Raw genomic sequence first — 115,343 nt, 5'->3', positions numbered from 1 at the left:
GTCGGCGTTCAACCCGGGCAAGCAATCTGAACACAAGGAGCGCGTGCACTTCACCGAAACCGCCGCCGTGGCCGGGCGCCAATGAGTCGAGCGCTACGGGTCGGGGGCCTGGTGCCCCTGACCACCCTCGACTACCCCGGCATGCTCGCCTGCGTGCTGTTCTGCCAGGGCTGTGCCTGGCGGTGTCGCTATTGCCATAACCCGGACCTGATCCCGCCGCGCGCCAGCACGGAAATGGATTGGCGCCGGGTGTTGCTGTTTCTGCAGCGCCGCCAGGATTTGCTCGATGCTGTGGTGTTCAGCGGCGGCGAGCCGACCTTGCAGGAAGGTTTGCCGGCGGCCATGGATGAAGTGCGCGCGATGGGTTTTCGCATTGGCTTGCACAGCGCCGGGATCAAGCCGGCAGGGTTTGCCAATGCGCTGCGCCATGCCGATTGGGTCGGGTTTGACGTCAAGGCGCTGGCCGAGGATTGCCAGTCCGTCACTCAGGTCAAGGGCAGCGGCACCGCCAATTGGCGCAGCCTCGACACCCTGCTGGCCAGCGGTGTGGATTACGAATGCCGCACCACCGTGCATTGGCACTTGATCGACCCGCCACGCATGTTGCTGCTGGCCCAGCGTTTGCAGGCCTTGGGTGTGCAGCGCTTTGCCGTACAGCTGGTGCGCACGGCGAGCATGCTCGATCCGCAACTGGCAAGTTCACCGGCGCAGGCCCGCTTGCCGGAATTGTGGGGCCGCCTGCACGAGTTGTTTCCCGCTTTTGTATTGCGAGGGTGATCAGCCCTCGGTTGGATTTTAAAGATGCTGCCCATCGTGGGCAGGTGTTCATCAAGGAATGTTAAGAATGACGCAGTTAACCACGGCACAACGCATTGTCATCGGCTTCGCGATTGCGCCGCTGGCCCTGGTGGGCTTGGTGTTTTACGCCTTGCACGACCTGGCAACCCTCAAGCAGCAATCCGAGCAGATCGTGCAGCAGGATTGGCCGCGCATCGCCCCCATCATGGTGATCGCCACCGGCGTGCGTGATAACGGTCGTAACACCCGCGACCTGCTGATCAACCAGGACAATCAGCAAGCCCAGGAGGCCATCGGCACCACGCGCCAGCGCATCACCGAGGCCTTTGCCACCCTTGAACCGCTGCTCGACAGTGCCGAAGGCAAGGCCGCCTACGCGACGTTGAAAAGCCATCGCGAAACTTACGTGGCGGCGTTCAGCCAGGTGCAGGCGCTGATCAAGCAAGGTGCGCGTGAACAGGGCCTGGCCCAGCTCAAGCAACAGGTGATGCCGGCCGAAGCGCAGGTGTTCAAGAGCCTGGACGCGCTGATGGCGATGCAAGGGCGGCTGTTCAGCGAGCGTGAGCAGGCGGCGCAGAGCCTGTATGACGAGGCACGACGCAATATGATCGGGCTGTTCCTGCTGTGCCTGGCCCTGGTGGTCACGGCCGCGGTGATCGTCACCCGCAGCGTGACCCGGCCATTGGGCGGCGAACCGGATGAGGTGGCGCGGGTATTGAGCCACATCGCCGAGGGCGACCTGACCATCGATGTGCCGCTGGGCAACAGTGCCGACGGCAGCGTGATGCGCAACCTGCACCACATGCAGCAGAACCTTAACCAGATGGTGCGCCACATCGCGGCCTCGGTGGACGGCGTGGCCAGTTCTTCCGAAGAACTCAGCGCGGTCAGCAGCCAGACCAGCGGCAGCTTGCAGTCCCAGGGCCAGGAGATCGAACAGGCGGCCACGGCGGTCAACGAAATGACCGCCGCCGTGGACGAAGTCGCGCGCAATGCGGTGAGCACCAGCGAGGCGTCGCGCCTATCGGAACAGACGGCCCAGCGCGGGCGTGCCCAGGTCCAGGAAACCGTCGCCTCGATCAACACCCTGGCCACCGGCGTGGTGGAAACCTCGGAGCGCATCCAGCAACTGGCCGGGCGCGTGCAAGACATCAGCGGCGTGCTCGAAGTGATCCGCAGCATTGCCGACCAGACCAACCTGCTGGCCCTCAACGCCGCCATCGAAGCGGCCCGGGCCGGTGATGCCGGGCGCGGGTTTGCGGTGGTGGCTGATGAGGTGCGCGCGCTTGCCCATCGCACCCAAGCCTCGACCCAGGAAATCGAGCAGATGATCGGCAATATCCGCCAAGACACCGAACACGCTGTGTCGGCGATGCACAGCAGCAGCGAGCGCGTGCAGGCGACCCTTGGTGTGGCGCAACGCTCGGGTGAAGCGCTGGAGGAAATCACCCGCTCGATCTCGCAGATCAACGAACGCAACCTGATGATTGCCAGCGCCACGGAAGAGCAGGCACTGGTGGCGCGGGAGGTGGATCGCAACCTGGTGGGGATTCGCAGCTTGTCCCAGCAGGTGTTGCAGGGCGCGTTGCATACCGAAACAGCGGGGCATGACCTGGCGGGGATGGCGAGTGCGCTGCATCAGACGGTGGCGCGGTTCAAGGTCTAGGACCACTAGCAAAATGTAGGAGGAGGCTTGTGTGGGAGCTGGCTTGCCTGCGATAGCGGTCTGTCAGGCGCTGACGTGCAAGCTGACAGGACGCTATCGCGGGCAAGCCAGCTCCCACATTTGGATGTGTATGTATCAGGTGCTTTGGGGCTGATCGGCTTGATGTCGGTCAAGGTCCGGCCTTGGTGATAAGGGTAGCTTGCAGTCATCGCTCGCCGCCAGGAAACCCCACCATGGCCAAGCCTTTCCCGCTGCACCCCAAGCACCCCGAGCGCATCTGCTGGGGCTGTGATCGCTATTGCGCTACGGCCGATCTGGCCTGTGGTAACGGCGCCGACCGCACCATGCACCCGGTGGAGATGCTCGGGGATGACTGGTACGAGCACGGTGACTGGGGCGTGCTGGTGCCTGCCGACGTCACACCTGCACCTGCACCACCTCAAGCCCCAACTGTTGATACGCCTCCACACTCGGCACATGCCACTCGGTAATCAGCGTGTGAATACGGCTGCACGGTGCTACCACAAAGGGCTCCACCGCGCCCAGTTTGTCCGCCATGGTCACCGCAATCACTTGCGAGGCACTGTCGAGCAGGGCTTGCTTGACCGCCACTTCATCAAAATGCAGGGAGGTGATGCCGACCTGCGGGTGCAGCGCGCACACGCCGGTAAACAGCAGGTCGGCCTTCACGCTTTGAATCAGGCGCACGGCTTCGTGGCCGCTGGTGGACAAGGTGGCCGGGTTGAGTTGGCCGCCCGCAAGGATCACTTTCACCTCGGGATGGTCCGCCAGCGCGATGGCAATCATCGGCGATGGCGTGACCACGGTCAGGCGGATCGAGCGCGGCAGTGACTGGGCGATCTGCAAGGTGGTCGAGCCGGAATCGAACAGCACGATCTGGCCGTCTTCGACCCGGTCGGCGGCCAGTTGCGCGAGGTGGCGCTTGGCTTCGTTGGTCTCGCCCACGCGGGTGAAGAAATCCTTGCCGGTGTCCTTGGGCCGGGGCAGGGCGCCGCCATGGACACGTTGCAACAGGCCCGCGGCGGCGAGTTCGCCAAGGTCGCGGCGGATGGTGTCCGGGGACACGGCAAAGTGCTCCACCAAGTCTGCGGCGGTGACTTTGCCGTCGCGCTCCAGCAGCAACAAAATCTTCTGTTTGCGCAACGAAGGCAGGTCGATGGCGGCGTGGGTGTCGTGCATGTTTGTGCGCCTTTATGCGGTTTTGTGCGAGATTAGTCGCCCGCCGATGTTAAAGCAATGGCTGGTTGCGCCGCCGATGGGCGGTTACTCTCTGTGTTCAGCTCAGGGAGAGGTCACTCAGATGTCGTTGATCACCACCATCGAAGATTTACGCAAACTGGCGCAAAAACGTGTCCCCAGGATGTTCTACGATTACGCCGATTCCGGCTCCTGGACTGAAAGCACCTACCGGGCCAATGAAAGCGATTTTGCCCGCATCAAATTCCGCCAGCGCGTGGCGCGCAATATCGACGAACGTTCGATCCGCGCCACCATGATCGGCCAGGACATGGCGATGCCCGTGGCCCTCGCACCCACCGGTCTGGCCGGCATGCAGCATGCCGATGGCGAGATTCTCACCGCCCGCGCCGCCGCCGCGTTTGGCCTGCGTTATACCTTGTCGACCATGAGCATCTGTTCGCTGGAAGACATCGCCGAACACGTCGGCCAGCCGTTCTGGTTCCAGTTGTATGTGATGCGCGACCGCAGCTTTATCGAGCAACTGATCGAGCGTGCCAAGGCTGCTGGCGTTGATGCATTGGTGTTGACCCTCGACCTGCAAATCCTCGGGCAACGCCACAAGGACCTGATCAACGGCCTGTCGGCGCCGCCCAAGCTGACCTTGCCGAATATCCTCAACATGGCCACCAAGCCGCGTTGGGTGATGGGCATGCTCGGCACCAAACGCCGGGGTTTCGGCAATATCGTCGGGCATGTCAAAGGCGTGGCGGACATGAGTTCGCTGTCGTCATGGACCGCCCAGCAATTCGACCCGCGCCTGAGCTGGGACGATGTGGAGTGGATCAAGAAGTGCTGGGGCGGCAAGTTGATCATCAAGGGCATCCTTGATGTGGAAGACGCGCGGCTGGCGGCCAATGCCGGTGCGGATGCGCTGGTGGTGAGCAATCACGGTGGCCGTCAACTGGACGGCGCGCCGTCGAGCATCAGCCAATTGCCGGCGATTGTCGACGCGGTGGGCGAGCGCATTGAAGTATGGCTCGATGGCGGTATCCGTTCCGGTCAGGACGTGCTCAAGGCGATGGCACTGGGAGCAAAAGGCACCATGATCGGGCGCCCGCATTTGTATGGTTTGGGCGCGATGGGCGAGGCGGGCGTGACCAAGGCCCTCGACATCATCGCCCGCGAACTGGACGTGTCGATGGCCCTGTGTGGCTATAACGATATACGCGATGTGAATCGCGAGATTTTGCTGCCGGGTACCTTTCCCGAAAGCATTTACTGAGCAAAAAAAACGTAAAAAAGTAAAAAGAGTTGTCCACGAAAACCGTGGGTATCTCTGTGGATAACTTTGCAAGACCCCGGCGGGTATGGCGATTTAACCAAAGGTTAATAATTGATCAACTGCCGGCGCGGGCCAGTATGGCCAGGGTTTGCGCTTGACACGCAAGCGCAGACCCAGTGCCGAAAAGTGGTTTTATGAGTCGCCGTTGCGGCCTGTGGAGTGCGTTACCACCCGGGCCGGCATCTGCGCTTGCATCAGTTTGTCCAAGGCCTGGCCATAACTGCGACCTGCCAGGCTCATGCTGTTGTTATGGCTGGCGCCGGGCACCAGCAACAAGCGCTTGGGTTCCTGGGCGGCGTTGAACAATTGCTCGCTGAAACGCGGCGGCACATAACGATCATCGAGGCCATGCACCACCAGTAGCGGCATATGGATATCGGCAATCTTGTCGATGGAATCGAACTTCTGCGACAGCAACCAGCGCACCGGCAATGAAGTATTCGCCACAGCCGTGGCCACATCCGCCAACGAGGTAAAAGTGGATTCGATCACCAACCCGCGCACCGGCAACGGCACCTGCTTGCCCAGTTCGGCTGCGAGGTCGATGGCCACTGCACCGCCGAGGGAATGCCCGTAGATCAGGCGCTTGCTCGGGTCGGGTTGCAGGGTCTGGAAGCGTTCCCAGGCGATGCGCGCATCTTCGTACACCGTGGTTTCCGACGGCAGCTCGCCGTGGCTCTGGCCGAAACCGCGATAGTCGATGGCCAGCACCGAGTAGCCCAGGGCGTGCAATTGCTCGATGCGAAACAGTTGCCCGGTGAGGTTCCAGCGCACGCCGTGCAGGTAGAGGATCGCGGGCGCGTCCTTCTTGGCGGCCGGGTACCACCAGGCATGGATGTTCTGCCCCGATTTGAAACTGGCGGGCTTGAGTTCGAATTCCTGCACGGCCTTGGGCAGGCCGGTGTACCAACCGGCGGTGCCCGGCTCGATGCGAAACACCAACTCGCGCTCTTTTTGTTGCAACACGCTGCAACCCACCGGCAGGCCGACGATCAGCAGCGCCATGCACAACAAGGGTAACCAGCGCAGGCGCAGGCGCGACAGAAAACGTGAAGACATGAAGGTTCCAGGGCAAAGGTGAAGCAGGGGTTTTAACAGAAGGCCCGTCGACGCAGGAATTAATTCGACGGCCGTTCATGGGCATTGCTTGCAAAGTGTTACAGCATTGAACAATGCGTGCAGGGATTGTTAGGGTGGTCGGCCAAACAGGAGGGCAAGTACATGGATTTCACCGGCAAGACAGCCATCGTCACCGGCGGGGCACGCGGATTGGGGCTCAGCTATGCGCGGGCGTTGGCCCAGGGCGGGGCGCGGGTGGTCATCAGTGATATCGGCGCCGACAAGGTGGGTTCCGGCAACGATGGGACGGTGGCCCAGGCCGCTGCCGCAGCACTGCAGGCCGAAGGCCTGAACGTGATCGGCCACAGCGGCGACCTGTCCACGGATGACGGTTGCCGGCAACTGATCCACGCGACGATCGAAGCCTTTGGCCAACTCGACATCCTGATTCACAACGCTGGCTGGGTGGGTTACCAAAGCATCGAAGACCTCGACGCCGCGTTCCTGCAACGCGCCATGGACATCAACCTCTACGCCCCGCTGTGGCTATGCAAGCACGCCTGGCCACACCTCCTGCAATCCTGCGCGCCACGCATCATCCTCACCACCTCCGACCGCGCCATGTACGCGCAGTACGAGCAGACCGGCCTGGTGGCCTACAGCGCCGGCAAGATGGCGCAACTGGGGATCATGAATGCGCTGGGCCATGAAGGCGCGCAGGCGGGGATTCGGGTCAACGCGATCTCACCGGTGGCCAAGACACGCATGTGGGGCGTGACCGAGGCGCCGGACGAGCTCAAACCCGAGTGGGTGACGCCGGGCGTGCTGTTCCTGGCATCGGCGCAGTGCGAGGACACGGGTTATATCCTGCGCGCCAGCAACGGCCAATTCACCGCCACGCGTTTCACCGAAAATCCAGGGGTGGATTACCCGCGCGACCTGGCTCGGATCAAGGCGGGCAGCGCCGAAGAAGTGGCCGCTGCCTGGGCGCGTATCAAACAGGTTTAGGCGGTTGCCACCACCTGAACCCGATTGCGTCCCTGCGCCTTGGCCAGGTACAGCGCCTGGTCGGCCAGGGACAACAGGTGGGACAAGTCATGGCCGCCCTTGTCGGTGGTGACAATGCCAATGCTCACGCTGAGGAAGCCCGGCGCCAGCAGGTCCAGCTGCGCAAAGGCTCGGCGGATGCGCTCGGCGACGTCGAATGCGACGGCATCATCACTCTCGGCCAGCAGGCAGGCGAACTCTTCGCCGCCGATACGCGCGAACACATCGCCCTTGCGCAGTATCGACTGGGTCACCTGGGCGAACGCGATCAACGCCTGGTCGCCCATGGGGTGGCCGAAGCTGTCGTTCAAGCGCTTGAAGTGATCCAGGTCGCAGAGCAACAGCGCCACGCTGTGCTGGCGGCGGGCGCTGTCAGCGAGGAGTTTTTCACCCTTGAGCATAAACGCGCGGCGGTTGCCGATAGCGGTCAACGCGTCCGTGAACGCGGCCGCCTTGAAGCGCAACTCGGCGCGCTCCTTGACCATCGCCAGGGTGACGTAGGCGATGCCAATGGCGTACAGCATGGACTCGAACAACATGAACGAGAAAATCGGCACACCTTCACCACCCGAAAGCTGGGCGTTTTTGATCGGTAGGCCGGGGTCGGTAAAGGCGCGTATGACATAAAACCCGGAATGCCACAGGGTCAGCATCAGCGCGGGTGCGTAGGCGACTTCCAGGGTGTCGCGCTTGCGCCACAACTCAAGCGCCGACAACACGCCGTAGCAGGCGGCCAGCAGCGAGTACAACGTGACCCGCGCCGACAGCGAGCCATAGAACTGCGGCACCAGGCACATGAGTAACCACACGCCGCAGCCGGCGAAAATCCCCGGTACGTTGGGCTTGCGATGCACAAAGGCGCGCATGGCGGTCCAGTTCATCGCGGCACTGAACAGCAGCACCACGTTGCCGATCACCAGCGCGACATAATCCATGCCCACGCCACGCACCACCAGCAACCCGGTGCCCAGCGCCGCCAGCAACAGCATGCAGCCCAGATAACCCAGGGTTGGCTCACGGCCACGGCTCCACGCATGCACCGTGAGCAAACCCATCAGGCAAAACACGAACACGGCCACCATCAGTAGCGTCGGAATGTGCAGCATCATTTCCTTAAACCTGGAGAGAGTCCTTTATGGCGCGCGATTGTAGCCGCAAGCGGCTTGCTTGACGCTGGCCTTGCTATCGCGACATGCTCGGGCTCCTTTGAACTAAGGCCAGACCATGGACAACAGCCCCGTTCGCATCACCGCCGAAGAAACCCTCTCGGACAACTGGTACCTGCTGAAAAAATACAGCTTCGACCTGCGCCGCCGCGACGGCAGCTGGCAAGCCCAGACCCGAGAAGTGTACGACCGGGGCAATGGCGCGACGATCCTGCTGTACAACCGCGCGCAACGCACCGTGTTGCTGATCCGCCAGTTCCGCATGCCCACCTTCGTCAACGACTACCCCGGCTACCTGATCGAAACCGCCGCCGGGCTGCTCGACAACGCCAGCCCCGAAGAACGCATCCGCCTGGAAGCGGAAGAAGAGACGGGCTATCGCGTGGGGCATGTGGAGAAGGTGTATGCGGCTTTCATGAGCCCGGGGTCGGTGACGGAGCGGATTCACTTCTTTTTGGGGGAGTATCAGCCGGGGGATCGAGTGGGGTCGGGCGGTGGGTTGGAAGAGGAGGGGGAGGATATCGAGGTGCTGGAGCTGGGGTTTGAGCAAGCACTGGGGATGGTGCAGAGCGGGGAGATTGTGGATGGGAAGACGATTATGTTGTTGCAGTGTTTGGAGTTAAGGGTGTTGAAGGAGGGGTGGTGAGGCGATGACTTTTAGCTCCCACGGATTGTTCTGTGTAGGCAGTTCAATCTGTGGGAATTGGTCTTTGATCGGTGAGTGAATTTAGACTTTAGTCCTAGCTACTCGTCACGTTTGTGCCTCAAGGACTCATCGAACATTTCGACTACGTGTTCAAGCCATGATTTTCCTGATTTCCACTGATAGGGATAATGGTAGTAGCAGTACTGTTCATGCAGCAGGTTTTTTTGAAGGTCTGATTCATTTGTATGTGAACTTATCAACTCTAAAATTTCTTTTCTGACGGTAAGGATGACGTCCTTAGGCGAGTCTTGTAAGAACGTGTCAATCACATCATCGGCTGAGGGGTGATCCTCTGCCCAGTCCTGGTTGAAGTACGCGCCCATAAATTGCTGGAGTTCTGTCAGTGGTTTATTCATTTTTCTACTGGGTATCCGGTCAGTAATAGGTAACCGTCTGGCATTTTTTTATCACGCTTTAGAACCAATAAAAACTTGTAGGCTGGGATTGATTTCGTTGTTCCGTTTAGAACGCTTCGCCCTACGGGGAGATCTGAGCTTCCCCTAATAATGTATTTGTCTTTTTTTCCTCCCAGAAACTCTAGTATTTCTCGTTGATGGGAGGCTAGGCTTTTGGATGCTATAGCCTCCGCCTCATCTAATGTCCTAAATGTTGAAGACGCCGGAATATGGGGCTCTAATTCGAACCTGGCTGCCAGCTCCTCGTCCGTGCGTCCCACATGCTTCTTAATCAGATGCCCACCTGCATTCTCATGAGTGGTTAAAACCCCGCTAGAGCCTGGACAGTTGCCAACCTTGCAACTCAGTCCTAGTGGATCCACCCACCCCGTCGGATTGGGCACATACCGATACCCATTGATCCCCCCCGCCAACTTCACCGGATCCGGCGTCAGGTAGCGACCAATATCCGGATTGTAGTAGCGATACCGGTTGTAGTGCAGCCCGCTTTCCGTGTCGAAGTACTGACCTTGAAAGCGCAGCGGGTTGTCGATTGTTCCGACGTCGAGGCGGGTGATTTCGCCGTAGGCGCGGTAGTGGGCGGACCAGGCGATTTCGCCGTTGGGGGTTGTCAGTTCCTGGGGGGTGCCGAGGTGGTCCAGTTGGTAGTGGTAGGGCTGGGTGGCTTTGGGGCCGAAGCCTTCCAGCAGGGCCAGCGGGCGGAAGCTGTTGGGTTCGTAGAGGTAGCTGCGATGGCGATCTGCGTGGTGTTCGGCGATCAGTTTGTCGCCTTGCCAGAAGAATTCGGTCGTCAGGCCGTCAACGGTTTTGCTGATGCGCCGGCCAAACGGGTCGTAGCGGTAGCTGGCGGTTTGTCCGTTGGGTGTCGTGACGCCGACCAACCGGTGCTGACAGTCGTAGCGGTATTCGGTAACGAGTTGCTGGCCTTGGCCGCGCCGCTCGCGGATCAGGTTGCCGAACGCGTCATAGTCGTAGTGCCGATCTCCTTGGATCATCAACCGATTGCCCGTGACGATGTCCGGGCCGGAGCGGTTTTGCATGAGCAGGTTGCCCGCTAAGTCGTGGGCAAAGTGTTCCTGGTCGGCGCGGGTCAGGCGATTTAGCGGGTCGTAGCTGTAGTGGTGTTCGCCTTTACGCGTGTCGAGGATGCGGGTCAGGTTGCCGGTTTTATCGTAGTCATATTGGCGGCGGTAAAGTGCGCGTTTGGCATCACAGATGCCGTGGTTGAACAGGCGTCCTTGATCGTCGTATTGGTAGCTGCTGAGGAGTGCGCCCTGGCCTCGTTGATGTTCACGGCCAGCGCTAAAAAGGTGTGCGGTCAACTCTGCACCATTCAACATCACTGTCGCCAGGTGACCACCCTTGCCGTGGTTGAAAGTAACGCGGTTGTTGTCGGGCAGACGCAGGTGTTGCAGTTGGCCGCAGGCGTCGTAGCCGTAGCGCAAGGTGCCCCAGCCTTGGTGTTCGGCGGTGAGGCGGTTCTGTCGGTCGTATTCGTAGGCCAATGACCAGTGGCCGTCTTCGACGCCAAGGAGGTTGCCTTGGCGGTCGTAGGTGTAATCCACAACTCCGCCGTCGGGCAGGGTTTTTCGTACGAGGCGGCCGGCGAAGTCGCGCTCGTAGCGGGTGACGAGCTGACTGCTGTCATCGCCGTGTTCGATTTTTTCCTGCAGATTGCCGTTGAGGTCGTAGAGGTAGGACGTGCGCTGGCCGTCGAAGCCGGTTTCCTGCTGGATAAGGCCGTTGGGGTGGTACTGCAATGCATAGGTTTCGCCGACTTCGTTTTCGATCTCGGTCAGCAGTAAGCGCACGTTGTCGTAGCGGTATTTGACCTGGGTGCCGTCAGCGTTAATGCGCCGACTGATGAGGTGTAGGCCATCGGCGTATTCGTAGCGGGTGACATGCCCCAATTCATCACATTCAGCGGTGATTTTTCCGTAGGCGTTGTAGCTGTATTCCCGCGTTGCACCGCCCGGCAGGACCACACGAATCAACCGACCCAGGTTGTCCCACTGGTACTGGGTCAGCGCACCGTATTCATCCTCTCTCGCAACCTGCCGGCCAACATCGTCATAGCGATAACGCTTAACGCCGCCATTGGGCAACTGTTCCTCAACCAGCTGCCCACGTTCATTCCACACCAGCCGATGGCAACTGTGATCGGGATACCAAACTCCGGTCAGTTGCCCGTATTTGTTGTAGCTGTAGTCCGTGACATTGCCGTCTGGATCCGTCCTACGCGTGACATCGCCCTGATCATTGCGCTCGTACTTCCAGATCGCCTCACCCCGCCGCACAACCCGTACGAAGCCGTTGTCATGTTCGTAGGAGGTCGGCTCATCATCCCCTGGAAACAGCGCCACCAAGCGTCCGGCGTCGTCGTACTGATACGCCGTCACCGCGCCCAACGTGTCTTGCTCGACCGTCAGCCGGCCCTTGTCGTCGTAGGAGTTGAAGTGCGTCGCGCCATCTGGATCAACCCGCTGCACCAGCCGCGCCCGCTGATCGTGGACGTAGACTTCCTGGCTGCCATCGGCGTTAAACACCGTGACGCGCCCGTCGTCCTCCCAGGCATAGCGCGTGTCTATCTGCGCAAAGCTCGCCCAATGCCGGATACAGCGCGCGGCCTTGCCAGACCGTTCCCACTCCCAAAAGAAACTCGCCCCACCGGCCAAGCCACGTTCAAGGATCACATGCTGATCGTCGTACCGATAAACCTCGCTTTCGCCTACGGCATTGGTCGCCGAAACCAACCGGCCAAGGTCGTCATAGGCGTAGGAAACAACGCAGTACTCGGTTACCCAGACGTAGGGGGCAGCCCCCTCGGCCCGCTGAATCTGGTAATCCACCGCCACAATGCGGTCGGCCGAATACCGCAAGAACAGCGAACGCCCGACACCGTTGTCCAACCGCTCAATGCGCCCCAACACATCCCGGGAAATACGCAGCCGGTTGTCATACGCATCGCTGATGGCTGTGAGCAAACCCTCTTGGAAGTGGTAGAAACGCGACGCCTGCGCCAGCACCAACTCGCCAGGCAACGTCCCGAGATAAATCGCCGCCTCGGCCAGACTATTGGTGATCGCCGGCCGAGAAATCGTAGGCAAGGGAAAAACCGTCGAGCGATTCTCATGATCCGTCCACACCACCGAATCGCCCGACACACAAACGCGATGCGCCAGCGCATGACTCCAGCCAAACCCCAAACCGCACTCCACGTGCACCGCACTGGTGCGATACAACCGTGTCCACTCGAACGGCAAAACCCCGTCGAGCACGCCGTCCGTGAGGGTGAGTAATTCCTCGCCGGTGACCATCGACACTGGGCAGCCGTTGGTAAGCGTTTTGTCCGCAGAAGCAGCCGCATCACCGTTGGCATTCCGGCCGGAAGCAGGCACATCATCGATAGCGTCCTGCCGAACCAACACGGTCTGCTGTCGTCCCTTGCCCCGCACCACCGGCACCGGGTTGGAAACCAGTTGATCCCCAGCCTTCAACGGCACATCCGGCACCGTCTTGAGTGCCGTCGCCGGACCGCCCAGCAACAAGGGCTTGGCCGTCTCGACATGCTCCTCCAAGCGAGCCTTGCCGAACTGCCCAGCCATATGTTCCAACCACCTGCGCGCCCGCTGAGATTTGATCCCGCCCAACACCTTGGCACTCATGCGCACCACCACACCCATCCCGGCAGTGGCAAGGCACAGCAACAGATTGATCAAGACTTCGGCGCTGATTTCCCCCAATAACTCGTTCATATACGGCGGCGGCAACAGGCGCATCCAGCTGACCATTGCCGACAGGTACACAAACAGCAGCGGCTCATCGCTGAGCACCAGCAAACCCTTCGCAAGGGTTTCGGCGCTCACGCTCAGCAGTGCTTCGAAGGCTTCCGGGGACAGGTAATGCAGGAGTTTTTCAGCATTGCCCAGCGGGTCCGCTAGCCACTGGAACAATTGCTTGATGGTGTCCCACAGTGAATACAACGCCTCGCCAAACCCACGCGCATAGGCTTGGTGCAACGAGAGATAGCGCTTGAGGAAGTTCGCTTCGGAGTAACCCTTCCACAGCGGCTCAAAGGTGGTTGCCCATTCACCGCGCAGCCAGCCTTCCAGCGGTGTGATCACCGATTGGTAGGACGAATACAGCGCCTTGACATGATCTTTGGAAACGTTGGGGTAGAAATTGACCCGATACTGCTGGTTGCGATCACACTCGGTGATTTCAAGAATGCCGCTGGGCCCGATGGTTTTGTGGAGCGGTTCGCCCAGTGGGCCACCGTTTGGATCGACGCGTTGCAGCACCACCGGCGTGTTGCCAATAGGTACGAACCGCGCGCTTTGGAACATATGCACCAAGGTCAACGTGCCGTTGGCCGGGCACATTGCGGTGGTGGTACTAGGCAGGATGGAGCGGTTGATCGGAGCGACCAGCGCCACCTCATTGCCGACCTTGAACACCTGCTCGACATCCAGCGCCGAAAAGCTGAAAAAGCTTTCGGCCCACATGTCGTAGGTATTGAGGCAGCGGTTGAAATCGCTGATAACGGATTCGACATCCCGCGTCGTTGAATCCATGGTCGCCAGCACCAGGTAGCCAATCGCCTGGCTGGTGGCGGAAATCACGACACAGCCCCACTCATCAAAACATCCATCTGCAATCCCTCGCACTGTGAAATCAGGCGAAAGACTTTGCAGACGTTCCCAGGGCAAGGCAGTAGAGCTAATCCGGTAGTAGCGTGGGACGTTTCAGCAACCCTTGTGTGCCCCCATACGTCTGGCGGCTATTGTCAGAAATTTCCCACAGGAGTACAAATGTACTCCATGACGACTCTAACCCCCCGCCGTACCGCCATCCTGACCTTCATCCGCGACCGTATCGCGCAACAAGGCCAGCCCCCGAGCCTCGCCGAGATCGCCGAGGCGTTCGGTTTTGCCTCGCGCAGCGTGGCGCGCAAGCATGTGCTGGCGTTGACCGAGGCCGGCTTTATCGAGGTCAACCCCAACCAGGCGCGCGGCATTCGTCTGCTCAACCAGCCGGCACGGCCGGAGTGGCTGGATGTGCCGGTGCTCGGCCGTGTCGCGGCGGGCTTGCCGATTGGCGCCGATGCCGACGTACACAGCCGCCTGCAACTGGACCCCGCCACCTTCGCGAAAACCCCGGACTACCTACTGCGGGTGCAGGGCGATTCGATGATCGAAGACGGCATTCTCGACGGCGACCTGGTGGGTGTACGCCGCAGCGCCGAGGCCTTGAACGGGCAGATTGTGGTGGCGCGCCTGGACGGTGAAGTGACCATCAAGCGTTTCGAACGCCATGGCGACAGCGTGCGTTTGCTGCCGCGCAACCCGGCGTATCAACCCATCGTGGTCATGCCTGACCAGGACCTGGCGATCGAAGGGGTGTTCTGCGGCCTGGTGAGGCAAGGCTGATGGGCGCCGTCGTTGCACTGGACACGCTGTTCAATGGCGGCCGCGTCTGGAAGGGCCGGCCTGCTGCGCCACCCGCCAGCGTGCACCCCACGGGCCTCAAGGCGCTGGACGCGGTGTTGCCCAGCGGCGGCTGGCCGGAGGCGGCCTTGAGTGAAATCCTCATGGCCAAGGAAGGCGTCGGTGAGTTGCAACTGGTACTGCCGGCCCTGGCGCGCTTGTCCAAGGCCGGCGAACGGATTGTGTTGGTGGCGCCGCCTTACACGCCGTATCCCCACGCCTGGCAGAACGCTGGGGTGGATTTGCGCCTGCTTTCGGTGATCCACGCCGAGGAGCGTGATGCGCTGTGGGCGGTGGAGCAATGCCTGCGTTCCGGCAGTTGCGGCGCGGTGTTGTGTTGGCCGCGCAAGGCCGATGATCGCGCATTGCGCCGCTTGCAAGTGGCGGCGGAAACCGGGCAGACCCTGGCGTTTGCCTGGCGCTCTTTGAGCGAGGCGATCAATGCATCGCCCGCTGCTTTGCGTCTGGCGGTCGAGGCCAAACCCGCGCAAGTGCGGGTGCTCAAATGCCGTGGCGGCCTGGCCCATCCGGCGCCGATTGCCCTGGCCGGGCACTGAGGTTGGCATGCGCTGGGTGTGTATTGTCTTCCCGCAATTGGCGCTGGACGGGGTGCAGCGTGTGCACCCCGAACCGGAGCAGCCCCTGGCTCTGCTAGCCGGCACGCCGCAGCGCCGCGTGCTGCAAACCGTCAACGACGCCGCCCGCGCCCTGGGCCTGCGCCCCGGCCAATCGCTGACGGCGGCCCATGCCCTGGCCAAGACATTTGCCAGCGCCGAATACGACCCCGCCGAGATCGAGCGCTGGCAGCAATTCCTCGCGGCCTGGGCCTATCGTTTCAGCTCCCAGGTCAGCCTGTATTACCCGCGCGCCTTGTTGTTCGAGATCGAATCGAGCCTGGGTTTGTTCGGCCCGTGGCCGCAGTTCGAAGCGCGCTTGCGTGCAGAACTGACCGAGCTGGGCTTTCGTCACCGCATCGTCGCCGCGCCCAACCCGGCCGCGGCGCGGGTACTGGCCAATCTCTACGACGGCCTGGCCGTGGCCGATGACGAACGCTTGATGCAAGCCCTGGCGCCGCTGCCCATCGACCGCGCCGGCCTCGACCCGCAGGCGGCCACGGCCTTGTCGCGCATGGGCCTGCGCAGCCTGGCCCAGGTGCAGGCGTTGCCCCGGCATACGCTGGCGCGACGCTTTGACGCCAGCCTGCTCAAGCACCTGGACGCCCTGAGCGGGCAGCGCCCGTTGGCCCTGGCGTTTTATCAGCCACCGGATCAGTTCGATGTGCGCATCGAGTTGAATTTCGACGTGCAATCCCATCAGGCGCTGCTGTTTCCCTTGCGCCGCTTGACCGGTGACCTGTCCGCCTTCCTCTGCGGGCGCGACAGTGGCGTGCAGCGTTTCGACCTGCACCTGGAACACGCCCAGGCGCCTGACAGCGTGATCAAGGTCGGCCTGCTCAGCGCCGAGCGTGAACCGGCGATGCTGTTTGAACTGGCCCGTGGCCGCCTGGAGCAAGTGCAGGTGACATCTCCCGTGCGCGGCTTTCGCCTGGTAGCCGAGGACCTGCCGGTGTTTGTGCCGCAACGCCAGGACCTGTTCGACGATCGCCCGCAACAAACCCTGCCCTGGGAGCAACTGCGCGAACGCCTGCGCGCACGGTTGGGGGATGACGCGGTGCAGGGCCTGCGTTTTCACGCCGACCATCGCCCCGAATGCGCCTGGCAAGCGGCGGCCGACAGTCGCCCCAGTCCAACTCTGGATAAAGTGCAGCGCCCCGGTTGGCTGCTGAGCGAACCGACCTTGCTCGCCGAGCAGGGCCTCCAGATCCTCATGGGTCCGGAGCGCATCGAATCCGGTTGGTGGGACGGCGCCGATATCCGCCGCGACTACTACCTGGTCCAGACCCGCGCCGGCCAGCAAGGCTGGGCCTATCGCACCGTGGGCCACAACGATGGGCTGTGGCTGCAAGGCTGGTTTGCATGAGTTACGCCGAGCTGCATTGCCTGTCGAATTTCAGCTTCCAGCGCGGTGCATCCACGGCGCTGGAACTGTTCGAGCGCGCCAAGCATCAGGGCTACAGCGCCCTGGCGATCACCGATGAATGCACCCTGGCGGGGATTGTGCGGGCGTGGCAGGCGGCGAAAGCGGTGGAGTTGCCGCTGATTATCGGCAGCGAGATGCGCATCGAGAACGGCCCGAAAGTGGTGCTGCTGGTGGAGAATCTCAGCGGCTACCAGCAGCTGTGCCGCTTGATCACCCTGGCCCGGCGTCGTGCCGAAAAGGGCAGTTATCGCCTGCTGCGAGAAGACTTCGCCCAACCGTTGCCCGGCCTGTTGGCGCTGTGGATCGCCGCAGACAACGATACCCAGGCCGATATCCAATGGTTGCGCCACACCTTCGCCGACCGCCTGTGGCTGGCGGTGCAGCTGCATTGTGGCCAGGACGATGCGCGCCACTTGCAACAACGCCTGCAACTGGCCGCCAGCCTGCAACTCCCGGCCGTGGCTTGCGGCGATGTGCACATGCATGCCCGTGGCCGCCGCGCCCTGCAAGACACCATGACCGCCATCCGCCATCACGTGCCGGTGGCCGAAGCCGGCACGCGCCTGCATCCCAACGGCGAGCGGCACCTGCGCAGCCTCGACGCCCTGGCCGCGTTGTACCCGCAAGCCTTGCTCGCCGAAACTGAAACCATCGCCCGCCGTTGCACCTTCGACCTCAGCCAGTTGCGCTACCACTACCCGCGCGAGCTGGTGCCCGCCGGCCATGACGCCAAATCCTGGCTGCGCGCCGTGACCGAAGAGGGCATCGCCCACCGCTGGCCCCAGGGCGTCGATGGGAAGACCTTGCAGCAGATCAACAACGAGCTGGAGCTGATCAGCGAGCTGGGCTACGAAAGCTACTTCCTCACCGTGCACGACATCGTGCGCTTCGCCCGCAGCCGTTCGATCCTGTGCCAGGGCCGGGGCTCGGCGGCCAACTCGGCGGTGTGTTTTGCCCTGGGCATCACCGAGATCAACCCGAGCCTGACGAGCATGTTGTTCGAGCGCTTCCTGTCGCGCGAGCGCAACGAGCCGCCGGACATCGACGTGGACTTCGAACATGAGCGCCGCGAAGAAGTGCTGCAATACGTGTTCCAGCGCTACGGCCGCACGCGCGCGGCGTTGACGGCGGTGGTCAGCAGTTACCACGGCGCTGGCGCCGTGCGCGACGTGGCCAAGGCCTTGGGCTTGCCCCCGGACCAGGTCAACGCGCTGGCCGAGTGCTGCGGGCGCTGGAGCGACGAAGCGCCGCCCCTGGAACGCCTGCGCGAAGGCGGCTTCGACCCTGACAGCCCGATCCTGCGCCGCGTGCTGACGCTGACCCAGCAATTGATCGGTTTCCCTCGGCACCTGTCCCAGCACCCCGGCGGCTTCGTGATTTCCGAATACCCGCTGGACACCCTGGTGCCGGTGGAAAACGCGGCCATGGCCGAGCGCACCATCATCCAATGGGACAAGGACGACCTCGACGCCGTCGGCCTGCTCAAGGTAGATATTCTCGCCCTCGGCATGCTCAGTGCGATCCGCCGCTGCTTCGACCTGCTGCGCCGCCATCGTCATCTGGACCTGGCGTTGGCGAGCATTCCCAAGGAATGCCCGGCCACCTACGCGATGATCAGCAAGGCCGACACCATCGGCGTGTTCCAGATCGAGTCGCGGGCGCAGATGTCGATGTTGCCGCGCCTGAAGCCGCAGACGTTCTACGACCTGGTGATCGAAGTGGCGATTGTGCGTCCGGGGCCGATCCAGGGCGGTATGGTGCATCCGTACCTGCGGCGGCGGAATAAAGAGGAAGAGACCACCTATCCCTCGCCGGAGTTGAAAGCGGTGCTGGAACGCACCCTGGGCATTCCGCTGTTCCAGGAGCAAGTCATGCAGATCGCCATGGTTGCCGCCGATTACGGCCCCGGCGAGGCGGACCAGTTGCGCCGTTCCATGGCGGCGTGGAAGCGTCACGGCGGCCTGGAGCCGCATCAGGCGCGCCTGCGCACGGGCATGCTGAAAAACGGCTACAGCGAAGCCTTTGCCGCGCAGATCTTCGAGCAGATTAAGGGCTTTGGCAGTTATGGCTTTCCCGAGTCCCACGCGGCCAGTTTCGCCTTGCTGACCTACGCCAGTTGCTGGCTTAAGTGCCACGAGCCGGCAGCCTTCGCCTGTGCGCTGATCAACAGCTGGCCCATGGGCTTCTACAGCCCGGACCAGATCCTGCAAGACGCGCGGCGCCATCACTTGCAGATTCGCCCGGTGGATGTGCAGGCCAGCGACTGGGATTGCAGCCTGGAACCCATCGACGGCGCGCAACCGGCGATTCGCATGGGCTTGCGCATGATTGCGGGGTTTCGCGAAGAGGATGGGCGGCGCATCGAGGCGGCGCGCCAACGTCGCCTGTTCAGTGACATTGCCGACCTCGACGAGCGCGCCGGGTTGGATGCCCGCACCCAGGCCTTGTTGGCGGATGCCGGCGCCTTGCGTGCCTTGGCGGGCAACCGGCATGCGGCGCGTTGGGAGGTGGCCGGGGTGCACAAGCAACTTGGATTGTTTGCTGGTTTGCCAAGTCCCGACGAAACGCCGGTCGAACTGCCGGCGCCGACGGTGGGCGAGGACGTGCAGGCGGATTACGCGACGGTCGGCACCACCCTGGGCCCGCATCCGCTGGCGTTGCTGCGCGCTGAACTGCGTAGGCGGCGCTGCCGTAGCTCCGAGGAACTGATGGCGGTGGAACATGGGCGCAATGTCAGCGTGGCGGGGTTGGTCACCGGTCGTCAGCGCCCCGGCACGGCGAGCGGCGTGACCTTTGTCACCCTGGAGGACGAATTCGGCAACCTCAATGTGGTGGTCTGGCGCGACCTCGCCGAGCGCCAACGCCAGGCACTGGTGGGCTCGCGGCTGCTGAAAGTGGACGGGCGCTGGGAAGCGGTGGGCGAGGTGCGGCACCTGATCGCCGGGCGCTTGACCGACCTCACGCCGCTGCTGGATGGGATCAATGTGCGCAGCCGGGATTTTCACTGAGGCCGGTGGTGGCCGCGCGGTTTAGCGCCTAACGTAGATGCGGTGAAACGATCTGCGTTTGCCGCGCTCCAAAACTTGACGATGTCTTCTTTGCGCACAGAGCCAACCGATGCAGTTTTTATCCAACCCTCACGGCTGTGAAGGCTGGGCCGGTGAAATGGCCCAGCGGATCCGCGCGTTCGATTGGTCAACCACCGACCTTGGGCCCATCGACCGCTGGTCCCCCAGCCTGGCCTGCAACGTGCAGATGCTGCTGGCGTCCCCCGTGCCCATGGTGATGCTGTGGGGGCGACTGGGCTACATGATCTACAACGACAGTTATTCGCGGTTTGCCGGCGGCCGCCACCCGTACCTGCTGGGCACGCCGGTGGAACTGGGGTGGCCGGAAGTCGCCGAGTTCAACCGGCATGTGGTGGACACCTGCCTGGCGGGTGGCACCTTGTCGTTCAACAACAAGGACTTGGTGCTGCTGCGCAACGGCCAGCCGGAAACCGTGTGGCTGGACCTCTACTACAGCCCGGTGGCCGGCGATGCGCAGCAGCCGGCCGGGGTGTTGGCGATCGTGGTGGAGACCACCGAGCATGTGCATTCCGAGCGCGTGCGCCAGGAGCTCACCCACAACCTGGAACAGCGCGTGGCCGCCGAAGTGCAGGCACGCTCCGCCGCCGAGGAACAGTTGCGCCAGTCGCAGAAACTCGAAGCCATCGGCGGCCTCACCGGTGGCGTGGCCCACGACTTCAATAACCTGCTGCAAGTGATCGCCGGCAACCTGCACCTGCTGGCGCGCCATGAGCCGGACAACGCCCAGGTGCAGCGCCGTGTGGCAGCGGCGATTGCGGCCGTGGAGCGAGGGGCCAAGTTGTCGGCGCAACTGCTCGCGTTTGCCCGGCGCCAACCGTTGTCGCCTGCTGTGTACAACCCGCAACGCATCTATGCGGGCTTGGGCGAGTTGCTGCAACGGGCGCTGGGGGAAACCATCCATATCGACGTGCAAATGCCCCAGGATGCCTGGTTTATCAATGTCGATCGCAACCAGCTGGAAAATGCGCTGCTCAACCTGGCGATCAATGCCCGCGACGCGATGAAAGGCGAGGGCGTGATCCGTATCACCGGCGAAAACATCATCCTCAACCCCGCCGATTGCGCGGGCAAAAGCATCAAGCCTGGCGAGTATGTGCGCCTGGCGGTCACTGACACCGGGGTGGGCATGTCCCCGGTCACGCTCAAGCGTGCGTTCGAGCCGTTCTTTACCACCAAGCGCGAAGGCCACGGCACCGGCCTGGGCCTGAGCATGGTGTTTGGCTTTGTGCGCCAAAGCGGCGGGCATGTGGAGATGTGGAGCGAGGAGGGCAAGGGCACGGTGGTGCAGATGTATTTCCCCCACAGCCTGGAACCGGAAAGCCTCGATGTGCACATTGACCAGGTGCTGCACGCCGGCGGCCAGGAAACCATCCTGGTGGTGGAAGACAACGAAGGCGTGCGCCTGACCGTGGTCGAGCTGCTGCAACAATCGGGCTACACCGTGCTCACCGCCGAAGACGGCGACCGCGCCATGCAGGCCTTGCAAGGCGGGATGCTACCGGACCTGATTTTTACCGACGTGGTCATGCCTGGCCGCGTCAAAAGCACGGACCTGGCCGACTGGGCCCGTGCACAGAGCCCGCCGGTGGGGGTACTGTTCACCTCGGGCCATACCCGCGACATTCTTTCCAGCAACCATCTGCTGAGCCCCGACATTCACCTGCTGAGCAAACCCTACAGCCCCGAAGCCCTGACGCAACGGGTCCGCAGCGTGCTCACCGCGCGATAAGGTTGACCATGACTTCACAGCGCAACATCCCTCAATTCCACGGTTTCGTGCGGGTGCGCGGCGCCCGCGAGCACAACCTGCGTAACGTCGATGTGGATATTCCACGGGATGCCCTGGTGGTGTTCACCGGGGTGTCGGGTTCGGGCAAATCGTCCCTGGCGTTTTCCACGGTGTATGCCGAGGCGCAGCGGCGTTATTTCGAATCGGTGGCGCCGTATGCGCGACGGCTGATCGACCAGGTTGGCGTGCCGGACGTCGACAGCATCGAAGGCCTGCCGCCCGCCGTGGCCCTGCAACAACAGCGCGGCACGCCGAGTGCGCGCTCATCGGTGGGCAGCGTCACCACCTTGTCGAGCCTGATCCGCATGCTCTATTCCCGCGCCGGCAGTTATCCGCCGGGGCAGGCGATGCTGTATGCCGAGGACTTTTCTCCAAACCTGCCCCAAGGCGCGTGCCCGCAATGCCACGGCCTGGGCCGGGTGTATGAGGTGACCGAAGCGCTGATGGTGCCGGACCCTTCGCTGACCATCCGCCAGCGCGCCGTCGCCTCCTGGCCGTTGGCGTGGCAGGGCCAGAACCAGCGGGACATCCTCGTGACCTTGGGCTACGACGTGGATATCCCGTGGCGCGACCTGCCGAAAAAGCAGCGCGACTGGATCCTGTTCACCGAAGAAACCCCCACCGTGCCGGTGTACGCCGGCTTTACCCCGCAGCAAACCCGTGATGCGCTCAAGCGCAAGCTGGAACCGAGCTACCAAGGCACCTTCAGCGGTGCGCGGCGCTACGTCCTGCACACCTTCACCCATAGCCAAAGCGCGCTGATGAAAAAGCGCGTCTCGCAGTTCATGCAGGGCAGCGCTTGCCCGCTGTGCGAGGGCAAACGCCTGAACAAGGCGGCGCTATCGGTGAAGTTTGCCGGGGTGGACATTGGCGAGTTGTCGCAGTTGTCGTTGACGCAGTTGGCCGAACTGTTGCGGCCGGTGGCGGTGGGGCAGGACACGATGCAACTGTCGGTGGAAAAGCGCCTGGCCGCGCAACGCATCGCCCAGGATCTGCTGGAGCGGGTCAGCACTTTGACCGAGCTGGGCCTGGGCTATTTGTCCCTGGAGCGCAGCACGCCGACGTTGTCGTCCGGCGAATTGCAGCGCTTGCGCCTGGCGACGCAACTGGGTTCGCAGTTGTTTGGCGTGATTTATGTACTGGATGAACCGTCGGCAGGGCTGCATCCGGCCGATGGCGAAGCGTTGTTCACCGCGCTGGAGCGGTTGAAGGCGGCGGGCAATTCGTTGTTTGTGGTGGAACATGACCTGGAAACCATGCGCCGCGCCGATTGGCTGATCGACGTGGGGCCAGCAGCGGGTGAGCAGGGCGGGCAAGTCTTGTACAGCGGGCCCCCGGCGGGACTGGCGCAGATTGACGCGTCACAGACCCGTGAGTACTTGTTTGCCGAAAAAAGCAGCTTGCCTCGGACGTGTCGCGAGCCTCGCGGTTGGCTGAAGCTCGAAGGCGTGACGCGTAACAATCTCAAGGACTTGCACGTGGACTTCCCCTTGGGCTGCTTTACGGCGGTCACCGGGATTTCTGGCTCGGGCAAGTCCAGCCTGGTCAGCCAGGCGCTGCTGGAACTGGTGGGCAGCGGCCTGGGCCGTGTGGTCGAAAGCGATGAAGAGCCGAGCCTGGAAGACGACGCCCCGCAAACCAGCGGCGGGCGTATCAGCGCCGGCCTGGAGCAGATCCGGCGGCTGGTGCAGGTGGACCAGAAACCCATCGGCCGCACGCCGCGCTCCAACCTTGCGACCTATACCGGGCTGTTCGACCACGTGCGCAAACTGTTTGCCGCGACGCCGGCCGCGAAAAAGCGCGGTTACGATGCCGGGCAATTCTCCTTCAACGTCGCCAAGGGCCGCTGCCCGAACTGCGAGGGTGAAGGTTTTGTCAGCGTGGAGTTGCTGTTCATGCCCAGCGTGTACGCACCGTGCCCGACCTGCCATGGCGCGCGCTACAACCCCGAGACATTGGCGATTCAATGGCAGGGTTTGAGCATCGCCCAGGTGCTGGGGCTGACGGTGGAGCAAGCCGTCGAAGTATTTGCCGAACAACCCAGCGTGCTGCGCTCGTTGCAGGTGCTACGCGACATAGGCCTCGGCTACCTGCGCCTCGGCCAGCCGGCCACCGAGCTATCGGGCGGCGAGGCGCAGCGCATCAAGCTGGCGACGGAGCTGCAACGCAATGCGCGGGGCGCCACGTTGTACGTCCTCGATGAGCCGACCACCGGCCTGCATCCCCGGGATGTGGACCGCTTGCTCAGCCAGCTCAACCACCTGGTGGACGCCGGGCACACCGTGGTCGTGGTGGAACATGAGATGCGCGTGGTGGCCCAGAGTGACTGGGTGATCGACATCGGGCCAGGGGCGGGGGACTTGGGTGGGAAGGTGGTCGCACAGGGCACGCCACACACTGTGGCCAAAAACAAAACCAGCCGCACTGCGCCCTTCCTCGCCCGAGAACTGCCCTGACAGACAGCACAAATCAACCTGTGGGAACGAGCCCCTGTGGGAGCGGGCTTGCCCGCGATGGCGGAGTGTCAGTCACCGGTATTTTGAATGAAATACCGTAATCGCGGGCAAGCCCGCTCCCACAGGGGCCTGTGTCCACATTTAGAGCAGTGGCGTGACCTCAAACATGACAAGACCCCGCGCAATGGTCTAGCTTCAAGGGCGTAAGCCATTGATCAACTTGCGGAGGTACGCCATGCCAGTGAAACACGACCTGTATCAGGACTTGGGGTTGAGCAAGGACGTCATTCACGAACGCAGGGCGAGCGACAAGCGTCTGGACTCGCTGCTCACTCAATACGACGATGCCGACAAAGAGGTGCTGAAGGCGGAAGCGGCAAGTGCCAGCGATGAAGATGTGGAGAAGCTGAAGAAGAAGCGGTTGTTGGTCAAGGACAAGATTGTGGAGCAGTTGGGTTAACCGATGTTCCTACAGAGATAGGTCATATTTATTCAGAATTGTCTGAGGGACAGTGCCCGGCGCAGTCCCTATGATGCCCACCGCCCACCCGGCTCTTGGGGGCTTTTACGGTGTAAGGATTACGCCGGTGAGCCGGGTGGGTATCTTGATTCAGGCGTGCAGCGCTTGAGTGCAGGCCTCTATCGACCGTTGCTGCGTCTCCTCATACAGCGTCAACTCATCAATCGTCCGCCGCCCCAGCGCGTTCTCAAATTCAGCCCTGTTCGAGTTGGCCGCGTAGTGACTCTGCGCCGTGTCCCCCAGGTTTGACTGAAAAATCCCCGCCGCACTCACCGGCAGGAAATCTTCGTACACCAACGGCTCCACCGCCACATGACCTGCTGCGATCAGTGCCTCCAGTGTGCGCGGTTGATTGGCTTGGCCGCGTGCCGCCAGGCCTTGTTCGGTGGCGAAGTAGCGGAAGTACGCCAGGCCCTGTTCGCGCATCTGCGCATGGTTATCGGGGAAGGCCTGGAAGTGCTGTTCCATCAATTGCATGTAACGCGCGGCGTTGCCTTCAGTGGGGAACGCGCCCAGTTCATCGCGTGCGGCATTCAATAATTGGTCATACAGGGCGCGGCCTTTGGGTGTCAGTGCCACGCCGCGCTGTTCGATCTCGCCAAAGCGGGCGCTGTGGCTGCCTTGGGCGTCGGTGAAGGCGATGGCTTCGTCGAGGGCCTTGAAGCTGGTCTGGCGTAGCAGGATCGGGCACTGGCGGCGCGGCGGGCCTTCGATCACGGCCTTGGGCGTGATGCCTTTGCCGGGCATGGCGGCCTGGACCTGATCGATGTCCAGGGTGCGCGGCGTCAGGTGGTTGATGTGCGGGCCCTTGAAGGCCACCACGTCGGCGATCAGGCGGTGCTGGTCGCTGAGTTGCTGGTAGTGGGCGCGGGTGACGGTGGCGGTGTGGTGCCAGCGGAAGGTTTCCAGTGCCTCGCGGATAAATTCCTCGGCATCTGCGGCATTGAGGCCGTCATCTATTTCCGCTTGTTCGATCAGCGCCAGGGCGCGGTCGGTGAAAATGTTGCGTTTGGCCAGGGCGGTTTCAGCAAAGGCGCGCAGTTCGGGGTTTTCGATCAGTTCCAGGCGCAGCAGCGAGGTGAACACGCGGAACGGGCTGGTTTGCAACGCCTGTTCATGCACCGCACGAAACGCAGTGGAATGTACCGGCACGCCGGCCGGAGTCAGGTCGTAGTAGCCCACCGGTTGCATGCCCATCACCGCAAACAGACGGCCGATGGTGGCCAGCTCAAAGGCGGTGCCCAGGCGGATGGCGCCGTGGCGTTCCATGTCCAAGCGCTGGATTTCGCCGGTGCGTTGCAGCTGTTGCGCCAGCGCTGGCTGGGCGTCGAGCACGCGGGTATTGGTCTCGGCCACCAGCGCCATCAGCGCGCCATAGAGTGGAACTTCATCTCGGTACATGTCGGACATCGCCTTGGAAAAGCCCTTGCGGATCTCGTCGGGGCTGACATGTGCGGTGGTAGGCATAGAAAAATTCCTGATGACGGTGGCGATGAAAGTGGCCTTTTTCTGGATTTTGTTGAGCGCCCGCTGCACTTGCAAACGAAGAATCCTCTGGACTTCATTCCTTGGATGAATGAGATGACGTGAATATGACAAAAACCGGCCAGATGAAAATTTCATTTTCCGCTGTTTTTCCTAACTAATTCTTCACGCAGTCGCCCCCACCCGGCATGAAAGAATCGTCACGTTCGCAAGGATGAAAACGCCGTTTTGCACATCACACACATAAAAAAATGTTTAGGGGCCGTCGTTAATGAAAATTTCTACACTGGCGTTGTCGATCACCGCCGCCGTTCTTGCACAACACGCGTTAGCTGATGATTTTGGGCTCGGCTCTCTGGGCACGGGCACCGGTCACAGCGGTTTCCTTGAAGACAGCCATGCCTCCGTGAGCTCGCGGACCATGTACTACAGCGCTGACAACCGCTCGGGCACCAACAACGACCTGCGCGAAACCGCCACCGCGCTGCGGTTTGACTACAAGTCCGGTTTCACCCAAGGCACCGTTGGCGTCGGTTTTGACGTGATGGCGTTTGGCGCCCTGCGCCTGGACGGTGGCGATGGCCACACCGCAGGCGCGGGCCTGTCGGGCAACGGCAACAGCTTCTTCCCGACCAAGAACAACGGCACTGAACCGGCCGACTCCTTTGGTCGTGCAGCGGGTAACGTGAAGTTCCGCATTTCCCAGACCGAGTTGCACGTCGGTGGTGGCTTGGCGCCGGTGTTGCCGATCCTGGTGTCCAACGACAGCCGCGTGGCACCGCAAACCTTTGATGGCGGCATCCTGACGTCGAACGATATTCCCAACGTTACCTTCACCGGCGGTGAACTGAACCGCGCTGAAGGCCGTGCCTCCAGCAACTCCACAGGCTTGAGCGTGGCCGGTGGCCAGCGCGACAGCGACAGCTTCAAGTTTGGTGGCGTGGACTACAAACCGTTTGGTTCTTCCGACAACGTCATCGCGAAAAACCTGACGTTGCAGTACTACTACGCCCAACTGCAAGACTTCTACAAACAGAACTACTTCGGCCTGGTCCACGTACTGCCGCTGGGCAATGACCAATCGTTCAAGACCGACCTGCGTTACTTCGACAGCAGCAGCGACGGCAAGAACGGTCAGAGTGGCTACCAGTTCAACAACAACGGTGGTTATGCCAGGCACGCCAACGAAGTCGACAACAAAACCTACAGTGCGGCCTTCACCTACCAACTGGGCGGCAGCAGCTTGATGCTTGGCCATATCGGCGTGGGTGACGACGGCGGCTTTGTGTGGGTGAACCAGGGCAGCCTGGCCGACCCGCATGCGCAAGGCGCCGGCGGCAGCGACTTCTACCTGTTCACCGACGCCGTGGTCGGCCAGTTCTCCCGGGCGGGCGAGCAGGTCAACTTTGGTCAGTACTCCTATGACTTCAAGGCCTACGTACCGGGCCTGAAGGCGTCCGTGGCGTACCTGGATGGCCGGGATATCAAGGCGAAGGTGGCCGGTGGTCCTGACCAGAAAGAAAACGAAGCCGACTTCCGCCTGGACTACGTGGTGCAGGCCGGTCCTCTGAAAGGCTTCGGTACCACCTTCCGTACCGGTACCTATCACGGCAAGAACACTGGCACTGCCGATCAGGATCAAACCCGCCTGATCTTCAACTACACCTACGCCATCTTCTAAACCTTCATGTGCACACGGGCGTGGATGGGTCCTACACTGCACCTCACCTTATAGGCGCAGGAGGACTCAATGACGGCCACGCCCGTAATGCGGATTTCTGACACGATCGAAGGCCAACGCCTGGCAACCGGAGATGCCGAGCGTTGGCGTGAGTGGGGCCCGTTCCTAAGCGAACGCCAATGGGGCACGGTGCGCGAGGATTACAGCGCCGATGGCGATGCCTGGACCTACTTCCCCCATGAACATGCCCGCAGCCGCGCCTACCGCTGGGGCGAGGACGGCCTCGCGGGGTTCAGTGACAAGGCGCAACGCTGGTGCCTGGGCCTGGCCCTGTGGAACGAGCGCGATGGGATCATCAAGGAACGCCTGTTCGGCCTGAACAACGCCGAGGGCAACCACGGTGAAGACGTCAAGGAACTGTACTTTTTCGTCGATGGTGTACCGAGCCATGCCTACATGCGCATGCTCTATAAATACCCCCATGCTGCCTTTCCGTACGCAGACCTGATCGCCGAGAACGCCCGCCGAGGGCTGGCTGACGCCGAGTACGAAATCCTCGATACCGGCGTATTCGAAGACAACCGCTACTGCGATGTCAGTGTCGAATACGCCAAGCATCACCCCGATGATATTTTCATGCGCATCACCGTGCATAACCGTTCTGACCAGCCGACGCGGTTGCAGGTGTTGCCGCAGTTGTGGGCGCGCAACGATTGGAGCTGGACCGTCGATGCGCCCAAACCACAGTTGACGCTGGACGGCGACCAGGTGCTGGCACGCCATCATGAGTTGCCCGACCGCCATCTCAGCGCGTGGGGAGAGGAGGGCGTCGAGTGGCTGTTCTGTGAAAACGAAAGCAACTATCCCCGGCTGGATGGGCAACCGGCGCCGGGGCCGTTCAAGGACGGGATCAACGATTACGTGGTGAGCGGTGTTCAGTCGGCGGTTCGCCGTGACTGCGGCACCAAAGTCGCTGCGCGGTTCGTCCTCGATCTGGCGGGCCTGGAACGCAAAATGATCTACCTGCGTTTTGCGCCGGTCGGCGCGCCTCGGGTCAATGCGCGCAAGCTGTTTGAACAGCGCCGCCAGGAAGCCGATGATTTTTACGCGGCCTTGCAACAGGGCATTGCGTCTGAGGACTCGCGCAACGTACAGCGTCAGGCGCTGGCCGGTTTGCTGTGGTCCAAGCAGCTCTACTATTTCGATGTGAACCAATGGCTCGATGGCGACCCGGCCCAGCCCGCGCCACCGGCCGAGCGCTTGCATATCCGCAATACCCATTGGCGGCACCTATCCAACTTCGACATCCTCTCCATGCCCGATACCTGGGAATACCCGTGGTATGCCTCCTGGGACCAGGGCTTCCAGGCCGTGGCCATGGCGCTGATCGATCCGGCGTATGCCAAGCAACAGCTGTTGCTGCTGGTGAAGGATCGTTTCATGCACCCCAACGGCCAGTTGCCGGCGTATGAATGGCGCTTCGACGACGCCAACCCGCCCGTGCATGCCTGGGCCAGTTGGCGCGTGTATCAGCAGGATAAAGCCCTGACTGGCGTAGGCGACATGGACTTCCTGGAGCGCATCTTCCACAAACTGCTGCTGAATTTTTCCTGGTGGGTCAACCGCAAGGATGCCGAGGGGCGCAACCTGTTCCAGGGCGGCTTCCTTGGCTTGGACAATATTGCCTTGTTCGACCGCTCGGCCGCGTTGCCGCCGGGTTATCAGCTGGATCAGGCCGACGGCACCGCATGGGTCGCCGCGTATGCGCTGGACTTGATGCGCATCGCCCTGGAGTTGGCCAAGCGCAATGCGGTGTACGTGGACATTGGCGTGAAGTTTTTCGAGCACTTCTTGTATATCGCCGGGGCCATCAACCGCGTGGATGACAGCGCCGAAGGCTTGTGGGATGAACAGGACCAGTTTTTCTATGACGTTTTGCACCGCCCCGACGGCCAGAACGAACCGGTGCGCCTGCGTTCCATGGTCGGGCTGATGCCGCTGTTTGCCGTGCTGGTGCTGGAACAGCACGAGCATGAAGGCCTGGAAGGTTTGCGCGAGCGTTTGCTGGGCTTTATGCAGCACCGGCCCGACTTGGCCGAGTTGGTGTCGCGCTGGAACGAACCGGGCCAGGGCAATCGCCTGTTGCTGGCGTTGCTGCGCGGTGAACGCACCAAGGATCTGCTGCGGCGTATGCTCGATGAGGCGGAGTTCTTGTCGGCGTTTGGCGTGCGCTCCTTATCCAAGGCGTTTGCCGAGCAGCCGCTGGCGTTGAAGATGAACGGCAACACGTTATGTGCGCGCTACCAGCCCGGCGAATCCGACTCGCGCTTGTATGGCGGCAACTCCAATTGGCGCGGGCCGTTGTGGATGCCGGTGAACTACATGTTGATCGAATCGCTGCGGGAATTTCACCGCTACTACGCCGACAACTTCTCGGTGGAGTACCCAACGGGCAGCGGTTATCTGGCGTCGTTGGAGGAAGTGGCTGACAGCCTCAGCCAGCGTCTGACCGGGTTGTTTCTAAGGGATGAGCAGGGGCAGCGGCCATCGATGGCCGGCTATGCGCAATTGGAAGCAGACCCGGCGAGCCGCGACCTGGTGTTGTTTCATGAGTATTTCCACGGCGAGACCGGACGCGGGCTGGGGGCGTCGCATCAGACCGGGTGGAGTGCGTTGGTGGCGTTGTTGCTACAGCCCAAGTGACGCCTATCACGGCGCCTGTGGGTTGAGGTACGAGTCAAGGCGGCCCGGCTCGGCGGCGGCCGCGGTGCGCAGGCATTCCATCATCTGCGGCAAACCGGCGTCGACGAAGGGCTCGTCGCGCCAGCACAGGCCAACCGAGCCGCTGACGCCCAGCGGGAAGTCCAGGGACACCAGCAAACCCCGATGGGCAAAGTGTTCGGCCACCCGCGCCGAGGTCACGGACAGCAGGTCGCTGTACTGCAGCAACCACAAGTTGCCCACCAGGGACGATGATTCGATGCGACACGGCAGGGGCGGGCGCCCGGCGTCGGTCAGCGCGCTGTCGAGCTTGCTGCGCACCGGGGTGCCGCTGGGCCAGACGATCCAGTCGAACGTGTAAAGCTCCTCCCAGGTCAGGCGGGGGCGTCGGGTCAGTGGGTGGCCAGCGCGACAGACGATGCGCATCTGCTCGTGGTACAGCCGTTCACTGCGCAGCGACTGGCGCGGGGCGAAGTTGTCGAGGCGCCCGACCACCAGGTCCAGTTGGCCCAGTTCCAGGCGTTCGAGCAGCTTATCCATGGGGTTTTCTTCCAGCGCCACTTGGGCGCTGGGGTGCTGGCGCAGGAACGCCATGATTGCCGCCGGTACCAGGTTGGGCGCCGAGGCCGGCGACGTGCCGATGGCTACGCGAAAACTGTTGCCATCCTGCAGGGTGCCGAGGGCGTGGTGCGCGCGTTGCATTTCGCTGAGTACCCGGCGGGCGTGGGCCAGCAACAGGTTGCCATGGGCGGTGAGGTGCAACCCTCGCGCGTGGCGTTCGAACAGCGGCGCGCCAATGCTCTCTTCCAATTCCTTGAGCCACTTGGATAGAGCGGGCTGGGTGGTAAACGACACTCTGGCGGCCTCGCTGATACTGCCGGTTTCGGCGAGGCTGACCAGAAGGTGCAGGTGTTGCAGGCGCAGGCGTCGAGTCCAGTTCATGGGAGAGGGCCATATGTGATTGGGTATGGACACATCATGAATCGGCATTATTCACCCATGGGACGGCGTTGGATACTCGCAGGCATTGAGTCCAGCCTTGCGGGTGAATACCGATGAATAGCCTGACGGATGATGTACGCGCCGCGTTCTACCAACGTATCGACCGGCACCTGCTGGTCCCGCTATGGGAGCGCCTGCACAGCCTGGTGCCCCCTGAACCGGCGGCCGCTTGCCAGGCGGCACTCTGGCGTTATCGTGAACTGCGACCTTGTCTGACAGAAGCCGGCCACTTGATCAGCGCGGAGGAAGCGGTGCGGCGCGTCCTGGTGCTGGAAAACCCGGCCCTGCGCGGGCAAGCCTCTATCACCACCACGCTGTACGCAGGGTTGCAGTTGATCTTGCCGGGAGAGGTTGCCGCCAGCCACCGCCATAGCCAATCGGCGTTACGTTTTGTGGTGGAGGGGCAGGGTGCCTATACCTCGGTGGAGGGCGAACGCACCCGCATGTCTGCCGGGGACCTGATCATCACGCCGTCCTGGGCCTGGCACGACCACGGCAACCCGCCTATCGAGCTGGGTGGCGAGCCGGTGGTCTGGCTCGATGGATTGGACATTCCCATGGTGCGCTTCTTCGACGCCGGGTTCGCCGAGAACAGTGAGCAGGCGGTCTCGGCCCTGACGCGCGAGGAGGGCAACAGCCTGCTGCGGTATGGCCAGAACCTGTTGCCGATGCGCCACGAATCCCGCTCGCTGGCGTCTCCCGTTATCAACTACCCCTACGCCCGTACGCGCGAGACGCTCGCCCGATTGCTGCATCAGGACCCGCTGGACCCGTGGGACGGCATCAAGCTGCGTTATGTCAACCCGCTGACCGGGAGCTGGGCGATGCCGACCATCGCCAGCTTTATGCAACTGCTGCCCCGGGGGTTTCGCGGCCAGCCTTACCGTTGCACGGACGCGTGCGTGTTTTCGGTGGTCGAGGGCTGCGGCAGCGTCTGCATTGCCGGGCAGCACCTGGCGTTTGAACCCAAGGACATTTTTGTGGTGCCCAGTTGGGCCCAGGTGAGTTTTTTTGCGGAACGGGAGTGTGTGCTTTTCAGCTTCTCTGATCGGCCGGTGCAGCAAGCGCTGGGCTTGTTGCGTGAATTGCGTGAAACCTTTTGAGGGGGAAATCCTGATGAACTACGTCTTTGCACCGCCACCGCCGACCGCCTTGTTTGTGCAGGGCAGCGACCAGCGTTTCGCCGTGCGCCGCGTGTTCTGCGTGGGCCGTAACTATGCCGCCCACGCCCGGGAAATGGGCTTTGACCCTGACCGCGAAGCGCCGTTTTTCTTTTGCAAACCAGCCGATGCGGTGGTGCCTGTAGCGCCAGGCGTCACCCTGCAACTTCAATACCCCGCGCAAACCGTCGACTACCAGCACGAGGTGGAACTGGTGGTGGCGATCGGCAAGGTCGGGCGGGATATACCGCCCGCTCAGGCGGCTGAATATGTATGGGGCTATGCCGTGGGGCTGGACATGACCCGCCGCGACTTGCAACTGGGCATGCGCCAAGCCGGTCGCCCCTGGGAAATCGGCAAGTCCTTTGATGCCTCTGCACCGATAGCGCCTTTGTTGCCGGCTACGGTTGACTGGCCGTTGGGGGCGTTGTGGCTACAGGTCAATGGCGACGTCCGCCAGCACAGCGCGCTGGATCAGTTGCTCTGGTCGGTGCCGGCAATCATCAGTGACCTGTCGCGCTTTTTCGAGCTGCGTCCTGGCGACCTGATCATGACCGGCACGCCGGAAGGCGTCGGCCCTGTGGTGAAAGGCGATCTGATACAGGCCGGTGTCGAGGGTGTGGGCGAATTGCAAGTTCGAGTGATTTGAGCGACAGCGCCGCTGTCCAAGGAGTTTGTCGATGTCAGTCATACGGGTGGACGTCCAGGCTTTTATCGATCGGCATGCAGTGTCGCGCTTCCAGGTGCGCATCCTCGTGCTGTGTTTTCTGGTGGCTGCGCTGGATGGCCTGGACACCGCAGTTGGCGGTTTTATCGCGCCGGTGCTGCGTGCAGAGTGGGGGTTGACCGCCGGCCAGCTCAATCCCTTGCTGGGGGCGGTGTTGTTGGGGTTGATGATCGGCGCGTTTGCCGCCGGGCCGCTGGCGGACCGTTTCGGGCGCAAGCGGGTGTTGCTGTTGTCGGTACTGATCTTTGCCGGCTTGAGTGTGGTGTCGGCCACCGCCAACGATGTGCAGACCTTGACTGTATTGCGGTTCCTGATCGGCTTGGGGTTGGGTGGCGCGCTGCCCAATGCGGTCACGCTGACCAGCGAATACTGCCCGGCGCGGCACCGCTCGCTGATGGTCACCCTGATGTTTTGCGGGTTTACGCTGGGGTCTGCCTTGGGCGGTGTACTGGTCGCCCATTGGCTGCCGATGATCGGCTGGCGCGGCGTGTTGCTGGTCAGTGGGCTGCTGCCGCTGGTGTGTCTGCCGCTGCTGCTGATCCTGTTGCCGGAGTCGGTGCGCTTCCTGATCGCCCGGCGCAACATCGCCGAGCACATCGCGCGGATTCTGCGGCGCATTGCGCCCTTGCCCGAGGGCGCGATCTTTCATCTTGGCACTGACCAGGCCAAAGGCTCGCCGGTGGGGCAAATCCTGCGTGGCCGCATGCGCATCGGGACGTGGCTGTTATGGGGCTCGTTTTTCAGTGGGTTCATGATTATTTACATGATGACCAACTGGCTGCCTACGCTGATCAAGGACACCGGCTTGAGCCTGTCCCAGGCTGCCTTGGGCAGCGCGATGTTCCAGGTGGGTGGCACCCTCGGCGCAATCGCACTGGGTGCGGCCATGGACCGCCTGGACGCCTGGCGCGTGCTGACAGTGGCCTACCTGGGTGGGGCGCTGGTGATGTTGGCGGTCAGCCAGTGGTACCACGACTTCGCGGTTTTGGTGGTGTGCATCACGGCCATTGGGTTTTGTATCAGTGGTGGCCAAGTGGGGGCGAATGCCCTTGCCGCAGGGTTCTACCCCACAACCAGTCGTGCCACCGGCATCGCCTGGTGCCACGGGGTGGGGCGAGTCGGCTCTATTGCCGGCACGCTGGCGGGAGGGATGTTGCTGGACGTGGGACTGAGCTTGAGTGGGGTGTTTCTATGGTTGACCTTGCCAGCCCTGTTGGCGGCCGCGTCGGTGCTGCTGATGGGCCGTCGCTATCGCAGCGCCGCAAGCCTGGGAGGTGTGCGCGATGCAGCTTTATAGTTTTTTCAATAGTTCGGCGGCCTGGCGGGTGCGCATTGCCTTGGCCCTGAAAGGGTTGGCGTTTGAAACGTGCGGCGTGAACCTTCGGCAAGGGCAGCAGCGTGGCGCCGCCTATCTGGCGCTGAACGCTTCAGGCAGCGTGCCCTTGCTGGTGGAGGACGCGGGGCAAGCGATTGGCCAGTCATTGGCGATCATCGACTACCTGGACCAGCGTTTTGCGCAGGTGCGCATGCTGCCGCTTGAGCCCCTGGCACGGGCGCGGGTATTGGAAGTTGCCAACCTGATCTGTTGCGATATCCACCCCCTGAACAACCTGCGTGTGTTGGGCTATCTACAAAACACGTTGCGCCTGAGTGACCCGCAGAAACAAGCCTGGTATCGCCATTGGGTCGAAGAAGGTTTCCAGGCCTTGGAAGCCGTATTGGCTCGGCACGGGCATGGCGCCTATTGTTTTGGCGACACGCCTGGGTTGGCAGAGTGCTGCCTGGTGCCGCAGGTGGGCAATGCATTGCGCATGGGCTGTGAGCTGCAACGGTTCACGCGCACGCTGGCGGTGTATGAGCGGTGCCAGGCGCACCCGGCGTTCATCCAGGCCATGCCCAACCGGCAAGCGGATTTTATCGACTGAAAACCCGGGGCAAAAAAAATCCCGCCAGATTGGCGGGATTCAATTGATTCGGTGTGAATCAGGCAGGGAACAGTTCGCTCAGCTTCATCGCCAGCATCATGTCGCCTTCGGCGCGCAGCTTGCCGCCCATGAAGGCTTGCATGCCGTCGGTGGAGCCGTCAACGATGCCTTCCAGGGTTTCGGCGTCCATGACCAGGGTCACTTGGGCGTCTGGGTTTTCGCCTTCCTGCAGTTCGCAGGTGCTGTCCTTGACGATCAGCGAGAAGTGTTTGGTGTCGTCGATACGGAAACCAAATACCAGGTCCAGGCCGGCAGCAGCGCTTGGGTTGAACTTGGCTTTCATCGTTTCTACAGCTTTGGCTACGTCAGTCATGGTTTCGATCCTTTTATGGTGAGTCCAGTGACCTTGGGGTCACGGTTGGCCGCAGCTCATCGGAAGGTGATGAGCTGCGGCGCCTTCAACAGTTGCAAGTGGGTGTGGCTGTTGAAGGAAGCCAGGGCCACCTCGCGACCGCGAAACTTCAGCTGGTTGAGCGAGGTGTTAACAATTTGCCAGTTCAGTTCGAACGCCTGGGCAGCGGGCATCCGGGTAATCAGGTGGAGCAGGGCAGTGATGGTGCCGCCGGAGGTGAACACGGCGATTTTCTGTGCGTTGTCCGCCGCTTCAAGAATGCGTTGCAGGCCACCCTGGACCCGTTCGACAAACCCCAGCCAGCTCTCCAGCCCCGGTGGATCATAGGTGCCGGCCAGCCAGCGCTCGATGATCAGGGCGAAGATGCGCTGGAACTCGCTGCGGTTCTGTGCGGCATTGCGCAGGATTTCCAGGGCTTCGGGTTCGGTGGTGAGCAGATCGGGGAGCAGGGCGCGGATGATCGCATCGGCGTCGAACTCGTTGAAGGCGCTGTCCACCTCGACTGCCGGTACCGGCAAGCCGCGGGCGCTGTACTGCTCGAACGCGGCGCTGGCGGTGTGCTGCTGGCGGCGTAGGTCGCCGGCGATGCAGCGGTCGAACGTTACGCCCAGATCGGCCAGGTGACGCCCGAGCACTTGCGCTTGTTCCACGCCGACGGGCGACAGGACGTCATAGTCGTCTGCACCGAAGGAGGCTTGGCCATGTCGAATCAGATAGATGCTGCCCACGTCCGTTTTCCCGGTACGTTGAAAGTCTGGCGAGGTTATGGGGATGCCTGCGAGCTGTCAATGGAAAAACATACGCTTGTTTTAAAAGCCCGTTGGAGGCCCGATTGCTGGCGGTTTGATCACTGGCCCGAACGCGGTGCCGCCGGTATGCTTGGGCGATCCGCGCCTGGCGCACTGCACTTGTAAGGAGCAACATGGATTTTCTGGCCGAATATGCGAGCTTCTTAGCGAAGACCGTCACCCTGGTGGTCGCTATTCTGGTGGTACTGATCAGCTTCGCCGCGTTGCGCAGCAAAGGTCGTCGCAAATCCGCTGGCCAATTGCAGGTCAGCAAACTCAATGATTTCTACAAGGGTTTGCGCGAGCGCCTGGAATCCACCCTGCTCGACAAGGACCAGCTCAAGGCCTTGCGCAAGTCCGAAAGCAAAGCCGAAAAGAAAAACAGCAAGAAAAAACCCGAGGCCAAGCCACGGGTATTCGTGCTGGATTTCGACGGTGACATCAAGGCCTCGGCCACCGAAAGCCTGCGTCATGAAATCACCGCGCTGCTCAGCCTCGCCACGCCAAAGGATGAAGTGGTGCTGCGCCTGGAAAGCGGCGGCGGCATGGTCCATAGCTACGGCCTGGCCTCGTCGCAACTGGCGCGTATCCGCCAGGCGGGCGTGCCGTTGACCGTGTGCATCGACAAGGTCGCGGCCAGCGGCGGCTACATGATGGCGTGCATCGGCGAGAAGATCATCAGCGCCCCGTTCGCCATCCTCGGTTCGATTGGCGTGGTTGCGCAGTTGCCCAACGTCAACCGCCTGCTGAAAAAGCACGACATCGACTTTGAAGTGCTGACCGCCGGTGAATACAAACGCACCCTCACGGTGTTTGGCGAAAACACCGAGAAGGGCCGGGAGAAGTTCCAGGAAGACCTGGATATCACCCATCAACTGTTCAAGAACTTTGTCTCGCGTTATCGCCCGCAGTTGGCGATTGATGAAGTGGCGACCGGAGAAGTGTGGCTGGGTGTTGCAGCACTCGACAAGCAACTGGTGGACGAGCTGCAAACCAGCGACGAATACCTGGCGACCAAGGCCAAGACCGCCGAGGTGTTCCACCTGCACTATGCCGAGCGCAAGAGCTTGCAGGAGCGTGTGGGCCTGGCGGCCAGCGGTTCGGTGGACCGCGTGTTGCTGACCTGGTGGAGCCGGCTGACCCAGCAGCGCTTCTGGTAACCCGGTCCCTCTGATAGAGGTGACCCCCTTGTGGGAGCGGGCTTGCCCGCGAATACGGCGTGTCAGTCGATACATGTGTGACTGAACCACCGCTATCGCGGGCAAGCCCGCTCCCACATGGGTTTCAGGGCGAAGGTTTGATCGGGTGCCGCATTAACAGCCCCACCACCAACGCCCCCAACAACCCCAACAACCCTGCCACCCACAACACCCCGCCGAACCCCCCGACAAACGCCTGCTGTGCCAGCGGTTGCACACTGGCCCGCGCCGACGCCGGCAACAACCCCATCGCCGCTGGCATATCACCGGCCACCACCCGCGACGCGATCCCGGCCACTTGGCCCTGCCACTGCGCACCGATACTCGCTCCCAACAATTGCTCGCTGTGGCTGCTCAACAACGCCCCATACACGCCAATGGCCAGCATGATCGCGCTGAAACGCATGGTGGTACTCATCCCCGAGGCCATCCCGACGCGGTCGCGCGGCACGCAGGCCATGATGTTTTTCTGCGTATCGCCATTGAGCAAGCCCGCGCCGGCCCCGGTGACCGCAATGGCCAGCGCGAAGGGCACATACCCGCCGACATTCACCGCCCAGGCGCTGAGCAGGTTGCCGCAGCCCACCAGGGTCAAACCGGCCGCCATCATCGTCGCCGGGGTAAAACGCCCCGCCAGGCGCGCGCCGATGCGAGGGCAAACCAGCATGGTCAGGGCGAACGGCAACATGCCCAGGCCCGACGCGATGGCGGAGAACCCCAGGCCGTTTTGCAAGTAGAAGGGCAGCAACGTCATCATCACTTGCGCGCACCCGGCGTAGGCGAACATCCCGAGCAAGGCGCCGATAAAGCGCGGCTGGCGAAACAGTTGCAGGTCCACCATGGGCCGTTGCTGCACGCGTTCGACCAGCACAAACACCCCCAGCAGCAAAGCGCCAGCCAGCAGGCGCGCATAGGTCAGCGGGCTGTCCCAGCCGATGCGGTTGGCCTCGATCAGCCCCCAGATCAGGCACAACAGGCTGGCACTGAACGCCAGGCTGCCCCAGGGATCAAGGCGGGCGGATTGGGTGTCGCGAGATTCCGGGATGGCGCGCAGCACCAGCGCCATCAGTGACAGGCCCACGGGCAGGTTGAGGTAGAAAATCCAGCGCCAGCCCAGGTACTCGGTGATCAGGCCGCCGAGGGTCGGCGCGGCTGTCATTGCCACGCCCATGCACGCGCCCCAGAACGCCCAGGCTTTGGCGCGTTCCACTTCATCGTGGAAGGTATGGCCGATGGAGGCCAAGGCCGACGTCAGCAACAGCGCCGCACCGACGCCTTTGACGGCGCGGGCGATATCCAGCCACAACGCGCTGGGCGCGGCACCGCAACCCAGGGACGCAAGGATGAAAATACTCAAGCCCCACACCAGGATTTTCTTGCGCCCGAAGCGGTCGGCGAGGCTGCCGGCTGGCAAGAGCAGCGCGGCAAAGGCCAGCATATAGGCACTGACGACCCACTCGATATCGGCGAAATTGGCCCCCAGGTCGCGGGCGATGCTCGGCAGGGTGACGGCGACGATATTGGTGTCGAGCACAATCAGCGAGCAGACGCCGGAGGCGGTGAGCAACGTCAAGCGTGGGCTGACGGGCTTCATAGGTGGATTACCCAACGGGCAACGGTGGTTGTGAAGTCAATCTGCATCGCAAAGGCACTCTGGCTGTTAGGATGGCCCCAGCTTATCGCCGCCCCATGCTGACTTTGTTAGGCGGCACTATGAACTTCATTACCTTTGAGCTAATCCTGCGATGGAAATCCGTCACTTCCGCTACTTCCTGGCCGTCGCCCGGCAACGCAACTTCACCCGCGCCGCCGAGCAACTGGGCATCGCGCCGCCGACCTTGAGCCGGCAGATCCAGGACATGGAAACCGCCCTGGGCACGCGCCTGTTTATCCGCCAGCAGCGCGAAGTCAGCCTGACCGAAGCGGGCGCGGCCCTGGTGCAGGAAGCCGAAGCCACCGTGCGCCAATTCGAATGCGCTCAGCGCCATGCCCAGCGGGCCGGGCGCGGGGACATCGGGCATATCGAACTGGGTTATGTGGCATCAGCGGTATATGGCGGCTTGCTACAACGGCAGATGCAGGCGTTCAGCCAGGCGTTTCCCGATGTCACTGTGAATGTGCGCGAATGCGCCATGGCCGCATTGCCCGGCGCGGTGGCGGATGGGCGGTTTGACATTGGTTACGTCCGCTCGCCCATGACCCTGCCCGACGGTGTCGAAGCAGTACGCCTGGACAGTGAAGGGTTTGTCCTGGCCGTGGCACAGGGTTCCTGGCTGTTGGGATTGAAGGCCATCGGTTGCGAACACCTGCAAAACGAGACCTTTATCCTGCCGGAGCAGATCAGCGGCACGCTGCACGTCGCCGCCCAGGGCGGTTATGCGCCGCGCCTGGGGCCGCAGCCGGGTGGTTTGGTCGCGGTGTTGGCGTTGGTGTCGCTGGGGCAGGGCGTTGCGGTGGTACCGGCGTCGGTGGTGGGGCATGTGACGCTGCCGAATGTGGTGTACCGCCCCATTCAAGGCAATGACGCGTCGTCGTGGCTGTCGCTGATTCACCGGCGCTTTGAGAAAGCACCGGCGGTCGTGCGGTTTATCCAGCAGGTGAAAGCGGCGCGCTGAACACGAGTACAGATCTTGTAATAGTTTTGCGTTGTAGGAAATTTACCTTTCAGTTGTACGATTCAAGTCCTTTTTTATCGCAGGATTTGCATGAACACCCTCTCGGAGCCCCCCAGTCGTCTTTCCCCAAGACATCCGCTGCTGCCGTTCCCGCTGAAGCATCCCGTATTCCGACTGCTAACCTTGTCCCGGTCCACTGACCGCGCATTGCCGTGTCCGGCATTCTGAACAACGAATTAAGAGACTCTATAAATGGAATGGTTAGTGGATCCAACGGCCTGGCTCGGCCTGTTGACCTTGATTGTGCTGGAGCTGGTGCTGGGTATCGACAACCTGGTGTTTATCGCGATCCTCGCGGACAAACTGCCACCCGAGCAGCGCGACCGTGCGCGCTTGATCGGCTTGTCCCTGGCATTGCTGATGCGCCTGGGCCTGTTGGCGAGTATTTCGTGGTTGGTGACCCTCACCCAGCCGCTGTTCGAGGTGTTCGACAAGAGCTTCTCCGGCCGCGACCTGATCATGCTGTTTGGTGGTGTGTTCCTGTTGTTCAAGGCCACCATGGAATTGCACGAACGCCTCGAAGGCCATGTCGCCCAGCGCAGCGGCAATGCGGCCTACGCGATGTTCTGGCCGATCGTGGCGCAGATCGTCGTGCTCGACGCTGTGTTCTCCCTGGATGCGGTGATTACCGCCGTGGGCATGGTGGATGAACTGGCGGTGATGATGATCGCGGTCATCGTGTCCATCGGCGTGATGATCGTCGCGAGCAAGCCGTTGACCCGCTTCGTCAACGCGCACCCGACGGTAATCATGCTGTGCCTGGGCTTCTTGATGATGATCGGTTTTGCCCTGACCGCCGAAGGCCTGGGCTTCCATATTCCGAAGGGCTACCTGTACGCGGCCATCGGCTTCTCGATCCTGATCGAAGTGTTCAACCAGATTGCCCGCGCCCGGCGCAAGAAGTCGGCGCAAGGCGTGCTGCCGGTACGTGAGCGTACCGCCCATGCGGTGATGCGCTTGCTCGGCGGCCGTAGCTTGGCGGTGGAAGAGGTGGGTGAAGAGGTGGCCGACCTGTTGGGCGAGCCGGATACCGCGCAAGGCCCGCTGTTTGATCGCCGCGAGCGCGTGATGATCAGCGGCGTGCTGCAATTGGCCGAGCGGCCGATCCGCACGTTGATGACGCCACGGGCCAAGGTTGACTGCATCGACTTGGCGGACGATGCCGAGACGATTCGCCTGAAACTGATGCATTCGTCCTACTCGCGCCTGCCGTTGATCCGCAATGGCGCGGTGGATGAACCCCTGGGTTTCGTGCACAAGAAGGAGCTGCTCAAGGAATACCTGGCCGGCAACGAGCCGAACCTGGAGCATCTGGCACGCCGGGCGATCAACCTGCTGGAGAGTTTCTCGGTGCTCAATGCCCTGGAGCAGATGCGCCAGGAATCCACGCACATCGCCTTCGTGATCAACGAATTCGGTGATTTCATGGGCGTGTTGAGCATGACCGATATTCTCGAATCCATCGCCGGTGAGCTGCCCGACGCCAGCGAAATCGAGGGGCCGGACATTGTCGAGGACGGTGCAGGTTTCCGCGTGAATGGCGCCTTGAACCTCAACCAGATCCGCCAGCGCACCGGTTTCTCTGCCACGGCGACCGAGGACTACCAGACCCTCGCCGGCCTGGTGATGAGCCTGCTGGACCGCCTGCCGGTGGTGGGCGACAGCCTGGTGTACGAGGGCTGGCGCCTGACCGTGGCGGCCGTCGAGGAGCGGCGGGTGACCCAGGTGGTTATGGTGCGTGAAACGTAAAGCGGTCCTTGCCCGCATGTTTTGACACATACAGCGCCTGGTCCGCCTTGATCAGCACCTGGTTCAGGGTTTCGCCATCCTCCACCCGGGCCAGGCCGATGCTGATGGTCACCGGGTGTTGGCTGGCATCCGCCCGTACCTGGGCGCACAACTGCTCCGCCAACTGCGCCGCGTCTTCGCGGCGTACCCCTGCCAGGTAGATGGCGAACTCTTCGCCGCCAAGGCGGGCGTAGTCGTAGTCGTTCATCACGGCACGGATGTCATGGGCGACGCGCTTGAGTACATCGTCGCCAACGTCGTGGCCAAACCGGTCATTCACTTTCTTGAAATTGTCGATATCGATCATCGCCAGGTAATGGTCGTGCGTGCGCGGTTGGTGGGCGAGCTTTTGCCCGGCGCTCGCCATGAACGCGCGACGGTTGGGGATGTCGGTCAGGGTGTCCACGTAGGCCTGGTCCAGCAACAGCTTGGCCATGATGTAGTTGCTCAGCTTGACCTGGCGCAGCTTGAGGAAGCTGTAGAGGGTCAGCAGGCTGAGAAAGCTGGAATAAAAGAACACCGTGGTGCCTTTGACTTCCAGCACCGAGGTTTCGGTGAGGTAGAACGGGTTGAGTACCACCCAGGTGATCACCAGCGTGGCGGCGAATGCCCAGCGGTTCAGCGGCAGCACGGATGCGCTGTAGAGGATGGTCGACGCGCCGAGGATTAGCCAGCCAGGATGCAGGTCCATGGGCAGGCCTTCGATCACCAGGCGGATGCCGATGGCGATGATGCTGACGAAGATCAGGTTGATCCATTGGAAGTGGCGCACCTGGGTGTTGAAGGCCAGCACCAGCGTGGTGATCAACAGTGCGCTGAGAAATATCACCGAATAAAACGTAAAGCCCTGGCCGCCGCGAAAGCTGACGATCAGGTTGAACACCAGCCAGATGCTGATGCTGGCGAGGTAGATCAACAGGCAGAAGGGCTTGAGTCGCTCGAAATCATGCTGGGCGAACTCAAGCTGCAAGGCGGGTGAGGGGAGTTTCTTGAGGACTTCGGCTTCAATGGTCTTGAACATTGCTGACCCTGGCTCGGCTGAGACTGCATTGAGCAGCGTAGCTGTTGGCCGGTGGCGCGCAAATGCAAGGTTGATCAAGTGTACTGGAGGAATGCCTGGAGTAGGCTTGGCTCGCTGACCCCTTCAAGCGTCTCTACCAATTCGCCTTTTTGGTAGATCAATAGCGTTGGAATGCGCACGACCTTGGGGTGGCGGGGCGTATTGGCACAGTCGAGGATCAATACCTTGATTTTTCCGTCATGCGCTTTAGCCATTTCTGCAAACTTGGGCAGTGCTGCCTTGCAGGCGCCGCAGGTTTCGGAGGCGAACAGGGTAAACACCGGAAGCTGTGTATCCAGTGCCCGTTCAAAAGCCGCTTTGTCCTCGATAACCGCGTTGAAATAACTCATTGGCGTGCTCCTGGTAGCCGTTCAGCTCACGCTAAGTCGGGAGGCGCCGCTCGTCTACTGTCAACCTTCACAGGTTCGCATCACGCTCCAGGCGTTCGCGCGCCTTGCGGGCCTGGTTCGCGCATTTCTTGTATTCCAGGTTGTCCCGCGAGGCCTTGGCCTGGCGGTAGCCGTGGTGATTCTGGCTGGTGTAGTTGGTGCTCAAGGCTTCGTTGAGCTTGCGCAGTTCGATCTTGCAGTCGCGGCGGTCGTTGCTGGCCCAGGCGCTGGTGGCGACCAGAAAGGAGCATAAAACCAGGGTGAGGCTGAGCTTCATCGGGGCGCGATCCTTGTCGGCGGGAATGTGCAAAGGCTAGTCCAGCATGGGGATTTTTCCATGGCGCGTGCGCACTGCAACGGTGCGCGGTAACGCGGTCATGGCGCACGGAATTGGGGCCTGTCACCGCACTGTGGGGCCTGGGGTAGCACGTTGGCCACAGGTGCTGGCGCAGTGCTGTATCGCAAACAACAACTTATCTTTTTGATTTTTAATGAATTTACTCTCCGCGTTTTTTTCTGTTGCAGCGTGTGGCACACTTTCTGCTGTCTATTCCGTTGTTACATACCAAGTTCCGGTATAGCGGAATACACAATCCCTGGAGTGCTTGTCATGCATCACCGACCTTCCGTGTTCAAAGCGTGTGTTTTTCTCTTCGCCGCATCGGCTTCCCTCGCAAGCATCGTGCAGGCGGCGGACAGCAAGCTCGATAACGTGCTCAAGCGTGGGCATCTGATCGTGGGTACAGGCAGTACCAATGCGCCGTGGCACTTCCAGGGAGCGGATGGCAAGTTGCAAGGGTTTGATATCGACATCGGCCGCATTGTGGCCAAGGGATTGTTCAACGACCCTAGCAAGGTCGAGTTTGTGGTGCAGTCGTCCGACGCACGGATTCCCAACCTGCTGACCGACAAGGTCGACATGAGTTGCCAGTTCATTACCGTCACCGCCAGCCGTGCGCAGCAGGTCGCGTTTACCCTGCCGTACTACCGCGAAGGCGTGGGCCTGCTGCTACCGAACAACAGCAAGTACAAGGAAATCGAAGACCTGCAAGCCGCCGGCGACGGCGTCACCGTGGCTGTGCTGCAAAACGTGTACGCCGAAGAGCTGGTGCACCAGGCGCTGCCCAAGGCCAAGGTCGACCAGTACGACAGTGTTGACCTGATGTACCAGGCGGTGAACTCCGGCCGCGCCGATGCCGCCGCCACCGACCAGTCTTCGGTCAAATACCTGATGGTGCAGAACCCCGGCCGCTACCGCAGCCCGACCTACGCCTGGAGCCCGCAAACCTACGCGTGCGCGGTCAAGCGTGGCGACCAGGACTGGCTGAACTTCGTCAATACCGCGCTGCATGAAGCCATGACCGGTGTGGAATTCCCCACCTACAAGGCCTCGTTCAAGCAGTGGTTTGGCGTCGACCTGCCAGAGCCGGCGATTGGTTTCCCTGTCGAGTTCAAGTGATTCGTGACAACCGGGGCGCCGCCAACGGCGCCCCTACTAGGTATTGCTGACCATGAACTATCAGTTGAACTTTGCCGCCGTGTGGCGCGATTTCGACACCTTGCTGGCGGGGCTCGGTCTGGGCCTGCAACTGGCATTGCTGTCGATCGCCATCGGTTGCGTGATCGGCCTGCTGATGGCCTTTGCCATGCTGTCCAAGCACCGTGCGTTGCGCATCTTCGCCTCGGTGTATGTGACGGTGGTGCGCAATACGCCGATTCTGGTGCTGATCCTGTTGATCTACTTTGCGTTGCCGTCGCTGGGGATTCGCCTCGACAAAATCCCCTCGTTCATCATCACCCTGTCGTTGTACGCCGGTGCCTACCTGACCGAAGTATTCCGCGCCGGGCTGTTGAATATTCCCAAGGGCTTGCGTGAAGCCGGCCTGGCCATCGGCCTGGGCGAATGGCGCATCCGGGCCTACATCACCGTGCCGGTGATGCTGCGCAACGTGCTGCCGGCACTGTCGAACAACTTTATCTCGCTGTTCAAGGACACCTCGCTGGCCGCCGCGATTGCCGTGCCGGAGCTGACCTATTACGCCCGCAAGATCAACGTCGAAAGCTACCGGGTGATTGAAACCTGGCTGGTCACGACTGCGCTCTACGTGGCTGCCTGTTACCTCATTGCCATGCTGCTCCGTTACCTGGAACAGCGTCTGGCGATCCGTCGTTAAGGAGGGTTCCCATGTACGAGTCCCCCAGCTGGCTGCATGAGTTGTGGATCGCCCGGGATACCCTGTGGGCGGGCTTTCAAGCCAGTGTGTATGTGTCGGCGCTGGCGATTATCTTTGGCACCCTGATCGGCATTGTCGCCGGGTTGATCCTGACCTACGGCAAATTCTGGATGCGCGCGCCGTTTCGCCTGTATGTGGACCTGATCCGTGGCACGCCGGTGTTTGTGCTGGTGCTCGCGTGTTTCTACATGCTGCCGGCCCTCGGTTGGCAGATCAGCGCGTTCCAGGCCGGTGCGGTCGGCTTGACGCTGTTTTGCGGCTCCCACGTGTCGGAGATCGTGCGCGGTGCGCTGCAAGCCATTCCCCGTGGGCAACTGGAAGCCGGCAAGGCGATTGGCCTGACGTTCCAGCAGTCCCTGGCCTACGTGCTGTTGCCCCAGGCGCTGCGGCAGATCCTGCCGACCTGGGTCAATTCCTCCACGGAAATCGTCAAGGCCTCGACCTTGCTGTCGGTGATCGGCGTGGCGGAATTACTGCTGAGTACCCAGCAAGTGATTGCGCGCACGTTCATGACCCTGGAGTTCTACCTGTTCGCTGGGTTTCTGTTCTTTGTCATCAACTACGCCATCGAATTATTCGGGCGCTACATTGAAAAGCGGGTGGCCTTGCCATGAACCAACCTCACATCGAGCAACCGTTGCTCAACATCCGCGGCCTGCGCAAACAGTACGGCGAGGTGGAAGTGCTCAAGGGCGTCGACCTGACCATGCAGCGCGGCAACGTGGTCACATTGATCGGCTCCAGCGGCTCGGGCAAGACCACGCTGTTGCGCTGCGTCAACCTGCTGGAAGAGTTCCAGGGCGGGCAGATCACCCTCGACGGTGAGTCCATCGGCTACAGCGACATCGGCGGCAAGCGCGTGCGCCACCCCGAGCGGGTGATTTCCCAGCACCGAGCTATGACCGGCATGGCGTTCCAGCAGTTCAACCTGTTCCCGCATTTGACGGCGTTGCAGAACGTCACCCTCGGCCTGCTCAAGGTCAAGAAGATGGGCAAGGACGAGGCCGTGGCACTCGCGGAAAAATGGCTCGACCGCGTAGGGCTTTTGGAACGACGCAACCACTTCCCCGGCCAGCTTTCCGGCGGCCAGCAACAGCGTGTGGCGATTGCCCGCGCCATTGCGATGAACCCCAGCCTGATGCTGTTCGACGAAGTCACCTCGGCCCTCGACCCGGAGTTGGTGGGCGAAGTGCTCAGCGTGATCAAGGGCCTGGCGGAAGAGGGCATGACCATGCTGCTGGTCACCCACGAGATGCGCTTTGCCTATGAAGTGTCGGACAAGATCGTTTTCATGAACCAGGGCCGGATTGAAGAGCAGGGCTCGTCGAAGGACATCTTCGAACGCCCGCAATCGCCGCGCCTGGCGGAATTTCTCAAGAACATTCGTTTTTAATCAGGAGGCTATTTTTATGAGCATTACTCGTTACGGCACCGGCAGCACCGCCGGCGGCGGCCAGCCCCGTCCTTTCGCCCGCGCGGTGGAAGCGGACGGCTGGCTCTACGTCTCGGGCCAAGTGCCAGCGGTGGACGGTGAAATCATCAACGGCGGCATCGTCGAGCAAACCCGGCAGACCATGCGCAATGTGGTGGCGATTCTCGAAGAAGCCGGCTACGAGTTGAAAGACGTGGTGCGGGTTGGCGTGTGGCTGGAAGACCCGCGCGACTTCTGGAGTTTCAACAAGGTCTTCGGCGAATACTTCACCCCGGAACACGCCCCGGCGCGGGCTTGTGTGCAGGCCAACATGATGGTGGATTGCAAGGTGGAGATCGATTGCGTGGCCTACAAGAAAAAGGGCTAAATGCCCCACTCTTGAGACCACCGAAGCTCCAATGTGGGAGCTGGCTTGTTGTGGCGAGGGAGCTTGCTCCCGCTGGAGTGCGCAGCGCTCCCAGCTTTTTTGGGGCCGCTTCGCAGCCCAGCGGGAGCAAGCTCCCTCGCCACAGGGTTGTAACCCGCTGTTAAACCTGACCGGACCGAAAACTGCCATGACCGAAGACACCATCAAACGCCGCGCCAAAGGCCTGGACCGGGCGTTCGATATCCTCGATTTTCTCAAGGAGATCGGCCAGCCCCTGCGCCCGAATGATATTGCCAGCGGCATCGGCAGCCCCAAGTCCACGGTCTATGAACTGGTCGCCTCGCTGCTGGAGCGGCGCATTCTCGAAACCGTGGGCAAGGACGGTCACGTCTACCTCGGCCGCCAGCTGTACTTCCTCGGCCAGGCGCACCTGCGGCACTTCGACCTGACCCGCGAGGCCGACCACGCCTTGCAGGAGATCGTCAGCCAGACCCACGAAACCGCGCAGATGTGCCTGCTCAACGGGCGCAAATACACGGTGGCGCTGATGCGCGAGGGCGAGCGGCATTTTCGTATTTCCTCGGACATCGGCGAAAACGCGCCGATCCCCTGGACCGCGTCCGGGCGCCTGTTGCTCGGGCATTTGAGCGACAAGCAGATCATCGACCTGATCGACCACGACGACTTTATCCTGCCGGATGGCCAGCGCTTGCCGCTGGACACCTTCCTGGCGCAAATCCGCCAGGCCACCCTCGATGGTTTCTTTTCCTTCGACAGTGTGGCCGACACCTTTACCCATTGCTTTGCCGCCCCCGTGCGGGACGCGCAAGGCATCAGCATTGCGACCCTGTGCATCGTCGCCCCACGGGCCGATGCGCTGAAAAACTACAACGACTATCGCCGGGTGTTGATCGACAGCGCCAACAACCTGGCCCGTCGCATCAACGAATAGGAGCATTTCATGTCTGCCATCAATGCCGTTGCAAAGGGCGCCGCCGCCGTCGGTGCCCACTTGGTCCGTGACGTCAGCCTGCCCGCCCTGGTGCTGCACCGCGACGCCCTGGAACACAACATCCGCTGGATGCAAGCGTTCGTCAGCAACAGCGGCGCCGAACTGGCGCCCCATGGCAAGACCAGCATGATGCCGGCGCTGTTCCAACGGCAGATCGCCGCCGGCGCCTGGGGCATCACCCTGGCCAGTGCGGTACAGACCCGTGCCGCCTATGCCGGTGGCGTGCGCCGCGTATTGATGGCCAACCAACTGGTGGGCGCGCCCAACATGGCGTTGATCGCCGACTTGCTGGCGGACAAGGATTTCGACTTCCACTGCATGGTCGATCACCCGGACAACGTCGCTGACCTGGGCCTGTTTTTCGCCGCCCGTGGCCTGCGCCTCAACGTGATGATCGAATACGGCGTGGTTGGCGGCCGTTGCGGTTGCCGCAGCGAGCAGGAAGTGCGCGACCTGGCCAAGGCGATCAAGGCCCAGCCGGCCCTGGCCCTCACCGGTATCGAAGGCTACGAAGGCGTGATCCACGGCGAGCACGCCATCAGCGGTATCCGCGATTTCGCCGCGAGCCTGGTGCGCCTGGCGGTGGATCTGCAGAACAACGGTTCGTTCGACCTGCCCAAGCCGATCGTCACTGCATCGGGCTCGGCTTGGTATGACCTGATCGCCGAATCGTTTGAAGAACAAAATGCCGCCGGCCGCTTCCTCAGCGTGCTGCGCCCGGGCAGCTACGTGGCCCATGACCACGGCATCTATAAAGAAGCGCAATGCTGTGTGCTCGACCGTCGCAGCGACCTCAACGAAGGCCTGCGCCCGGCGCTGGAAGTCTGGGCACACGTGCAATCGATGCCCGAGCCGGGTTTTGCGGTGATCGCCCTGGGCAAGCGCGACGTGGCCTACGACGCCGGTTTGCCGGTGCCGCTCAAGCGCTACAAAGCGGGCGTTGTGGGCGGCGAAGGCGATGATGTGAGCGCGTGCAAGGTCACGGCCGTGATGGACCAGCATGCGTTCATGACCGTCGCCGCTGGGGTTGAGCTGCGTATTGGCGACATCATTTCCTTTGGTACTTCGCACCCGTGCCTGACCTTTGACAAGTGGCAGGTGGGTTGCCTGGTGGATGAGCAGTTGCAGGTGGTTGAGAGTTTGCATACCTGCTTCTAGACCGAGTCGCGGCCATCGCAGGCAAGCCAGCTCCCACATTTTGATCTGTGAACACTTTTCAAATGTGGGAGCTGGCTTGCCTGCGATGGGGCCCTAAAAAACACCCGAGAAAACCGCCATGCCCACCCACCCCCACATCGCCCTCATCGGCGAATGCATGATCGAACTGCAACACCGCGCCGACGGCAGCCTGCACCAAAGCTTCGGCGGCGACACCCTGAACACGGCGGTCTACCTGCGCCGCGAGCTGGGCGATAGCGGCCATGTCGACTATGTGACGGCGCTAGGCGATGACAGCTTCAGCGACGCCATGTGCCAGCAATGGGCCGACGAGGGCCTTGGGCTTGCCATGGTCCAGCGCCTGCCCGGGCGCTTGCCGGGTTTGTATTGCATCCAGACCGACGCCCAGGGCGAACGCAAATTCCTCTACTGGCGCAACGAAGCCGCCGTGCGCGACTGCTTCACCACACCCGCCGCCGAACCGATCCTGGCCGCATTGCCGGCTTACGACGTGGTGTATTTCAGCGGTATCACCCTGGCAGTGCTGGGTGAAGTCGGCCGCGAGCGCTTGCTGCACACCTTGGTCGAAACCCGCCGGCGCGGTGGCAAGGTGGTGTTCGACAACAACTACCGCCCGCGTTTGTGGGCCAGTGTCGAGGCGGCACGTGTGGCATATCGCAAGGTCCTGGCCGAGGTGGACATGGCCTTGCTGACCGAGGATGACGAGCGTGGGTTGTTTGGGTATGCCAGCAGTGAGCAGGTGTTTGCGGCGTATCCGGGGATTGCCGAGGTGGTGCTCAAGCGTGGCGCAGATGAATGCCTGATCCGGTTTAATGGCGAGCACTTTGCCGTGCCGGCGATCAAGGTCGAGAAGGTGGTGGATACGACGGCGGCGGGGGATTCGTTTAGTGCGGCGTATTTGGCCAGCCGTTTGAAGGGCGGCTCGCCGCAAGAGGCGGCGGTGGCGGGGCATCGGTTGGCGAGTCGGGTGATTCAGTTGCCGGGGGCGTTGATCCCTCGGTGAATGGCCGCCTGCGGCGGATCGCGGGCAAGCCCGGCTCCCACAGTTGAACAGTGTTCACAAATCAAAATGTGGGAGCTGGCTTGCCTGCGATAGCGGCCTCAAGCCAACCCCTCAATCGCGGTAAAACACCTGCACCAGGTGATAGCCAAACTTGCTCTTGATCGGCCCATGCACCACCCGCAGCGGCTTCTTGAAGATCACCGCATCAATCACCCCCACCATCTGCCCCGGCCGAATCTCCCCCAGATCACCGCCGCGCTTGCCCGACGGGCAGGTGGAGTACTTCTTGGCCAGCACGTCAAAGGCTTCGCCCTTGGCAATGCGCTGCTTGAGTTGTTCGGCTTCTTCGCTGGTTTTCACCAGGATATGACGGGCTTGGGCTTTCATTGATCTCTACCAGGTACCTGCAACGGCGGGCGATTATGCCTGAACTCATTCGACGACGCTGATCATGCTGCGGATTTTCGTGGCCAGCAGGTCGATGGAAAACGGCTTGGCCACCATGTCCATGCCGTCCTCCAGGAAACCTTGGCGCTCGGCGGCTTTTTCCGCGTAACCGGTCATGAACAACACGCGCAGGCCCGGCCGATGCTGGCGGGCGATCTCCGCCAGTTGCCGGCCGTTCATGCCCGGCAGGCCGACGTCGGTGACCAGCAGGTCCACGCGCAAATCCGATTCCAACAGCGGCAGCGCGGTGCGGGCATCCGCCGCCTGGTGCGCGGTGTAGCCCAACTCGTCGAGCACGTTGACCACCAGCATGCGCACCGCCGGATCGTCTTCGACCACCACCACGGCTTCACCGGCCAGGGCCACTGGCGCTTCACCGAGGCTGGCCGGCAGGCTGCTTTGCAGCGCAGTGCCATGCAGGCGCGGCAGATACAGGCGCACGCAGGTGCCTTGGCCCGGTTCGCTGTGAATGGTCACATGCCCGCCGGACTGCTGGGCAAAGCCGTAGATCATCGACAAACCCAGGCCGGTGCCTTGGCCGATGGGTTTGGTGGTAAAGAACGGGTCGAACGCCTTGGCGAGGATCTTCGGCGCCATGCCCGCGCCGTTGTCGCACACGCCGAGCATCACGTAGTCGCCGGCTTTTACCGGTTCCAGGGTGGTGATGTCGGTGCCGTCCAAGTAGCTGTTGGCGGTTTCGATCAACAGTTCGCCGCCGTCGGGCATGGCGTCGCGGGCGTTGATCACCAGGTTGAGCAGGGCGTTTTCCAGTTGGCTGGCGTCGGTGTTCACCGGCCAGATGTCGTGGCCCAGTTGCACCTTGAGTGCGATATGCGCGCCCTTGGTGCGGCGGAACAACTCTTCCAGGGACGCCACCAACTGGTTCGGGTCCAGCGGGCGGCGGTCCAGGGACTGGCGCCGCGAAAACGCCAGCAGGCGATGGGTAAGGGCGGCGGCACGGTGGGCAGAGGACACGGCGGCGTCGGTAAAACGGCCGATTTCGTCGCTGCGCCCGGCGGCGATGTAGCGTTGCATCAGGTCCAGGCTGCCGATGATCCCGGTGAGCATGTTGTTGAAGTCGTGGGCGATGCCGCCGGTGAGCTGACCCACGGCTTCCATCTTCTGCGCATGGCGCAGCGCGTCTTCGGCGCGTTCGCGTTCAAACATCTCGTTTTGCAGGCGCTGGTTGGCTTCGGCCAGCGCCTGGGTGCGCTGGGCCACGCGTTCTTCGAGGTTCTCGTTGAGGTTGCGCAGGGCTTCTTCGGTGAGTTTGCGTTCGGTTTCGTCGATCACAAAGATGTAGAAACCATTCACCGAACCGTCATTGCTGAAGCGCGGCAGGTACTTCATCAGCGCATGGCGCGGGCGCCCGTCGCGGTGCGGGGTGATGGTCTGGAAGCTGCACGCCTTGCCCTTGAGCGCCGCGTTGATCTGGTCCTCACGGCCGGCATACACCTCGTCGCCGAGCACTTCGCGGATGGTTTTGCCGTACAGCTCCTGGGGCGTCATGCCGTACCACTCCAGGTACGCGCTGTTGTTCAGGCGAAAGCGTTGCTCGTGATCGACATAACCGATCAGCACCGGCATGGCGTTGATGATCAACTGCAACTCAGTCTGGCTTTGGCGCAGGGCTTGCTCAGTGTGCTTGCGCTCGGTGAGGTCCAGCGCCGCGCCGAGAAAACGCGCCGGACGGCCCTGGTGGTCCTTGTAGCAACGCCCCCGGGCAAACACCCAGCGCACCTGGCCGTCGGCTTGCAGCAGGCGGTATTCCTCGGCGTATTCGGTGCCAAAGGTGATGCAATGCTTGATGCTGCGCGCCACCATGCCGCGGTCTTCGGGGTGCACGCCTTGCAGGTACGCGCTGATGGGCAGCAGGTTGGCATGGTCGGGCGCCACGCCGTGCAGGTAGGCGAAGTGGGCGTCGGCGATAAAGCGGTCTTCGCCGATATCCCAATCCCAGGTGCCCACCGCATCGGTGGCGGCCAGCGCCAGTTGCAGGCGTTGCTCGGTGTTGTGCTGGGCCTTGCGGCGTTCGTTGGTTTCGATGGCGGTGACGAGTATTCCGGCGACGCTGCCGCTTTCATCGCGCACCGGGCTGTAGGTCAGGTCCAGCCAAATCTCGGTGTCGCGGTGATTGCGCTGCAGGATAAAGCGCTGCTCGGTGAAGGTGCGCACCTGGCCTTCGAGCACGGCGTTGTAGATCGGCGTGGTGAAGCTTTGCAGCTCCGGCCAGGCCTCGTGCGCTGGCTGGCCGAGGGCGTCGGGGTGTTTGTTGCCGGCCAGCAGGGCGAAGCCGTCGTTGTAGAGCTGGGTCAGTTGGCTGCCCCACAGCAGGAGCATCGGCATCGGCGAGTGGACGACGATATCCACGGCGGTGCGCAGGCTTTGCGGCCAGTCGTTGATCTCACCGAGAGGGCTTTGCGCCCAGTCCAGCCGCGCAATCAATGCAGCGGCTGCGCTGACGGTGGGTGTTCCATTCATGAAAAAGCCCTGAGCGTAACGCTTTGAAATATGACAAACACCGATTATCCCGTGAGTCGGGAACGGCTGACTACCCCTCGAAAAATAGCATGCATTGGGGGTTTGTCTTCAAATGAGTGCATCAGGGCTGGAACCTTTCATCTTTACGCCAGCTCGGGGCGGTTGCGAAACTCCTCCAGGGCCTGCGGGTTGGCGAGGGCGTCGGTGTTTTTCACCGGTTCGCCATGCACCACGTTGCGCACCGCCAATTCGACGATCTTGCCGCTGATGGTGCGGGGGATATCCGTGACAGCGAGGATCTTTGCCGGCACATGGCGCGGCGTGGTGTTGGCGCGGATCACCTGGCGGATCTGCTGTTCCAAGGCCTCATCCAGCACGACACCGTCGTTGAGGCGCACAAACAGCACCACCCGCACGTCATCCTGCCAGCGCTGACCAATGGCCAGGCTTTCCACCACTTGCGGGACTTTTTCAACCTGGCGATAAATCTCCGCCGTGCCGATGCGCACGCCGCCGGGGTTGAGCACCGCGTCGGAGCGCCCGTGAATCAACAGGCTGCCGTTGGGCCGTTGCTCGGCGTAGTCGCCCTGGGCCCACACGCCGGGGAACTGGCTGAAGTAGGAGGCGCGCAGCTTCTTTTGTTCGGGATCGTTCCACAAACCGATGGGCATGGCCGGAAAGTGGCGGGTGCAGACCAACTCGCCTTTTTCGCCAATCAGCGCGCGGCCCTGGTCATCCCAGACCTCAATCGCCATCGCCAGGCTCTTGCACTGCATCTCGCCACGGCGTACCGGTAGCACCGGGTTGCCGATCACAAAGCACGACACGATATCGGTGCCGCCGGACATCGACGACAGGCACAGCTCAGCCTTGATCTCGCGGTACACGTAGTCGTAGCTCTGGGGCGACAGCGGCGAGCCGGTGGAGATCAAGCCTTTGAGGCTGCTTAGATCGTGGCTCAGGCGCGGTTGCAGGCCGGCCTTTTCCAGGGTGGCGAGGAACTTGGGGCTGGTGCCGAAGACGCTGATCTGTTCGGCATCGATCAAGTCAATCAAACGCTCTGGCCCCGGATGAAACGGCGAGCCGTCATACAGCACCGCCGTGGCGCCGATGGCCAGCACCGAGACCAGCCAGTTCCACATCATCCAGCCGCAGGTGGTGTAGTAGAACAGGCAGTCCTCGCGGGACACATCGGCATGCAGGCCGTGTTCCTTCAGGTGCGTGAGCAGCACGCCGCCGGTGCCGTGGATGATGCACTTGGGCACGCCGGTGGTGCCGCTGGAATACAGGATGTACAGCGGGTGATCGAAGGGCACGGCGACGAACTCAGGCTCGCCGCCGGGTTGGTAGAAGTCGCCCCACAGGCTGACGCTGGCCGCTGTTTGATAGTCCGAGACCTGCGCCTGGGGCCGTGCGTACGGCACGATGATCAGTTGTTCCAGGGACGGCAGCCGTTCGAGGATTTCATTGAGCTTGGCGCTCTGGTCGATGGCTTTACCGGCGTAGCGATAACCGGCGCAGGTAATCAGCACCTTGGGTTCGATCTGGCCGAAACGGTCGATCACGCCCTGGGTGCCGAAGTCGGGCGAGGAGCACGACCAGATCGCCCCCAGGCTGGTGGTGGCAAGCATGCCCACCAGGGTTTGCCAGGTGTTGGGCATGCAGGCGGCCACGCGGTCGCCCTGGGTCACGCCGGCAGCGCGCAGGCTGTGTTGCAGGCCGGCGACGTGGGCCGCCAGTTCGGCGTAGGTCAGTTGTTCGCGCTGGCCGTCTTCGCTGATGGCGACTACGGCGGGGTGGTCGTCACGGCGGCGCAGCAGGTGTTCGGCAAAGTTCAGGGTCGCGCCGGGGAACCACTGGGCGCTGGGCATTTCGCGGTCTTCGATCAGCACGGCGCTGGGCGGGCTGCGAAATTGCACGTCGAAGAACGCGACGATGGCCTGCCAGAAATCGGGGCGCTGGTCGATGCTCCACTGGTGCAGGGCGGGGTAGTCGGCGAGTTGCAGGGTGTAGCGGTGGTTGATGTAGCGGCGGAACTGGTCCATGCGCGTGGCGGCGATGCGTTCCGGGGAGGGTTGCCAGAGGATGTCGGACATAAAGCTGCCTCTTATTCTTGAACAAACACAGATTAAAACTGTGGGAGCTGGCTTGCCTGCGATGGCGGTGTGTCGGTCACTGATGTGTTAACTGGCCTACAGCTATCGCAGGCAAGCCAGCTCCCACATTTGACTCGCTGTGTTTGAGCTACTGGGCCAGCCAGCCACCGTCGATGTTCCACGCGGCGCCACGCACCTGGCTGCCGGCTTCGCTGCACAGGAACAGTACCAGCTCGCCGAGTTGCGGCGGTGTGACAAACTCCAGCGACGGCTGCTTCTCTGCCAGCAGGTCATGCTGCGCCTGCTGCGGGTCCACGCCGGTGGCGATGCGATCATCAATCTGCTTCTGCACCAGCGGCGTCAGCACCCAGCCCGGGCAGATGGCGTTGCACGTGACGTTGCTGGTGGCCGTCTCCAGGCCCACCACCTTGGTCAAGCCGATCACCCCGTGCTTGGCCGCCACATACGCCGCCTTGCCCACCGAACCGACCTGACCGTGCACCGAGGCGATGTTGACGATGCGCCCCCAACCCTTGGCCTTCATCCCCGGCAAGCTCAAGCGCGTGCTGTGGAACACCGACGACAGGTTGATGGCGATGATCGAATCCCAGCGCTCGGCGGGGAAGTCTTCCACCGCCGCCACGTGCTGGATGCCGGCGTTGTTCACTAGGATGTCGACGCCGCCGAATTCACGCTCGGCGTAGGCGAACATGTCGGCGATCTGCGCCGGGTCGCTGACGTCGGCCGGGTGATGGCCGACCTTGCCGCCAAACGCCTGCACCTGGGCGATCACCGCGCTGGCGTCGCCGAAGCCGTTGAGGATCAGGTTGGCGCCGGCCTTGGCCAGGCTCAGCGCAATTCCTAAGCCGATGCCGCTGGTAGAGCCGGTAACCAGGGCGGTCTTGCCGTTTAAAGTCGTCATGAAAACCTCACACAATGCCGGTGGCGTAGAAAGTCCCGATCACCACGAACACCGCAAGGGTCTTGATGATGGTGATGCCGAAAATGTCCTTGTAGGCTTCGCGGTGGGTCAGCCCGGTCACCGCCAGCAGCGTGATCACCGCGCCGTTGTGGGGCAGGGTGTCCATGCCGCCGCTGGCCATGGCGGCGACGCGGTGCAGCACTTCAAGGGGGATATTGGCCGCATGGGCCGCCGAAATAAAGCTCTCGGACATGGCTGCCAGCGCAATGCTCATGCCGCCCGAGGCGGAACCGGTGATACCGGCCAGCAAGGTCACGGTAATCGCTTCGTTGACCAGCGGGTTGGGAATGCCCTTGAGCCAGTCCGCCAGCACCAAAAAGCCCGGCAGCGAGGCGATCACCGCGCCAAAGCCGTATTCCGACGCGGTGTTCATCGCCGCCAGCAACGCGCCGCTGACCGCACTTTTGCTGCCTTCGGCGAGCTTGCTTTTGATCGCCGACCAGCCGAACACCAGCACCATCAAGATGCCCACCAGCAGCGCCGCCTGCACCGCCCAGATCGCGGTGAGCTTGGCGATTTCGGTGGTCACTGGCGCGCTCATGCCCGGCAGGGCGAGGCTGTGGGTCTTGCCGTACCACTGCGGGATCCAGTGGGTGAACAGCAGGTTCATCACACCCACCAAGATCAGCGGCGACAGCGCGATCCAGGGGTTGGGCAAGCTGAGGTTTTCGGCGGTTTCCGGCTCGTTACGCAGCTCGGTGCCATAGCCTTCGCCGGCACGCTGGGCCTTGTTGCGCTGACGCGCCAGGTAGAGCATGCCGGCGCAGAACACGAAAATTGTGCCGATCACGCCCAGCCACGGCGCGGCCCAGGCGGTGGTGTTGAAAAACGTGCTGGGGATGATGTTCTGGATCTGCGGCGTACCGGGCAGCGCGTCCATGGTGAACGAAAACGCACCGAGGGCGATGGTCGCCGGGATCAGGCGCTTGGGGATATTGCTCTGGCGAAACATCTCCGCCGCAAACGGGTACACCGCAAACACCACCACAAACAGCGACACGCCGCCGTAGGTGAGCAGGGCGCAGACCAGCACGATCACCAGCATCGCCTGGCGCGTGCCGAGCAAGCGGATCGCTGCGGCCACAATCGAACGGGAAAAGCCCGACAGCTCGATCAGCTTGCCGAACACCGCGCCGAGCAGGAACACCGGGAAATACAGTTTGATAAAACCGACCATCTTCTCCATGAACACCCCGGTAAAGGCAGGCGCAACGGCGGACGGATCAGTGAGCAGGACAGCGCCGAGGGCGGCGATGGGGGCAAACAGGATAACGCTATAGCCACGGTAGGCAGCCAGCATCAGCAGCGCGAGGGCTGCCAGGGCGATGATTACACTCATGGAGTGTCTCCAGATTGAATTGTTATTTTTGTGGGGTGTTGCGGTGGGGAGAGGCTATAGCGAGATGCGTGCCAACAAGATAACTAGTTGAAATATAACGATAAAATACTTGTTTAAGCTGACTGCTTTGAATTATGTCTCAAATTAGAGACAAATGAAGATCCCCTGTGGGAGCTGGCTTGCCTGCGATAGCGGTCTTTCAGCTTGCTTATTTGCCAATGATGTACCGCTATCGCAGGCAAGCCAGCTCCCACAGTTGATTGTCTTTGATTTGAGATGTGTGTCTCTTTTTGGAGATTAGGCGATGCCCAAGGCCACCATTTTCTTGTACAACGTCGACCGCCCCAGCCCCAACCGCTTGGCCGCTTCCACCACATTCCCCCCGCAGGCCTCCAGCGCCGCCGTAATGATCTGCCGATCAAACCGCTCCCGCGCCGCGCTGAAGCTCTCTCCCTCTACCGCCGCCACCGCATTGCGCGCGACCGGGGTAAAGGTGCCGATGGCCGCACGAATCTCCCCGGCATTCAACACCAGGTCATCGCTCAACAACGCCGCCCGCTCCAGCACATTGCGTAGCTCGCGGATATTCCCCGGCCACGCGTGTTGCGCCAGCAGCGCCAGGGCCTCGCGGTCGAGTTCGTGCTGGCTGCGCAGTTCCTCAAGGATCGCCTCGCTCAGCGCCGGGATGTCCTCCAGGCGTTCGCGCAACGGCGGCACCTGGATCGGCAGCACGTTGAGGCGGTAATACAAGTCCGCACGGAATTCACCACGCTTGATCGCCGCTTCCAGGTCCATGGACGTCGCCGCGATCACCCGCACATCGCTGTGCAGCATCTCGTTGGAACCGACCGGTTCGAATTCCTTTTCCTGCAATACGCGCAGCAGTTTGCTTTGCAACGGCAGGGGCATATCGCCGATTTCATCAAGGAACAGCGTACCGCCCTGGGCGATCTGGAACTTGCCGGGACGGCCCTTGCGGTCGGCGCCGGTAAACGCGCCCGGCGCGGTGCCGAAGAATTCGGCTTCCAGCAGGTCGGCGGGAATCGCTGCGCTATTGACGCTGACAAACGCCTTGTGTGCACGGGGTGATGCGCCGTGGATCGCCTGGGCCAGCAATTCCTTGCCGGTGCCGGTTTCCCCCAGCAACAGCACCGGCGACTCGGCGCTGGCACTGCGCCGTGCGCGGCGTTTGACTTCGAGGCTCGCGGCGCTGGTGCCGATGAAATGCGCAAAGTTGTATTTGCTCTGCCGCGAACGCAGCAATGAGCGGGTCGAGGCCAATTCCTGCTGCATGCTCAGGTAGCGTTCGATCAGCGGCGACAGGTTGCGCAGCTCATCGAACAGCGCAAACCCAATCGCGCCGATCACCGCGCCGGCGTCGTTGTGAATCGGCAGGCGCATCACCACCAACGGGCCTTTGGGCGTGTCCTGGATATCCAGCAGGATCGGCAGGTCGGTGCGCACCACCTGGCGCAACAGGCTGTTGGAAATCACCTTTTCGCACGGCTGGCCGATGGCCTCGTCGGCGCTTTTCAGGCCGAAGCGCTTGGCGTAGCGCTCGTTCATCCAGACGATATTGGCGTCGCGATCGACAATCACCGTGCCTTCGCTGGACTGCTCGATGATCTCGAACAGCGACTGGATGGCCAGGCCGCGCACCTGTTGGTAGTCCTTGAGGCTTTCGCTGGTGTTCATGCTTATGCCGCCAACACAAAATAGGAGTGGGAGTGCGGTCCTGTGGGAGCTGGCTTGCCTGCGATGGCGGTGTGTCAGTCAGTATATTGGGTACTGATGTACCGCTATCGCAGGCAAGCCAGCTCCCACAGGGGTATGCGTTTACAGGGGGATGTTGGCGGCGGCTAGTAGCTCTTGGGTGTAGGCGTGCTGCGGCGCCTCAAACACCTGATGACTCGCCCCGGCTTCCACCACCTTGCCATCCTTGATCACGATCATGTCATGGGCCATGGCCCGCACTACCGCCAGGTCATGGCTGATAAACAGGTAGGTCAGGCCATATTTCTCCTGCAACTCACGCAACAGCGCCACCACCTGCTTCTGCACCGTACGGTCAAGGGCCGAGGTGGGTTCGTCGAGCAGCATCAGCGCCGGCTTGAGCACCAGGGCGCGGGCGATGGCAATGCGTTGGCGCTGGCCGCCGGAGAATTCGTGGGGGTAGCGGTGGCGGCTGGCGGGGTCGAGGCCGACGTCCTTGAGCACCTGGATCACTTGCGCATCACGGTCCTCCAGGCTGCACGGCGCGTGCACTTCCAGGCCTTCGCTGATGATCTGCTGCACCGACATGCGCGGGCTGAGGCTGCCGTAAGGGTCCTGGAACACCACCTGCATCTGTTTGCGCCACGGGCGCATCTGCTGATGGTTCAGCGGGTCGAGGGCGGTGCCCTGGAAGCGGATGCTGCCGGTGGAGTCCAGTAGGCGCAGGATCGCCTGGCCCAGGGTGGACTTGCCCGAGCCGGACTCGCCGACAATCCCCAGCGTCTTGCCGCGTTGCACGCTGAGGCTGATGCCGTCCACCGCGCGCAGATAGGTCTTGCGCCGGAACAAGCCGCCGCCGAGGGGGAACCGCACGCTCAAATCGTTAACCTGCAACACCGTTTCACGCGGGTCGCTGCACAGCACGTCACCCGAGGGCTCGGCGTCCAGCAGCAGGCGGCTGTAAGGGTGCTGCGGCGCCGTGAACAAGGTCTCGCAGTCGGCCTGTTCGACGATCTCGCCGGCGTGCATCACACAGACGCGCTGGGCAATGCTGCGCACCAGGTTGAGGTCGTGGCTGATCAGCAGCAGCGACATGCCCAGGCGCTGTTGCAGGGACTTGAGCAGCAGCAGGATCTTGCGTTGCACCGTCACGTCCAGCGCGGTGGTGGGTTCGTCGGCGATCAGCAGCTCGGGCTCGCAGGCCAGGGCCATGGCGATCATCACCCGTTGGCGCTGGCCACCGGAGAGTTGGTGCGGGTAAGCCTTGAGGCGTTCCTGGGGTTTCTGGATGCCCACCAGGTCGAGCAGTTCAAGGATGCGCGCCTGCGCCGCCTTGCCGCCCAAGCCCTTGTGCAGCAGCAGGGTTTCGCCGATCTGCTTTTCGATGCTGTGCAGCGGGTTGAGGGAGGTCATCGGCTCCTGGAAGATCATCGCGATGCGGTTGCCGCGCAGTTTCTGCAAGGTGCCGGCCGAGGCGCCCACCAGTTCCTCGCCGCGATAGCGGATGGAGCCGCTGGTCAACGTGCCGGCCTCGGGCAGCAATTGCAGGATCGAATGGGCCGTCACCGACTTGCCCGAACCCGACTCGCCCACCAGCGCCAGGCACTCGCCGGGGCGTACGTCCAGGCTCAGCTTGTTCACCACGGTCTGGCCGTTGAAGGCGACGCTGAGGTCGCGGATCTCGATCAGATTCATATGCAATCACTCATGAGCGGGGGTCGAAGGCGTCACGCAACGCCTCGCCAATAAAGACCAGCAGCGACAGGATCAGCGCCAGGGTGAAAAACGCCGTCAGGCCCAGCCACGGCGCTTGCAGGTTCTGCTTGCCCTGGGCGATCAACTCGCCCAGGGACGCGCTGCCGGCGGGCATGCCAAAGCCGAGGAAATCCAGGGCGCTCAGGGTGGAAATCGCCCCGGTCAAGATGAACGGCAGGTAGCTCAAGGTGGCGGTCATCGCGTTCGGCAGGATATGCCGACGGATGATCTTCGCATCGCCCAAGCCCAAGGCCCGGGCGGCCTTGACGTATTCCAGGTTGCGCCCACGCAGGAACTCGGCGCGCACCACGTCCACCAGGGCCAGCCAGGAAAACAGCGCCATGATCCCCAGCAGCCACCAGAAATTCGGCTCGACAAAGCCCGAGAGAATGATCAGCAGGTACAGCACCGGCAACCCGGACCACACTTCCAGCACGCGCTGGCCAATCAAATCCACCCAGCCGCCGTAGTAGCCCTGCAACGCACCGGCGGCGATACCGATGGCCGCGCTGATCGCGGTGAGCGCCAGGGCAAACAGGATCGACACCCGTGCGCCAAAGATCACCCGCGCCAACACGTCCCGCGACTGATCATCGGTGCCCAGCCAGTTCACCGCCGAGGGCGGGCTGGGGGCAGGGCGGGTCAATTCGTAGTTGGGCGTGTCGTCGCTGAATGGGATCGGCGGGAACAGCATCCAGCCGCCGTCCTGCTTGATCAGCTTTTGCACGTAGTCACTGCGGTAGTCAGCCTGGAACGGCAACTGGCCGCCGAACTGCTGCTCGGTGTAGCGCTTGAACACCGGGAAATACAGTTCGTTCTTGAAGCTCAGCACCAGCGGCTTGTCATTGGCGATCAGCTCGCCGCCGAGGGTGAGGATAAACAGGCCGATAAACAGCCACAACGACCACCAGCCGCGACGGTTCTTCTTGAACCGGTCGAAACGCCGACGGGCCACGGGAGACAGGTTAAGCATCAGGCGTTCCTCGCTGCGAAGTCGATACGCGGGTCCACCAGGGTGTAGCAGAGGTCACCGATGAGTTTTATCAAGAGGCCGAACAGGGTGAAGATAAACAGCGAACCGAACACCACCGGATAGTCCCGCGAGACGGCTGCCTCGTAGCTCATGCGGCCCAGGCCATCGAGGGAAAAAATCACCTCGATCAGCAGGGAACCGGCAAAGAACACGCTGATAAACGCCTGGGGAATGCCCGAGATGACCAGAAGCATGGCGTTGCGGAACACATGGCCGTACAGCACGCGCCGTTCGCTGAGGCCTTTGGCGCGGGCAGTCACCACGTACTGACGGGTGATTTCATTGAGGAACGAGTTTTTCGTGAGGATGGTCAGGGTGGCGAAACCGCCGATCACCAGCGAGGTCACCGGCAGCACCAGGTGCCAGAAGTAGTCGGCGATCTTGCCCACGGTGCTCAGTTCTTCGAAGTTCTCCGAGACCAGCCCGCGCACCGGGAACCAGTTCAGCGAGGTGCCGCCAGCGAACACCACGATCAGGAACATCGCAAACAGGAACGCCGGCATCGCGTAACCGATAACGATCGCGGTGCTGCTCCACACGTCAAAGCTGCTGCCGTGGCGCACCGCCTTGCGAATCCCCAGGGGGATCGACACCAGGTAGGTGATCAGCGTGGCCCACAGGCCGAGGGAGATGGTGACGGGCATCTTTTCCAGGATCAGGTCGATCACTGTCTTGCCGCGAAAGAAGCTGTTGCCGAAATCCAATTGGGCGTAGCTGGTGAGCATCAGCCACAGGCGTTCCGGTGCGGGCTTGTCGAAGCCGTATTGTTTTTCGATGTCCTTGATCAGCTTCGGGTCCAGGCCACGGCTGGCGCGGGAGCCGCCGCTGATGCCGTCACCGCCTGAGCCACCCACTGCGCCGCCGCCGATGCCTTGCAAGTGGGCGATGGCTTGTTCCACCGGCCCGCCGGGCGCGGCTTGGACGATGACGAAGTTGACCAGCAGGATAATCACCAGCGTGGGGATGATCAGCAGCAGGCGCCGCACGATATAGGCAAACATCAGTGGCCGCCTCCGCGTTGTTTCATCTGTTCGTTGGTCAGCGGCGTGGGGCTGATTTCCCACCAGCTTTCCAGGGCTTCATCGTTTTTTGCCTCGACGGCCGGGCGGCCGAAGCGGTTCCACCACGCGGCGGACGTGCCGGGCGGGTAGTAGTTGGGAATCCACAGGTAGTTCCATTGCAGCACTCGGTCGAGGGCGTGGGCGTAGGTGAGCATCTGCGCCTGGGTGTTGGCCTTGACCAGGCCTTTGATCAAGGTGTCGACGGCCGGGTCCTTGAGCACCATGTAGTTGTTGGCGCCCGGATCGAATGCGGCGTCCGAGCCGAAGTAGTTGTACAACTCCATCCCCGGCGAGGTGGTGACCGGGAAGCCGACCACGATCATGTCGTAATCGCGCGCCATCATGCGGTTCACGTATTGCGAGGAGTCGATGCGGCGGATGTTCAAGGTGATGCCGATCTGCGCGAGGTTGCGTTTGTACGGCAGCAACAGGCGCTCCAGGCCGTTCTGGGTATTGAGGAAGGTGAACTCCAGCGGCTCGCCCTCGGCGTTGACCAGCCTGTCGCCGTCCGGTTTCCAGCCGGCCTCTTCCAGCAGGGCCAGGGCTTGCAGTTGTTTGTCGCGGATCATGCCGCTGCCGTCGGTGACCGGGGCCTTGAACACTTGGCTGAAGACCTCGTCGGGAACCTGCCCGCGCAAGGGTTCGAGGATCGCCAGTTCCTCCGGGGTGGGCGGTTGGCTGGCGGCCAGCGGGCTGTTGGAGAAGAAGCTCTGCTGGCGGATGTACATAGTGCGCATCATCTGCCGGTTGGCCCATTCGAAGTCCCACAGCATCGCCAGGGCCTGGCGCACGCGGCGGTCCTTGAACATCGGTTTTTGCACGTTGAACACGTAGCCCTGGGCCGGTTGCGGCATCTCTTTGGCCAGGTGCGCACGTTGCAGGCGGCCATCGTCGAGGGCCGGGCCGTTGTAGCCGATGGAATAGCCAGTGGCGGAAAACTCGCGGTTGAAATCATAGGCGCCGCCGCGCAGGACCTGGCGCGCCACTTCGGTGTCGCCGAAGTACTCCAGGCTCAGGTGATCGAAGTTGTATAGGCCACGGCTGACGGGCAGGTCCTTGCCCCACCAGTTCGGGTCGCGGGTAAAGGTGATGGTGCTGCCCGAGTCGATCTTGCTGATCTTGTACGGGCCGCTGCCCAGTGGTATCTCGTAGCCGCCGCCGTTGGCGAAGTCGCGGGTTTTCCACCAGTGCTCGGGGAGCACCGGCAGGGTCGCGAGGTCGAGGGGCAGGGTGCGGTTTTCATTGCTGGAGAAATCGAAGCGCACTTGGCGCTCGCCTTCGACTTCGACGTGCTTGACGTCGGCGAACAGCGTGCGAAAGCCCAGGCGGCCTTGGGTCATCAGCAGGTTGTAGCTGTAGCGTACGTCTTCGGCGGTGATCGGCGTGCCGTCGGCGAAACGCGCCTTGGGGTTGAGGAAGAAGCGCAGCGACAGGCCATCCTCGGCACGTTCCATCTTCTCGGCGACCAGGCCATAGACGGTGTACGGCTCATCCAGGGAGCGCTGGGCCAGGGGCGAATACAGCCAGCCGTCGACCTGGGACACGCCGATGCCTTTGTCGATATACGGCAGCACATGGTCAAAACGCCCGATCTCGATGGCTGAGCGCTTCAGGCTGCCGCCCTTGGGGGCGTTGGGGTTGACGTAGTCGAAGTGGTGGAAGCCGGCGGGGTACTTGGCCGGTTCGCCGTACACGGTGAGGTACGGTTGCGGCGCCGCGAGCACGGCGGTGCTGGTCAATAGCAGGGAAGCAGTAAGCAGTCTTAGAAAAGCCAATCGCATTATCAGCCTTGAGCGCCGGGTGAACAGGAATAGGGATTTGTACGCTAACGGCATCCGTGTCGCCAGTTGTCACATGCACAACGGCCCACCAAAAGGCGGGCCGTTGTGTAGGGCATCAGCGCAGACTGGATCAGTCCTGGCGGCTGGTGACTTCCAGCAGGTGGTAGCCGAACTGGGTTTTTACCGGGCCTTGCACGGTGTTGACCGGGGCGCTGAAGACGACGGTGTCGAATTCCTTGACCATCTGGCCTGGGCCGAACGAGCCCAGGTTGCCGCCGTCGCGGCTGGATGGGCAGCTGGAATTGGCTTTGGCGATTTCTGCGAAATCAGCGCCGCCTTCGATTTGGGCTTTGAGTTCGTTGCACTTGTCTTCAGTGGAAACGAGGATGTGACGGGCGGTGGCTTTGGCCATGGGGAGGATCTCCTTTGGGTAAAAAGGGGGAGCGTACCGGATTCAGGCGGTTATTTGTTGGCAAAGTTCCGCGGGGGGATGGAGTACATATCCATTTCTTCGGTAACGGCGGCTATTGGTTCCGCCCTTACGGCGGCTCACTTTTGAAGAGCGCAAAAGTAAGCAAAACGCTCTTGCCCCAACACTCGGCACCTCGCCTAGGCTCGGCATGCCCGTAATCCGACATGGATTTGGGGGGCCGCCGCCACGCGCCATCCATGGCGCGGGGCGGCTAAACCGGCATCCCTGCCGGTTTACCCCCCAAATCCATGTCGAATTCCGGCCAGCGTGTTTAACGGGGCGCCTAAGATCAAAATCAAAAACAAAGCGAGGCGGCCTGACAGCCGACCTGATCGAGGAAGCGTGCGCGTTCTCCTGTGGGAGCTGGCTTGCCTGCGATGGCATCAACTGGGTGTGCCTGATGTACCGAGTTGCCTGCATCGCAGGCAAGCCAGCTCCCACATTTTCAACCGAGATCGACAGGACAAATACCGGTCGGCTACTAGGCCGCCGCGCTCTGGCTTTTGATCTTACTTGCCCCGTCAAACACGCTGGCCGAACGCAGGCTTGAATCCGTGGGTAACCCGGCAGGACGCCGGGTTAGCCGCCCCGCGCCATGGATGGCGCGTGGCGGCGGCCCACGGATTCAAGCCTTCGTTCGGGCATGCCGAGCCTAGGCGAGGCACCGAGTGTTGGGGCAAGAGCGCTTTGGTTACTTTGCCGCTTTTGCAAAGTGACCCGCTGTAAGAGCGGAACCCTAAGTCGCCGTTACCTAAATAATGGATATGTACACAGACGGACCGCTATCGCAGGCAAGCCAGCTCCCACACAAGCCAGCTCCCACAGTTGCCATCAGGGCAGCACGATATAGTCGTTGTGCTGCACGATGGGCCGATGTGGGCCTTGCTCCAGGTGAATGTAGCGCCCATCCACCAGGTCAATCGGCAGGCAGTCATCAATATCCATCACGGCATCGGTATGGGCCTGGGCCCAGTGCCGCAGCATCTGCTGCTTGCCCAGGGCTTTCGCTTCCCGCGTATTGCACGCCACCACCAGCAGGTAGTGATGGGCTTCACCAAACGAGTTGGCTTCATAACCGCCCAGGTTGATGAAAAACAGGCGCTCGGCGCCGGCAGCGGGGGCAAGGTGGCTGAGCTGGATCTTCCAGCCGTCCACGCCGTCCACCGCCATCCATGAATCAATGTGGACACCTTTGGCGCTGCCAAACCACGCATCGCGTAATTGCGGGTAGGTGGCTTGCAGCGTATCCGCCACGGCGAATACCACATCGTGCACTTCGATCCTGGCTCGCGGGTGCTTGCCCCCGAGCATGACGACAAACAGCATTGCAGGTTCTTCCTGGCGACTTGGCAGGCGCCAACCATACTGCGATTGAACCCTTTTGTCCGGCGAATGCCACACTGTTTATCCGCGAACTCATCAGGAGGTTGTCATGCGTACCATTGATCTGGCCGGTGTACCCGTGCCTGTTGTCGGCCAGGGCACCTGGCGAATGGGCGAGGACCCGAGTCAGCGCCGTGCCGAAGTCGCGGCGTTGCAATTGGGGATCGACGAGGGCATGAGCCTGATCGATACCGCCGAAATGTACGGTGAAGGCGGCGCCGAGGAGGTGGTCGGCGAAGCCATTCGCGGCAGGCGCGATCAGGTGTTCCTGGTGAGCAAGGTGTATCCGCACAATGCCAGCCGCAAGGGCGTGCCACGTGCCTGCGATGCCAGCCTGCAACGCCTGGGCACGGGCTATATCGATCTGTACCTGCTGCACTGGCGTGGCCAGTATCCCTTGGAAGAAACCGTCGAAGCCTTCGAGTGTTTGCGTGAAGCCGGCAAGATCGGCCGCTGGGGTGTGTCCAACTTTGATGTGGCAGACCTCCAGGAGCTCGCCGCTCCGGCGTGCGCCACCAACCAGGTGCTCTACAACATTGAAGAACGCGGCATCGAGTTCGACTTGCTGCCCTGGTGGCAGCAGCACCATCTACCGCTGATGGCGTACTGCCCGATTGCCCAGGGCGGTGCGCTGCTCGCCAGCCCCACCCTAAAGCAGATCGCCCGCCGTCATGACGTCACCCCGGCGCAGGTGTCCCTGGCCTGGGTGTTGCGCCAGGACGGTGTGATCGCCATCCCCAAGGCCGTGACCCCCGAGCATGTGCGGCTTAACGCCCGGGCCGCACAGCTGGTGTTGGATGAACACGACCTGGAGGCCATCGACCGGGTGTTTGGTGCGCCGAAGCGCAAGCACCCGTTGGCGATGGTCTAGCCGGCTACGGGCGTGCGCCAGTCGTCCGAGCCGGACGTGCCGGCCACTTCGTGGGTCCAGACGATCTTGCGATAGGTGAAGTGCACGTCCTCCAGATGGGTGAAGTGTGCATTCGCCGGGTCCTGGCAGTTGGGCATACGTGACTGGATATCGACGATGGTCGCGCCCTCCAACTCGATGGTGAAGTAATGCTCCTGGGTCCCGGCCGAGGAGGTACGGAACCACTCCAGGCGGCACTTGACCTCTTCGCCCGCCGTGAGCGCGCTGAAGAGCAGGGGCGAGGACTTGTCGAAGATCTTGCTGATCATCAGCGGCTTGTGCACACGCTGCCCGGTGGGTTGGCCGGATTGCGGGTCACGGGGAATGATCACTTGATGGCTGAACGCCTGCACCAAGATCTGATCTTCGTGGCCTTCCTGGTAGATGTTGCCGACCGAGTCCTGGGTAAAGGTGCCTGCGGTAATCAAACCTTGTTTGACGCCGGTGATGGAGAGATACGCGGGTGTTGGCATGTCGCTTTCCTTGCCTGGTTATTTGAACGGTTCCACGCGGCAGAGGGTGCCGGGTGGGCAAGGCTCTATAACAAGAAGCGTGCCTGAAAGTGCAGGGGCCAATGAAATAAGGGTGGGCGGTTAGTTAGTTGTAAGTTGATGAGTGATTTGGTGAGATTTTGGAGTTATTTGCTCGCGTTAATTGCGCGGTAGTGCGCAGTTAATTGCTCATCTTGGTGTGCTTCGCATTTAAATGGCTTGCGTGCTTCCTGACGGATTTCGAGCCGATCAAGCTGCGCAAATATTTGCGCATCGCCTTGTTTTGTAAGGGTTGTAGGATATTCCTTAACCCCTGTTTCGTTACTTGCCCAATGCTGTTGGCGTGGCTAAGGTTTGCGAACTTCGCGGCGATTCTGCGAAGTTGATGTGGCACGCTGATCTCGCGTTTGAATCGATGATTAGTTTGCCCGCCCTGCCTTTAATTGTCGTCTATGGCTGCGCATGATCTACTCCGATAAATTGCTGGATTATTACCTTGAACTGGCGCGCTGGCCTTGCTCGGCGGCGAGTTTTGCCGGCAGTGACATGCGCTTTTCAGGTGAATACGAAGCGCTGGAGTTCGAGCTGGCCAAGGTGCAATCGATACATGGCAGCGGCCAGCCGGATTGGCAGAAAGTCAGGGACGTCGCTGAGTGTCTGTTGCGCCATCATTCAAAGGATCTGCGCGTTGCAGTGTGGTTGACCTGGGCGCTGCATCAGTGCGAATCCTTCCCCGGGTTGCTCGCTGGCCTGGGGTTGCTGCGTTATCTCTGCGAGCGGCATTGGGACGAGGTTTACCCCGCCAAGCCACGTACCCGCGCGGCTGCTTTTGGCTGGCTGGTGCTGCGCCTTGAGCCGCTGAGCCTGCAAAACCTGGCGCTGCACCCGCAACGCCCATTATTCCAAGCCATCCTCGAACACCTCACGCTGCTCGACGAACACTGGTCCGGGCAGTTGAGGGATGACGCACCGTTGTTGCTGCCGGTTCGCCGGCAACTGGCGGAACATCTCGAGCGCACGGAACAAACGGCGCCAGAGCCCGGGGCAGTGGGCGCGGTGATTGCCCAGCTCAAGCACGCCACCACCCAATTGCTTGCGCCGGAGCCCGCAATCGACAGCGAAAAAGCTGCGCACAAACGGCTGCGTATCTTGCAGGATCACGCCCGGCCGCTTTGCGCCTGGTGGTTGCGTCAGGATGCCACCGACTTGCGCGCCCTGCGCCTGAGTCGCGCCATGGCCTGGCTGACGCTGGTGGGCTACCCGGATGCCGACGGCGAGCGCATCACCACCCTGCGTGGCCCCACGGCAGACAAACGCCAGCGCTACCAGGAGCGCTTCGACCAAGGCCATTACGCCGACTTGTTGCTTGAGCTTGAAGCCAGCCTCGCGACGGCGATGTTCTGGTTCGATGGCCTGCGCCGGGTCTGGGAATGCCTGGCCGCGTTGCAGGCCGAAGCGGCGATGGCTGAACTTGAGGCCGACTTCGCCCTGTTGCTCAAGCGCCTGCCAAACCTCCCCGAGCTGCGTTTTCACGACGGCATGCCCTTTGCCGACGCCGCCACCCGTGACTGGATCACGCTCCACGTCGAACGCCATCTGCGCAAGCCCGAGCCACCCAAGGTGGCCGTCGATGCGGCAGCGCAGCCGTGGGAGACCGCCTTGCAGCAGGTCATGCCCGTGCTGCGCAAGGACGGGCTCAAGGCCGCCGTCAACCCACTCAGCCAGGGCGTGCGTGCCGCCGGCAGTGAGCGTGAACGTTTCCAGTGGCGCCTGGCCGTAGCGCGGCTGTGTGTGCTGGCAGGCAAACACGAGTTGGCGAAGGTACAGCTCGAACAGCTCGATCAAGAACTGCAACACGCCGGGCTGGAGCGTTGGGAGCCGGCGCTGGCCTTGCAGGTCGCGCAATTGCTGTACCGCTGTTGCGACCTCTTGCCGCAAAGCCAGGCCGTGCGCGAGCGCAAGGAAGACACCCACCGCAGGTTGTGCCGTTTCGATCTGGAAGCGGTACTTGAATAGGCTTTCGAGCCACAGGGAAAAGGAGAAACACCATGGCCAAAGAAGGGTCGATCGCGCCTAAAGAGCGCATCAATATTACGTTCAAGCCCGCGCTTGGCGGCGCTCAGGAAGAGGTCGAACTGCCGTTGAAACTGCTGGTGCTGGGGGATTTCACCGGGCGCGAGGACTTGCGCAAGCTGGAGGATCGAAAACCCATCGGTATCGACAAGAACACCCTGGACGAGGTGCTTGCCAAACAGGCATTGAAACTCACCCTCAACGTGCCCAATCGCCTGCAGGACGAGGCCGACACGCAAGAGCTGGCCGTTGCGGTACGCATCAACTCAATCAAGGACTTCAACCCCGCAAGCTTGGTGGAGCAGGTCCCGGAGCTGCAAAAACTGATGGCCCTGCGTGAAGCGTTGATGGCGCTCAAGGGCCCGCTGGGCAACACACCGAGTTTTCGCAAGGCCATTGAGCAGGTGTTGGCCGATGACGATTCCCGCGCACGGGTCTTGGCCGAGCTGGGCCTGAGCAGCCCTGACGCATGATTTTTTCAGTAAAAGGACACTGATGCATGAGCACTCAAACACAGCCACAGCCCCTGCAACACACCGGCGAATGCAGCATCCTCGACGGCATCATCGCCCAGACCCTGTTGAGCGCCGATGATGAGGCCTATGGCATTGCCAAGCGCGGTGTCGCCGCGTTTATCGAAGAGTTGGTCAAGCCACATAACAGCGGTGAACCGGTGAAGAAACGCCTGGTGGACCGGATGATCAACGAAATCGACACCAAGCTCAGCCGGCAAATGGATGAAATTCTCCACCACCCTGAGTTCCAGGCACTGGAGGCGGCGTGGAAAGGCTTGCAGCTGCTGGTCGAGCGCACCGACTTCCGTGAAAACATCAAGATTGAGCTGTTGAACGTCGCCCGCCAGGACTTACTCGACGACTTCGAAGACTCGGCAGAGATCACCCAGTCCGGGCTGTACAAACACGTCTACAGCGCCGAATACGGCCAGTTTGGCGGCCAGCCCGTGGGCGCGATCATTGCCAACTACTACCTGTCGCCCAGTGCCCCTGACGTCAAGCTGATGCAGTACGCGTCCAGCGTTGCCTGCATGGCCCACGCGCCGTTTATCGCGTCTGCGGGGCCGGGCTTCTTTGGCCTCGAAAGCTTCACCGGGTTGCCGGACCTCAAGGACCTCAAGGACCATTTCGAAGGCCCGCAGTTTGCCAAATGGCAGGGCTTTCGCCAGAGCGAGGATGCGCGCTATATCGGTTTGACCGTGCCGCGCTTCTTGTTGCGTACGCCCTACGACCCACTTGAATGCCCGGTGAAGACCTTTGTCTATCAGGAGAACGTGGTCCACAGCCACGAACACTATCTGTGGGGCAATACCGCCTATGCCTTCGCCACGCGCCTGACCGACAGTTTTGCGCGGTTTCGTTGGTGCCCGAACATCATCGGCCCGCAAAGCGGCGGTGCGGTGGAGGACTTGCCGCTGCACCATTTCCACAGCATGGGCGAAATCGAAACCAAGATCCCTACCGAAGTGCTGGTCTCCGACCGCCGAGAATATGAGTTGGCCCAGGAAGGCTTCATCGCCCTGACCATGCGCAAGGGCAGTGACAACGCCGCATTCTTTTCCGCCAGTTCGGTGCAGAAGCCCAAGCATTTCGGGATCAGCGCCGAAGGCAAGGACGCAGAGTTGAACTACCGCCTGGGCACGCAATTGCCCTACATGATGGTGGTCAACCGGCTGGCGCATTACCTCAAGGTCTTGCAGCGCGAACAACTGGGCTCGTGGAAGGAGCGGACCGACCTGGAGTTGGAGCTCAACAAGTGGATCCGCCAGTACGTCGCCGACCAGGAAAACCCCAGCGCCGAAGTGCGTGGGCGGCGCCCGTTGCGCGCGGCGCGGATTGTCGTCAGTGACGTGGAAGGCGAACCCGGCTGGTATCGCGTGAACCTGAGCGTGCGGCCGCACTTCAAGTACATGGGGGCGGATTTCACCCTGTCCCTGGTCGGCAAGCTCGACAAAGCATGAGTGTCGATCACCGCAGCCTGTTCGAACGCCTCGAACGGGCGCAGCCCACTCATGCGTCCCAAGTGGCCTGCATCGCCATGCACCTGGGGAAAATGCTCGGCACCCGCGCAGGCAGCGTGCAGACACGGCCGGACTATGGGTTACCCGATTTCAACGACATGCGGTGCAGCCTGCATGAGTCGTTGAGCCAGTCACGGCGGCAGATCGAAGGTTTTATCCAGGCCTGTGAACCACGGCTGGCAAATGTCGAGGTCCGGTTGCTGCCCCGTGATCGTGACCCCTTGGTCCTGGCATTTGTGATTGACGCGCTGTTGACCGTCAACGGCCTCACCCAGTCCGTCGCTTTCCGCGCACAACTGGGTGAGGCCGGGCGGGTCGAGGTGTTGCCCGATGGCCTTTAACCGCTATTACCAAAGTGAACTCAGCGCCCTGCGTCAGCTTGGGCGGCGTTTCTCTGAGCGCAACCCGGCCCTGGCGCCATTCCTCGCCGACGCCGGGCAAGACCCGGATGTGGAACGGTTGCTGGAGGGCTTTGCGTTTCTCACCGGTCGCTTGCGCCAGAAACTGGACGATGAGTTGCCCGAGCTGAGCCACTCGCTGATGCAATTGTTGTGGCCCAACTACATGCGGCCGGTGCCGGCCTTCAGCATCTTGCAGTTCGACCCGCTCAAGCACGCCGGGCCGGGCGTCGAGGTGGCGCGGGATACTGCCGTGGAGAGCGTGGTGCTGAATGGCACACGCTGCCGTTTCCGCACCTGCTACACCACCCGGGTCATGCCGCGGCAGATCGGCGCGCTGGATTATGCAGCCCAAGGCGAGCGCGGGTTGTTGAGCCTGCGCCTGGACATGAGCGCCGAGGGCGATTTCAGCATGTTGGCCGTCGATGCCCTGCGCCTGCATCTGGCCGGCGACCGCTATATCAGCCAAGGGTTGTACCTCAGCCTGTTGCGGCACCTGGAACATATCGAACTGCTGCCGTTGGACGCGGACGGGGTGCCGTTCAACGGCGGCGACGGGCAGGCGACTGTGTTGCGCCTGTGCCCGCAGCAGGTGCAAGCCGTCGGGTTTGCCGAAGATCAGGCGTTGATCCCTTATCCGCAAAACACCTTTCGCGGTTATCGCCATTTGCAGGAGTACTTCGTCTTTCCCGAGAAGTATCTGTTTGTCGATATTGCCGGGCTCGAAGTCGTCCACACGTTGCCTGCGCACGTGCTGAAAGCCACGCGCAGCCTGGTGCTGCGCTTTGCCCTGGACATTCGCGGGCACGCGCCGCAGCCGCCGACCCTGGACAATGTGAAGCTGTATTGCACGCCCATCGTCAACCTGTTCCAGCACGACGCGGTGCCGGTGCGGTTGGACGCCAGGCAGGACGAGTACCTGCTGCTGCCGGGGGAATATGCCCCCGGCCATGCCAGTGTGTTTTCCGTCGACACGGTGACCGGCTGGCGGCCGGGGGGCTTGGGCTACCAGGCTTACGTGCCGTTCGAATCCTTTGAACATGATGGCGATGCTGCGAGCTACACCGTTCGCCAGCGCGCTTCAGCGCAGCATGCCGGGCTGGATACCTGGCTGGCGGTCGGTCATGGGCACCGCCATGAGCAGGAAACACTGTCGGTCGAGCTGACGTGCACCAACCACAACCTGCCACGGCAATTGCAGGTGGGTGATATCCGCCAGGCCTGCGAACAGACGCCGGAGTTTGTCACGTTTCGCAATATCAGCGTGCCGACCCCCAGTTTTGCGCCGCCCCTGGACCAGGATTTCCTGTGGAAACTGATCAGCCACATGTCGCTCAACTACCTGTCGCTGACCGATATCAACCCGCTCAAAGTGATCCTCGAAACCTACGACCTGCCGCGTTATCACGACCGCCAGGCGCAGAAAGTCAGCCGGCGGCGCCTGGACGCATTGCGTTCGATCCGCCACGAAGCGGTCGATCGCTTGCATCACGGCCTGCCATTGCGCGGGTTACGCGTCGACTTGTGCATCGAGCCCCAGGGCTTTCTCGGCCAAGGTGAAGTGTTTGTGTTCGCCTCGGTCCTCAATGAGTTTTTCGCGCTGTACGCCAGCCTCAACTCGTACCACGAACTGCGCGTGATCAGCACACAAGGAGATGTGTACCTATGGCCACCCCGGATGGGCCAACAACCCCTGCTCTAAGCACGCTGACCCGCACCATTCGCGAGTACTCGCTGTACCAGGCGGTGCTGCAAGTGGTCGCTCACTTGCGCGTCGCCCATCCCTTGTTGGAGGAGGACGCGCTGTACGACCAACTGGAGTTTGTCGCCAATCCAGGCCTCGGGTTTCCCGGGCAGGACATCGACCGCGTGGAGTTTTTCAGTGAACACGGGCAACTGCGTGCGCGCCTGCGCCTGAATGTCCTCGGGCTGTTTGGCGCAGGCTCGCCGCTACCGGCGTTTTACGGTGAACAGGCCTGCGCCGAGCAGGCCGGTGGCAACGCGACGCGGGATTTTCTCAACCTGTTTCAACACCGGCTGCAACGGCTGCTGCTGCCGATCTGGCGCAAATACCGCTACCACGCGCGGTTTCGCCGCGGCGCCGGCGATGTGTTTTCCGAGCAGATGTTTGCGTTGGTGGGCCTGGGCGGGCAGGCGATACGCGAGGTGACGCAACTCGATTGCCAGCGCTTGCTGCCGTACCTCGGGCTGTTGAGTTTGCGCGCGCATTCGGCGGCCTTGGTCGAGACGGTGCTGCGTTACTACTTCAAGCACGACCGATTGTTTATCGAACAGTGGGTGGCGCGCAGCGTGTCGATTGTGCCAGCGCAGCGCAATCGCTTGGGCCTGGCCAACCATGGGCTGGGCCTGGACCTGGTGTTGGGCGAACACGTTGCCGACCGTGGCGGCAAATTCCGGGTGCATATCGTCGGGCTCGATTGGCAGCGCTTTCACGCGTTCCTGCCGTTCGGCACAGGTTATCCGGCGTTGTGCGCCCTGGTGCGGCTAACCGTGCGCGATCCGCTGGCCTATGACCTGCGCCTGGTGTTGGCCGCAGGCGAGATCCGCGCGTTGCATATCGGTGAACGCAATGTGTGTCGCCTGGGCTGGACCACGTGGCTGGCGCACGAGCGCGCCGACGGCATGGTCACCCTGGCCGGCAATGTTCAATAGGGATCAAGGGAAATGATGAATATCGATTTGCAACAACTGATCCAGACCTTGACCGCCGACACGCGCGGCGACCTGGAGCGCGCTGCCGAGCGTTGTGTCAACCGCGGTGGCCGGGAAGTGTTGGTGGAAGATCTGCTGCTGGTGCTGTTGGAGTATCCCGGCGGCTTGCTGGACAAGGCCCTGATGGACGCCGGCGTGCCCGCGAGTGAACTGCAGGCCGTGCTGCAACCCAGGAGCGCGACGCATGCGACGCGCAATCCCGTGTTCGCCCAACCGCTGGTGCGCTGGTTGCAGCAAGCGTCGATGGTTGCCCATGTCGAACTGGGGCAACCCGAGGTCGATCACGGTGCACTGTTGCTGGCGCTGTTGCGCCACCCGCTGGAGCATGCGGGCAACGCCTATCAGCGCTGCCTGGCACGCCTGGATGTGGCGCGTGTGCGCGACTTTATCCTGAGCCAAGCCCCTGCCCGCGAGCAGGCGGTGACGGGGTCGATGCTGCACCGTTTTACCCATGACCTGACGCAGCAGGCGCGTGAAGGGCGGATCGACCCGGTGCTGTGTCGCGACGGGGAAATCCGTCAGTTGATCGACATCCTGATGCGCCGCCGCAAAAACAACCCGATCCTGGTCGGCGAGGCCGGTGTGGGCAAAACCGCCGTCGTCGAAGGGCTGGCCTTGCGTGTGGTCGCCGCGCAGGTGCCGGCCCCGCTCAAGGCGGTGCGCCTGTTGAGCCTCGACATGGGCTTGCTGCAAGCCGGTGCGAGCCTGCAAGGTGAATTTGAACGGCGCCTCAAGGGTGTGATTGACGAGGTCCAGGCTTCGCCACAGGCGGTGATCCTGTTTGTCGATGAAGCGCATACGCTGGTGGGGGCGGGTGGTCCGGCAGGTGGCAGCGACGCAGCCAATCTGCTCAAGCCGGCATTGGCCCGCGGTGAACTGCGGACCGTCGCGGCCACCACTTGGTCGGAGTACAAACGGCACATCGAAAAAGATCCTGCCTTGTCCCGGCGTTTTCAGCCGGTACTGGTCAATGAACCGAGCGTTGGCGAAGCCGTATCGATCCTGCGCGGGCTGGTGCCGGTGTATGAGGCCAGCCATGGCGTGTACGTGCGTGACGACGCGGTGGTCGCCGCCGCCCACATGAGCGCGCGTTATCTGGCGGGGCGCCAGTTGCCGGACAAGGCCGTGGATGTGCTGGATACCGCGTGTGCCAGGCTGCGTACGCAACTGGCGATGCCCGCCGAGGCGGCTCAGCAGTTGCACGCCGAGCGCGCAGAAGCCCTGCGTGAGCAGGTGGCGTTGACCCGGGACGCCGATGCCGGGCTGCCCGTCGACGAGGCGGCCTTGCACGGCGTGAACCAGCGCGTGGAGGCCATCGAACAGGCGTGTGCGGCGTTGCCGCATGACCAGCAGCCGTCGATCACTGCCGAAGTCTGCCCCCGTCTGATCGCTGAGGTTATCAGCGCCTGGACCGGCATTCCCGTGGCACAGATCGCCCTGGAACACAGTGCAAAGGTCATCGGTTTCGCCGACGCCTTGCGCGCACGCCTCTTCGGTCAGGAGCACGCCGTGCAGGCCCTCGACCGCAGCCTGCGCGCGGTCGCGGCGGGGCTGAACAATGCCGACGCGCCGATGGGCGTATTCCTGTTGGTCGGCCCTAGCGGTGTGGGCAAGACCGAAACCGCATTGGCCCTGGCGGACGTGCTGTATGGCGGCGAGCGTTTTGTGACCACTATCAATATGTCCGAGTATCAGGAGAAGCACGCGCTGTCGCGCTTGATCGGTGCGCCGCCGGGCTACGTGGGCTACGGCGAAGGCGGCGTGCTCACGGAGGCGGTGCGCCAGCGCCCGTATTCGGTGATCCTGCTCGATGAGGTCGAGAAGGCCGATCCGGAGGTGTTGAACCTGTTTTACCAGGTCTTCGACAAGGGCCGCGCAAATGACGGCGAAGGCCGGGCCATCGACTTTCGCAATACGCTGATCCTGATGACGTCCAACCTCGCCAGCGAGCGCATCGGTGCGCTGTGCGCCGACGGCCGACGGCCCTCCATCGAGGCGCTGCAAGCGGCGATCCAGCCGGTGCTGCGGGCGCACTTCAAACCGGCGTTGCTCGCGCGCATGCGTGTGGTGCCGTACTACCCGATTGTTGGCGAAGTGCTGCATGACGTCGCCCGCCTCAAGCTTGGGCGCCTGGGCCAGCGCCTGCTGCAACGCAAACTGACGTTCACCTACACCGCCGAACTGGTTGCGCACATGGCGCAGCGCTGCCTGCATACCGACAGCGGCGCGCGCTACATCGACCAATGGATCGAGAGCCAGATACTGCCGCAGATGGCGGATCGGCTGCTGGATGCCATGTCGGCTGGCGAATGCCTCGCCCACGTCCACGCACGGCTGGACGAACACGGCGCACCGGTCTGTGGGTTCAGCCAATGACGCAGACGTTATTCAGTCAACTGCCGTCCCCCCTGGACTACGCCGAAACCCTGCTGGATTGGATCGGCCGCCTCGGGCTTGAACACAATGCAACCCGTTTGCCGAACCTGTGCGTGGCCGCTGCCGCGCAACTGAGCGGGTGTGAACTCAACCAATTGTATTGGCGGGATGAAACGAGCGGGCGCCTGACGCTGATTGCCCAGCACGCAAGCGACGCACAGCCGCTGGGCGACAGGGACTTCCAGCACGAGCAACTGTTGCAGTGTGTCATGAACCAGCGCATTGCCCTGTGCCTCGACGATGTGCACGGCAGCGTCCATGACAGCACGTTCCTGCCCGTAGCGTCGGCACCCTGGCGTGCCTTGGCCTGCGTGCCGCTGTTGAGCCCGCGCCAGGCAATCATTGGCGTGTTGGTGTGCGCCAGCCAATGCACGGCGGCGTTGCAAGGCTACGCGGTTTCGCTGGCGCAATTGGGCAGCTTTACCCTGAATCAACGGGCGCTGTTGCGGCGCATGCGGCTTGCTGGTGCAGGCGTGCTGCCCGAGGTGAGTGCCCCAACGATCAGCACCTATGGCCTGATCGGTAACAGCGCGGCAATGGAAGACACTTGCCGCTTGATCGGCAAGGTCCTGCATACCTCTTACACCGTATTGCTGCGCGGTGAAACCGGCACGGGCAAGGAACTGGTGGCGCGCGCCATTCACGCCAGCGGGCCGCGCAAAGCCCAGGCATTTGTGGTGCAAAACTGCGCCGCGTGCCCGGAAGGGTTGCTGGAAAGCGAGTTGTTTGGCTATCGCAAAGGTGCGTTCACCGGCGCCGACCGCAACCACACAGGGCTGTTTGACGCGGCGCATGGCGGCACGTTGCTGCTCGATGAGATCGGCGACATGCCGCTGGCATTGCAAGCCAAGTTGCTGCGGGTATTGCAGGAGGGCGAGGTGCGGCCGCTGGGCGCCAGCAGTGCGCATAAGGTCGATGTGCGCATCATCGCCGCGACCCATCGCGACCTTGCAGCGATGGTGGCACACGGCAGTTTTCGCGAAGACCTGTACTACCGACTCGCGCAGTTCCCCATCGAATTGCCCGCCCTGCGTGCGCGGGACGGCGATGTGCTGTTACTGGCCCGGCATTTCGCCGACAACGCCTGCGCGATGCTCGGCAAGGCGCCGATGGCCTGGTCAGGCGCCGCCGTCGATCAACTGTCGAGCCACCGCTTTCCGGGCAACGTGCGCGAACTCAAGTGCCTGGTGGAGCGCGCGGTGTTGCTGAGTGATGACGGCGTCATCTTGCCGACGCACCTTTCGCTGGTGCCGGACTCGCCGGTGGCGGTTGTCGAGGCCACGCTGCGCCAGCGCCTGGAACGAGTCGAGCGGGTGTTCCTGATCGATTGCCTGCACAAGAACCGCGGCAACCGAACGCGCACTGCGCGTGAGTTGGGCGTGGCGCGGCGCACCCTGCTGTATCGCCTTGCGCGCCTGAATATCCCTCTGGGCGATGCCCAGTGAAACCGTTAGGGGAGAGACCCAATGCCTGATCGTCGGTGGCGAGCCCTGGTGCTTGTCGTTTTTTTACTGGGCGGCTGTAGCGCCAATTACGCCTTTGATGACGGTGATTACCGCCCTTTGGGCGATCCACAGGCGAGCCGTCGTGGCCAGTGACTCGGAGCGTTCATCCATGCAGTTAATGTTAGAGGTATGCCGCAGCGGCCAGGCCGACCCCTTGGCCCGCAAGGTGTTTGACGGCGCCGGCGGTGTGATCGGGCGGGGCAGTGGTTGCGATTGGGTGCTGCCCGATACCAGCCGTGTGTTGTCCAGCCACCATGGCTTGGTCAGCCACCGGGACGGATGCTATTTCCTCACCGATATCAGCAGTAACGGTATTGGTGTGGCGGGCAGCGCCGAACGCCTGCGCCGGGGGCAGCCGTGGCCCATCCACGATGGCAGCGTCTTCGAATTGGGGCCACTGGCGATACGCGCGCGGTTGATGGCGCCGATGCAGCGCTTGGCCGAGCGCGTGCCGATTCCCGACGATGGCTTCCTGGCACCGGCCCCGCAGCCGTTGATCGAGGATGAATGTGTGGCTGACGACACGCCGCAACCCTGCACGGAGCACGGTACACCGCAATGGGACCACCTGCGGACGCCGACGCTCACCGTGCCTGCGGAAGCCGCCGCTGCGCCGCTGCCCGTTGCAACGGCGGTGCAGGCTAATGACGCGTTCTGGACGCACTTCGCCGAGGCGTTGGGTCTGCGCATGGAGACGCTCGACACCCCGCGCTGCGAGGCATTGGCGATCAAGGTCGCGAGCTTGCTCAAGCACACCCTTGATGACGTGCAACAGTGTCTGCGCACCCAAGAGGCGCTCAAACGCGAGTTGAACCTGGCACCCCTCGACAGTCATTGCCACGGGCACAACGCCCTGACGGACATGCACGCGTTGCTGGGCGACGGCGCAGTGGGCGAGCTGCCCGCTCAGCAGGCCGTGACCCAGGCGTTCCGCGACCTGCAAGCCCACCAAGTGGCAATGCTGGCGGCGTACCGGGCCACCGTGCGCAGTGCACGGCAGGCGTTTGCGCCGGAGCATCTGCAACGCTGCTTTGTACGGCAGGGCAAGTCCCCAAGGCTCTTCAGGGATGGCGCGCATTGGCGCGCGTATCAACTTTATTACCAGCAGTTGATTGACCACGAGTCGCCGGGCGAGCCAGCGCTTGGCCGTGACTTTCTCGCGGCCTACGAAGATCAGGTACGCCTGATCTCGACCTTGCACGCGGGCTACCCAGGATGATGTCCATGTATCGAACTTCCCTTGCGACCCTGCTGGCAATGCTGCTGGCGGGTTGCAGCGCCGTATCGCCGTTTTCGTCGCTGACCAAGCTGGACCTGACGCTGGCCGCCGGCGAGCGGCTCAACCCGGACCAACATGGCCGCCCCTCGCCGGTGGTGGTGCGCCTGATTGCACTGAGCCACCCGGTGGCCTTTGAAAACAGCGACTTTTTCAGCCTTTACGAGCGTGCAGAGCAGGTACTGCCCAAAGATTGGGTGAACGCTGAAGAGCTGGAACTGCGCCCGGGTGAGCGGCGGCTACTCAAGCTCAACGTTGCGCCACACAGTCGCTACGTGGGGGTGGTGGCGGCTTATCGAGACCTCCCGCACGTGCAATGGCGCTGGGTGCTGCCCGTCACTGCGCAGCGGCGTACGCAGGCCGAACTGGTGTTGGACGAGACAGGCATACGCCACGTCGGCGTGGGGGAGGGCTGAGATGCTGGTTCATAAAGTCGTCTGGCAAGAAGGCATGCTCTTGCGGCCTCAGCACCTGCAACACAACGATCGCCACTATCAGCAGCAGCTCAGTTGGACCCGCCTGCTGGTCCCGGATGCCTGGGGCTTCTTGAGCCTGGCGATGGATTTGCAGTACCTGCACCTGGGCAAGATCGTGGTCAGCCAGGCCAGTGGCGTGCTGCCGGATGGCAGCCTGTTCGAACTGGATGCCGCGACGCCACCGCTGGTCTTGCAAGTCGCGGCCAACACCGGCAAGCAAGGGATCTACCTGGCATTGCCATTGGCCAACGGCACACAGGTCGACACCCGGCGGCCGGAGCAGGTCGATGTGTTGGCGCGTTATGTCAGCGGTGAAGTGCAGGCCCCTGATTCCAATGCCGGCAGCGAGTCCCAGTGTCGGCTCGATTGCGCGCGCCCGGATCTGCGCCTGGTTGCCGGGGAGCAACACAGCGACCAGCGTTTGGTCACGCTCCAGGTTGCCCAAGTGATGGCGTGCACCAGCGAAGGGGGGCTCACCCTGGATTCGGACTTTAGCCCGACCTTTATCTACCTCCAGCAACACGGTTACCTGGCAGCGTGCCTGAGCGAAGTGACCAGCCTGTTGGCCAGCCGTGGCGATGTGCTTGCCACGCGTATCCGTGGCAACGGCGGCGCCCCGGGGACGCAGATCGGTGATTTCCTCATGTTGCAGTTGATCAACCGCACCGAACCTGTCCTGCGCCATTACGCGCGTCAGCCCCAGGTTCGCCCGGAAACCCTGTACCGCGAGCTGTTGGCGATGCTCGGCGAGTTAACGACCTTCGCCAATGACAGCAAACGTTGCCTTCTGCAATTGCACTACCAGCACAGCGATCAAAGTGCGAGCTTTCGCGGGCTGATGGAGGCCATTCGCAGCCTGCTGTCGATGGTGCTGGAGCAACAGGCCATCGAGTTGCCCTTGCAGGCGCGCCAGTACGGTGTGTTGGTGTGCCCGGTCAGCGAGCTGAAACTGCTCGGCGTGGCGACGTTCATCCTCGCCGCGAGTGCCCAGTGCGACGGCGACACCTTACGCACTCGCCTGCCGGCTCACCTGAAGATCGGCGCCGTGGAGCGGATCCGCGAGCTGGTCAACCTGCACTTGCCGGGGATCCGCCTCAAGCCGCTGCCGGTGGCGCCAAGACAGATTCCGTTCCACGCCGACAGAACCTATTTCTTGCTGGAACTCAGTGCCCGTGACATCGCGCAGCTGGAGCAATCGGGTGGCTTTGCCTTCCATGTCAGCGGCGAGTTTGCCGAGCTGCAACTGAACTTCTGGGCCATCAGGAATTGAACGCCATGACCATGGATACCGAATACCCAGCGGATGAAAAAACCATCCTGCTTGACCGCGATGGCCATGCGCCGGCACAGCGGGCCATCACGGACCACCCATCGCCACCGCGTTTCGAGCAGTTGGCCGACCGGATGATCTACGCCGCCCGCTTGCCCGGAGCGCATCGCTTCAACGTAGGCCTCAATCCGCTGGTAGCGGCGGCCTGGGCCGTATTGGCCGAGGTCGCGCAGCTCAAGGGCCGAGTCGGCCGCGAGAGCCTGGGCGCGCTGAATGAGCGCCTGGTGTCGGCGATCACGCAGTTCGAGCTCCGCGCCTTGCATGACGGTGTTGAGAGCGCCGAGGTCGACACGGCAGGCTATGTGTTGTGTGCGGTGCTGGATGAGACGGTGGTCACCGCGCATTGGGACAGTCACGGTGACTGGTCGAAGATCAGCCTGTTGAGCCGCTTTCACCATGAAACCTTCGGCGGCGAAAAATTTTTCACCTTGCTGGAGCGCCTGTCCCGCGACCCGATCAAGCACGTGGCGATGCTGGAGCTGATGTACCTGTGCCTGGCGCTTGGCTTCGAAGGCAAATACCGCGTGGTGGAACGCGGTGTGGTGCAGCTCGACGCCGTGCGCGATGGCCTGTATCGACAGATCCGCCATGTGCGCGGCGACCCACCGCCGTCGCCGCCAACGCTTGCGCTGCGCAGGCGCAACCGGCGCTTGCGCGTGCTTTCCACTCCATGGTTGGCGGCGTGTGTCCTGGCGTGCCTGTTGGCCCTGTACGCGGGGTTTGCCTGGGTCCTGGGCAACGAGCGCGTGCAGGCGCTGGAACCCTTTCATCCTATGGCGCCGGAACTGACTCGGACGCCCTTGTAACGCAGGGAGCAATGAATGAACGCATTCTTCAAGGGCGCGGGTACCGTGCTGCGCCGGGTTTGGGTATGGAGCCTGTTGCTGGTGCTGTCGAGTGCCGGCCTGGTGTGGTGTTTCGGGCCGTTGCTGGCGGTGGATGACTATCGCTTCTGGCAGGGCGCGACCGCACGGTTATTGACGATCAGCAGCCTGTTCCTGCTGTGGGGGCTGGCGATGGCCTGGCTGGGTGGGCGTCGCGTGGTCGCGTCGAACACGCCTGAAAACCAGGCCCGCAACGTACACAAAGGCCGACTCGACGACGAGCGGCGGCACGTACACGCGCGCTTCAAGGAAGCCGAGCAGGCGCTGGCGACGACACCTCGCTACGGCAACCACCGCAAGCGTTGGCGCCATGAGCTGCCGTGGTATGTGCTGATCGGCGAGGAGGGCAGCGGAAAAACCAGCCTGCTGGCGGCGAACGGGTTGCACGCGCCCCTTGATCGCAGCGATGCAACGCCAGCCGGCCGCAGTGCTCTCTGCGATTGGTATTTTGCCGACAAGGCGGTGTTGATCGACACGCCAGGCCGTTACCTGTCCCAACCGAACGGTACGCCCGACGCGTCGGGCTGGGCGACGTTGCTGGGCCTGCTCAGGGCGCGGCGCAGGGCCAGCCCGTTGAACGGCGTGGTGGTGACGTTGTCGGTGCAGACCTTGCTCGCCAGCAACGAACACGATCTGGAACTGCATGCCCGCCAGGTGCATGGGCGGGTGCAGGAAATCCGGCAGACGCTGCATGTGGATGTGCCCCTCTATCTGGTCCTGACCCACGCGGACCAGTTGCCGGGGTTTGCCGAGTATTTCGATTCACCCGAGGCGCAAGCGAGCGTCGGCGTGCTGGGGGAGCCGTTGACCGCTGACGCAGCGGGGACCGAGATGGCCCAGGTGCGCCAGGCCTTCGAGGCCCTGCTGCAACGCTTGAGCGCTGAACTGATCACACGTTTGCATCAGGAGCGCAACGTGGAGCGCCGTGCGCGCATGTTGGACTTGCCGACACAGGCGGCGCAGATGGGCGAGCGTTTGTGCCCGTTCATCGAGACGGCGTTCCGTGCCGATCGTGCCACGTGCCTCAACGGCTTGCGCGGCTTTTACCTGACCTGCGCGGGCGACGCACGGGCGCACTTCGTGTCAGGGCTGTTCCGCCAGGTCATCCTTGCCGAAGCCGACCTCGCCGGCCTGCATGCCCAGGAACGCCAGCGCCTGCGTTGGCGTCATGCCGGGTTGAGCGTGGCGGCGTTGTTGCTGCTGGGGGCGGGCGCGGTCCTGTGGACCCACAGTTACACGGTCAATCATCAGCGCCTTGGGCAACTGGTTGAGTTGGCGCACGAGCGCACAGCCGTTGCGACAGAGACCGACAGCACCCTGGTTGTCCTGGCGCAATTGGACCGACGCTTGGCCGCCACCCAGGTGTTCCCGGCCAAGGGCGATGCGCGACTTTGGGAACGTGCGGGCCTGTATCAGGGCGACCTGAGTGCGCCGGTGTTGGCGAGTGCCTATGAGCGCGCCTTGCAGCAGCAGTTTCTGCCGGTCGTCGTCGCGCTGCTGGAGGAGCAGGTGCAGGGCAGCCTGGCAGACCGCGAGCGGTTGCTGGACCCCCTGCGTGCGTATCTGATGCTGACGCTGCGCGAACGGCGAGAGAACCGCTGGCTGGCCGAGCGCGTCGCACAAGCCTGGTCCGCACGTTATGCCGGTGCGGCCGCGGTGCAGGAACGTCTGAATGCACACGTGGCGCGGCTGCTGGCGCTGCCGTTCGCGGCGCCGCTCAATGATGCATTGGTGGCCCAGGCACGCCAGGTGTTGCGCGGTGAATCGTTGGCCGACGTGGTCTACCGGGTGCTGCGTGAACAGGCGCGTGATCTGGAACCCTTGCGCCTGGCCGAGGGCGCGGCGCTGGTGGCTGCCGATCCGCCCATTCCCGGCTTTTACACCAAGCGCTTCTTGCAGTATTTGGAGGCCCAAGGGCCCAGGCTGGTGAATGCCATTGCGCAGGACAACTGGGTGCTGGGCGAGAGCGCCGACCTCAGTGCACTGGAGCTGCGCCGGTTGATACTGGCGTTGGAGCAGCGTTATTTCAGCGAGTACGCCGAAGTCTGGAGCAGCGCCCTGGGCCAGCTCAGGCGGGTGCCGAGCGACGACCTGAAACAGGACGCCGCACGCCTGGCGAGCTTGACCTCGGCCCGCTCGCCCCTGGTATTGCTGTTGCAGCAGGTGCGGGAAAATACCCTGCTGGCAGGCCCATTGCCGCTGGCCGAAGATTCCCCCCGGCGCACGTTGCAACGGCGCTTCGAGCCGCTGCACCAATTATTGGATGAGCAGCAGAACCCCGGCGCCGAGCTGACCCGTGCATTGGCCGTGCTCGACGAACTCCACCTGCAACTGGTGGCCTTGAACCGCGACGGATCGGCGGGGCAGGCCGCGTTCCTGCGGGTCAAGCGGCGCATGGACGGGCAGCCGGACGTGTTGGGTAATCTGCGCGATGTCGCCGCGCGCTTGCCGCTGCCGCTGTCGGGTCTGTTTGAGGGCATGGCCGACGACAGCTGGCAGCATTTGCTCGAGGACGCCTACGTGCACGTCAATCAGCGTTATCAAAGCGAGGTCTACGGGGTTTACGCCCAGGCGATCCGCCAGCGTTACCCGTTCAATGCCCATGCCGCCAGCGATGTGGCCCTTAGCGATTTCCAGGGGTTCTTCAAGCCGCAGGGCGTCATGGCGCGTTTCTACGACAGTTACTTGCGGCCCTTCGTCAGCGCCGAGGGTGCGCGTTATCGCCTGCGCAGCCTGGACGGGCGCAGCCTGCCGATGTCACGCGGCGTGCTCGACCAACTGAGCAAAGCCCAGCTTATCCGCCGCAGTTTTTTCACCGATGGCGGGGGCGACTTGCAGGTGCGGTTTACCTTGGCGCCCTACAGCCTGGATCAGGCGGTCAGCCGGGCCGTGTTGCGCATCGGTGAGCGCCAGTTGGAATACCGCCACGGGCCCATCGTGCCGATGGTGTTCCAATGGCCTGAGGAGGCCGGAAACGGTCGTAGCAGCCTGGTGCTGGAACGGGGCGCGGAGCGGCCATTGGGCTTGGAAAAAAACACCGGTGCCTGGTCGTGGTTTCGCCTGGTTGATCTGTTGCAGAGCGAGCTGGCCAGTGGTCGCGATGGGCATGTGCTCAAGGCCGACCTGGCCGGCTTGCGCGCCAACTTCCTACTGACCAGCCAACGCACGCCCAGCCCGTTCCCGTTGGCGGAGTGGCGCACGTTCCGTTTGCCGGAGCAGTTATGAACCCCGCGCTCTGGCACAGTGCCGGGCGGACCCAGCGTGGCAAGCTGCGCGCACGCAATGAGGATGCCTTTCTGGATCGCCCGCAGGACGGCTGCTGGGCGGTGGCGGACGGCATGGGTGGGCATCGCGCGGGCGATGTCGCCAGCCAAGCGGTGATTGCCAACTTGGCCGCGTTGCACTTGCAAGGCACGCTGGACCAGCGGGTCGCGGCGCTGCGCCAATGTCTGCAACGGCTGGATCGGCGCCTGGGCCTTGAAGGCCGGTATGGCACGATCGGCAGCACGGTGGTGGCGTTGCTGTTGGAGGGGCATCGCGCTGCCTGCGTGTGGGCGGGAGACAGCCGTTGTTACCTATGGCGCGGGCAGTGTCTTTACCAGTTGTCGCGGGATCATTCTCTGCTTGAGCGGCTGATGGCCGAGCAGCAGTTGAGCCGCGAGCAGGCACAGGCCCACCCGGACGCCCGGGCGTTGACCCGCGCGGTCGGTGGTCGCGCGCCGTTGAGCGTGGAGGTGCTCGAACTCGACACGCGCCCCGGCGACGTGTTCCTGCTGTGCAGCGACGGCCTGTACCAGGCGCTCAGCCACCGGGAATTGGGCGGTGCCTTGAGCCTGGGCACGGCGCAGCAGAGGGTGGAGCGCTTGTTTGCCCTGGTGTTGCGCGGGCCCGCACGGGATGACTTGACGGCCGTGGTGATCAGCCATGACTGAGGTGAAGATTGCACCCGGCCTGCTTGCCGGGCGTTATCACCTTGAACGGGTGCTCGGCACGGGTGGCATGGGCGTGGTGTACCGCGCCCGCGACTTGCTGCACGAGCAATTTGGCGAGCCCTGTTCGCGGGTGGCGTTGAAGGTGGTGGGTGACGGCCTTGCCCAGTCCAGTGACGCCCATGTGTTGTTGTACAGCGAGTTTGCCGTGACCCGCCGCCTGCGCCATGAGCGGATCGTGCGGGTGTTTGCCTTTGAGGTCGATACCACCCGCCAACTGGCCTTTTTCACCATGGAGTGGCTGCAAGGCTTGACCTTGGACCGGTTGTTGCTGGAATGCCCCGGCGGCTTGCCCTGGCCGCAGTTGCAGCCGATGGCGGTGCAGGTGCTCGACGCGCTGGCGTACGCCCATGGGCAGGGCGTGCTGCACGGTGACTTGAAGCCGGGCAATGTGATGGTGGGCGAGGCGGGCATCCGCTTGTTCGACTTTGGCTTGGGCCAGGGTGAAGGGTTGCCGCAGTTGAGTCGCAGCTGTTTCAACGCGTGGACACCCGCGTACGCCGCGCCGGAATTGGCTGACGGTGGTGCACTGACCCCGGCGGCGGATCTCTACGGCGTCGCGTGCATGCTGTACGAATTGGCTGAGGGCGGGCGCCCTGACGAGCGTCAGCCCCTCAAGCCGCGCAGACTCCCCAGGCAATGCTGGCCGGCACTCAAGACCGCGTTGGCCGTGGACCCGGAGCGCCGCGCCATCAGCGTCGCCGAATTGCGTGAAGCGTTGGCCCGCGACCCTAGACGCTGGTACTTGTAGCCAATGGCTCAGTTGGCCAGGTCGTGCAGTTGGCAATACTCTGGCCAACTCAACCCGGCCATTTGCGCCACCTCTTTATGCACCTCCAGGCGTTGGGTCTCAAAGGCTTCGGACGACTCCGTCGTCAGCTTGAGCGTCAACTCCCAGGCGAACAGGCCCAGGCGTTCAGCTTCGGCTTCGAAGGCTTCGTGCAGGCGTTCGGCGCGGTATTGCGCCAGGGTTTCGCCCTTGGCCTGGGCGGCGAGGGGGTTGAGGGTGTCGAGTTGCGTGACGACATCAGGATGTTCGTTCAAGAAACGGTCCAGCGCGCGCTGGTGGTTATCGCCGGGTTCGGACAATGCGCAACTCCAAATAGATAGGGCTTCAAGCGCGGCTACGATGTCGGCGCCGGGCGTTTTTGCGTAGGCGCCGCTGGATGCCGTTGCGTATGGGCTCAAGCAAAAACAGCAGCAGGTATGCCATCAGCACGGTGACCAGGTCCATCGAGCTGTTGCCCAGCGACCCGGTGAATTGTTCCACGGTGTCCTTGATCATCAACAACAAAGAAACGCCACCGACCCACAGCAACACGTTGAGCAACAGCGGGCGTACGCCCGTTGAGGGTTTGTCGTGCATGTTGAACCTCATCTCCCTGACGGCGGTTTCCTGCGCGGATACTACGGGTTGGAGCCGGTGTGGGAACTGTGCCAGGTCATAAAATCCAATTAGTTGTACTGCTCAGGTTTAGCGGGCTGTCATCAAGTACTGCGCCAAGGCTGCATAGGCGGGCAACGTCACCCCATCATTGGCGGCATTGCCCGCGATGGGATGGGAGGCGAAGCGCACAATCACCATTTCGGCCTTGGGGTCGATGTAGATGCTTTGGCCGTGCACGCCACGGGCCATGAAGGCGCCGTCCGGGTTATGGGTGACCCACCACATGGAGCGATAACTCCAACCCTGCAATTGACTATAGCCGGCCTTGGCAAATGCGCGTTTATCACCGCCTTGGCGGATATCGCTCACCACGGTTTCGGGGACGATTTGCTGGCCGTTGAAGCGGCCGTTGTTGCGCAGCATTTCGCCAAACCGGCCGAGGTCGCGCAGCCCGGCGTTAAAGCCGCCACCGGCGAACGGTGTGCCGATGGAATCCACGCTGAAATACGCATCCTGCTCGCTGCCCAGCCGGCTCCAGATGCGCTCGCTGAGCAATTGCGCGACGTTGCGCCCGGTGGCGCGGGCAATCACCCAGCCGAGCACATCGGTGTTGACGGTCTTGTAGCCAAACGCCTGGCCATGTTCACCGCGTTGGCGCACGGTCTGCAGGAACTCGAAATAGCTGCGCGGACCGGTGTAATCCTTGGGCTTGGGCAGTGGGTTGCCGGCCTGGGCGTGGGCCCAGACTTCGGCGTTGGGGTCGGCGTAGTCTTCGCTGTAGTCCAGCGCGGTGGTCATGTCCAGCACTTGGCGAAGGGTCGCGCCGCCAAAGGCGGAGTGGGCCAGTTCCGGCACGTACTCGACGATCTGCTTGCTGGCATCGAGGGTGCCGTCTGCCACCAACATGGCGCCGAGAGTGCCGACCACAGACTTGGTGACCGACATCGCAGCGTGTTGACCGTCTTCCTTGAGCACACCGAAGTAGCGCTCATACACCACCTTGCCACGGTGCAGCACGAGGATGCCGTCGGTGTAGGTGGCGTCCAGGGTCTGGCGCCAGCTCAGGACCTGGCTGGCGCCGCTCGGCAGCACCGCAAGGCTGTCGATCCGTGCATCCAGTTGGCGGGTCAGGGGCGACGGCGCGCCGAGCCCGCGCGAGACGTTGACGGTGGGCATCAATTGGCGAAAGTTCGACACGCTCCAGCGCATCGCCGGGAAGCGAAAGTAGCTGCCATCTTCAAAACGCAGGGTACGGTCGGCCGGTGGCGGTGCGCCGACCATCCACTTGAGCAGGGCCGGGTCACTGGCCTGGGCGTCGGGGAAGGGGGTGTCGGCGGCTTGGGTCAGCAGGCTGGCAGCGCTGAGGAATACGCCGGTCATAACGGGAAGGAATCGCAGCATCAGCAGGCGCCTTGATGTCGGGGAGACGACGGGAGCAAGGCTCGGGGCTCGACTCCATTCGAGGGAAACATTGCCGGTGGTGGCAACAGCTATCCGGCAGGATGGGCCAAATGGGGGGCTTCGACAACCGCCATGGCTCCAAATGAGTAGGGAATAATTTGCGCCGGTGCGGCAAAAGCCTTTCACTCCCGGCATCAGGACGTGTAGCGTTAGCCGGTATTTTCGCCCCGCGATGGACAGAGGGATCGGTCATGGCGCAAACGCTGTTCAAGCTGTTTTTTACCCAGCGTCTGGCTGCCTTGGCCAGTACCGAGTCGTTGCGCGCGATTCGCGAAGGGCTGTTGTGGATCCTGCCGTGCCTGTTGGTGTCGGCGGGGTTTCTGATCTTGTCTGAATGCGCCCGGGTGTTGGGGTTCGATCCGCAGGTGGTGAGTTTCCTGGCCGGGTTGCACAACCAGATCAGCTCGGTGATCCCGCTGCTGGTGGCGGCGTCGATTGGCTACATGCTGGCGATCCAGTACCGCTTGCCCCAACTGCCCGTGGCGTTCCTGTGCCTGGCCCATGTGGTGGTGGCCACGTTTATCCTGCGTGAGTACCCGCGCGCCTCGGCCACGTTTGTGCTGTTTATCGCGATTGCCTCGCCGCTGCTTAATGTGCCGGCGATTGCCTGGTTGCACCGTTTCCGCTGGACGCGGCTGGTCAACGAGGACCTGGTGGGCCACAACCTGCGCGGCACCATTAATATGGTGCTGCCCGGTGCGATGACGGCGCTGGCTCTGGTGGTGGTGTTGTCGCTGCTGTTGCAGATTCCCTATGTGGCGCAGTTACAGGGCCCGCAAGTGCTCGAAGCCCTGGATTCGCCCTACGGCAGTGGCCTGTTTGTGACGCTGATGAATTCGCTGCTGTGGTTTTTCGGCATCCACGGCGTGTACGCCATGCAGCCGCTGTTCGATGTGCTTGACCACGCCGTGGTGCTCAATGCAGCAGCGTTGGCGGCGGGTGAGCCGATCCGGTACGCGCTCAACAGCGGCCTGCTGGGCAGTTTTGCGTTTATCGGCGGTTCGGGCGGTGCCCTGTGTTTGCTGGTGGCGATCCTGCTGTTCTCGAAGAGCCAGTCCATGCGCTTGCTGGCGATTGCCAGTGTGCCGCTGTCGTTGTTCAACGTCAGCGAGGTGCTGCTGTTTGGCTTGCCGATCATCCTCAACCCGCGCTTGTTCATTCCGTTTCTGCTGGTGCCGGCGTTTAACACGATGGCCGCGTTGACGGTGGTGCAACTGGGCTGGGTGTCGCCGGCAGTGGTCAGTGTGCCGTTCACCTCGCCGGTGCTGTTCAACGCCTACCTCAGCACGCACGGCGATATCGCCGCGGTGGTGCTGCAACTGGCCTTGCTGGGCGTGGGCACGCTGATCTACGCGCCTTATGTGCGGGCGATCCATCGCCAACCGGCCGAGGGCGGCACGGTGTACCTGCGCTCGCTGGACATGACCTTTCGCGGCCTCGAAGAAAAAGGCCGCCTGCTGGAGGCCGACCCGGTGCTGGCGTCCCACAAGGCGATTGCGCGCCAGGCCAGTGAACTGAGCCGCATCCAGCAGATCAGCGACTATGAGTTCTACCTCGAATACCAACCCCAAGTGTCGACCCTGACCGGCCTGTGCACCGGCTGCGAAGCACTGATGCGCGCACGTGACAGCCAAGGCAAGGTGCATTCGCCCTGGGAGTTCTTGCAGTGGCTGGCGCAGGCGCGGCTGATGCCGGATGTGGATGTGTGGGTGGCGTCCGAGGCCGTGCGTCAGTACCAACATTGGCAGGCGTTGGGGTTCGCGCTGCCGATGACCATCAATATCTCCAGTGCCACCTTGACCGACCCGGCCTACGGCAATCGCCTGGTGAAGATCCTGGCCCAGGCCCACGGGCAGGTGTCGGTGGAAATCACCGAAGACGCGCTGGTGAGTGATATCCAGGCCACGCGCCAGACCATCGAAAAACTCCAGGCCATCGGCGCCAAGGTGTACATCGATGACTTTGGCACCGGGTTTTCCGCGCTGAGTTACCTGCACCAGTTTCCGGTGGATTTCATCAAGATCGACCGCAGTTTTGTGGTCGCCCAATGCGACCCCAAAGGTGCCCAGGTGCTGACCGGCATGTTGCGCTTCTGTGAGGCGCTGAACCTCGGCGTAGTGGTCGAAGGGGTGGAGACCGCCGAGCAGTTGGCCTTCTTGAATACCGGCAGCGAGCTGTTTATCCAGGGCTGGTATTTCAGCAAGGCGCTGCCGGGCGATCAGTTGCAAGGGTTTGTGCGCGAACGTGCGGCCATCGCCGAGGCTTAGGTCGAGGGGTAGCTGCGTTCGACTTCTTCGACCAAACCGTCGATGCGCTCCAGGCGCGCGCGGTTGTCGTGGTCCCAAGGGTGGAAGCCTGGCCGGAAGTAATCCAGCCACGGCCGAAACATCCGTGGGAATACACCCCGTGGCCCATACAGAAATTTCAGCATGCGCCAGAAGCCCTTGAGGTGCCCGCCGGCCTTGCGGTCGGCAATCAGCAGGCGCAGGTGGAAATCAAACACCACCAGCCAGAAGAACAACGTGGTGGTCAACATGGTCCCGGTGCGCAGCAAGTAGCGCTTGGGCCCGGGCTTGATCACGCGGTTCCACACATCGAAGGCCACGGCCTTGTGTTCGGTTTCTTCGAGGGCATGCCAGTACCACATCTGCTGGTAACCCTTGAGTGAGTCGCCAAAGCGCGACGGGTCGCTGAGCAGGATTTCCGCGAGCATCGCGGTGTAGTGCTCCAGGGCTATGGTGATGGCCAGGTTGAACGACGACGGGAAGTGTTTTTTCTGCCAATCGAGGATGAATTTGAGGCGCCGGTCCAGGGTGTGCGCCGGCAGACCCGCGGCTTGCAGCAAGTCGTTGTAGGCCACGTGCTCGCGGCTGTGCATGGCTTCCTGGCCGATAAACCCCTGGACCTGTTTTTTCAGCTCAGGATCAATGATTTGCGCGCGGTAGTGACGCACGCTGTCCATGAAAAACAGCTCGCCCTGGGGAAACAGCAGCGACAGCGCGTTGAAGAAATGCGTGATGAACGGCCCTTGTTCATGCCAGTCCTTGATGCGTTCGGCGGGCAATGTGAAGTGGAGGTCGCGACGGATCGGCAACATGGCAGGTGCTCCTGTTCAGAGACGGGACTCGTCGTTGGTTTCCAAGACCTGGGGGCGCGGCTTGGGCGCCATGCGTTTGCTGGCCAGCACCACCAGCGCTTGATAGGCCGCCGGCAGGCAGCGCGCGAGCAGGTCGAGAAAGTAGGCATCACGGCCGATCAGCACGCGGCGCTTGTTGTGGCGCACGCCTTGCAGGATCACGTTGGCCGCCTTGTCGGCGTCGGTGATAAACAGCTTTTCGAAGTCGGCGCGGGCTTGTTGTTCGCTGTGGATCAGAAAACCGGTCATGTTCGCGTCGATGCGGCTGCTGCGACAGATATCGGTACGAATCCCGCCCGGGTGCACGCAGGTCGCGGACACGCCGCAGCGTTGCAGGTCGAGTTCCTGGCGCAGCGATTCGGTAAACCCGCGCACCGCAAACTTGGTGGCGTTGTAGCCGCTCATGCCGGGCTGGGCAAACAGGCCGAACACGCTGGAGGTGTTGACTACGTGGCCGTCGCCGCTGGCTTTCAAGTACGGCAGGAACGCCTTGGTGCCGTGGACCACGCCCCAGAAATTGATGCCGACGATCCATTCCAGGTCGGCATAGTCCACGCCTTCCACGGTGCTCGACAGCGCCACCCCGGCATTGTTGAAGATCAGGTTGACCTGGCCGTGCTGCACAAAGGTCTCGGTGGCCCAGGCGTGCACGGCCTCGCGGTCGGACACGTCCACCGTGTGGGTGGTGATCATCACCGGCGACAGCGTGGACGCCTTGATGATTGCCACGGTCTGCAACAGCCCCGGGCCGTTTTTGTCGGCCAGCGCCAGGTGGCAACCTTCCCGCGCCAGGGCCAGGGCGAGTGCGCGGCCCATGCCGGAAGCCGCGCCGGTGATGGCCGCGACGCGACCGTTGAAGGACTTCATGACAGGCTCCTTTCGGCGGCGCCGTGGGGCGCGGCGACCGGGCGGGGTGGCTGGATCGGCAGCAGGCGGGCCACGTAATCCTTGAGGGCAAAATGCCGGGTGACCTGCTTGAAGCGCCAGGTCGAACCGGGCCACAGGGTGGTGTTCTTGCCGGTGCGCGGGTCGAGGTACCAGCTCTGGCAACCGCCGGTGTTCCAGATGGTGCGCTGCAACTTGGCCTGCACGTGCAGGTTGTAGGCTTCTTCCACGGCAGGCTTGACCTCCACCGTGGCGATGCGATGGCGCTGCATCTGCTGGATGGCGTCGAGGATGTAAGTGACCTGGGCCTCGATCATCAAAATCATCGAGTTATGCCCCAGGCCGGTGTTGGGCCCGACGATGAGGAACAGGTTCGGGTAACCCGGCACCGTGGTGCCCTTGTAGGCATGGGCGCCGTCGTGCCAGGTGTCCATCAGGTCGATGCCATCGCGGCCGATGATGCAATCGCGGGGCAGTGGGTCGGCGGCCTGGAAACCGGTGCCGAAGATCAGGCAATCGGCCGGGTGCTTGATGCCGTTGGCGGTGACCACGCCGTCGGCTTCGATGCGCAGCACGGTGTCGGTGACCACTTCGACGTTGCTGCGTGACAATGCCGGGTAGTAATCGTTGGAGATCAACACGCGCTTGCAGCCGATGGTGTAGTCCGGCGTCAGGGTTTTGCGCAGGGAAGGGCGCGCGACCTGTTTGTGCAGGTGGCGCTGGGCGATCTTCTGCACCATTTTCATCAGCCGTGGGTGCAAGGCAAAGCCCACGACCCGGCCTTCCAGGGCCCAGTAGAACGCGCCACGCACCAGGCGTTGGGTGAACGGCAGGTGTTTGAACAGCCAGCGTTCAGCGGATGAAATCGCCCGGTCCGGCTTGGGCATGATCCACGGCGGCGTGCGCTGGAACAGGTCCAGATGGGCCACCTGCGGTGCAATCTGCGGCACGAACTGGATGGCGCTGGCGCCGGTGCCGATCACGGCCACGCGTTTGCCTTTCAATGAATAGTCGTGGTCCCACTGCTGGGAGTGGAAGCGCTTGCCCTTGAAATTCTCGAGTCCCGGGATCAGCGGCAACGCCGGGCGCGACAGGCCACCCATGCCCGACACCAACACCCGCGCACTGACCTGGCGGCCGCCGCTGAAGCGCAGTTGCCAGCGTTGTTGCTGCTCATCGAACACTGCACGCTCAAGGCCCATGCCAAAACGCAGATAGGGTGCCAGCTCAAACCGCTGTGCGCATTGTTCCAGGTAGGCGCGGATCTCGGCTTGCGGCGCGAACTGCCGCGTCCAATCCGGGTTAGGTGCAAAGGAAAACGAATACACATGGGATTGCACGTCGCAGGCGCAACCGGGGTAGTGGTTGTCGCGCCAGGTGCCGCCGAGGGTGTCGGCCTGTTCGGCAATCAGGAAGTCGGTGAGCCCGGCTTCCTTGAGCTTGATGGCCATGCACAGGCCGGCAAAACCGGAACCGATGATGGCGATGTCGATGGCATCGTCGTGGGCATTCATAGGCTGTCCTCTATGGGCATCTCATGTGCTCCTGTTTTTGTTGTGTGTTTTAGATAGAACACCATTGCAAAGGAAAAATGAATTAATTATTTTAAAAAAGATTTTAAATAATCTACCTGAAAATATCGCCTACGCTAGGACCTTGTTCTACAGGTGCGACTTGTCCGACGGACGAGCACGGTATGTACGAAGTCCGAGTCCAGGGTGTGGGCGATGGCTGAGGCCTTGATCAATTCCGGTCGGGTCGCCAGCAGCAGGGAAGCAGAGGACCGAGCTATGGCTGTCGAATGGGTTATTGCTGCGGCGGTGTGGGTGGGTGCGAGTGCATTGCTGTGGGCTTTCAGTGCGCGGATGACCCGACGCATCGAAGCGGCGGTACCGAGCAACGGGCGCTTCGTCGAGGTCGAGGGCGAGCGCTTTCATTATGTAGAAGAGGGCAAGGGCCCGCCGCTGGTGATGATTCACGGGCTGATGGGCAGCAGTCGCAACCTGACGTATGCCTTGTCCGGCCAGTTGGCCGGGCAGTTTCGGGTGATCACCCTGGATCGCCCAGGCTCGGGTTATTCCACGCGTCACGCTGGCACCCAGGCCGACCTGCCGGGCCAGGCCCGGCAAATTGCCGCCTTCATCAAGACCCTTGACCTGGACAAACCGCTGTTGCTGGGGCATTCCCTCGGCGGCGCGATTTCCCTGGCGTTGGCCCTTGATCATCCCGAGGCGGTGGGCGGCTTGGTCCTTGTGGCGCCGCTGACTCATCCCCAGCGCAGGTTGCCGTGGGTGTTCCTGTCGCTGGCGGTGCGCCCTGGGTGGTTGCGGCGCTGGATGGCGCACACGTTGACCCTGCCTATCGGGCTGCTGACCAAAGGCGCAGTGGTCAAGGGCGTGTTTGCCCCCGACCCGGCGCCGGCAGACTTCGCCACCCGTGGCGGCGGCTTGCTTGGCATGCGGCCGGGTAACTTCTATGCGGCCTCCACCGAGGTCAATACGCTCAATGATGACTTGCCGGGGATGGTCAAGCGCTACCCGCAACTGACCCTGCCCATCGGCCTGATCTATGGCTCGCGCGACCAACTGCTGGACTTTCGCCAACACGGCCAGGCCCTGGCCGATCGGGTGCCGGGCCTGAAGCTGCAGTTGGTGGAAGGGCGTGGCCACATGCTGCCGATCACCGCCACCGCGTGTGTGGTGGAGGTGGTGCAGCAGGTCGCCAAGCGGATGCGCGCACCACACAGCGCGACGCTTTTGCACCCGCCGTTCGCCCTGGCGAACAAATAAGCGTGGACTCTGTTGCGGGTTGGGCTGTCGCAAATGCTTGCTCTAGAGACCTGACCAAACGGCTGAAAAAGAGACTGCCCGGTCACGTAAAAAAGGCCTCGAAAAAGTAGTTGACGACCTACCGATTCCGCGTTATTTATTTAAAAAAATATTTCAATTTATATTTTGAAATGATTTTTGAAATGCCTAAGAGCGAATAAAAATGAAAAAAACGTCTTTTATCGCATGGTTGGTTTCCGGGAGCATTCAGCGCTCCTCGAACCTGTTTTCTGCCCTCCTGCCAAGGAGCCTGTCATGAATCAGACCCTGGCAGCTCCAAGCGTATGGACCGACGGCAAGCGCCACCTGTGGTGGCTGGGCATCATGCCGCTGGCCACCCCTCTGTTGTCCGGCGCGCTGGCCATTACCACGGGCATCCAGCAACTGTGGTGGGTCGGTGTACTGGTGATCTTCGGCCTGATCCCGCTGATCGACGGCCTGCTCGGCGAAGACGTCAGCAACCCGCCTGAATCCGCCGTCAGCCACCTGGAATCGCAAAGCTACTACCGCTGGATCGTCTACACCGGTGTGCTGTTTGTGATCTCGTCGGTGGTGATCACCGGCTGGCTCGCCGCCGGCGGCATTGAATGGATCATCCAGGGCGGCCTGCTGCAAGCCGCTGCCACACTGGACCCTTCCAGCTGGCTGTCCCACGCCGCCAGTTACATCACTGCGCGCGCTCAATTGCATGGCGAACCGAGCTGGTTCACCTACCTGGGCATGGCCATGTCCACCGGCGCAGCCACCGGTATCGCCATCAACACCGCCCATGAACTGGGGCACAAGCCCAATGCACTGGAAGTGTTCCTTGCCAAGGTCACCTTGGCGCCCACGTTCTACGGGCACTTCTACACCGAACACAACCGTGGCCATCACGTCCGTGTGGCCACCCCGGAAGACCCGGCCAGCTCGCGTCTGGGCGAGAGCTTCTGGGCCTTCCTGCCGCGCTCGGTGTGGTTCAGCGCCCGCTCGGCGTGGAACCTGGAGCGTGAACGCCTGCGCAAACTCGGCTTGCCGGCCTGGCACTGGCAGAACGGCGTGCTCAGCGCCTGGATGTACAGCGTGGTGTTGTGGGGCGCGATGATTGCCTGGCTGGGGGCGGCGGTGATTCCGTTCCTGATCATCCAGGGCATCTACGGTTTCTCCTTGCTGGAAGTGGTGAATTACGTCGAGCACTACGGCCTGAAACGCCAGAAGTTGCCCAATGGTCGTTATGAACGTTGTTCGCCTCGGCACTCCTGGAACAGCAATCGGATTGTCACCAATATCTTCCTGTTTCAATTGCAACGGCACTCCGATCACCATGCCAACCCAACCCGTAGTTATCAGTCGCTGCGTCACTTCGATGAGTCGCCGCAACTTCCCTATGGATACGCGAGCATGATTGTCTGGGCCTACGTGCCTTACTTGTGGCGCCGGCGCATGGACCATCGAGTGTTGAATCATTACGCCGGGGATATCACCCTGACCAATCTTCAGCCGTCACAACGCTTGAAGTACCTGGAGAAGTACAGCGGCAGTGCCAAGCCGTTCTGATGTGAACTAACACGTAAGTGGGCGTACTCGGGATCTGTGTATCGCGCAGGTTTTTATCGCCCACGGTTTTCCCCGGTTAGTTGCAAGAAGTTGTTTGACCCTAACAAAAATAATTTCAAGGGAAGGACGTACACCATGCAAGCACCTGCCAAGTTCACCACCCACATCGTATTGGCCGCATTGGGGCTGATCGTCTATCACCAGGCCCAGGCCGCGCGCATCGAGCCGGCCGGCAGTGCCTTTACCGCCCAGGGCCCCATCAGCTTTTCCAAGGGCGCGCTGATCAGCGCCGACTGCACCATCAAGGTGGCCGGCAAGGTCGCGGCGGATGGTTCGTCGGTGAATGTCGACAAGGTCGAGTTCGACGGCGGCCTCAAGTGCAGCCGGGTCGAAGCCATCAACTTGCCGTGGGTGTTGATCGCCAAAGACACCAAGAGCGGTTCCATGTCGAAGATCAGCGTGGACGTGCACGCCTTCGGCCTGGGCGGCAAGTGTGGGCCTTCCACCGCCGACGGTACTTGGGATAACGCCACCGGCAAGTTGGAAGCCAGCAATGTGCCGATTGGCGAAGACTGCAAGATCAAGACGGTGTCGATCAAGATGCCGCCCAACTTCAAAGTTGTGGAATAAGCGTCAGATGTAGTTGCGGTAATCGAATTGAGATTTGGCTGGAAAGGGAAGTTCTGCTGTGTTTCACCGTGACCTCTCGTTCATGGCCATTACCCCCTGGCGAAATGACTTCGCCATAACATGTGAGGAACAACAATGAAAAGTTTGAAAACCCTCGTATCGTTGACTGCTTTGGCTGTTTGCATGGGTGCGGCCTCAATGGCCAATGCGGCGTCGTTCAGCCCAGCGGGCAAAACGTTTACCACGGATGCCACTGGCACCATCGTGGTGAAGTCGCCGTCGTCATTTGGTGGGGCCGTGACCTGTAAGGCTGTATTCCAAGGCACTGTTCGCAGCGATGGTAAAGCCGATATCACCAACGTAACGATTTCCCCTGGCTCCAGCACCCTGTGCAACCTGCCCAACATTACCGGCCTGCCTTGGCTGCTGACGCCTGTCACCACTACCACCGGCACCGCAACCAACGTCGGCTACACCATCACTGGTGCTCCACCGCTGATCCCGGCCACCAACTGCGGCCCATCCCAGATCAACGTAACCCTGGCGTCTACGGCGTCGTCCATCACCCTGGCGGCTGCCAACCAGCCACTGTCAGGCAGTTGCACCGTGCAGTCGCTGAATGTAACGGCTACCGGCGTAACCATCGTTCCGTGATAGCGACACTCCGTCACAAGGGCTGATCACCCGCAACAACGCAGGTGCCTCTCACGGGGCACCTGTTTATAGGTGATTGGGTTGACCGGACAGGTAGGGAAGATGATGAAAAGACTACATGCCTTCGCAGGAGCAGGATTGTTTGCGCTGTGGGTGAGTGTGCCTTTGGGCGCCAGTGCCGCGACGTTCAGCAGCCCGGGTTTGCAGTTCACCACCAGTCCAACCGGCACGATTACGTTGAAGTCTCCGTCCTCCTTTGGTGCGGCGGTCAACTGCAATATCCAGTTGACCGGTGGTGTACGGCTGGATGGGTCGGCGATCGACATTCAGCACATCAGAGTCTCAGGCGCTGATGCGCTGTGCCAAAGAATTCAGATGAACAATTTAGTTTGGAAGATAACGCCGACTTCTCTGACGGGGGGCACGGTGAGTAATGTCGGACTCTTCGTTCCGGGACTTCCTCCACTGATTCCCGTCTCTAGCTGCGGCCCCGCAACGCTTCCGTTGGGGTTGGGCAATGGGGCCGGGGTTGTGAATGTTTGGGGACTCAACCTGTACTTGCCGGGTAATTGCAACGTGGCGTCATTGAATGTCGCCATTCCCAACACGTCCATCATCCCCTGATCAATGCACGGCGATTACGAACAGACGCTGGCGGAGCCGGCTGAAAAATAAAAATGTCTGAGGACAGAGACAATGCAAAGCGTCAGCTCACGAATTTCCTTCGCCGCACTGCTCCTGGGTGTGGTGTTCACCTCATCGATGGCAACCGCGGCCACGTTTGCACAAGCGGGAACGGCATTTACCACCACGGGTTCGATTTCCACAGCGGTCAAGATGCTCGCGTGGACCCCGGTTCCTTGCAACCTCACCCTGACCGGCCAAGTCGCCGCCGATGGCAGCCACGCAACCATTACCGGCGCCACCTTTACCCCCGTCAGCGGCACCAATTTGCTGTGCACGTATTCGGCACCGCTCAACTTGCCCTGGACGCTGCTGCCCACCAGCGCGAATACGGCAACGCTTGCCGGTTTCAGTGAGAAGGCGGCCTACGACAGTTGCGCGACGCCAAGCACCTTGAGCCTGCAATGGAGCGCTGCCAGCAGCGCCTTCAACCTGGCCAGCCCGTACACGATGAATGCCACTTGCAAGATCACTGCGTTGACCTTCAAGCCTTCGCCGGTGCTGACGATCAACCCTTGAGGTGGATCCTGGCGCCGCTATTCGAAGTACCGCCTTTGACCAGGCGAACCAAGCAGCATGACGAACCGGCTGGGGTCGGTTCAGTGAGATAACAATAAGGAGTGCCGCATGAATAATAAAAAACAACAGGTACAGGTATTGCTGGGGTTGGCGCTGATGGGAGGGGTGTTGGTTGCCGCGCCGGTGCAAGCCGGTGGCTTCTCCACACCGACCTATGGTGCGCAGGGCTGGGGACGTGCGTTTGGTGGTGGTTCGCTGTTCAAGAACGACCCCAGTTCCGCCTACAACAACCCGGCGGCCATGGCATTTGTTGAGCACAATGTTGCGCAATTCACCGTCGATTACGCGCGCATCAAGATCAAGTACAAAGGGGAGGCCAACAACTATCTTGGCAACCCAGTGACCAACACGCCGGTCACGGATGAAGGGTTCCCGGGCTCAGAGGCCACGGTGAACAACAACAATGGCGGCGAAGGCGGGTTCACCGCCTGGTTGCCCACCGGTTTCATGGTGATGCCCCTGGGTGACCGCTTTGCGTTCGGCTTGAGCCAGGTGGTGCCGCAAGGCATGCGTTCAACTTGGGATTCGGACTCCAAACTGCGGGATTTTGCGGTAGACACCAAGATTGAAACCGTCGGCCTGACCGGTTCTCTTTCGTTCAAAGTGAACGACCAGTTCTCGATTGGTGGCGGTGTCATCGTCCAGCACAGCAAAGGCTTCGTCAGCCAGAATATCGACTTGCTGGCGGCAGCCTCCAATTCCCAGTCCGAGTTGCTGGGCGGCATCGACTTCCCGGCAGGGGTCGGTGGTGCGCTGATGCGGGTCAAGGTCGATAATATCTCGGCGGGCTGGTTCACCGGCATCGTCTGGAAACCGACGCCGCAAGACACCCTGGGCTTGAATTATCACGCCAAGATCAAGAACAAGATGACCGGCAAATACAACATTTACGCCGATCAGTTTTCCTACAACCTGATGACCCAACCCAGCCCGTTTGGTGGTAGCGGCACGTTGGTCGAAGAGGCCTATCCTGGGCTGAAGCTGTTCCCGGATGGCGCGCATGCCAGCACCCAACTGGATATTCCTGCCACGGCGGCCTTTGACTGGGTTCACCAGTTCAACGACCGTTTCACGTTGGGCGCCAGTGTGGCCTGGACTCAATGGTCGTCGTTCAAGGACCTGACCCTCAAATCCGGCGATATCACCATCGTCTCCATTCCCTACAACTACAAAGACACCTGGATGTACTCCGTGGGTGGCGACTTCCGCGCCACGGATGAGCTGACCCTGCGCGCGGGCGTGGCCCTTGACCAGACGCCAACCCGTAACTCGACCCGTGACCCACGCATTCCAGACGGCGACCGTACCTTCCTGTCATTGGGCGCGGGCTACGAGGTCAAGGCGATCAAGGGCTTGAGCCTTGACGTGGCGTACTCTCACCAGTTCGTGCAGGAGGTCAAGCTGAAGACCAAGAACGTCGACCGCCTGGGGGGCGCGAGCCTCGACGGTAAAGCCGAGTCGTCGGGCGATGTGGTGAGTGTGTCGGCTACCTACGCGTTCTGATGATTGATCGAGGATGATGGAAGAGGGCATCAAGCGCATCTTGCTGCCGTTATCCCGTGGTTCATCCTCATTCCTGTGTTGTGTGTTGATTGATCCGGCTGACCCGTTCAGCCGCTGTTTTTTTTGCCAAAGCATTAAATAAAAATTTCAAAACAAAATTTGAAAAATGCTTTGCGAGTTTGTAGTGTGGCTTTACGCCGCAGCTTTTCCGGGCTGTTGCACCGAGGCCGTACCCTGAATCGAGTAGAGGTATCCCCATGGTTATCTGGTTATTGGCGGGTGTCGCAGCAGCGATTGCCCTGGCGTATCGACAAGCGGCGGCCACCTTGTGGCTGGGCGCTGGCCTGGTTTGGCTGGCAGTGGGTTACCTGTTCAATGTGGTCGAAGGCTTGGGTGTCACGGTCGCAGCGTTGTTGGTGCTGGCGCCCGCGTTGCTGATGGCGATCAAGCCTCTGCGCCGCAGCCTGTTGACCAGCAAGGCGCTGGCCTTGTTTCGCACGATCATGCCTGCCATGTCCGACACCGAGCGCGCCGCCATCGAGTCCGGCACCGTGTGGTGGGACGCCGAGCTGTTCAGCGGCAAACCCGACTGGCAGCGCCTGCTGCAAGCCGCTCCCGCCAGCCTCAGCGCGGAAGAACAAGCCTTCCTCGATAACGAAGTGGAAACCCTGTGCGACATCGCCAACGACTGGGAAACCACCCAGGTGTGGCAGGACATGTCCCCCGAGGGTTGGCAGTACACCAAGGACGCCGGCTTTCTCGGCATGATCATTCCCAAGCAGTACGGCGGCAAAGGTTTCTCCCACTATGCGCACTCGCAAGTGGTGATGAAGCTGTCCACGCGCTGCTCGGCGGCGGCGATTTCGGTGATGGTGCCCAACTCCCTGGGCCCGGCCGAGTTGCTCTTGCATTACGGCACCGACGCCCAGCGCAACTACTACCTGCCACGCCTGGCGCGGGGTGAGGACATCCCTTGTTTCGCCCTGACCAGCCCCTATGCCGGCTCCGACGCCGGGGCAATCCCCGACCTGGGCATCGTCTGCAAAGGCACCCATGAAGGCGAGGAAGTGCTGGGTTTCCGCGTGACCTGGGATAAGCGCTACATCACCCTCGGGCCGATTGCCACGGTGCTCGGCCTGGCGTTCCGCGCCGAAGACCCGGACGGCTTGCTTGGCCCGGCCGGTTCGCTGGGCATCACCTGTGCGTTGATCCCCACCGATCACCCCGGGGTCAACAGCGGGCGCCGGCACTGGCCGTTGAATGCGGTGTTCCAGAACGGCCCGACCACCGGCAAGGATGTGTTTATCCCACTGGAGTGGGTGATCGGCGGCCGCGAACAAGTCGGCAATGGCTGGCGCATGCTGATGGAATGCCTGGCCGCCGGGCGGGCGATTTCCCTGCCGTCGGCCAACGTCGGCCTGGGCAAGGTCGCCGTGCGCGGCACCACCGCGTATGCGGCGATGCGCAAGCAGTTCGGCCTGCCCATCGGCAAGTTCGAAGGCGTGCAGGCGCCACTGGCGCGCATGGCCGGGCATTTGTATGCGTGCGATGCGGTGCGCAAAGTCTCGGTGGCGTCCCTGGATGCCGGTGAAAAACCCTCGGTGATCTCGGCCATTGCCAAGTACCACGTCACCGAGCGCGCGCGGATCATCGTCAACGACGGCATGGACATCGTGGCCGGCAAGGGGATCTGCATGGGGCCGAACAACTTCCTCGCCCGCGCCTACCAGCAAAGCCCCATCGCCATCACGGTGGAAGGCGCCAACATCATGACCCGCTGCCTGATCATCTTTGGCCAGGGCCTGATCCGTTGCCATCCCTACGTGTTCCGCGAGATGGAAGCGGCGCGCAACCCGGACCGGCGCCAGTCGCTGGAAGACTTTGACAGCGCGATGTTCGGCCATGTGAGTTTTGTCCTGGCCAATACCGTACGCGCGGCGGTGCATGCGCTGACGGGTGGGCGGCTGATTGCCGCGCCGGCCAAGACCGATCCGGCGCTGGCGTCCTACTACCGCCAGGCCAATCGTCTGTCGGTGGTGCTGGCGTTGATCTCGGACGTGTCCATGGGCGTGCTGGGCGGCGCCCTCAAGCGCAAGGAAAGTATCACCGGGCGCCTCGGGGATATGCTGTCGCAGCTGTACATCCTGTCCTGCGTGCTCAAGCGGTTCGAGGACGATGGCCGGCCCCAGGCGGACCTGCCGCTGGTGCATTGGGCGGCGCAGGACGCGTTGCTGCGCGCCCATGAAGCCCTTGCCGAAGTGCTCGACAACTACCCGTCCACAGCCGCTGCGGCGGTGGTGCGCGGCTTGAGTTTCCCGTTGGGCATTCCCCGGCGCAAACCGTCGGACCGCTTGTTGGCGCAGGTGGCGGATGTGGTGCAAACCCCCGGCGAAACCCGCGATCGTCTGCTGGCCAATTCCTACATTCCACGCCCGGAAATCGACAAATTGGCCTACGGCGAACTGGGCTTTCGCTTGTTGCCGCAGGTGGAATTGATCGACGCGCGGCTCAAGCCGGCGATCAAGCAAGGCCTGCTCGAACCGATGCCGATCTCGGCAAGCGCGTTTACCGGCTGGCGCGTCAAAGCGCGGGCGCTGGACCTGATCAGCGACGACGAAGACGCCTTGCTGGCGCGTTATGTGGAATACGCCGATCACGCCATCCAGGTGGACGACTTCCCGCAGGACTTTGGTTTGCTGGAGGCGTTGCAGCAGCGCAAGCAGGCGCTGGAGCCGGTGGCCAAGCGCCGCAGCAGCCAAGGCGAAAACGCTTCGGTCAATTAGCCGCAACGCGGTCAATGTGGGAGCTGGCTTGCCTGCGATAGCGGTGTATCAGGCACACCGCTATCGCAGGCAAGCCAGCTCCCACAGGGATCGGGTTCACAGGTCAAGACAGTGTGTGAGTGGGTTTATCTATGAGTGACAGCTATCTAACGTTCGTCAATTCCCCTTGGGGCCGCCGCCTGGCCCAAACCATCGGCTTGCCGCAACCGCTGCCCTTGCAGCGCCATCGCAGTGGCCAGCAGGGCTTGGCCAACCCGGTGATCGTCGCCGGGGCAGGGCGCCTGGCGGCGCAGGTGCAACAGCTGTTCAGCGCCACCGATACGGTCACTGCCGCTGCGGCCACGCTCAAGGCGCCGTCCACCGGCAAGGTGCAGGGTGCGGTGTACGACGCCAGTGGCGTGAGCAGCCTGCAACAGCTGGACGAGCTGTACGAATTCTTCCACGCCAACGGCAAACGCCTGGGCCAACACGGCCGCGTGGTGGTGCTTGGCACCGCGCCGGAAGACTGCGCGGACTTGCCCCAGGCCATCGCCCAGCGCGCCCTCGAAGGCTTGGTGCGCTCCCTGGCCAAGGAGCTGCGCCGTGCGATCACGGTGCAATTGCTCTATGTCGCACCGGGGGCCGAAGACGCCCTGGACAGCAGCCTGCGCTTCTTTCTGTCGCGCCGTTCGGCCTACGTCTCTGGGCAAGTGGTGCGCGTGGAAAACCCCGTGGACGGCCACGTGGCAGTCAACTGGGACAAGCCTTTTGCCGGTCGCCGCGCGCTGGTCACCGGCGCTTCCCGTGGCATCGGCCTGGCGATTGCCCAAGTGCTGGCCCGCGACGGTGCCCATGTGGTGTGCGTGGATGTGCCCCAGGCCCAGGATTCGCTGCAACAAGCGGCGGCCAGTGTCGGTGGTTCGGCGTTGCCGTTGGACATCACCGCAACCGATGCGGCCGCGCTGTTGCACGCCCATGTCAGTCAATACGGCGCGTTCGACGTGGTGGTCCACAACGCCGGGATCACCCGTGACAAGACCATCGTCAAGATGACCGAGGCCGCGTGGCGCAGTGTGTTGGCGGTCAACCTGGAAGCGCCCCTGCACCTGAGCCAGGCGTTGCTGGACAGCCAGGGCCTCAACCCCGGCGGGCGCATTGTCTGTGTGTCGTCGATTTCCGGCATCGCCGGCAACCTCGGGCAAAGCAACTACGCCACCTCCAAGGCCGGGGTGATTGGCCTGGTGCAAGGCCTCGCTCCGCGTGCAGCCGCGCAGCAGGTCACGGTCAATGCGGTGGCGCCGGGGTTTATCGAAACCCAGATGACCGCGAAGATCCCGCTGATGATCCGCGAAGCGGGGCGGCGCATGAATTCGTTGCACCAGGGCGGGCAGCCGATTGACGTGGCCGAGACGATCGCCTGGCTGGCGCACCCGGCGTCCGGCGGGGTCAATGGACAAGTCGTACGGGTGTGCGGGCAAAGCCTGCTGGGAGCTTGAGCCATGGACTACGTGACGCAGATTATCGACCCACCGCCGTCGCGCACCCAGCTGTTGCTCGATGGCGTGCGTGCCTTGCGCAAACCCAAGCTGGACGGTGCGCCGCTATTGCCCACGGAACGCCTGGTGCGTTCGGCAGTGGCGTTGCAAGGCGCCGAAATTGCCGCCTATGGCCGGGCTTGCGGGTTTCGCCCGGAGCAGGGCGTGCCACTGTCCTATCCCCATGTGCTGGCGTTCCCGCTGCACTTGATGTTGCTGACACGGCCGAGCTTTCCATACCCGGCCAGCGGTATGGTGCACCTGGCCAATCGCATTCGCCAGCATCAACGCTTGCAGGAGGGCCAGGCGCTGCGCCTGGAGGTGTATTGCGAACGCTGGGTTGCGCATGCCAAGGGCCAGGCGCTGAGCATCGCCACCCGTGCCTACAGCGCCGGCACCCTGGTGTGGGAAAGCGACAGCCTGTACCTGCGCCGGGACGTCAAGGACCCCGTCGGCGAACCCTGGAATGACGCGTTGGCATTGCAGGAAGAAGGCCTGCTGCGCACCCAGCGGTGGGTGTTGCCTGCCGATCTGGGCCGGCGCTTTGCCAGGGTGTCGGGGGACTTCAACCCGATCCATACCTCGCTGATCGGCGCCAGGCTCTTTGGCTTTCGCCGCGCCATCGCCCACGGCATGTGGACCCTGGGCCGGGCACTTGCCGCCCAGCAACCGCCCGGTGGGCTGGAGCAGGCCGAGGCGCATTGCGACTTTAAACTGCCGATCTTCCTGCCCGGCCAGGTCGCGCTGTGGAACCACCCCGTAAGCGGCCCGCGCCGCGAGTTCGAAGTGCGCAATTTCGCCGGTGATAAACCGCATATGCGCGGGCTATTTGTCTGGAATGAGAACCGTCGATGACTGACTACAGCTTCAACCCGGCCCCGACTCGCCGCGTGGCGATTATCGGCGGCAACCGCATCCCGTTTGCCCGTTCCAACACGGTGTATGCCCACGACAGCAACCAGGACTTGCTGGTGGCGGCGCTGCAAGGCCTGGTGGACCGCTACAACCTGCACGGCCAGCGCTTGGGGGAGTTTGCCGCGGGTGCGGTGATCAAGCACTCGCGGGATTTCAACCTGGCGCGTGAGTCGCTGCTGTCCACCACCTTGTCGCCGGACACGCCCGCGTACGACGTGCAGCAAGCCTGCGGCACCGGCCTGGAGGCGGCGTTGCTGGTGGCCAATAAAATCGCCCTCGGCCAGATCGACGTGGGCATCGCCGGAGGGGCCGATACCACCTCCGACGCGCCCATCGGCATCAACGAATCCCTGCGTCACACCTTGCTCGCGGCCAACCGCGCCAAAGGCCTGGGCGGCAAGCTACAGACCTTGCTCAAGGTGCGTCCGTCGATGTTTTTCAAGCCGCTGCTGCCGCGCAATGGCGAGCCGCGCACCGGCTTGTCCATGGGTGAGCACTGCGAGGAAATGGCCAAGCGCTGGCAGATCAAACGCCTGGCCCAGGATGAGCTGACGTTGACCAGTCACCAGCGCCTGGACGCGGCCTACAAGCGCGGCTTCTTCGACGACCTGATCAGCCCCCATCGCGGCCTGGCCCGGGACAACAACCTGCGCGCCGACACCAGCCTGGCCAAACTCGCCAGCCTGGCGCCGGCTTATGACCGCGACAACGGCAGCCTCACCGCCGGCAACTCGACACCGCTGACCGACGGCGCCTCGGTGGTGTTGCTGGCCAGTGAAGAATGGGCCGCCGCCCATGGCTGGCCAGTACTGGCCTACCTGCGCACCGGCGAGACGGCGGCGGTGAATTTTGTCGATGGCACCGAAGGCCTGCTGATGGCCCCGGCCTACGCGGTGCCGCGCATGCTCAAGCGCGAAGGCTTGAGCTTTGCCGACTTTGATTTTTTCGAGATCCATGAAGCCTTTGCCGCCCAGGTGCTGTGCACCCTCAAGGCTTGGGAAGACGCCGATTACTGCCGTGAACGCTTGGGCCTGGACGCGCCCCTGGGCTCCATCGATCGCGCCAAGATGAACGTGAATGGCGGCTCCCTGGGTTGCGGCCATCCTTTCGCCGCCACCGGTGGCCGGCAACTGGCGACGTTGGCCAAGACTATTCATGAAAACGGCGGCGGCCGTGGCCTGATTTCAATCTGTGCGGCGGGCGGGCTGGGCATTACGGCCATCGTCGAAAAGTAGCGCTATCCAAAACAACAATAAGGAAACTGCCATGAGCACTGTAAGCCTGGAACAAACCGAACGGATCTGGTTGGACGCTTACCTGCCGGGCGTGCCGGCGGACATCGACGCGGGCATTGAGGCTTACCCGTCGCTGCGCGAAGTGTTCCTGGAGCACCTGGAAAAATTCCGTGAGCGTGTCGCCTACGTCAGTATCGGCACGGAAATGACCTACGCCGACTGGGAAGTCCAGGGCTTCGCGTTTGCCGCGTGGCTACAGGGCCAGGGGGTGAAAAAGGGCGACCGCGTGGCGCTGATGATGCCCAACTGCTTGCAGTACCCGATCTGCCTGTTGGGCACGATCCTGGCCGGCGCGGTGGTGGTCAATGTCAACCCGCTGTACACCTCCCATGAACTCAAGCATTTGCTCAAGGACAGCGAAGCCGAAACCGTGGTGATCTTCGAGAACTTCGCCCACACCCTGGAAAAAGTCATCGCCGGCAGCAGCGTCAAGCGCGTGGTGATCGCGGCCATTGGCGACCTGCTCGGCACCTTCAAGGGCGCGGCGATGAATTTCATCCTGCGCACCGTGCAAAAGCAGGTGCCTGCGTTCAAGCTGCCGGGGGCGTTGCGGTTCAACCAGGCGCTCAAGCAAGGGCGTGGCCTGAACCACTTTCCGGTGGTCATGCAACTCGATGACCTGGCGTTCCTGCAATACACCGGCGGCACTACGGGGGATGCCAAGGGCGTGATGCTCAGCCACCGCAATATCATCGCCAACCTGCTGCAAGCCAAGGCCTGGGTCGGCGACCAACTGGACCAGGACAAGCAGGAAACCAACGTCACCTTGCTGCCGCTGTACCACATCTTTTCCCTGACGGTGAATTGCCTGATGTTCATGTGCCTGGGTGGGCGCAATATCCTGATCGCCAACCCACGGGACGTGAAGCGGGTGCAGATGATCCTGCGCAAGGAGCGCTTCAACGGCATCGCCGGGGTCAACACCTTGTTTAATGGCTTGCTGGAGAACAAGGAGTTTTGTGCGCGGGACTTTTCTGACCTGCGCATGGTGATCGCTGGGGGCATGGCGACACACACGGCGGTGGCCAAGCGTTGGCAGGAAGTCACCGGGCTCCCCATTATCGAGGGTTACGGCCTGACTGAGTGCTCGCCGGTGGTGAGCATCAGCCCGATCAATATTGCGCGCATGCGTGAGATGGAGTTTACCGGCAGCATTGGCGTGCCGTTGCCGTCCACTTGGGTGCGGTTTATTCGTGAAGATGGCGAGTTGGCCGAGATTGGCGAGCAGGGCGAACTGCAAGTGCGCGGGCCGCAGGTGATGCAGGGCTACTGGAAGCGCCCGGATGCAACGGCCGAGGTGCTGGATGCCGAGGGGTGGCTGTCGACCGGCGATATCGGGGTGATGGACGCGCGCGGGTTTATCCGCCTGGTGGACCGCAAGAAGGACATGATCCTGGTCTCGGGATTCAACGTGTACCCCAATGAAATCGAAGACGTGGTGGCACTGCACCCTGGCGTGGGCGAGGTGGCGGCCATCGGCGTGGAAGACCCGGTGACGGGCGAGAAGGTGAAGATCATCGTGGTACGCAAGGACCCGAACCTGACGCAGGAGCAGATTCTTGCGCACTGCCGGGAGTACCTGACGGGGTACAAGGTGCCCAGGTATGTGGAGTTTCGGACGACGGAATTGCCCAAGACTACCGTGGGCAAAGTGCTGCGCCGGGCGTTGCGCTGATCATTGAAGGTGTTCACACATCTAAAGGTGGGAGCTGGCTTGCCTGCGATGGCGGTCTATCAGTTGAGGCATATGCTGACTGACACACCGCCATCGCGGGCAAGCCCGCTCCCACAGGGGATCATCGTTGGGTTTTAAACGGTGCTCACTTTGACCCAGCGTTCTTCGCTGGCGGCAATGCGAATCGCCGTCGCCAACTGTTCAACCGCCCATGCCGCTTCAAAGTCGGTGCCATCCGCACCCTGGCCAGCCACGGCCATGATCAGTTCCTGCACTTCCAACGTCTTCAACTCGTTGTACCCCAGCTGATGCCCCGCCGCCGGGCTGAACGCCGCGTAGCCGGGCAGGGAAGGGCCGGCCAGCAAACGCTGGAACCCGTCCTGGCCAACGCGGCACAGTTGCAGTTCATTCAAACGCTCCTGATCGAAGGCCAACGTGCCTTGGGTCCCGCTGATCTCGAAACTCAGGTGGTTCTTGTAGCCGTGCTTGAGCCAACTGCTGCTGACCGTGCCGCGTGCGCCGTTGGCAAAGCGCAGCAGCGCGTGTACCTGGTCATCCACGGCGATGGCTTTGTGTTCGCTGCTGCCTTTGATGGCAGGACGCTGGGCATGCACGGTCTGGGTGTCGGCGCACACGCTGGCTACATCACCCACCAGATAACGCGCCATCGACAGCAAGTGGCTGCCCAGGTCGGCCAGGGCGCCACCGGCATGTTCCACTTCGCAGCGCCACGACCAGGGTGAGGTCGGGTCGGCCATGAAGTCTTCGCTGAACTCGCCCTGGAAGCTGATGATCTCGCCCAGGTCGCCCCGGGCTATCATCTGCTTGGCCAGTGCGATCATCGGGTTGTGCTGGTAGTTGTAGCCCACTCGCGTCACCACGCCGGCAGCACTGGCTGCACGGCGCATGGCGTCAGCCTGTTCGAGGCTCACGGCCAGGGGTTTCTCGCAGTACACCGCCTTGCCGGCCGCGATGGCGGCCATGGCCATGGGGTAGTGCAAGTGGTTGGGGGTGGTGATGGCCACGACATCGACATTGGGGTCGTTGATCAACGCTTGCCAGTCGCCATGGGCCTGGGCAAAGCCCCAATCCTTGGCGCAGCGTTGTGCGCGTTCGGTATCGGCGTCGGCCAGGGCGGCCAGCTTGAGGTGTACCGGCAGTTCAAATACCGCGCGGGCGTTATTGAACGCCAAGGCATGGGCGCGGCCCATGAAGCCTGTGCCGATCAAGCCGATTCCGAGTTCACGCATAGCCGTGGTCCTTTGCATTATTGTTGTCAGAGGCGCTATTAATGGAATAAAAATTCTCTAATTTCAATAGATGGAATAAAAATTCATCAGTGCGCCGGCAATCACTCTGGCGAATACAGCTATATTCAGCCCGTGGCCAAATGCCGCCAGTTAACAAAAGATAACGTAGCGCCGATTGTCAGACGATTCGAAAGCCCGATAGGATGGCCCCTGCTTCCTCCAGGCGCTCTAGATTGCAGGTTTCAGAGCCCGGGAAGGCGAGATGACCTAACAATAATAAATGGGAGAAGGTCTATGAGTGAGCCTGTCATGGGTTGGGTTGTTTGCCGCCCACGCGCCGCACGCAGGGTTGCGTTGCTGGCCACAGCGCTCTCGCTGTTTGGGGCCGTCGCGTTGCCGACCGTCGCCCAAGCCGCTGGCGATACCCCCGCCGCGGCGGTGTTTGCAATTGAATCGCCCAAGGCCGCCAAAGGCCTGATGATCGACGTGGTGCACGCCGGCAAGCGCCTGGTGGCGGTCGGTGATCGCGGGCATATCCTCTATTCCGATGACCAGGGCGCGACCTGGACGCAAGCCAAAGTCCCCACCCGGCAGTTGCTCACGGCGGTGTTTTTCGTCGATGACAAACACGGCTGGGCCGTCGGCCATGATGCGCAAATCCTCGCCAGCACCGACGGCGGCGCCACCTGGACCCAGCAGTACCAAGACCTCAAGCGCGAATCGCCGCTGCTCGACATCTGGTTCAACAACGCCAACCACGGCCTGGCCGTGGGTGCGTACGGTGCGCTGATCGAAACCACCGACGGCGGCAACACCTGGGCCGATGTCAGCGACCGCCTCGACAACGAAGACCAGTTCCACCTCAACGCCATCGCCTTTATCAAGGATGCCGGCCTGTTTATTGTTGGCGAGCAGGGCAGCATGTTCCGCTCCAGCGACGACGGCCAGACCTGGGAAAAACTCGAAGGCCCCTACGAGGGCTCGCTGTTTGGCGTGATCAGCACCGCGCAGCCGCAAACCCTGTTGGCCTACGGTTTGCGCGGCAACCTGTATCGCTCCACGGATTTTGGTAGCACCTGGGAGCAGGTCGAGCTCAAGGCCGCGCGGGGCGCGCTGGAGTTTGGCTTATCCGGCGCGACATTGCTGGATGACGGTTCCATCGTGGTCGTCGGCAATGGCGGCAGTGTGGTGGTCAGCCATGACGACGGGGCGACCTTCAGCGTCTTCAACCGCCCGGACCGGATTTCACTCTCGGCGGTGACGGCGGCAGGCAATGGCAACTTGATCCTCGCGGGGCAGGGTGGTGTGCGTGTCGCCACTGTTGCCGGCGCAGAGCTCTCAAAATAATAAGAAGGCGGGGATTCAATGAGCAGTCATCACAACGATAAAGCGACCTTTCTTGAGCGCCTGATCTTCAACAACCGCCCGGCAGTCATCGTGATCTGCCTGTTGGTGAGCATTTTCCTGTTCTGGCAGGCGACGTTGATTCGCCCGTCCACCAGCTTTGAAAAGATGATCCCCCTCAAGCACCCCTTCATCGAGAAGATGATGGAGCACCGCAACGACCTGGCGAACCTGGGCAACACGGTGCGGATCTCGGTGGAGGCTAAAGACGGCGACATTTTTACGAAGGAGTACATGGAGACCCTGCGCCAGATCAACGACGAGGTGTTCTACATCTCCGGCGTCGATCGTTCGGGCCTCAAGTCGCTGTGGAGCCCCAGCGTACGCTGGACCGAAGTGACCGAAGAAGGCTTTGCCGGCGGTGAAGTGATCCCGCAGAGCTACAACGGCTCGCCGGAAAGCCTCGATCAACTGCGCAACAACGTGCTCAAGTCCGGCCAGGTCGGGCGCTTGGTGTCCAACGATTTCAAGTCGAGCATCGTTGATATCCCGTTGCTGGAGGCCTACCCGGACCCTCAGGACCAGGGCAAGTTGCTGGCCCTGGACTACCGCAAGTTCTCCCATGAACTCGAAGACAAAATCCGTGACAAGTTCGAAGCACAGAACCCCAACGTCAAGATCCACATTGTCGGTTTCGCCAAGAAGGTCGGTGACCTGATCGATGGCCTGGTGATGGTGGTGATGTTCTTCGGCATCGCGTTCGTCATTACCCTGATCCTGCTGCTGTGGTTCACCAACTGCCTGCGCAGCACCATCGCCGTATTGAGCACCACGCTGGTGGCGGTGATCTGGCAGCTGGGCCTGATGCACTTTTTCGGCTTTGGCCTCGACCCGTATTCGATGCTGGTACCGTTCCTGATCTTTGCCATCGGTATTTCCCACGGTGTGCAGAAGATCAACGGGATCGCCCTGCAATCCAGCGAGGCGGACAACGCGTTGACGGCGGCGCGCCGTACGTTCCGCCAACTGTTCCTGCCGGGGATGATCGCGATTCTGGCGGATGCGGTGGGCTTTATTACGCTGCTGATCATCGATATTGGCGTGATCCGCGAACTGGCCATCGGTGCGTCCATCGGTGTGGCGGTGATCGTGTTCACCAACCTGATCCTGCTGCCGGTGGCGATTT

Annotated in this window: 96 protein-coding genes (2 of these 96 only partly in view); 63 read left to right on the top strand and 33 right to left on the bottom strand. The window is 62.3% G+C overall.

From position 1 onward, the window contains the following. From nrdD to ACU688_RS15760, 4 genes are all read left to right on the top strand, one after another. A protein-coding gene (nrdD, locus tag ACU688_RS15775) for an anaerobic ribonucleoside-triphosphate reductase (protein WP_448185500.1) crosses the window boundary here: on the top strand, positions 1-85 show its 3' portion. The gene continues 71 nt to the left of window position 1, outside the view; only the last 85 of its 156 coding nucleotides appear in the window; the start codon falls outside the window, past its left edge; the stop codon is at positions 83-85. Then, positions 82-777, top strand: a complete 696-nt coding sequence (locus ACU688_RS15770; protein WP_448185499.1) for an anaerobic ribonucleoside-triphosphate reductase activating protein — start codon at positions 82-84, stop codon at positions 775-777. The genes nrdD and ACU688_RS15770 overlap by 4 nt, the downstream gene beginning before the upstream one ends. Before the next feature lie 67 nt (positions 778-844). Further along, on the top strand, positions 845-2,464 hold the full coding sequence (locus ACU688_RS15765) for a methyl-accepting chemotaxis protein (protein WP_448185498.1): 1,620 nt from the start codon (positions 845-847) through the stop codon (positions 2,462-2,464). A 233-nt stretch (positions 2,465-2,697) separates the two neighbouring features. After that, positions 2,698-2,955: a DUF3079 domain-containing protein gene (locus tag ACU688_RS15760; protein ID WP_448185497.1), complete on the top strand. Its 258-nt coding sequence runs from the start codon at positions 2,698-2,700 to the stop codon at positions 2,953-2,955. On the opposite strand, the gene ACU688_RS15755 is transcribed toward ACU688_RS15760, so the two are convergent. Beyond that, positions 2,882-3,664, bottom strand: a complete 783-nt coding sequence (locus tag ACU688_RS15755; RefSeq protein ID WP_448185496.1) for a DeoR/GlpR family DNA-binding transcription regulator — start codon at positions 3,662-3,664, stop codon at positions 2,882-2,884. The two genes, ACU688_RS15760 and ACU688_RS15755, sit on opposite strands and share 74 nt — an antisense overlap. A 121-nt stretch (positions 3,665-3,785) precedes the next feature. Here ACU688_RS15755 and ACU688_RS15750 point away from each other — a divergent pair, with 121 nt between their 5' ends. After that, positions 3,786-4,946, top strand: coding sequence for an alpha-hydroxy acid oxidase (locus ACU688_RS15750; RefSeq protein ID WP_448185495.1), 1,161 nt, complete (start codon positions 3,786-3,788; stop codon positions 4,944-4,946). A gap of 192 nt (positions 4,947-5,138) precedes the next feature. Here the strand turns inward: ACU688_RS15750 and ACU688_RS15745 are convergent, their stop codons facing one another. After that, entirely contained in the window at positions 5,139-6,065 is a 927-nt protein-coding gene (locus ACU688_RS15745) for an alpha/beta hydrolase (protein WP_448185494.1), read from the bottom strand. A gap of 162 nt (positions 6,066-6,227) precedes the next feature. On the opposite strand from ACU688_RS15745, the gene ACU688_RS15740 reads away from it, so the two are divergent. Next, complete coding sequence (locus ACU688_RS15740; protein WP_448185493.1) at positions 6,228-7,073, top strand: SDR family NAD(P)-dependent oxidoreductase; 846 nt, start codon at positions 6,228-6,230, stop codon at positions 7,071-7,073. Here ACU688_RS15740 and ACU688_RS15735 read toward each other — a convergent pair. Continuing rightward, on the bottom strand, positions 7,070-8,221 hold the full coding sequence (locus tag ACU688_RS15735; RefSeq protein ID WP_448185492.1) for a GGDEF domain-containing protein: 1,152 nt from the start codon (positions 8,219-8,221) through the stop codon (positions 7,070-7,072). The two genes, ACU688_RS15740 and ACU688_RS15735, sit on opposite strands and share 4 nt — an antisense overlap. A gap of 115 nt (positions 8,222-8,336) precedes the next feature. Between ACU688_RS15735 and ACU688_RS15730 the strand changes: the two genes are divergently transcribed. Continuing rightward, positions 8,337-8,924, top strand: coding sequence for an NUDIX domain-containing protein (locus ACU688_RS15730; protein ID WP_026136841.1), 588 nt, complete (start codon positions 8,337-8,339; stop codon positions 8,922-8,924). Between the two features lie 98 nt (positions 8,925-9,022). On the opposite strand, the gene ACU688_RS15725 is transcribed toward ACU688_RS15730, so the two are convergent. Together ACU688_RS15725 and ACU688_RS15720 are read right to left on the bottom strand one after the other, a co-directional pair. After that, the gene (locus tag ACU688_RS15725; RefSeq protein WP_448185491.1) at positions 9,023-9,340 is read right to left on the bottom strand and encodes a contact-dependent growth inhibition system immunity protein; all 318 of its coding nucleotides are present in this window, start codon (positions 9,338-9,340) and stop codon (positions 9,023-9,025) included. Next, positions 9,337-13,974, bottom strand: a complete 4,638-nt coding sequence (locus ACU688_RS15720) for an RHS repeat-associated core domain-containing protein (protein ID WP_448185594.1) — start codon at positions 13,972-13,974, stop codon at positions 9,337-9,339. The genes ACU688_RS15725 and ACU688_RS15720 overlap by 4 nt, the downstream gene beginning before the upstream one ends. A gap of 237 nt (positions 13,975-14,211) precedes the next feature. Between ACU688_RS15720 and lexA the strand changes: the two genes are divergently transcribed. From lexA to ACU688_RS15685, 7 genes are all read left to right on the top strand, one after another. Then, on the top strand, positions 14,212-14,829 hold the full coding sequence (gene lexA, locus ACU688_RS15715; RefSeq protein ID WP_448185490.1) for a transcriptional repressor LexA: 618 nt from the start codon (positions 14,212-14,214) through the stop codon (positions 14,827-14,829). Continuing rightward, a complete protein-coding gene (gene imuA, locus ACU688_RS15710) occupies positions 14,829-15,443 on the top strand; it encodes a translesion DNA synthesis-associated protein ImuA (RefSeq protein ID WP_448185489.1) in 615 nt (204 codons plus the stop codon). Before lexA ends, imuA begins: the two co-directional genes overlap by 1 nt. Positions 15,444-15,450: 7 nt before the next feature. After that, a complete protein-coding gene (locus ACU688_RS15705; RefSeq protein ID WP_448185488.1) occupies positions 15,451-16,866 on the top strand; it encodes a Y-family DNA polymerase in 1,416 nt (471 codons plus the stop codon). Beyond that, entirely contained in the window at positions 16,842-19,934 is a 3,093-nt protein-coding gene (locus ACU688_RS15700) for an error-prone DNA polymerase (RefSeq protein WP_448185487.1), read from the top strand. The genes ACU688_RS15705 and ACU688_RS15700 overlap by 25 nt, the downstream gene beginning before the upstream one ends. Before the next feature lie 109 nt (positions 19,935-20,043). Next, complete coding sequence (locus ACU688_RS15695) at positions 20,044-21,744, top strand: ATP-binding protein (protein ID WP_448185486.1); 1,701 nt, start codon at positions 20,044-20,046, stop codon at positions 21,742-21,744. An 8-nt stretch (positions 21,745-21,752) separates the two neighbouring features. Beyond that, positions 21,753-24,260, top strand: coding sequence for an excinuclease ABC subunit UvrA (gene uvrA / locus ACU688_RS15690; RefSeq protein ID WP_448185485.1), 2,508 nt, complete (start codon positions 21,753-21,755; stop codon positions 24,258-24,260). A 235-nt stretch (positions 24,261-24,495) separates the two neighbouring features. Beyond that, the gene (locus ACU688_RS15685) at positions 24,496-24,720 is read left to right on the top strand and encodes a DUF465 domain-containing protein (RefSeq protein WP_448185484.1); all 225 of its coding nucleotides are present in this window, start codon (positions 24,496-24,498) and stop codon (positions 24,718-24,720) included. 150 nt (positions 24,721-24,870) lie between these two features. Here the strand turns inward: ACU688_RS15685 and hglS are convergent, their stop codons facing one another. Beyond that, positions 24,871-26,247: a 2-oxoadipate dioxygenase/decarboxylase HglS gene (gene hglS / locus ACU688_RS15680; protein ID WP_448185483.1), complete on the bottom strand. Its 1,377-nt coding sequence runs from the start codon at positions 26,245-26,247 to the stop codon at positions 24,871-24,873. A gap of 289 nt (positions 26,248-26,536) precedes the next feature. On the opposite strand from hglS, the gene ACU688_RS15675 reads away from it, so the two are divergent. Then, positions 26,537-27,946: an OprD family outer membrane porin gene (locus ACU688_RS15675; protein ID WP_448185482.1), complete on the top strand. Its 1,410-nt coding sequence runs from the start codon at positions 26,537-26,539 to the stop codon at positions 27,944-27,946. A 69-nt stretch (positions 27,947-28,015) separates the two neighbouring features. Continuing rightward, positions 28,016-30,649 carry an MGH1-like glycoside hydrolase domain-containing protein gene (locus tag ACU688_RS15670; RefSeq protein WP_448185481.1) on the top strand — a complete coding sequence of 878 codons (2,634 nt, stop codon included), beginning with the start codon at positions 28,016-28,018 and terminating at the stop codon, positions 30,647-30,649. A 6-nt stretch (positions 30,650-30,655) separates the two neighbouring features. Here ACU688_RS15670 and ACU688_RS15665 read toward each other — a convergent pair whose 3' ends face one another. After that, positions 30,656-31,609, bottom strand: coding sequence for a LysR substrate-binding domain-containing protein (locus ACU688_RS15665; protein ID WP_448185480.1), 954 nt, complete (start codon positions 31,607-31,609; stop codon positions 30,656-30,658). Positions 31,610-31,722: 113 nt separating this feature from the next. On the opposite strand from ACU688_RS15665, the gene gtdA reads away from it, so the two are divergent. From gtdA to maiA, 4 genes are read left to right on the top strand one after another with little or no spacing between them, the layout of a single operon-like run. Then, a complete protein-coding gene (gene gtdA, locus ACU688_RS15660; protein WP_448185479.1) occupies positions 31,723-32,772 on the top strand; it encodes a gentisate 1,2-dioxygenase in 1,050 nt (349 codons plus the stop codon). Between the two features lie 13 nt (positions 32,773-32,785). After that, positions 32,786-33,478: a fumarylacetoacetate hydrolase family protein gene (locus ACU688_RS15655; RefSeq protein ID WP_448185478.1), complete on the top strand. Its 693-nt coding sequence runs from the start codon at positions 32,786-32,788 to the stop codon at positions 33,476-33,478. Positions 33,479-33,509: 31 nt separating this feature from the next. Continuing rightward, positions 33,510-34,853: an MFS transporter gene (locus tag ACU688_RS15650; protein ID WP_448185477.1), complete on the top strand. Its 1,344-nt coding sequence runs from the start codon at positions 33,510-33,512 to the stop codon at positions 34,851-34,853. Then, positions 34,840-35,481 carry a maleylacetoacetate isomerase gene (gene maiA, locus ACU688_RS15645; protein ID WP_448185476.1) on the top strand — a complete coding sequence of 214 codons (642 nt, stop codon included), beginning with the start codon at positions 34,840-34,842 and terminating at the stop codon, positions 35,479-35,481. The genes ACU688_RS15650 and maiA overlap by 14 nt, the downstream gene beginning before the upstream one ends. A gap of 58 nt (positions 35,482-35,539) precedes the next feature. Here maiA and ACU688_RS15640 read toward each other — a convergent pair whose 3' ends face one another. Both ACU688_RS15640 and ACU688_RS15635 read right to left on the bottom strand, forming a co-directional pair. Then, positions 35,540-35,854: an SCP2 sterol-binding domain-containing protein gene (locus tag ACU688_RS15640; protein ID WP_448185475.1), complete on the bottom strand. Its 315-nt coding sequence runs from the start codon at positions 35,852-35,854 to the stop codon at positions 35,540-35,542. A 56-nt stretch (positions 35,855-35,910) separates the two neighbouring features. Next, the gene (locus tag ACU688_RS15635; RefSeq protein WP_448185474.1) at positions 35,911-36,621 is read right to left on the bottom strand and encodes a histidine phosphatase family protein; all 711 of its coding nucleotides are present in this window, start codon (positions 36,619-36,621) and stop codon (positions 35,911-35,913) included. A 194-nt stretch (positions 36,622-36,815) separates the two neighbouring features. Between ACU688_RS15635 and sohB the strand changes: the two genes are divergently transcribed. Then, the gene (gene sohB, locus ACU688_RS15630) at positions 36,816-37,841 is read left to right on the top strand and encodes a protease SohB (protein WP_207046359.1); all 1,026 of its coding nucleotides are present in this window, start codon (positions 36,816-36,818) and stop codon (positions 37,839-37,841) included. 124 nt (positions 37,842-37,965) lie between these two features. Here the strand turns inward: sohB and ACU688_RS15625 are convergent, their stop codons facing one another. Further along, positions 37,966-39,474 (bottom strand): MFS transporter, encoded by a 1,509-nt coding sequence (locus ACU688_RS15625; RefSeq protein ID WP_448185473.1) that lies wholly within the window; start codon positions 39,472-39,474, stop codon positions 37,966-37,968. 151 nt (positions 39,475-39,625) lie between these two features. Here ACU688_RS15625 and ACU688_RS15620 point away from each other — a divergent pair, with 151 nt between their 5' ends. Next, entirely contained in the window at positions 39,626-40,495 is an 870-nt protein-coding gene (locus ACU688_RS15620; protein ID WP_448185472.1) for a LysR family transcriptional regulator, read from the top strand. Between the two features lie 252 nt (positions 40,496-40,747). Next, positions 40,748-42,304 (top strand): TerC family protein, encoded by a 1,557-nt coding sequence (locus ACU688_RS15615; RefSeq protein ID WP_448185471.1) that lies wholly within the window; start codon positions 40,748-40,750, stop codon positions 42,302-42,304. Here ACU688_RS15615 and ACU688_RS15610 read toward each other — a convergent pair. The 3 genes from ACU688_RS15610 to ACU688_RS15600 form a co-directional block, all read right to left on the bottom strand. Then, entirely contained in the window at positions 42,285-43,364 is a 1,080-nt protein-coding gene (locus ACU688_RS15610) for a GGDEF domain-containing protein (RefSeq protein WP_448185470.1), read from the bottom strand. The genes ACU688_RS15615 and ACU688_RS15610 overlap by 20 nt on opposite strands. Positions 43,365-43,438: 74 nt before the next feature. Next, entirely contained in the window at positions 43,439-43,753 is a 315-nt protein-coding gene (locus ACU688_RS15605) for a thioredoxin family protein (RefSeq protein ID WP_448185469.1), read from the bottom strand. A 67-nt stretch (positions 43,754-43,820) separates the two neighbouring features. Beyond that, the gene (locus ACU688_RS15600) at positions 43,821-44,069 is read right to left on the bottom strand and encodes a hypothetical protein (RefSeq protein WP_017737244.1); all 249 of its coding nucleotides are present in this window, start codon (positions 44,067-44,069) and stop codon (positions 43,821-43,823) included. A gap of 333 nt (positions 44,070-44,402) precedes the next feature. On the opposite strand from ACU688_RS15600, the gene ACU688_RS15595 reads away from it, so the two are divergent. The 8 genes from ACU688_RS15595 (at position 44,403) to ACU688_RS15560 (ending at position 51,019) form a co-directional block, all read left to right on the top strand. Further along, complete coding sequence (locus tag ACU688_RS15595) at positions 44,403-45,251, top strand: transporter substrate-binding protein (protein ID WP_448185468.1); 849 nt, start codon at positions 44,403-44,405, stop codon at positions 45,249-45,251. Between the two features lie 52 nt (positions 45,252-45,303). Next, a complete protein-coding gene (locus ACU688_RS15590) occupies positions 45,304-45,966 on the top strand; it encodes an amino acid ABC transporter permease (protein WP_124526745.1) in 663 nt (220 codons plus the stop codon). Between the two features lie 11 nt (positions 45,967-45,977). Next, positions 45,978-46,640, top strand: coding sequence for an amino acid ABC transporter permease (locus tag ACU688_RS15585; RefSeq protein WP_017737241.1), 663 nt, complete (start codon positions 45,978-45,980; stop codon positions 46,638-46,640). Further along, a complete protein-coding gene (locus ACU688_RS15580; protein ID WP_124526744.1) occupies positions 46,637-47,419 on the top strand; it encodes an amino acid ABC transporter ATP-binding protein in 783 nt (260 codons plus the stop codon). Before ACU688_RS15585 ends, ACU688_RS15580 begins: the two co-directional genes overlap by 4 nt. 16 nt (positions 47,420-47,435) lie before the next feature. Continuing rightward, positions 47,436-47,825: a RidA family protein gene (locus ACU688_RS15575; protein WP_078742925.1), complete on the top strand. Its 390-nt coding sequence runs from the start codon at positions 47,436-47,438 to the stop codon at positions 47,823-47,825. Between the two features lie 187 nt (positions 47,826-48,012). Continuing rightward, positions 48,013-48,777, top strand: coding sequence for an IclR family transcriptional regulator (locus ACU688_RS15570; RefSeq protein ID WP_207044041.1), 765 nt, complete (start codon positions 48,013-48,015; stop codon positions 48,775-48,777). Positions 48,778-48,786: 9 nt separating this feature from the next. After that, a complete protein-coding gene (locus ACU688_RS15565) occupies positions 48,787-49,995 on the top strand; it encodes an amino acid deaminase (RefSeq protein ID WP_448185467.1) in 1,209 nt (402 codons plus the stop codon). Positions 49,996-50,113: 118 nt separating this feature from the next. Next, on the top strand, positions 50,114-51,019 hold the full coding sequence (locus ACU688_RS15560) for a sugar kinase (RefSeq protein ID WP_448185466.1): 906 nt from the start codon (positions 50,114-50,116) through the stop codon (positions 51,017-51,019). A 111-nt stretch (positions 51,020-51,130) separates the two neighbouring features. Here the strand turns inward: ACU688_RS15560 and ACU688_RS15555 are convergent, their stop codons facing one another. From ACU688_RS15555 to ACU688_RS15500, 12 genes are all read right to left on the bottom strand, one after another. After that, the gene (locus ACU688_RS15555) at positions 51,131-51,406 is read right to left on the bottom strand and encodes a peptidylprolyl isomerase (RefSeq protein ID WP_017737235.1); all 276 of its coding nucleotides are present in this window, start codon (positions 51,404-51,406) and stop codon (positions 51,131-51,133) included. Positions 51,407-51,451: 45 nt separating this feature from the next. Next, complete coding sequence (locus ACU688_RS15550) at positions 51,452-53,947, bottom strand: PAS domain-containing protein (protein ID WP_448185465.1); 2,496 nt, start codon at positions 53,945-53,947, stop codon at positions 51,452-51,454. A 143-nt stretch (positions 53,948-54,090) separates the two neighbouring features. Then, positions 54,091-56,043 carry an acetoacetate--CoA ligase gene (locus ACU688_RS15545; RefSeq protein ID WP_448185464.1) on the bottom strand — a complete coding sequence of 651 codons (1,953 nt, stop codon included), beginning with the start codon at positions 56,041-56,043 and terminating at the stop codon, positions 54,091-54,093. A 148-nt stretch (positions 56,044-56,191) separates the two neighbouring features. Then, on the bottom strand, positions 56,192-56,965 hold the full coding sequence (locus ACU688_RS15540) for a 3-hydroxybutyrate dehydrogenase (RefSeq protein WP_448185463.1): 774 nt from the start codon (positions 56,963-56,965) through the stop codon (positions 56,192-56,194). 7 nt (positions 56,966-56,972) lie between these two features. Continuing rightward, entirely contained in the window at positions 56,973-58,364 is a 1,392-nt protein-coding gene (locus tag ACU688_RS15535; protein WP_017737231.1) for a GntP family permease, read from the bottom strand. Between the two features lie 297 nt (positions 58,365-58,661). Beyond that, the gene (locus ACU688_RS15530; RefSeq protein WP_448185462.1) at positions 58,662-60,059 is read right to left on the bottom strand and encodes a sigma-54 interaction domain-containing protein; all 1,398 of its coding nucleotides are present in this window, start codon (positions 60,057-60,059) and stop codon (positions 58,662-58,664) included. A 141-nt stretch (positions 60,060-60,200) separates the two neighbouring features. After that, on the bottom strand, positions 60,201-61,772 hold the full coding sequence (locus ACU688_RS15525) for an ABC transporter ATP-binding protein (protein ID WP_448185461.1): 1,572 nt from the start codon (positions 61,770-61,772) through the stop codon (positions 60,201-60,203). Positions 61,773-61,782: 10 nt separating this feature from the next. Further along, the gene (locus ACU688_RS15520; RefSeq protein ID WP_448185460.1) at positions 61,783-62,805 is read right to left on the bottom strand and encodes an ABC transporter permease; all 1,023 of its coding nucleotides are present in this window, start codon (positions 62,803-62,805) and stop codon (positions 61,783-61,785) included. After that, positions 62,805-63,866, bottom strand: coding sequence for a microcin C ABC transporter permease YejB (locus ACU688_RS15515; protein ID WP_017737227.1), 1,062 nt, complete (start codon positions 63,864-63,866; stop codon positions 62,805-62,807). Before ACU688_RS15515 ends, ACU688_RS15520 begins: the two co-directional genes overlap by 1 nt. Further along, positions 63,866-65,707 (bottom strand): extracellular solute-binding protein, encoded by a 1,842-nt coding sequence (locus tag ACU688_RS15510; protein ID WP_448185459.1) that lies wholly within the window; start codon positions 65,705-65,707, stop codon positions 63,866-63,868. The genes ACU688_RS15515 and ACU688_RS15510 overlap by 1 nt, the downstream gene beginning before the upstream one ends. Before the next feature lie 130 nt (positions 65,708-65,837). After that, the gene (locus ACU688_RS15505; protein WP_010210937.1) at positions 65,838-66,119 is read right to left on the bottom strand and encodes a peptidylprolyl isomerase; all 282 of its coding nucleotides are present in this window, start codon (positions 66,117-66,119) and stop codon (positions 65,838-65,840) included. 891 nt (positions 66,120-67,010) lie between these two features. Further along, a complete protein-coding gene (locus tag ACU688_RS15500) occupies positions 67,011-67,505 on the bottom strand; it encodes a DUF1543 domain-containing protein (RefSeq protein ID WP_448185458.1) in 495 nt (164 codons plus the stop codon). A 106-nt stretch (positions 67,506-67,611) separates the two neighbouring features. On the opposite strand from ACU688_RS15500, the gene ACU688_RS15495 reads away from it, so the two are divergent. After that, a complete protein-coding gene (locus ACU688_RS15495) occupies positions 67,612-68,433 on the top strand; it encodes an aldo/keto reductase (RefSeq protein WP_448185457.1) in 822 nt (273 codons plus the stop codon). On the opposite strand, the gene ACU688_RS15490 is transcribed toward ACU688_RS15495, so the two are convergent. After that, positions 68,430-68,945: an Hcp family type VI secretion system effector gene (locus tag ACU688_RS15490; RefSeq protein WP_017737018.1), complete on the bottom strand. Its 516-nt coding sequence runs from the start codon at positions 68,943-68,945 to the stop codon at positions 68,430-68,432. The two genes, ACU688_RS15495 and ACU688_RS15490, sit on opposite strands and share 4 nt — an antisense overlap. A 480-nt stretch (positions 68,946-69,425) precedes the next feature. Between ACU688_RS15490 and tssA the strand changes: the two genes are divergently transcribed. Genes tssA through ACU688_RS15410 form a run of 16 tightly spaced genes read left to right on the top strand, consistent with a single transcriptional unit; the run spans position 69,426 to position 88,849 of the window. Beyond that, the gene (gene tssA / locus ACU688_RS15485; RefSeq protein ID WP_448185456.1) at positions 69,426-70,979 is read left to right on the top strand and encodes a type VI secretion system protein TssA; all 1,554 of its coding nucleotides are present in this window, start codon (positions 69,426-69,428) and stop codon (positions 70,977-70,979) included. A gap of 32 nt (positions 70,980-71,011) precedes the next feature. Further along, positions 71,012-71,509, top strand: a complete 498-nt coding sequence (gene tssB, locus ACU688_RS15480; protein WP_448185455.1) for a type VI secretion system contractile sheath small subunit — start codon at positions 71,012-71,014, stop codon at positions 71,507-71,509. 26 nt (positions 71,510-71,535) lie between these two features. After that, positions 71,536-73,011, top strand: a complete 1,476-nt coding sequence (tssC, locus tag ACU688_RS15475) for a type VI secretion system contractile sheath large subunit (RefSeq protein WP_448185454.1) — start codon at positions 71,536-71,538, stop codon at positions 73,009-73,011. Further along, positions 73,008-73,412, top strand: coding sequence for a type VI secretion system baseplate subunit TssE (gene tssE / locus ACU688_RS15470; RefSeq protein ID WP_448185453.1), 405 nt, complete (start codon positions 73,008-73,010; stop codon positions 73,410-73,412). Before tssC ends, tssE begins: the two co-directional genes overlap by 4 nt. After that, on the top strand, positions 73,402-75,171 hold the full coding sequence (gene tssF, locus ACU688_RS15465) for a type VI secretion system baseplate subunit TssF (protein WP_448185452.1): 1,770 nt from the start codon (positions 73,402-73,404) through the stop codon (positions 75,169-75,171). The genes tssE and tssF overlap by 11 nt, the downstream gene beginning before the upstream one ends. Further along, a complete protein-coding gene (gene tssG, locus ACU688_RS15460; protein WP_448185451.1) occupies positions 75,135-76,142 on the top strand; it encodes a type VI secretion system baseplate subunit TssG in 1,008 nt (335 codons plus the stop codon). The genes tssF and tssG overlap by 37 nt, the downstream gene beginning before the upstream one ends. 12 nt (positions 76,143-76,154) lie before the next feature. Continuing rightward, a complete protein-coding gene (locus ACU688_RS15455; RefSeq protein WP_448185450.1) occupies positions 76,155-78,578 on the top strand; it encodes an AAA family ATPase in 2,424 nt (807 codons plus the stop codon). Then, the gene (locus ACU688_RS15450; RefSeq protein WP_448185449.1) at positions 78,575-80,083 is read left to right on the top strand and encodes a sigma-54 interaction domain-containing protein; all 1,509 of its coding nucleotides are present in this window, start codon (positions 78,575-78,577) and stop codon (positions 80,081-80,083) included. The genes ACU688_RS15455 and ACU688_RS15450 overlap by 4 nt, the downstream gene beginning before the upstream one ends. A gap of 21 nt (positions 80,084-80,104) precedes the next feature. Then, the gene (locus ACU688_RS15445) at positions 80,105-80,236 is read left to right on the top strand and encodes a type VI secretion protein (protein WP_448185448.1); all 132 of its coding nucleotides are present in this window, start codon (positions 80,105-80,107) and stop codon (positions 80,234-80,236) included. A gap of 16 nt (positions 80,237-80,252) precedes the next feature. After that, positions 80,253-81,362: a type VI secretion system-associated FHA domain protein gene (locus tag ACU688_RS15440; RefSeq protein WP_448185447.1), complete on the top strand. Its 1,110-nt coding sequence runs from the start codon at positions 80,253-80,255 to the stop codon at positions 81,360-81,362. A 5-nt stretch (positions 81,363-81,367) separates the two neighbouring features. Beyond that, positions 81,368-81,835 (top strand): type VI secretion system lipoprotein TssJ, encoded by a 468-nt coding sequence (gene tssJ / locus ACU688_RS15435; RefSeq protein ID WP_448185446.1) that lies wholly within the window; start codon positions 81,368-81,370, stop codon positions 81,833-81,835. Between the two features lies 1 nt (position 81,836). Further along, the gene (gene tssK / locus ACU688_RS15430) at positions 81,837-83,165 is read left to right on the top strand and encodes a type VI secretion system baseplate subunit TssK (protein WP_448185445.1); all 1,329 of its coding nucleotides are present in this window, start codon (positions 81,837-81,839) and stop codon (positions 83,163-83,165) included. Between the two features lie 5 nt (positions 83,166-83,170). Then, a complete protein-coding gene (icmH, locus tag ACU688_RS15425; RefSeq protein WP_448185444.1) occupies positions 83,171-84,031 on the top strand; it encodes a type IVB secretion system protein IcmH/DotU in 861 nt (286 codons plus the stop codon). A gap of 15 nt (positions 84,032-84,046) precedes the next feature. Continuing rightward, the gene (locus ACU688_RS15420; protein ID WP_448185443.1) at positions 84,047-87,334 is read left to right on the top strand and encodes an ImcF-related family protein; all 3,288 of its coding nucleotides are present in this window, start codon (positions 84,047-84,049) and stop codon (positions 87,332-87,334) included. Beyond that, positions 87,331-88,041, top strand: coding sequence for a PP2C family protein-serine/threonine phosphatase (locus ACU688_RS15415; protein WP_448185442.1), 711 nt, complete (start codon positions 87,331-87,333; stop codon positions 88,039-88,041). Before ACU688_RS15420 ends, ACU688_RS15415 begins: the two co-directional genes overlap by 4 nt. Continuing rightward, entirely contained in the window at positions 88,034-88,849 is an 816-nt protein-coding gene (locus ACU688_RS15410; RefSeq protein ID WP_448185441.1) for a serine/threonine-protein kinase, read from the top strand. Before ACU688_RS15415 ends, ACU688_RS15410 begins: the two co-directional genes overlap by 8 nt. 8 nt (positions 88,850-88,857) lie before the next feature. Here ACU688_RS15410 and ACU688_RS15405 read toward each other — a convergent pair whose 3' ends face one another. From ACU688_RS15405 to ACU688_RS15395, 3 genes are all read right to left on the bottom strand, one after another. After that, the gene (locus ACU688_RS15405; RefSeq protein WP_448185440.1) at positions 88,858-89,187 is read right to left on the bottom strand and encodes a DUF6388 family protein; all 330 of its coding nucleotides are present in this window, start codon (positions 89,185-89,187) and stop codon (positions 88,858-88,860) included. A gap of 25 nt (positions 89,188-89,212) precedes the next feature. Further along, positions 89,213-89,464 (bottom strand): hypothetical protein, encoded by a 252-nt coding sequence (locus ACU688_RS15400; protein WP_448185439.1) that lies wholly within the window; start codon positions 89,462-89,464, stop codon positions 89,213-89,215. 108 nt (positions 89,465-89,572) lie between these two features. After that, positions 89,573-90,886: a serine hydrolase domain-containing protein gene (locus ACU688_RS15395; RefSeq protein ID WP_448185438.1), complete on the bottom strand. Its 1,314-nt coding sequence runs from the start codon at positions 90,884-90,886 to the stop codon at positions 89,573-89,575. A 251-nt stretch (positions 90,887-91,137) separates the two neighbouring features. On the opposite strand from ACU688_RS15395, the gene ACU688_RS15390 reads away from it, so the two are divergent. Continuing rightward, the gene (locus ACU688_RS15390; protein ID WP_448185437.1) at positions 91,138-93,213 is read left to right on the top strand and encodes an EAL domain-containing protein; all 2,076 of its coding nucleotides are present in this window, start codon (positions 91,138-91,140) and stop codon (positions 93,211-93,213) included. On the opposite strand, the gene ACU688_RS15385 is transcribed toward ACU688_RS15390, so the two are convergent. The 3 genes from ACU688_RS15385 to ACU688_RS15375 are packed head-to-tail and all read right to left on the bottom strand — an operon-like array spanning position 93,210 to position 96,481. Continuing rightward, positions 93,210-94,043, bottom strand: a complete 834-nt coding sequence (locus tag ACU688_RS15385; protein WP_448185436.1) for a metal-dependent hydrolase — start codon at positions 94,041-94,043, stop codon at positions 93,210-93,212. The genes ACU688_RS15390 and ACU688_RS15385 overlap by 4 nt on opposite strands. Positions 94,044-94,058: 15 nt before the next feature. Continuing rightward, entirely contained in the window at positions 94,059-94,949 is an 891-nt protein-coding gene (locus ACU688_RS15380; RefSeq protein WP_448185435.1) for an SDR family NAD(P)-dependent oxidoreductase, read from the bottom strand. Further along, entirely contained in the window at positions 94,946-96,481 is a 1,536-nt protein-coding gene (locus ACU688_RS15375; RefSeq protein WP_448185434.1) for a flavin-containing monooxygenase, read from the bottom strand. Before ACU688_RS15375 ends, ACU688_RS15380 begins: the two co-directional genes overlap by 4 nt. A 213-nt stretch (positions 96,482-96,694) precedes the next feature. Between ACU688_RS15375 and ACU688_RS15370 the strand changes: the two genes are divergently transcribed. From ACU688_RS15370 to ACU688_RS15315, 12 genes are all read left to right on the top strand, one after another. After that, positions 96,695-97,756, top strand: coding sequence for an alpha/beta fold hydrolase (locus tag ACU688_RS15370; protein WP_448185433.1), 1,062 nt, complete (start codon positions 96,695-96,697; stop codon positions 97,754-97,756). 294 nt (positions 97,757-98,050) lie between these two features. Next, a complete protein-coding gene (locus ACU688_RS15365) occupies positions 98,051-99,331 on the top strand; it encodes an alkane 1-monooxygenase (RefSeq protein ID WP_448185432.1) in 1,281 nt (426 codons plus the stop codon). A 135-nt stretch (positions 99,332-99,466) separates the two neighbouring features. Continuing rightward, positions 99,467-99,961 carry an alkane oxidation protein activator PraA gene (praA, locus tag ACU688_RS15360; RefSeq protein ID WP_017739150.1) on the top strand — a complete coding sequence of 165 codons (495 nt, stop codon included), beginning with the start codon at positions 99,467-99,469 and terminating at the stop codon, positions 99,959-99,961. A gap of 135 nt (positions 99,962-100,096) precedes the next feature. Next, positions 100,097-100,615 carry an alkane oxidation protein activator PraB gene (gene praB, locus ACU688_RS15355; protein WP_448185431.1) on the top strand — a complete coding sequence of 173 codons (519 nt, stop codon included), beginning with the start codon at positions 100,097-100,099 and terminating at the stop codon, positions 100,613-100,615. A 102-nt stretch (positions 100,616-100,717) separates the two neighbouring features. Continuing rightward, positions 100,718-101,239, top strand: a complete 522-nt coding sequence (gene praB, locus ACU688_RS15350) for an alkane oxidation protein activator PraB (RefSeq protein ID WP_448185430.1) — start codon at positions 100,718-100,720, stop codon at positions 101,237-101,239. 72 nt (positions 101,240-101,311) lie between these two features. Further along, positions 101,312-101,818: a PraA/PraB family alkane oxidation protein activator gene (locus ACU688_RS15345; RefSeq protein WP_448185429.1), complete on the top strand. Its 507-nt coding sequence runs from the start codon at positions 101,312-101,314 to the stop codon at positions 101,816-101,818. A gap of 108 nt (positions 101,819-101,926) precedes the next feature. Continuing rightward, positions 101,927-103,381 carry an outer membrane protein transport protein gene (locus tag ACU688_RS15340; protein WP_448185428.1) on the top strand — a complete coding sequence of 485 codons (1,455 nt, stop codon included), beginning with the start codon at positions 101,927-101,929 and terminating at the stop codon, positions 103,379-103,381. 257 nt (positions 103,382-103,638) lie between these two features. Continuing rightward, entirely contained in the window at positions 103,639-106,164 is a 2,526-nt protein-coding gene (locus ACU688_RS15335; protein WP_448185427.1) for an acyl-CoA dehydrogenase, read from the top strand. Positions 106,165-106,295: 131 nt separating this feature from the next. Beyond that, the gene (locus ACU688_RS15330) at positions 106,296-107,639 is read left to right on the top strand and encodes a 3-oxoacyl-ACP reductase (RefSeq protein WP_448185426.1); all 1,344 of its coding nucleotides are present in this window, start codon (positions 106,296-106,298) and stop codon (positions 107,637-107,639) included. A gap of 3 nt (positions 107,640-107,642) precedes the next feature. Next, complete coding sequence (locus ACU688_RS15325) at positions 107,643-108,533, top strand: MaoC/PaaZ C-terminal domain-containing protein (RefSeq protein ID WP_448185425.1); 891 nt, start codon at positions 107,643-107,645, stop codon at positions 108,531-108,533. Beyond that, positions 108,530-109,828, top strand: a complete 1,299-nt coding sequence (locus ACU688_RS15320; protein ID WP_448185424.1) for an acetyl-CoA C-acetyltransferase — start codon at positions 108,530-108,532, stop codon at positions 109,826-109,828. Before ACU688_RS15325 ends, ACU688_RS15320 begins: the two co-directional genes overlap by 4 nt. Positions 109,829-109,859: 31 nt before the next feature. Then, positions 109,860-111,563, top strand: coding sequence for an AMP-binding protein (locus ACU688_RS15315; RefSeq protein WP_448185423.1), 1,704 nt, complete (start codon positions 109,860-109,862; stop codon positions 111,561-111,563). Between the two features lie 134 nt (positions 111,564-111,697). On the opposite strand, the gene ACU688_RS15310 is transcribed toward ACU688_RS15315, so the two are convergent. After that, positions 111,698-112,813, bottom strand: coding sequence for a Gfo/Idh/MocA family protein (locus tag ACU688_RS15310; protein WP_448185422.1), 1,116 nt, complete (start codon positions 112,811-112,813; stop codon positions 111,698-111,700). A gap of 309 nt (positions 112,814-113,122) precedes the next feature. On the opposite strand from ACU688_RS15310, the gene ACU688_RS15305 reads away from it, so the two are divergent. Together ACU688_RS15305 and ACU688_RS15300 are read left to right on the top strand one after the other, a co-directional pair. Continuing rightward, entirely contained in the window at positions 113,123-114,160 is a 1,038-nt protein-coding gene (locus tag ACU688_RS15305; RefSeq protein ID WP_448185593.1) for a WD40/YVTN/BNR-like repeat-containing protein, read from the top strand. Positions 114,161-114,178: 18 nt separating this feature from the next. Beyond that, positions 114,179-115,343, top strand: the 5' end (the start) of a protein-coding gene (locus ACU688_RS15300) for an efflux RND transporter permease subunit (RefSeq protein ID WP_017739140.1). Its footprint extends 1,211 nt past the window's final position; 1,165 of the gene's 2,376 nt are visible here — the first part of the coding sequence; it begins with the start codon at positions 114,179-114,181; its stop codon lies beyond the right edge, outside the window.

The sequence above is a fragment of the Pseudomonas acericola (SeqCode) genome, assembly GCF_053456465.1.
The sequence above is the reverse complement of the archived record's forward strand: the minus strand, read 5'-3'. Positions and strand labels throughout refer to the sequence as shown.

What these genes read in the sequence shown, in the direction of transcription:
- ACU688_RS15770 (WP_448185499.1), top strand. Translation starts at nt 82, where the DNA reads ATGAGTCGAGCGCTACGGGTCGGGGGCCTGGTGCCCCTGACCACCCTC.
- ACU688_RS15765 (WP_448185498.1), top strand. Translation starts at nt 845, where the DNA reads ATGACGCAGTTAACCACGGCACAACGCATTGTCATCGGCTTCGCGATT.
- ACU688_RS15760 (WP_448185497.1), top strand. Translation starts at nt 2,698, where the DNA reads ATGGCCAAGCCTTTCCCGCTGCACCCCAAGCACCCCGAGCGCATCTGC.
- ACU688_RS15755 (WP_448185496.1), bottom strand. Translation starts at nt 3,664, where the DNA reads ATGCACGACACCCACGCCGCCATCGACCTGCCTTCGTTGCGCAAACAG.
- ACU688_RS15750 (WP_448185495.1), top strand. Translation starts at nt 3,786, where the DNA reads ATGTCGTTGATCACCACCATCGAAGATTTACGCAAACTGGCGCAAAAA.
- ACU688_RS15745 (WP_448185494.1), bottom strand. Translation starts at nt 6,065, where the DNA reads ATGTCTTCACGTTTTCTGTCGCGCCTGCGCCTGCGCTGGTTACCCTTG.
- ACU688_RS15740 (WP_448185493.1), top strand. Translation starts at nt 6,228, where the DNA reads ATGGATTTCACCGGCAAGACAGCCATCGTCACCGGCGGGGCACGCGGA.
- ACU688_RS15735 (WP_448185492.1), bottom strand. Translation starts at nt 8,221, where the DNA reads ATGATGCTGCACATTCCGACGCTACTGATGGTGGCCGTGTTCGTGTTT.
- ACU688_RS15730 (WP_026136841.1), top strand. Translation starts at nt 8,337, where the DNA reads ATGGACAACAGCCCCGTTCGCATCACCGCCGAAGAAACCCTCTCGGAC.
- ACU688_RS15725 (WP_448185491.1), bottom strand. Translation starts at nt 9,340, where the DNA reads ATGAATAAACCACTGACAGAACTCCAGCAATTTATGGGCGCGTACTTC.
- ACU688_RS15720 (WP_448185594.1), bottom strand. Translation starts at nt 13,974, where the DNA reads ATGGATTCAACGACGCGGGATGTCGAATCCGTTATCAGCGATTTCAAC.
- lexA (WP_448185490.1), top strand. Translation starts at nt 14,212, where the DNA reads ATGTACTCCATGACGACTCTAACCCCCCGCCGTACCGCCATCCTGACC.
- imuA (WP_448185489.1), top strand. Translation starts at nt 14,829, where the DNA reads ATGGGCGCCGTCGTTGCACTGGACACGCTGTTCAATGGCGGCCGCGTC.
- ACU688_RS15705 (WP_448185488.1), top strand. Translation starts at nt 15,451, where the DNA reads ATGCGCTGGGTGTGTATTGTCTTCCCGCAATTGGCGCTGGACGGGGTG.
- ACU688_RS15695 (WP_448185486.1), top strand. Translation starts at nt 20,044, where the DNA reads ATGCAGTTTTTATCCAACCCTCACGGCTGTGAAGGCTGGGCCGGTGAA.
- uvrA (WP_448185485.1), top strand. Translation starts at nt 21,753, where the DNA reads ATGACTTCACAGCGCAACATCCCTCAATTCCACGGTTTCGTGCGGGTG.
- ACU688_RS15685 (WP_448185484.1), top strand. Translation starts at nt 24,496, where the DNA reads ATGCCAGTGAAACACGACCTGTATCAGGACTTGGGGTTGAGCAAGGAC.
- hglS (WP_448185483.1), bottom strand. Translation starts at nt 26,247, where the DNA reads ATGCCTACCACCGCACATGTCAGCCCCGACGAGATCCGCAAGGGCTTT.
- ACU688_RS15675 (WP_448185482.1), top strand. Translation starts at nt 26,537, where the DNA reads ATGAAAATTTCTACACTGGCGTTGTCGATCACCGCCGCCGTTCTTGCA.
- ACU688_RS15670 (WP_448185481.1), top strand. Translation starts at nt 28,016, where the DNA reads ATGACGGCCACGCCCGTAATGCGGATTTCTGACACGATCGAAGGCCAA.
- ACU688_RS15665 (WP_448185480.1), bottom strand. Translation starts at nt 31,609, where the DNA reads ATGAACTGGACTCGACGCCTGCGCCTGCAACACCTGCACCTTCTGGTC.
- gtdA (WP_448185479.1), top strand. Translation starts at nt 31,723, where the DNA reads ATGAATAGCCTGACGGATGATGTACGCGCCGCGTTCTACCAACGTATC.
- ACU688_RS15655 (WP_448185478.1), top strand. Translation starts at nt 32,786, where the DNA reads ATGAACTACGTCTTTGCACCGCCACCGCCGACCGCCTTGTTTGTGCAG.
- ACU688_RS15650 (WP_448185477.1), top strand. Translation starts at nt 33,510, where the DNA reads ATGTCAGTCATACGGGTGGACGTCCAGGCTTTTATCGATCGGCATGCA.
- maiA (WP_448185476.1), top strand. Translation starts at nt 34,840, where the DNA reads ATGCAGCTTTATAGTTTTTTCAATAGTTCGGCGGCCTGGCGGGTGCGC.
- ACU688_RS15640 (WP_448185475.1), bottom strand. Translation starts at nt 35,854, where the DNA reads ATGACTGACGTAGCCAAAGCTGTAGAAACGATGAAAGCCAAGTTCAAC.
- sohB (WP_207046359.1), top strand. Translation starts at nt 36,816, where the DNA reads ATGGATTTTCTGGCCGAATATGCGAGCTTCTTAGCGAAGACCGTCACC.
- ACU688_RS15625 (WP_448185473.1), bottom strand. Translation starts at nt 39,474, where the DNA reads ATGAAGCCCGTCAGCCCACGCTTGACGTTGCTCACCGCCTCCGGCGTC.
- ACU688_RS15620 (WP_448185472.1), top strand. Translation starts at nt 39,626, where the DNA reads ATGGAAATCCGTCACTTCCGCTACTTCCTGGCCGTCGCCCGGCAACGC.
- ACU688_RS15615 (WP_448185471.1), top strand. Translation starts at nt 40,748, where the DNA reads ATGGAATGGTTAGTGGATCCAACGGCCTGGCTCGGCCTGTTGACCTTG.
- ACU688_RS15610 (WP_448185470.1), bottom strand. Translation starts at nt 43,364, where the DNA reads ATGTTCAAGACCATTGAAGCCGAAGTCCTCAAGAAACTCCCCTCACCC.
- ACU688_RS15605 (WP_448185469.1), bottom strand. Translation starts at nt 43,753, where the DNA reads ATGAGTTATTTCAACGCGGTTATCGAGGACAAAGCGGCTTTTGAACGG.
- ACU688_RS15600 (WP_017737244.1), bottom strand. Translation starts at nt 44,069, where the DNA reads ATGAAGCTCAGCCTCACCCTGGTTTTATGCTCCTTTCTGGTCGCCACC.
- ACU688_RS15595 (WP_448185468.1), top strand. Translation starts at nt 44,403, where the DNA reads ATGCATCACCGACCTTCCGTGTTCAAAGCGTGTGTTTTTCTCTTCGCC.
- ACU688_RS15590 (WP_124526745.1), top strand. Translation starts at nt 45,304, where the DNA reads ATGAACTATCAGTTGAACTTTGCCGCCGTGTGGCGCGATTTCGACACC.
- ACU688_RS15585 (WP_017737241.1), top strand. Translation starts at nt 45,978, where the DNA reads ATGTACGAGTCCCCCAGCTGGCTGCATGAGTTGTGGATCGCCCGGGAT.
- ACU688_RS15580 (WP_124526744.1), top strand. Translation starts at nt 46,637, where the DNA reads ATGAACCAACCTCACATCGAGCAACCGTTGCTCAACATCCGCGGCCTG.
- ACU688_RS15575 (WP_078742925.1), top strand. Translation starts at nt 47,436, where the DNA reads ATGAGCATTACTCGTTACGGCACCGGCAGCACCGCCGGCGGCGGCCAG.
- ACU688_RS15570 (WP_207044041.1), top strand. Translation starts at nt 48,013, where the DNA reads ATGACCGAAGACACCATCAAACGCCGCGCCAAAGGCCTGGACCGGGCG.
- ACU688_RS15565 (WP_448185467.1), top strand. Translation starts at nt 48,787, where the DNA reads ATGTCTGCCATCAATGCCGTTGCAAAGGGCGCCGCCGCCGTCGGTGCC.
- ACU688_RS15560 (WP_448185466.1), top strand. Translation starts at nt 50,114, where the DNA reads ATGCCCACCCACCCCCACATCGCCCTCATCGGCGAATGCATGATCGAA.
- ACU688_RS15555 (WP_017737235.1), bottom strand. Translation starts at nt 51,406, where the DNA reads ATGAAAGCCCAAGCCCGTCATATCCTGGTGAAAACCAGCGAAGAAGCC.
- ACU688_RS15550 (WP_448185465.1), bottom strand. Translation starts at nt 53,947, where the DNA reads ATGAATGGAACACCCACCGTCAGCGCAGCCGCTGCATTGATTGCGCGG.
- ACU688_RS15545 (WP_448185464.1), bottom strand. Translation starts at nt 56,043, where the DNA reads ATGTCCGACATCCTCTGGCAACCCTCCCCGGAACGCATCGCCGCCACG.
- ACU688_RS15540 (WP_448185463.1), bottom strand. Translation starts at nt 56,965, where the DNA reads ATGACGACTTTAAACGGCAAGACCGCCCTGGTTACCGGCTCTACCAGC.
- ACU688_RS15535 (WP_017737231.1), bottom strand. Translation starts at nt 58,364, where the DNA reads ATGAGTGTAATCATCGCCCTGGCAGCCCTCGCGCTGCTGATGCTGGCT.
- ACU688_RS15530 (WP_448185462.1), bottom strand. Translation starts at nt 60,059, where the DNA reads ATGAACACCAGCGAAAGCCTCAAGGACTACCAACAGGTGCGCGGCCTG.
- ACU688_RS15525 (WP_448185461.1), bottom strand. Translation starts at nt 61,772, where the DNA reads ATGAATCTGATCGAGATCCGCGACCTCAGCGTCGCCTTCAACGGCCAG.
- ACU688_RS15520 (WP_448185460.1), bottom strand. Translation starts at nt 62,805, where the DNA reads ATGCTTAACCTGTCTCCCGTGGCCCGTCGGCGTTTCGACCGGTTCAAG.
- ACU688_RS15515 (WP_017737227.1), bottom strand. Translation starts at nt 63,866, where the DNA reads ATGTTTGCCTATATCGTGCGGCGCCTGCTGCTGATCATCCCCACGCTG.
- ACU688_RS15510 (WP_448185459.1), bottom strand. Translation starts at nt 65,707, where the DNA reads ATGCGATTGGCTTTTCTAAGACTGCTTACTGCTTCCCTGCTATTGACC.
- ACU688_RS15505 (WP_010210937.1), bottom strand. Translation starts at nt 66,119, where the DNA reads ATGGCCAAAGCCACCGCCCGTCACATCCTCGTTTCCACTGAAGACAAG.
- ACU688_RS15500 (WP_448185458.1), bottom strand. Translation starts at nt 67,505, where the DNA reads ATGCTGTTTGTCGTCATGCTCGGGGGCAAGCACCCGCGAGCCAGGATC.
- ACU688_RS15495 (WP_448185457.1), top strand. Translation starts at nt 67,612, where the DNA reads ATGCGTACCATTGATCTGGCCGGTGTACCCGTGCCTGTTGTCGGCCAG.
- ACU688_RS15490 (WP_017737018.1), bottom strand. Translation starts at nt 68,945, where the DNA reads ATGCCAACACCCGCGTATCTCTCCATCACCGGCGTCAAACAAGGTTTG.
- tssA (WP_448185456.1), top strand. Translation starts at nt 69,426, where the DNA reads ATGATCTACTCCGATAAATTGCTGGATTATTACCTTGAACTGGCGCGC.
- tssB (WP_448185455.1), top strand. Translation starts at nt 71,012, where the DNA reads ATGGCCAAAGAAGGGTCGATCGCGCCTAAAGAGCGCATCAATATTACG.
- tssC (WP_448185454.1), top strand. Translation starts at nt 71,536, where the DNA reads ATGAGCACTCAAACACAGCCACAGCCCCTGCAACACACCGGCGAATGC.
- tssE (WP_448185453.1), top strand. Translation starts at nt 73,008, where the DNA reads ATGAGTGTCGATCACCGCAGCCTGTTCGAACGCCTCGAACGGGCGCAG.
- tssF (WP_448185452.1), top strand. Translation starts at nt 73,402, where the DNA reads ATGGCCTTTAACCGCTATTACCAAAGTGAACTCAGCGCCCTGCGTCAG.
- tssG (WP_448185451.1), top strand. Translation starts at nt 75,135, where the DNA reads ATGGCCACCCCGGATGGGCCAACAACCCCTGCTCTAAGCACGCTGACC.
- ACU688_RS15455 (WP_448185450.1), top strand. Translation starts at nt 76,155, where the DNA reads ATGATGAATATCGATTTGCAACAACTGATCCAGACCTTGACCGCCGAC.
- ACU688_RS15450 (WP_448185449.1), top strand. Translation starts at nt 78,575, where the DNA reads ATGACGCAGACGTTATTCAGTCAACTGCCGTCCCCCCTGGACTACGCC.
- ACU688_RS15445 (WP_448185448.1), top strand. Translation starts at nt 80,105, where the DNA reads ATGCCTGATCGTCGGTGGCGAGCCCTGGTGCTTGTCGTTTTTTTACTG.
- ACU688_RS15440 (WP_448185447.1), top strand. Translation starts at nt 80,253, where the DNA reads ATGCAGTTAATGTTAGAGGTATGCCGCAGCGGCCAGGCCGACCCCTTG.
- tssJ (WP_448185446.1), top strand. Translation starts at nt 81,368, where the DNA reads ATGTATCGAACTTCCCTTGCGACCCTGCTGGCAATGCTGCTGGCGGGT.
- tssK (WP_448185445.1), top strand. Translation starts at nt 81,837, where the DNA reads ATGCTGGTTCATAAAGTCGTCTGGCAAGAAGGCATGCTCTTGCGGCCT.
- icmH (WP_448185444.1), top strand. Translation starts at nt 83,171, where the DNA reads ATGACCATGGATACCGAATACCCAGCGGATGAAAAAACCATCCTGCTT.
- ACU688_RS15420 (WP_448185443.1), top strand. Translation starts at nt 84,047, where the DNA reads ATGAACGCATTCTTCAAGGGCGCGGGTACCGTGCTGCGCCGGGTTTGG.
- ACU688_RS15415 (WP_448185442.1), top strand. Translation starts at nt 87,331, where the DNA reads ATGAACCCCGCGCTCTGGCACAGTGCCGGGCGGACCCAGCGTGGCAAG.
- ACU688_RS15410 (WP_448185441.1), top strand. Translation starts at nt 88,034, where the DNA reads ATGACTGAGGTGAAGATTGCACCCGGCCTGCTTGCCGGGCGTTATCAC.
- ACU688_RS15400 (WP_448185439.1), bottom strand. Translation starts at nt 89,464, where the DNA reads ATGCACGACAAACCCTCAACGGGCGTACGCCCGCTGTTGCTCAACGTG.
- ACU688_RS15395 (WP_448185438.1), bottom strand. Translation starts at nt 90,886, where the DNA reads ATGCTGCGATTCCTTCCCGTTATGACCGGCGTATTCCTCAGCGCTGCC.
- ACU688_RS15390 (WP_448185437.1), top strand. Translation starts at nt 91,138, where the DNA reads ATGGCGCAAACGCTGTTCAAGCTGTTTTTTACCCAGCGTCTGGCTGCC.
- ACU688_RS15385 (WP_448185436.1), bottom strand. Translation starts at nt 94,043, where the DNA reads ATGTTGCCGATCCGTCGCGACCTCCACTTCACATTGCCCGCCGAACGC.
- ACU688_RS15380 (WP_448185435.1), bottom strand. Translation starts at nt 94,949, where the DNA reads ATGAAGTCCTTCAACGGTCGCGTCGCGGCCATCACCGGCGCGGCTTCC.
- ACU688_RS15375 (WP_448185434.1), bottom strand. Translation starts at nt 96,481, where the DNA reads ATGAATGCCCACGACGATGCCATCGACATCGCCATCATCGGTTCCGGT.
- ACU688_RS15370 (WP_448185433.1), top strand. Translation starts at nt 96,695, where the DNA reads ATGGCTGAGGCCTTGATCAATTCCGGTCGGGTCGCCAGCAGCAGGGAA.
- ACU688_RS15365 (WP_448185432.1), top strand. Translation starts at nt 98,051, where the DNA reads ATGAATCAGACCCTGGCAGCTCCAAGCGTATGGACCGACGGCAAGCGC.
- praA (WP_017739150.1), top strand. Translation starts at nt 99,467, where the DNA reads ATGCAAGCACCTGCCAAGTTCACCACCCACATCGTATTGGCCGCATTG.
- praB (WP_448185431.1), top strand. Translation starts at nt 100,097, where the DNA reads ATGAAAAGTTTGAAAACCCTCGTATCGTTGACTGCTTTGGCTGTTTGC.
- praB (WP_448185430.1), top strand. Translation starts at nt 100,718, where the DNA reads ATGATGAAAAGACTACATGCCTTCGCAGGAGCAGGATTGTTTGCGCTG.
- ACU688_RS15345 (WP_448185429.1), top strand. Translation starts at nt 101,312, where the DNA reads ATGCAAAGCGTCAGCTCACGAATTTCCTTCGCCGCACTGCTCCTGGGT.
- ACU688_RS15340 (WP_448185428.1), top strand. Translation starts at nt 101,927, where the DNA reads ATGAATAATAAAAAACAACAGGTACAGGTATTGCTGGGGTTGGCGCTG.
- ACU688_RS15335 (WP_448185427.1), top strand. Translation starts at nt 103,639, where the DNA reads ATGGTTATCTGGTTATTGGCGGGTGTCGCAGCAGCGATTGCCCTGGCG.
- ACU688_RS15330 (WP_448185426.1), top strand. Translation starts at nt 106,296, where the DNA reads ATGAGTGACAGCTATCTAACGTTCGTCAATTCCCCTTGGGGCCGCCGC.
- ACU688_RS15325 (WP_448185425.1), top strand. Translation starts at nt 107,643, where the DNA reads ATGGACTACGTGACGCAGATTATCGACCCACCGCCGTCGCGCACCCAG.
- ACU688_RS15320 (WP_448185424.1), top strand. Translation starts at nt 108,530, where the DNA reads ATGACTGACTACAGCTTCAACCCGGCCCCGACTCGCCGCGTGGCGATT.
- ACU688_RS15315 (WP_448185423.1), top strand. Translation starts at nt 109,860, where the DNA reads ATGAGCACTGTAAGCCTGGAACAAACCGAACGGATCTGGTTGGACGCT.
- ACU688_RS15310 (WP_448185422.1), bottom strand. Translation starts at nt 112,813, where the DNA reads ATGCGTGAACTCGGAATCGGCTTGATCGGCACAGGCTTCATGGGCCGC.
- ACU688_RS15305 (WP_448185593.1), top strand. Translation starts at nt 113,123, where the DNA reads ATGGGTTGGGTTGTTTGCCGCCCACGCGCCGCACGCAGGGTTGCGTTG.